This window comes from Kitasatospora albolonga (genome assembly GCA_002082585.1).
Taxonomy (GTDB): Bacteria; Actinomycetota; Actinomycetes; order Streptomycetales; family Streptomycetaceae; genus Streptomyces; species Streptomyces stephensoniae.
Window position 1 is genome coordinate 3,330,592 of record CP020563.1, and the last position, 115,085, is coordinate 3,445,676.

Sequence of the window (115,085 nt, forward strand, 5' to 3'; positions counted from 1 at the left end):
CGACAGCTCCAGGACCTTCTTGGCTCGCGGGGTGAAGGGGATGTGCCCGGACGGAGCCTGCTGGCCCTGCCCGATGATCTCCTCCACCTGCTGGCGGACCGCCTCGAGCGAAATCCCGAGGCTCTCCAGGGCCTTAGCGGCGACACCCTCACCCTCGTGGATCAGGCCCAGGAGAATGTGCTCGGTGCCGATGTAGTTGTGGTTGAGCATCCGGGCTTCTTCCTGAGCCAGGACGACAACCCGCCGCGCGCGGTCGGTGAACCTCTCGAACATCGTTAATCGCTCCTCAGAGCGGTCGGTCAGTGAGGGGTCGGTCCCCTCCCAGTCCTTCCGCATGCTAGTCCCGCAGGACGGGACAGCTCATTCCAACTGCCGACATCCGTCCGGATCACCCCGCACCGGGCGGGGATTCTTACTGCCGAACAGCTGACAACTGCTCCAACCCGATGGTGCGAGACGATGTTCCCGCAGGCCAGGCAGATACCCCTTTCGCCAGTACGCCGATGGCGAACGTGAGACGCCTCGGCCTGCGTGTCGCCCCTTCCCACTAGGAAAGTCTTACCCGCAATCACTGACAGTCCATGCGGCGCGCCCCGGTTCCCTCCGCTACGGGCGAACAACCTTGCGCTGCCGGACACTCCTTTGCGCCCTCCCGATCCGGACACCATGTGATCATCCGGCGACATCGCGTAACTTCGGTGGCGGTTCGGCGGTTCATCGGACATGGCCGCCACCGTCCCGCCGCCCCGGTCGTCACCCGACGCCGGACCGCATCCCGCCGCCGGTCCCGTCGTCGGCCCCGTCGCCGGGACCGATGCCGGGGCCGCCTCCGGGTCCATCACCGCCTCCGGGTCCGTCGCCGAGTCCGAGTCCGAGTCCGTCGCCGGGGCCGTCTCCGGGCCCGACGCCGTCGCCCGGCGGATCGTCCGGTGGTACGAGGACGAGCTCGGGTGGGCCACCGAGGGGCACGCTCCGGTGCGGCTGCTCACGGGGCTCCGCTTCGACGTGCTGGACCTTCCCGCCGAGGCCGGTCACGCGCTGCTGCGCCGTCCGGTGCGGACCGGGCCGGTGCTGCTGGCCGGTGGACGGATGGGGCTGCTGGTCGCCGCGGGCGGCGCCGATGAGCTGCCGGGGCTGCTCGACTGGCTGGAGTGGGGCCCGATCGACCTCGATCTGACCGCCGTGGGGGCCGGGGGCCGGATCACGGCTCCGTCGCCCCGGGGTGGCACGGGCTCGCCGGGGGCCGCTGTGTGGCTGCGGCCCCCTGATCCGATGCGTGTGCCCGGGCCGGCGCTCCCCGCTGTCGCGGGCTTCGGGAGCAGCGGTGGGGATGCCCCCGATCTCGTACGCCTGGTGGATGCCGCGGCGGCGGAGTGCCACCGGGTCCGGCTGTCGCACGCCCGGGCCGGGCTGCCGGTCGTCGGTCCGGCAGATCAGCCGTTGGCCTTCTCGTAGGCTTCACGGATCTCGGCGGGAACGCGGCCGCGGTCATTGACGTTGTGGCCGTTCTCCCGGGCCCACCGGCGGATTTCCGCGGTGTCCTTGTTGCCACCGGCCACGGCGCGGCCCTTGCCCCGGCCCGTGGCGGCGCGGCCACCGGTGCGACGGCCGCCCTTGGTGTAGGGCTCGAGAAGGCCGCGAAGCTTGTCCGCATTGGCCGTGGTGAGGTCGATCTCGTACGTCTTGCCGTCGAGCGCGAACGTCACGGTCTCGTCCGCCTCGACCCCGTCGAGGTCATCTACAAGAAGGACCTGAACCTTCTGTGCCACGGGATTTCCTTTCATCGAAAATGGAGTACGCGGAAAGGAAACCGCTTTTCTCGGGAAAACACAAACCCCCGGGAGAGGTTCAGGAGCTCGAGAACGCGGGAAACGTACGCGATTCGGACATAGGGATGCAGGGCTTCCGCTCATCACAGGTGCAGAAGCATCCGGCTGTTGCCCAAGGTGTTCGGCTTCACTCGTTCGAGACCGAGGAACTCGGCGACACCCTCGTCGTAGGAACGCAGCAGCTCACTGTAGACATCCATGTCGACCGGTGTCTCTCCGATCTCGACGAACCCGTGCTTCGCGAAGAAGTCCACTTCGAAGGTGAGGCAGAAAACCCTGCGCACTCCCAGCCATCGGGCCGTCTGCAAGAGCTTCTCCAGTACGTGATGCCCCACCCCGGCGCCCCTGATGCCGGGGTCGACGGCGAGAGTACGGACTTCCGCGAGGTCTTCCCACATCACGTGGAGTGCGCCGCAGCCGACCACCCGGGCGTCCTCGTCGCGTTCCGCGACCCAGAACTCCTGGATGTCCTCGTAAAGGGTGACGGTGGCTTTGTCGAGCAGGATGCCGCCGGACACGTACCCGTCGAGGAGTCGGCGTACGGAAGACACATCACTCGTCCTCGCACGTCGGACGGTGATGGCGGGCTTATTTACCGACGGGTCGGTATGAAAATCGCTATCCGGTTCGGTTTGCGGCTGCTCTGAGGACATGCCCCAGACGCTATCGCCCGCTCTCCGGCCCCGTGTCATCGGCCGGGGCAGGTCCTTCGGAGGCCGCCCCTGCCGGTTCCGCCGGTTCCGCCGCGTCGGCCGCCGGGCCGGTCGTCGGATTGTCGGGGGGATTGCCGGCGGAGTTGTCCGCCGGGCCGGGGGAAACCATACGGACGGCGTCCTGAAGTGCTTCGCGCTGCTCGGGCGACATCATGCCGAAGAACGCGACAAGGGCGGCGGCCGGGTTGTCGCTCCGGGACCAGGCTTCGTTCATCAGTGCGGCCGAGTAGGCGGCCCTGGTGGAGACGGCCATATATCGATATGCGCGGCCGTCGACTTCCCTGCGGACCCAGCCCTTCTGATGGAGATTGTCCATTACCGTCATCACCGTCGTGTAGGCGATGGACCGTTCCTGCTGGAGGTCCTCAAGGACTTCCCGCACCGTGACCGGACGGTTCCATTGCCAGACGCGTGTCATCACGGCGTCTTCCAGCTCTCCCAATTGACGGGGCACAGGATCACTTTAGTGCCAGATGTCCCGAATGACTGGTTATTTACAGAGCCAAAAGAGCGCACGGCTCTCATGAGCCGTGCGCTCCAGGGTGTGCGCCGGGTTCCGCGGTGCCGGTGGGCGGCTTCCGCCGCCCTTCCGCAGCCCTTCCGCCGTCAGGCGTTCTCCGGACGAGCGGTCTGCTTTACCGATTCCGCGCGCGCCATCGCCGCGTCCACGGCATCGTCCTCCTTGGTCTTGTTCGGACCGCCCTGACTCTTGACGATCGTCACGACCACACCGATGAAGAAGACGGCCATCACCACGGGGGGCACGAGCGCGGATACGTAGTCCATGCCGTCCAGAGTAGCGAGCCTCCTACGACGGGACGCGGCGACCTCCCGTCTCCTCGGGAAGGCCGCCGCGTCCGGGCGTACGGGGGCGGGGATCAGCCCGCCGCGCGCTCCTCCTCGGGCGGGGGCGGCACGGGGCGGCGCCGGGGCGGGAAGACCTCGGAGGGCTTGGGCATCGGGCGCGGGCCGGGCGCCGGTGTACGGCCGGGGGCGGGGGTGGCCGGAGCCTTGGGGCGTTCCGCCTCCCGGTCGGCGGCCCGGCCGCCGGGCAGGGCGAGCAGCCTGCTGCGGGGGCCGGGGGCCGCCGGGGCGGCGGAGCGGCCTGCGAGCCGGGCCCGCACCGAGCGCTCGGCGAGGATCTGGCAGCGCTCCAGGAGAGCCGCCGCGAGGGGTTTCCCGCGCAGGGCGCGCAGGGCCGCCAGATCGTCGGGGCGGGGGTCGTAACCGGCGGCCAGGGCGTCCTGGAGGAGCTCCAGATAGCCGGTGACGGAGCCGGGGAGGGCGTCGCGGTAGCGGGCCAGGTCGGCGAGGAGGAACGCTCGCAGCCTGCCCGCCTCCCCGACCGCCTCGTCCACGGAGCCCGCGAGCCGCAGGCAGTCCTGGACATCCTCGTCGGACAGGGGCATGGGGTGGAGGGCGATGGCGAGGGCACGTCGGAGCACCCGCAGCTCGTCCGCGCTGAACGCCATGCCGCCTCGTGAACCGTAGGGCGTGGGCATGACGCGACAATACGTGCTAAATGGACAAAATCCGTTTAACTGGTCGTCGGTGGCGCGGCGCCCGCGCACGGCGGCCGGAGCCCCCGCCGCCGCTCCGCCGAGAGCCGTTCCCGCTGGTGCGCCGCGCCCGTGCGGCCGGATCGGGCCCGGTCGGCTACGACCGGGACACGTTCCGCTCGTAGACCAGGCGCAGCCCGATGAGCGTCAGCCACGGCTCGTGCTCATCGATGACGGAGGACTCCCCCAACACCATCGGAGCAAGGCCGCCGGTCGCGATGACCGTGACGTCGTCCGGGTCGGCGGTCAGCTCCTTCTTCATCCGGGCCACCACCCCGTCGACCTGGCCCGCGAAGCCGTAGATGATGCCGGACTGCATGGCCTCGACGGTGTTCTTGCCGATCACGCTGCGCGGCCGGGCCAGCTCGATCTTGCGGAGCTGGGCGCCCCGAACGCCGAGCGCCTCGACGGAGATCTCGATACCGGGGGCGATGACCCCGCCCGCGTACTCCCCACGTGCGGAGACCGCGTCGAAGGTGGTGGCGGTGCCGAAGTCGACGACGATCGCCGGTCCCCCGTACAGCTCGACGGCGGCGACCGCGTTGATGATGCGGTCCGCGCCGACCTCCTTGGGGTTGTCCATCAGGATCGGCACGCCGGTCTTGACGCCGGGCTCGACCAGGACGGCGGGGACGTCCCCGTAATAGCGGCGGGTGACCTCGCGCAGCTCGTGCAGGACCGAGGGGACGGTCGCGCAGATCGCAATGCCCTCGATGCCGTCGCCCAGCTCCATGCCGAGCAGCGGGTGCATGCCCATCAGGCCCTGGAGCAGGACCGCCAGCTCGTCCGCGGTGCGGCGGGCGTCGGTGGAGATCCGCCAGTGCTCGACGATCTCCTCGCCGTCGAAGAGGCCGAGGACCGTGTGCGTGTTGCCGACGTCGATGGTGAGCAGCATCAGGCGTCGGCCCCGTCACTGGTGCGGTCCGTGGCCGCGTCGCGGAAGTCCAGGCCGATGTCCAGGATCGGCGAGGAGTGGGTGAGCGCCCCGACGGCCAGGTAGTCCACGCCCGCGTCCGCGTAGGCGCGGGCCGAGTCGAGGGTGAGGCGGCCGGAGGACTCCAGGATCGCGCGCCCGTCGACCAGGGCCACCGCCTCGGCGGTCTCCGCCGGGGTGAAGTTGTCCAGCAGAATCAGGTCGACGCCCGCGTCCAGCACCTCGCGGACCTGCTCCAGTGTGTCGACCTCCACCTCGATGGGCAGGTCGGGGAACTCGGCGCGGACCCGCTTGAACGCCTCCGCGACCCCGCCCGCCGCGACGACGTGGTTGTCCTTGACCAGGGCGGCGTCGGAGAGCGACATCCGGTGGTTGACGCCGCCGCCGCAGCGCACCGCGTACTTCTCCAGCGCGCGCAGCCCCGCCGTCGTCTTGCGGGTGTCGCGGACCTGGGCCTTCGAGCCCTCCAGCACGTCCGCCCAGGCGCGGGTGGCGGTGGCGATGCCGGAGAGGCGGCAGAGCAGGTTCAGGGCGCTGCGCTCGCCGGTCAGCAGGTCGCGGGTGCGGGTGGTGACGGTCAGCAGCTTCTGGCCGGGGGCGACGCGCTCGCCGTCCTCGACGTGCCGCTCGACCTCGAACTCTTCGGTGCAGACGATCGACAGGACCGCCTCCGCGACCCGGAGCCCGGCCACCACACCCGCCTCGCGGGCGGTGAAGTCACCGGTGATCACGGCGTCCTCGGGGACCGTCGCCACGGTCGTGACGTCCACCCCGCCGTCGAGGTCCTCCTCGATCGCCACATGGGCGACGTCCTCGACCTGGACGGGGTCGAGACCCGCCTCGGCCAGCAGCAGGGCGAGCGCGGGGTCGAGCCCGCACTCCAGGGCCTCGGGGTCGAACCCCTCGTCACCGCCACAGCCGCAGCCGTCACCGCAGCCCCCGGAGGGCGCGGCGGGTTCGGGCGCGCCGACCCGGATCAGCGGTACGTCCACAGGTGTGGGGCGCGGATTCTCTTCGGGCGTGGACACGGTTGCGGCTCCTCGGGGCGTGGCGGGTGGTGCGGTGCTTCTCTGTGCGGGTGCGGCTGTGCTGCTGCTGTTCGGGGGCGGCTCGCGCCGTTGCTTCCAGCAGTCTGCTCAATGCGCCGGGCGTACGGGCGGGAATGCGGCGGTCTCCGTACGGTGGACGACCGGCGTGCGGTCCGGGGCGATGCGGACGACCAGGTGGCGGCGCCAGTGCTCGTCGTCGCGGTCGGGCCGGTCCTCGCGCCAGTGGCAGCCCCGGGTCTCCTCGCGCTCCCGGGCGGCGGCGACCAGGACCCGGGAGACCAGCAGCAGGTTGGTGACCTCCCAGGTGTCGACGCCGGGGACGGCGAGCTTGGGATCGGGGTCGTCCGCGTCGGCGGCGGCGCTGCGGTGCAGGGCCTCCAGCTCCTCGGCGGCGGTGGCCAGGGACGCGGCGGAGCGGAGGACTCCGGCGCCCCGGGTCATGACGCGCTGGATCGCCGTACGGGTCTCGGGGGCGATCAGCGCGACGGGGTCGTCCCCGCCTTCGCTCGCGGCCTCGGCCGGTTCCGTGCGGGGCGGGCGGGTCTCCGCGATGTCGGCGGCGATGCGCTCGGCGAAGACCAGCCCCTCCAGGAGGGAGTTCGACGCCAGCCGGTTGGCCCCGTGCACCCCCGTGCAGGCGACCTCGCCGCAGGCGTACAGACCGGGGACGGTCGTCCGGCCGCGCAGGTCCGTGCGGATGCCGCCGGAGGCGTAGTGCGCGGCCGGGGCGACCGGGACCGGCTCGGTGACCGGGTCGATGCCGTGGGCGCGGCAGGCGGCCAGGATGGTGGGGAAGCGCTGCTCCCACATCGCGGCGCCGAAGTGCCGGGCGTCCAGATACATGTGCTCGGTGCCGTGCTCGTGCATCCGGCGGGTGATGGCCTTGGCGACGATGTCGCGCGGGGCCAGCTCGGCCAGCTCGTGCTGCCCGAGCATGAAGCGGGTACCGGAGGCGTCGACGAGATGGGCGCCCTCGCCCCGTACCGCCTCGGAGACCAGCGGCTGCTGGCCCTCGCTGTCCGCGCCGAGGAAGAGGACGGTCGGGTGGAACTGGACGAACTCCAGGTCCGAGACCTCCGCCCCGGCCCGCAGCGCCAGCGCCACGCCGTCCCCGGTGGAGACCGAGGGGTTGGTGGTGGCGGAGAAGACCTGGCCCATGCCGCCGGTCGCGAGGACCACCGAGGGGGCCCGGACCGCGCCGACGCCGTCGTGCTGGCCCTCGCCCATGACATGGAGCGAGACCCCCGCCGTACGGCCTTCGGCGTCGGTGAGGAGGTCCAGGACGAGCGCGTTCTCGATGATGCGGAGGGCGGCCGCGCGGACCGCCTCGACCAGGGCGCGGGAGATCTCCGCGCCGGTCGCATCGCCGCCCGCGTGGGCGATGCGGCGGCGATGGTGGCCGCCCTCGCGGGTGAGCGCGATGTCGCCGCTGTCGGTGGTGTCGAAGTGCGCGCCCGTGGTGATCAGGCGGCGTACGGCGTCGGGGCCCTCGGTGACCAGGGTCCGTACGGCCTCCTCGTCGCAGAGGCCCGCGCCCGCGACCAGGGTGTCGGCGAGATGCTGCTCGGGGGTGTCGCCCTCGCCGAGGGCCGCGGCGATACCGCCCTGGGCCCAGCGGGTCGAGCCGTCGTCGAGCCGCGCCTTGGTGACGACCACGGTGTCCAGGCCGGCGGCGGCGCAGCGCAGGGCGGTGGTGAGACCGGCGACTCCGGAGCCGACCACCACGACGTCCGCGTCGATGGCCCAGCCGGGGGCGGGGGCGGTCAGCCGTATTCCGGTCACGAGAGGGCTCCGAAGGTGAGGGGGATGTTGTCGATGAGGCGGGTGTCCCCGACCCGGGCGGCGACGGCGAGGATCGCATCGCCGCTCTCGCGGTCGTCGGGGATCTCGGTGAAGTCCGCCGGGTCGACCAGGGCCAGGTAGTCCAGGACGAGCGGGTGCCTGCTCCGGGCGGCGGCCTCGTCCAGGATCGTCCGGGCGGTGGCCCGTACGGCGGCGGGCGCCCCGTTCGGCCGGGCCAGCGCGACGGCCTGGGCGTCGGCGGCGGCACGGGCCTCGCCGAGCCGGTTGAGCCCGGCGGCCCGGTCGCCGCCGGAGCCCGGGGCGGTGGCCTTGGCCCGCTCGTGCAGGGCCTGCTGGGCGGCGAGCCGGTCCCGGGCCGCGAACAGGGCGCGGGACAGGGCGAGGGCGGTGTGCCGCTCGTCGGCGCTCAGGAAGCGGTTGCGGCTGGAGAGCGCGAGGCCGTCCGCGTCCCGGACGGTGGGTACGCCGGTGATCCGGACGCCGAAGTTCAGGTCGCGGACCATGCGGCGGATCAGGGCGAGCTGCTGGGCGTCCTTCTGCCCGTACAGCGCCTCGTCGGGGCGGGTCAGGTGTAGGAGCTTGGCGACGACGGTGAGCATGCCGTCGAAGTGGCCGGGGCGGTGGGCGCCTTCGAGGCGCTCGCCCATGGGGCCCGCGGAGATCCGGACCTGGGGCTCGCCGCCGGGGTAGACCTCGTCCACACCGGGGGCGAAGACCGCGTCGGCGCCCGCCTCGGCGGCGGTGGCCAGGTCGGCGTCCAGGGTGCGCGGGTAGCGGTCGAGGTCGGCCGCCTCGCCGAACTGGAGCGGGTTGACGAAGACGGTCACCACGACCTGCCCGTCCGGGCCCGCCGCCTGCCGGGCGGCCCGGACGAGGGTGGCGTGGCCGTCGTGGAGGGCGCCCATGGTCATGACGACGACCCGCTCGGCGCCTGCGGGACGGGGGAGGGCGTCGAGCTCGGCGGCGGTACGGAGGAGGGCGGGGGCGGGACGCGGGGTGCCGGTGGCGCCCCGGCCACCCGTGGCGCCCGAGGTATCCGCGTTGTTCGCGTCTCCGGTCGGGGCGCCTGAAGCGCCTGCGGGGGTGGGGGCGCCAGCGGGGGCGGGGGCGCCAGCGGGGGCGGGGGCGCCTGGAGTGCCTGCGCTTCCGGTCGGGGTGGCCGAGGCGCCCGTGGGTCCCGGCGTACCCGTGGCGCCCATGGGTCCCGTGGCGCCCGTAGGTCCCGGCGTACCGGTGTTTCCGGTCGTGGTCATCGGGTCTCCCCCGTTCCGGGACGGCTCTCCTGGTCGGCCAGGGCGACGAGCAGGTCCTCCGCGAGCTCCGGCTTGAGCAGGCCGTGGGCCAGCGCCCGGTCGGCCGTGGCGCGGGCCATCGCGAGGTAGCCCCCGACCATCTGGGGGGCGTGCGCGCGCAGCTCGCCGACGTGGGCGGTGACCGTGCCCGCGTCGCCCCGGGCCACCGGGCCGGTCAGCGCGGCGTCACCGGAGCGCAGGGCGTTGTCCAGGGCGGCGCCGAGGAGCGGGCCGAGCATCCGGTCCGGGGCGCCGACCCCGGCCTTGGCCAGCAGCTCCATCGACTCGGCGACCAGGGTGACCAGGTGGTTCGCGCCCAGGGCGAGGGCCGCGTGGTAGAGCGGGCGGGACTCCTCGGCGATCCACTCCGGCTCGCCGCCCATCTCGATGACCAGCGCCTCGGCGGCCAGCCGCAGCTCCTCGGGGGCGGTGACCCCGAAGGAGCAGCCCGCCAGCCGCTGGACGTCGACATAGCTGCCGGTGAACGTCATCGCCGGGTGCAGCGCGAGCGGCAGGGCCCCGGCCCGCAGCGCGGGGTCCAGGACCCGGGCCCCGTACCGCCCGGAGGTGTGGACGAGCAGCTGTCCCGGCCGTACGGCACCGGTCTCGGCGAGCCCCTCGACCAGCCCGGGCAGCGCGTCGTCGGGGACGGTCAGCAGCACCAGCTCGGCGCGGGCGAGGACCTCGGCGGGCTCCACCACGGGCACGTCGGGGAGCAGGGCCGCCGCACGGCGCCGGGAGGCGTCGGAGACGCCCGAGACCGCCACCGGGCGGTGCCCGGCGAGCTGGAGCGCGGCGGCGAGCGCGGGGCCGACGCGGCCCGCTCCCACGACGCCGACGGTGAGGCGGGCGGGGCGGTCCCTCGCGTCGAGGGGTTCCTTGGGAACTGTCGTATTCACGCGGCGATGGCCTTCCGTTCCAGTCCGCGGGGGGTACCGGACGATTTCTCTGCATGCTACGCCAGCGTTTCGGCGAAGCCCGCCCACTGCCCACAGCCTGTGGATAACTTCGCGGGGCGGCGGAAATCCACGGGCCCGGCCGGAGGGCGCTGTCAGCGGCCCGGGGGATGATCGTCCCATGACAGCCATGGATGAGCAGGAGCAGCGGCGCCGCCGACTGGCCGCCTGGCGGGGGTCCCGGCGGGTGCTGGCCCGGATGGGCGCGGACGGCACACTGGGCGAGCGGCTGGCGGCGCTGACGGCCGACGCCTCCTCCGTACACGATCCGGACGACGCGGTGGATGTGTACGGGGGCGGGGTCGTCGCCGGGCTGGAGCGGCGGGTGGCCGGGCTGCTGGGGACGGAGGCGGCGGCGTTCTTCCCGACCGGCACGATGGCCCAGCAGGTCGCGCTGCGGTGCTGGGCGGAGCGTACGGGCGATACGACGGTGGCGCTGCACCCCCTGTCCCACCCGGAGCTGCACGAGGGCGGTGCGCTCGGGACGGTCAGCGGGCTGCGCACGGTGCACCCGACGTCCGCGCCCCGGCTGCCGGACGCCGAGGAGGTACGGGAGTTCCCCGAGCCGTTCGGCACGCTGATGCTGGAGCTGCCGCTGCGGGACGCCGGGTTCGTGCTGCCCACGTGGGACGAGCTGGAGGAGGTCGTGGCGGCGGCCCGGGAGCGGGACGCGGTGGTCCACCTGGACGGGGCGCGGCTCTGGGAGTGCACCGAGCACTTCGGGCGGGGCGTCGAGGAGATCGCGGCGCTCGCGGACAGCGTGTACGTGTCCTTCTACAAGTCGCTGGACGGGCTGTCCGGGGCGGCGCTGGCGGGCCCTTCGGCGCTGGTGGAGGAGGCCCGGGTGTGGCGCCACCGGTACGGGGGCCAGGTCTTCCAGCAGTACCCGGCGGCGCTCTCCGCCCTGCTCGGCCTGGAGCGGGAGCTGCCCCGGCTGCCGTCGTACGTGGCCCACGCGAAGGTGGTGGCGGCGGCGCTGGCGGAGGGGTTCGCGGAGGCGGGGGTGCCGTGGTTCCGGGTGCGTCCGGAGCCGCCGCACACGCACCAGTTCCAGGTCTGGCTGCCGTACGGGGCCGAGGTGCTGGACGAGGCGTCGGTGCGGCAGGCGGAGGAGACGGGCGTGACGCTGTTCCGCCGCTGGTCCGAGGGGACGGCGGGGGCGGCCGGGCTGCCGCCGGGGATCTCGTTCACCGAGGTGACGGTGGCGGGGGCGGGGCTGGAGTGGTCGGCGGAGGACGTACGGGAGGCGGTGGGGGTGTTCGTGGGGCTGCTGGAGCGGGTGTCGCAGGAGCAGAGGCCGTAGGAGTAAGCAGGAGTCAGGAGGGGCGGGGCGGGGCGGTGCCGGTGGTCGGCCTCCGCGCCCGGAGGGCCGCCGGCCGGTCCTCGCGCCCGGAGGGCCGTCGGCCGTCCCCGTCCTCGGGGTTCCGTCCTCGTGGGCCCGTCCTCCGGAGGCCCGCCCTCGGGGCCCGCCCGGGGTCCGCTCAGGGGTCCGTCCTCAAGCGCCGGGCAGGCTGTTCCCCCGTCGACGGGTGGGTCAGCCAGTGCCGGTACAGATCGCGCAGGGTCGTACGGTCGTGGCGGCCCGGCGGGGGCGGCGCGGGCTCGCCCAGGCGGGCCGCGCGGTAGGTGTCGAGCAGGTGCTGCTGGATGGCGTCCATACGTCCAGCGTGCGCCGGTCACCGCAGGTCCGCGCGCTGATTGACGGCCGCCGTCAAATGGGGCGACACCCCGTCCCCGTACCGCGCACCATAGGACGCGTGAGCGTGGACATCGACATCGCCGGCCTGCCCGCCGACCGCATCGTTTTCGCGGTCTCCCCGCTCGCGGAGCTGGGGGACGCGCTGCACGCGCTCTCCGAGCCCGGCCACCACCCCGGCGTGCACGGCTGGGCCACCGCGACCTCGGCAGCCCTGGAGCCCGGTCTCGCCGACCGGCTGCTGGAGGCGGAGTTCCTCTGGCGGCACAGCTTCTCCGACATCTTCATGCCGTACGCCGGAATCCCCGGGGGCGACGGCAGGCCCGGGGCGACCCTCGCCGAGGACCTGGACATCCTGGACCGGCTGGACGACGAGCGGTTCGTCACGGCGGCGCTGGAGTTCACCTGCGCCGGGCTGTACGGGGAGGATGCCGCCTCCCCGCTGTCGGACCCGGCGATGCGGGACCGCGCCCTGGAGCTGGCGGCGGCGCGCGGCCCCCGGCAGGTGAGGTTCACCCAGCGGCTGCTGGCCGACCCCGCCCCCGTACGCCGCTGGATTCGGCGGCTCTTCGAGGACTGCGACCAGGCGTTCTTCGCGGACACCTGGCGCCGGGTCTCCGTCCAGCTGGTCGCCGACGCCCGGTACAAGACGGAGGTGCTGCGGCACAAGGGCGTCCGGGAGGCACTCGGCGCGGTCTCCACCGCCCTGACCCTGGACGAGGAGGCGGGCAGGCTCTCCGTCGACAAGCTGTCCGAGGCCCGGACCACCGCCGTCGACCCGGACGTCGGCACCGGCCTCACCCTGATGCCCAGCAGCTTCGGCTGGCCGCACCTGATGGTGGTGTACGCACCGGGCTGGCGGCCGGTGATCCAGTACCCGGTCCGCCTCCCCGACCTGCCCGCCCCCGCCTCCGTGGAGCTGCTCCAGCGCCGGATGGAGGCCCTGGCCCACCCCATGCGGATGCGCCTGTGCCGCAACCTGGCCCGCTCGGCGTACACCACCGGCGAGCTGGCCGACGCCCACCGGATCACCGCGCCCGAGGTCTCCCGGCATCTGTCGGTGCTGAAGAAGGCGGGCCTGATCACGACGCGGCGCCGGGGACGGTACGTACTGCACCAGCTGGATCTGACGGTCGTCGCCCGCATCGGCAGCGACTTCCTGGAGGGCGTGCTGCGCTGAGCCCACCTGGCCCCCGCGCACCGGGGTCCGGCGCTCTCAGTCGAAGCGCAGGTGCCGCAGGCCCGTCCAGGTCCGCCGCAGCCGGTGGCGCAGCCGACTGTCCGTGTCCGGTGCGAGCGTCAGCCCCGCCGCCCCCGCCACCAGGTCCGCGACCTGGGGCACCGTGATGTCGTCCGTACGGACATGGCGGGCGAACTCCGGCCCGGCGAGCCGCTCAAGGCAGTCGTCCAGCCGCCGCACCGCGAAGCTCTCCCGCTTCAGCCCGAGCCCGAGGCCGCGCTCCCGCAGCCGCCGCAGCACCGTCTCCCGGTCGGCGAGCAGGGCGCTGTGGTGGACGGTGTGGCCGTCCTCGCGCAGCCCTCCGACGATCTCCGCGAAGTACCCGGGGTCGACCAGGGTCATCGGCGCGATCACCGGCCCCGGATGCCCCTTCAGCGCCAGCCCGAGCACTTCGCGGACCCCCGCCCGCCAGGCGGCCAGGTCCTGGAAGTCGCCGCGCAGCTCCGGCGGCAGGGTGCGGTGCAGGCCGAAGCCGATGTGCTCCGGGTCGCAGACCGTACTGCCCGGCAGCCGCCGCCGGATCTCGTACGCGGTCTGCGTCTTGCCGCCCCCGAACGGGCCGTTGATCCACAGCAGTGTTCCCATGCGCCGAACCCCCGTTCCCTCGTCAGCTCCTCAGCCCGCTCCCCCGCCCGCCCGCACCAGCCCCGTCTCGTAGGCGAGGACGACGACCTGGACGCGGTCGCGCAGGCTCAGCTTGGTGAGGATGCGGCCGACGTGGGTCTTGACCGTCGCCTCGGAGAGGACGAGGCGGGCGGCGATCTCCCCGTTGGAGAGGCCCTGCGCGACCAGGAGCATCACCTCGCGCTCGCGTTCGGTGAGCTTCTCGATGTGCTTGTTCTTCGGCTCCTTCTCGCTGCTGGGCAGCATCGGCGAGAAGCGGTCGAGCAGCCGACGGGTGGTGGAGGGGGCGACGACGGCGTCGCCGCTGTGCACCGAGCGGATCGCGGAGAGCAGTTCGGCGGGCGGCACGTCCTTGAGCATGAAGCCGCTGGCGCCCGCCTTCAGCCCGGAGAAGGCGTACTCGTCCAGGTCGAACGTCGTCAGGATCAGCACCTTCGGCGGATTCGGCTGCGCGCAGATCCGGCGGGTCGCCTCGACCCCGTCCAGCCGGGGCATACGGACGTCCATCAGGACCACGTCCACGGCCGTCGAGCGCAGGATCTCGATCGCCTCGGCGCCGTCCCCGGCCTCGGCCACGACCTCCATGTCGGGCTGGGCGGCCAGGACCATGCGGAAGCCCGTACGGAGAAGCACCTGGTCGTCGACGAGCATCACGCGGATGGCCATGGGGTCTGTGTCCTGTCCTGTATGGGGCCTGTACGGGTGGCAAGAAGTCGCTGGGAAGGGACGGGGTGGGGCGGTGCGGGGTGCTACTCGGCCGGTTTCAGCGGCAGCAGCGCACTGATCCGGAAACCCCCGCCGGGGCGCGGCCCGGCGTCCAGGGTGCCACCGACCATGCCGACCCGCTCCCGCATCCCGATCATCCCGTGTCCGGCGCCGTCCGCGCCGCCGTCCTCGTACAACTCGTGCGCCGCGCCCCGGCCGTCGTCCTCGACCAGCAGCCCGAGGCCGTCGTCGAAGTAGACCAGCCGGACGCTGGCCCCGGCGTCGGGGCCGCCGTGCTTGCGGGTGTTCGTGAGGGCTTCCTGCACGATCCGGTACGCGGTCAGCTCCACGCCGCTCGGCAGCGGGCGGGCGGTGCCCTCCACCTTGAAGTCCACGGCCAGACCGGTCTGCCGGACCTGCTCGACCAGTTCCTCGATCTGCTCCACGTCGGGCTGCGGGACGTACTCCCCGCTCTCCCGTGTGTCACCGGTCCGCAGCACCCCCAGCAGCCGACGCATCTCGGCCAGCGCCTGGCGGCCGGTGGAGGAGATCGTCTCCAGCGCCTGCCGGGCCTGGTCGGGCGCCGCGTCCAGGACGTAGGCCGCGCCGTCGGCCTGGACCACCATCACGGAGACGTTGTGCGCGACGACATCGTGCAGCTCGCGGGCGATCCGGGCCCGTTCGGCGGCCACGGCCACCTTGGACTGCGCCTCGCGCTCCCGCTCCAGCCGGGCGGCGCGCTCCTCCAGCTGGCTGAAGTAGGCCCGCCGGGTGCGCAGCGAGTCGCCCATCACCCAGGCCAGCACGAACGGCACCGTCATGACGACCGTCACGAAGATCATCTGGGGCCAGGAGCCGCCCGGCTCCGCCTCCCAGCGCAGCTGCGACAGGGCGGCGGCGCTCAGGCTGCACACCAGGGCGAGCCGGGAGGCCCAGCGCTCCCCGATCGTGGCCACCGTGAAGGTGATCACCAGCATCGCGAAGTTGCCGATCCCCGGCCGGACGTCGAAGAGCAGCTGGCAGAGGCCCACCGCGATGGCGAGCAGCAGCATCCTCTCCGGGACCCTCCGGCGCAGCGCCACGACCGTGGAGAGCCCGAACGCGACCGGAACCGCGAGGATCTCCTCCCGCCCGGCGGCGTACATGCCCGACGCCATCGACATGCCGGAGAGCCCGAGGAGGACGACCGCCCAGAAGACGTCGACGCCCGTCGGGTGTCTGCGGAGAAAATCGTAGAGGCGCTGCACGTAGCCAGCGTAAGGACAGCGGATAGGTGCCCGGGTCAACCGGAGGGTCGATCCAGATCCTGGGGCCGTACTCCCCAAGGTGGAGACTTGCCCGTATGACGGAGGAGTGGCGCGGGTGGCGGGAGGCGGCCGAGGCCGCTCTGTACGGGGACGGGGGCTTCTACCGGAGCCCGGTCCGGAGCCCGCGGGGACCGGCGGGCCACTTCCGTACGTCGGTCCACGCCTCGCCCCTGTTCGCCCGGGCGGTGGCCCGGCTGCTGGCCCGGACCGCGCGGGAGCTGTCCACGGACTCGGTGGCCCTGGTGGATGTGGGTGCGGGGCGCGGTGAGCTGTTGACCGGGGTGCTCGCCGCCGTCCCGGAGGGGCTGGAGGTGATCCCGTACGGGGTGGAGGTCGCCGCCCGCCCGCCGGGGCTGGACCCCCGTGTCCGCTGGTGCGCCGAGGTGCCCCGGGGCGTGACCGGGCTGCTGTTCGCCAACGAGTGGCTGGACAACGTGCCGGTGGAGGTGGCGGAGGCGGACGGGGACGGCACCCCCCGGTACGTCCAGGTGCGGACCTCGGACGGGGCGGAGCGCCTCGGCCCGCCGGTGACCGGGGCGGACGCGGTGTGGCTGGAGCGCTGGTGGCCGCTGTCCGCACCGGGCGAGCGGGCGGAGATCGGGCTGCCCCGGGACCTCGCCTGGGCGCGGGCGGCGGGTTCGCTGGCGGCGGGGCTCGCGGTGGCGGTGGACTACGCGCATGTACGGGGGGCCCGGCCGCCCTTCGGGACGCTGACCGGGTTCCGGGGCGGGCGCGAGGTGCACCCGGTGCCGGACGGCTCCTGCGACCTGACCGCGCATGTGGCGCTGGACGCGTGCGCGGCGGCGGGCCCGGGGGCGGTGGAGCTGACGGACCAGCGGACGGCGCTCGGCGGGCTGGGGGTCTCCGGCGGCCGGCCGCCGCTGGGCCTGGCCGCGTCCGATCCGGCGGCGTACGTCAGCGCGCTGGCGTCGGCGGGCGAGGCGGCGGAGCTGACCGCGCGCGGCGGACTGGGCGACTTCGGGTGGCTGCTGCACCGGGTGGGTCCGGGCCGGGGGTGAGCGCCCGTACGGACGCGGCGGGCAGGGAATACTGGCCCCCATGACGGAGACGACCATCGGCATCGGCGGCGCGGCGGAGAGCACCGACATGGTGCTCAACATCGGCCCGCAGCACCCCTCCACCCACGGCGTGCTCCGGCTCCGGATCGTCCTGGACGGGGAACGCGTCCAGCACGCCGAACCGGTCATCGGCTATATGCACCGGGGCGCGGAGAAGCTCTTCGAGGCGCGCGACTACCGGCAGATCATCATGCTCGCCAACCGCCACGACTGGCTCTCCGCCTTCTCCAACGAGCTGGGCGTCGTGATGGCCGTCGAGCGGATGCTCGGCATGGAGGTCCCCGAGCGCGCGGTCTGGACGCGGACGCTGCTCGCCGAGCTGAACCGGGTCCTCAACCACCTGATGTTCCTCGGCTCCTACCCGCTCGAACTGGGCGGCATCACCCCGGTCTTCCACGCCTTCCGGGAGCGCGAGGAGCTCCAGGCGGTGATGGAGGAGGTCTCCGGCGGCCGGATGCACTACATGTTCAACCGGGTCGGCGGGCTCAAGGAGGACATCCCGGCGGGCTGGACCGGCCGGGTCCGGGACGCCGTCGTCTCGGTCCGCTCCCGCATGGACGTGTACGAGAACCTGGTCCTCGGCAACGAGATCTTCCGGGGCCGTACGCGCGATGTCGGCGTGCTCTCCGCCGGGGCCGTGCACGCGTACGGGGTGTCGGGGCCGATCGCCCGCGCCTCGGGCGTCGACTTCGACCTGCGGCGCGACGAGCCGTACCTCGCGTACGGGGAGCTCCGGGACACCCTGAAGGTGGTCACCCGGACCGAGGGCGACTGCCTGGCCCGCTTCGAATGCCTGCTGGAGCAGACCCTCAACTCCCTGGACCTGGCGGACGCCTGCCTGGACCGGCTGGCCGGCCTGGCGCCGGGGCCGGTCAACCAGCGGCTGCCCAAGGTGCTCAAGGCGCCCGAGGGGCACACGTACGCCTGGACGGAGAACCCGCTCGGCATCAACGGCTACTACCTGGTCTCCAAGGGCGAGAAGACCCCGTACCGGCTAAAGCTGCGCTCCGCCTCCTTCAACAACATCCAGGCGCTCACCGAACTGCTGCCGGGGACGCTGGTCTCCGACATGGTGGCGATCCTGGGCTCGCTCTTCTTCGTCGTCGGCGACATCGACAAGTAGCCGGTCGGCCGCCCCTCAGGAGACCGCGCCGCGCAGCCGCGCCACGTCGATCTGCTCGGTCTCGTCGTGCGCGGTGAGGTCGATGACCTTGCCGACGGCCCGGTTCTGCGCCGCTCCCGTGCGGTGGACGGCGAGCGCCTCCTCGCCGACGACGTCCGCGAGGTCCTCGTTCTGCACGGCCTCGATCGCGGCGTTCGCCTTCTGGGCGTTCTGCGTGCCGAAGAAGTCGAAGCTGCCCTGCGGGACGAGGTGACGGCGGGCGGCGGCATACGGAACGACGGCCGACGCGGCGGGAACCGTACGCGGTACGTGCACGGGCGCGGCGGAGCCGGAGGCCGCGGGGGCGATCGGGGCCGGGGGCGCGGGGGCCGGGGCTTTCATGGCCGGTACGCCGGTGCCCTCGGGACCGACCGCCGGGGCACCGGGAGCCGGGGTGTTCGGCGTCGGAGCGTTCACGGCCGGGGCGTTCGGGGCGGGGGTGTTCGGGGCGGGGGTGTTCGGGGCGGGAGCGCTCGCGCCCAGGACGTTCGGGGCGGGAGCGCTCGCGGCCGGGGTATTCACCGCCGGGGCGCTCGGTGCCTGGATGCTCGGCGTCTGGGTGTTCGCGGCCGGGGCGGGCAGTGGCGTCGACGGGCGGCGGTGCTGGCCGTGCTCGCCCGCCCCGGTGGCCGCCGCGTCCTTCCCCTGCGGGCCCCCGCCCTCCGCGCCCCGCTCCGGGGCGTCCCGCCGGGCCGCCCCGGCGGTGCGGCGGGCTTCCTGGAGGGCGGCGTTGCGCGTGAGGTTCAGCAGGGCCTCGTCCGCCCGGCGGTACGCCTCCGGGGTCGGCCTGGACCGTCCGGCGGGCAGCTCGGCGGGCGTGGCGGCGGCCTCGATGGCGAGCTGCCTGCGGCCCTCCAGCGCACTGGCCCGCTCGGTCTCGGCGGTGGCGTACCGGCGCAGCAGCCCCGCGTGCTCCCCGCGCAGTCCGGCGAGCTCCACACGCTTGCGGCGGAGCTTGGTCTCCAGACGGGTGCGCAGCGCGCGCGACTCCTCCAGATCCTGCTCCAGCTCGGCTATCCGCTCCTCGGCCCGCCACTCGTCACGGTTGCGCGCCCGCTCCAGCTCGGCGACCCGCAGCCCCGCGGCCCGGTCCCAGCTGCGCATCAGATACGCGCCGGTCAGGGCCGCGGCGGCCACGACGGCCACCAGGCCGCGCAGGACGAGGGGTTCGGCGAGGAGCCAGGCGCCGGAGGCACCGACGACCGACACTCCCGCCACCACGGAGGGCGGCAGGATTCTGTGAAGGGGTGGCGAATGGCGGTGGCGTCCACGTGGCATGGCCTGAAATTTACCGTGTGTACGCGCCACTTGGGGGGCCGCCCGGCAATCTTTCCCCGCCGGTTACCTCGCGGCCCCCCGAAGCGCCTCACTTCTTGATCATTTCCCGGTCGGGAACAACTCCCCGGCCGGGCCCTACTTCTTGATCAGGCCCTTCGACTCCAGATACTCCTTCGCCACGTCGGTCGGCTTCGCGCGCTCGGCGTCGACCTTGCGGTTGAGCTCGGCGAGGTCTTCCGTGGTGAGGGTGTCGGTGAGCTTTCCGAGCGCCTCGGCGATCTCCGGAGCGCCCGCGTCCTTGGCATTGAGGACCGGCAGGACGTTATCGGCGTTCTGGAGCTTCTTGTCGTCCTCCAGGAACACCAGCCCGTCCAGCACCGCGTCCGTGGTGGTCGTCAGGACCAGCTCGACCTTGCCGTCGCGGACGGCCTGCTTGGAGGCGGGGGTGCCGACGCCCTTGGGGTCGATCCCGGTGACGTCGATGCCGTACGTCTTCTTCAGACCGGGTGCGCAGAAGGGCCGCACCTCGCACTCGTCGCCCGCCGCGATCTTCACCTTGAGCTTGGACTTCCCGAGATCGGAAAGGGTCTTGAGGTTGTTCTTCTCGGCGAATTCCTTGGAGACCGCGAAGGCGTTCTGGTCGACGGCCTTCCCGGCCGGGAGCACCTTGAGGCCCAGCGGAGTGGCGAGCTTCTCCAGGGCGGCGACCGTGGCGTCGGCGTCTCCGGAGGCGAGGGGGTTGTTCTGGGCCTTCTCCGCCCCGTTCACCTTGGCGTTGAGGAATTCGGTGATGGTGGCGGCGTATTCGGGTACGACGTCGATCTCGCCCTTCTCCAGCGAGGGCTCGTACAGCTCACGGTTCTTCACCGTGGTGATCGAGGTGCTGTACCCGGCGTCGCCCAGGATCTGCGCGTACAGCTCGGCGAGCACCTTGGACTCGGTGAACGCCGCCGCGCCGACGACGAGCGTGCCCTTCTTGCCGTCGCCCGAGGCCCCGGAGCCGCCGCCCTTCTCCTGCTCCAGGCTGTCGCCGCCGCAGGCCGCCAGCGACCCGGCCAGCGCCACCATGCCGATGACCGCTCCGGCTATCCGCGAGGTCCTGCTCATGTCGTTCTCCGTCCGAACTGAAGAGAAAAGATGACCAAAAGGAAGAAGTGGGGAAGCAGTTGAGGAACCGCCGTCCGGCACCCGCGCGGCGGGCCCGTCACGCGGTCCGGCGGCGGCGCAGCGGGGACAGCAGCCGGTCCAGCGCCACCAGCACCCCCTCCACCAGCAGGGCCAGCGCGGCGACCAGCACCGCGCCCGCGAAGACCTGCGCGGTGTCGTAGGTGTTGAACCCGGCGGTGATGATCCGGCCGAGGCCGCCGAGACCGACCATGGCGGCGATCGAGGCGGTGGCCACGACCTGGACGGCGGCGGAGCGCAGCCCGGTCATGATCATCGGGTAGGCGAGCGGCAGCTCCACCCGGACGAAGAGCTGCCCGCCGGACATCCCCATGCCCCGGGCGGCCTCCACCACGGACCGGTCCACCTCGCGCATCCCGACATAGGCGTTGGTCAGCAGCGGCGGCACGGCGAACAGCACCAGCGCGATGATCGTGGGCCAGTAGCCGGAGTTGCGCAGGGGCGTGACCATGAAGAGGGCCAGCACCGCGAAGACCGGGACGGCCCGCCCCACGTTGGAGATGTTGACCGCGAGCGCGCCGCCCCTGCCGATGTGGCCCAGATACAGGGCCAGGGGCAGGGCGATGCCGCAGGCCGCCGCGAGGGCGACCCCGCTGACGTACAGATGCTCGCCGAGCCGGTGTGCGGCCCCGCTGTCCCCCGACCAGTTGGCCCCGGTGGTCAGCCAGGTCCAGGCTTCGCCGATGACTCCCACGGGTCAGCCCGCCTCCACCTTCGCCGGGGCGGACAGCGCGGATATCGCGGATATCCCCGCAGGACCGCCGGAACCGCCAGGGCCGCCGGAACCGCCAGGACCGCCGGGACCCCCAGGACCGCCCGCGGCATCGCCCGGACCGCCCGGGCCGCGGGAACCGTCCCCGCCGCCCGTACGCGTATCCCCCGTCACCGCGGATATACGCGTCCAGGGCGTCAGCAGCCGCTGGAGGCCCAGGAGCAGCAGGTCGGCCGTGACCGCGAGCAGCACGCACAGCACGGAGGCGGCCAGCACCTGGGCCTTGAAGAAGCTCGGCAGCGCGTCCTCGATGAGATTGCCGAGGCCGCCCTTGCCGACGAGCGAGCCGACCGTGGTCAGCGCGACCGTCGACACGGTGGCTATGCGCAGCCCCGCCATCAGCGCGGGCAGCGCGAGCGGGAGCTCCACCTCCCACAGCAGCCGCCACGGCCCGTACCCCATGCCCCGGGCGGCCTCCTTGGCCTCCGCCGGGACCGCTTCGAGGCCGGCCAGGATGTTCCGTACGAGGATGGTGAGCGAATAGAGCACCAGGCCCGTGACGACCAGCGCGGCGGAGAGCCCGAACAGGGGCAGCAGCAGCGAGAACATCGCCAGCGAGGGCACGGTGTAGAGGACCGTCGTCAGCCCGAGCACCGGTCCGGCGAAGCCGCGGCCCCGGCGGGCGAGCAGCGCCAGCGGGAAGGCGACCGCGAGCCCGATCAGCACCGAGGCCACCGTGATCCCGATGTGCTGCACGGTGGCGTCGGTCAACTCATGGCTGCGGGAGCGCAGATACTCGCCGCAGATCCAGTCGTTCGTCGCCAGGCAGTTTCCTCCGGCCATCCGGCCCCCACCTCCCGATTCCCTGTCATGCCCCCGTGGCGCCGACCGTTTTCCCGTCGCGTTCCCCGTGGCGCCCGATGTCGAACTGATGTCTGGCGAGCCTATCCTCGACCACTGACAATCGCGGAGGGCTGCCACATTCCGGCAACATGCCCTTCACGAAACGCCCGCCACAATGGGGAACCATGATCCGTTTCGAGCACGTCACCAAGCGGTACGCGGACGGCACCACCGCCGTCGACGACCTTTCGTTCGAGGTCGCCGAGGGCGAACTGGTCACGCTCGTCGGACCTTCCGGCTGCGGCAAGACGACCACCATGAAGATGGTGAACCGGCTGATCGAACCGACCGAGGGCGCGATATTCCTCGACGGGGACGACATATCCGCCATCGACCCCGTCGAACTCCGCCGCCGCATCGGCTATGTGATCCAGCAGGTGGGCCTCTTCCCGCACAAGACCGTGCTGGAGAACACCGCGACCGTCCCCCATCTCCTGGGCTGGAAGCGCGGAAAGGGACGCGCACGCGCCGCCGAACTGCTCGACCTCGTCGGGCTCGACCCTTCCGTCTACGGCGACCGCTATCCGGAACAGCTCTCCGGCGGACAGCGCCAGCGCGTCGGGGTCGCCCGCGCCCTGGCCGCCGATCCGCCCGTCCTGCTGATGGACGAGCCTTTCGGCGCGGTGGACCCGGTGGTCCGCGAACGGCTCCAGAACGAATTCCTGAAACTCCAGGCCCAGGTCCGTAAAACCGTCCTGTTCGTCACCCACGACATCGAGGAGGCCGTCCGCCTCGGCGACCGGATCGCCGTCTACGGGCACGGCCGCATCGAGCAGTTCGACTCCCCCGCCACCGTCCTCGGCGCCCCCGCGACCCCGTACGTGGCCGACTTCGTCGGCGCCGACCGGGGGCTCAAGCGGCTCTCGGTGACCCCGATCGAGGAGAGCGACCTCGACCAGCCCCCGGTCGTCCACCTCGACGACTCCCTCGCGGAGGCGACCGCGCGGCTCCGGACCGAGGGCGCGCGCTGGGCGGTCGTCCTGGACGGCCGGGACAACCTGCACGGCTGGATACCGGCCGACAGCACGGCGGCCCCGGCCGCCGGGGCCACCGTCCGCGAGCACGCCCGCCGGATGGAGGCGTGGCTCCCGCTGGGCGCCCCGCTCAAGCAGGCGTTCGCGACCATGCTCCAGCACGACGCGGGGTGGATCGCGGTCGTCGACAAGGAGAGCGAGGGCCGCTTCCTCGGCGTCCTGACCCCGGCCCGGCTGCACGAGGCCCTGCGCCGCTCGATCGACGCGGACGCCCAGGCCGTACCGCGCGCGGAGGTCGCGGTCGAGACGGTCGCCACGGCGTAGCCCTCCCCGGCCCGGGACCGCCACCGCGCAACGCCCTCTCACCCCGCGCTGAGCCGCCCGCTCAGCCACTCCAGGGCGGGCGGGATCTCCCGGCGCCAGGTCGTGAAGTTGTGCCCGCCGCTGTCCAGGACGATCGACGACACCTGGGCGGGCGCCTTCACCTTGTCGATGAACCTCATCGTGCTCTTCAGGTTCCCCTCGCCCTGCCGTGACGTCGTCACCAGGAACGAACCGCCGGACGGCGGCCGGTTCTCCAGCGTCCACATCAGATCGGCCCGGTCCCGCAGCGCCTGGTCCCCGTGGAACAGGTCGCCGGTCGTCGGGTCCTCGGCGGCCTTGTAGTACGCGGAGAGCCCGGCGCTCGCCGCGTACCGGTCCGGGTGGTGCAGACCGACCTTCAGCGCGCAGTAGCCCCCGGTCGAGTTGCCGATGATCCCCCAGTTACGGGCCTGGTTCCCGACCCGGTACGTCCGCGAGACCGCCTCCGGGAGGTCCTTCGCGAAGAACGTCTCCGTCTGCGGCCCCTCGGGGATGTCCACGCACTCGGTGTCCCGGGGCGGGGCCACCGTCGGCCGCAGCATCACCAGGATCATCGGCTGCGCCTTGCCCGCCTTCACCCGCTCATGAGCCGTCTGCGGGTACCGCAGGCCCTTGAGAAGGTTCTCCGCCGTCCCCGGGTAGCCGGTCAGCACGACGACCGCCGGGAACGTCTTCTTCGCATACGCACTGCGGAAGTACTCCGGCGGCAGATAGACGTACGCCGGGGACTCGATGCCCGAGAGCCGCCCGGAGACCACCACCTTGTCGATCCGGCCGCCCGCCGCCGGAACCCCGCCGCCCGGCACGTCCGGCTGCTGGGTGCCGATCCGCGTCAGATGGCGCGAGCCGTTCGCCCCGCCCGCGTGGTCGGTGACCACGCCCAGCTCCTGTTTCCGGCCGAAGAGGTCGGCCCAGGAGCCGTAGAAGAGGAACGCGTTGTTCGCTGCCAGGCCGACCGAGGCGAAGAGCGTCAGCTGCGTCGCCAGCAGCAGCCCGACCCGGCCCGCCACGGCGGCGGCGCTCCGCCGGGCCAGCCGTGGCCAGAGCCAGACCGTGGCGGCGAACAGCCCGACGGCCGCGGCAGCCACGACCGCCAGAACCAGCTTGCTGGTGAGACCCATGAGTGAGCTTTCTCCACCTGTTCTTTGCGTTTCCGCATGCGAAATTTCCGGAATATGGATGAACCCCCGCCCCCCAACCCCCGTCCTAGAGGGCGCACATCGTCCGAAGGGCCACAGCCCGCGGACGGAAGAGTCTCTGCCATCTCATCTGGAGCCACGGGAAGCGATGTCTGTCACGGTAGATGGGGATAAATCAGTATCGGTTCCGCACCGGGTCCGGCGGCTGCTGCGCGGCCCGCGCCCCGAAGCCGTACCGGCCGTCGTCGGCACCGCCTGCACCGTCGTCGGACTGATCGACGTCGCCGCAGGGGTCTTCCCCCGCTTCCGGCACAGCCGGATGCACTCCCTCGCCGAGGTGCTCCCCGGGGCGCTCGGCCCGTTCGCCGCCGCGCTCTCGCTGAGCGCGGGCATCCTGCTGCTCCTGCTCGCGCACGGGCTGAAGCGGCACAAGCGGCGGGCCTGGCGGGCGGCGGTGGTGCTGCTTCCGGCGGGGGCCGTGGCGCAGTTCGCGTACCGGCACTCGGTCGTCGGCGTGCTGGTCTCCCTGACGCTCTGCGCGCTCCTGATCCGCCACCGGGACCAGTTCCGCGCCCTGCCCGACCCGCGCAGCCGCTGGCGGGCGCTGGCCAACTTCATCCTGCTCGGGGCCTCTTCACTGGCGCTCGGGCTGGTCATCGTCTCCGTCCACCCCGGCCGGGTCGTCGGTGACCCGTCCATCGCGGACCGGCTCCAGCACGTGCTGTACGGCCTGTTCGGCGTCGAGGGGCCCGTCGACTACGCCGGGCGGACCAGCTGGACCGTGGCGTACTCGCTGGGCGCGCTCGGCCTGCTCACCGCCGTCACCACCATCTACCTCGCCTTCCGCCCCGAACACCCGGCCGCCCGCCTCACCGAGGACGACGAGAGCAGGCTGCGGGCGCTGCTGGAGACGCACGGCGGACGGGACTCGCTCGGCCACTTCGCGCTCCGCCGCGACAAAGCCGTCGTCTTCTCTCCCAGCGGCAAGGCCGCCGTCTGCTACCGGGTCGTCTCCGGGGTGATGCTGGCCGGCGGCGACCCCATCGGCGATGTGGAGGCATGGCCGGGCGCCATCGAACGGTTCATGGACGAGGCGAAGGCGCACTCCTGGACCCCGGCCGTCATGGGGTGCAGCGAGCGCGGCGGCGAGGTGTGGACCCGCGAGACCGGGCTGACCGCCCTGGAGCTGGGCGACGAGGCGGTGGTGGACGTCGCGGATTTCTCCCTGGCCGGGCGGGCCATGCGGAACGTACGCCAGATGGTGGGGCGCATCGAACGCAACGGCTACGAAACCCGGGTCCGGCGAGCACGTGACATCGGCCCCACCGAGCTGGAGCGCATCCGCCGGGCCGCCGCCGACTGGCGCGGCACCGACACCGAGCGCGGCTTCTCCATGGCGCTCGGCCGGATCGGCGACCCCGCCGACGGCGACTGCGTGATCGCCACCGCCCACCTCCCCGGCTCCGGCACCGAGGACGCCCCGCACGGCGACCTGAAGGCCGTCCTCCACTTCGTCCCCTGGGGGCGCGACGGGATGTCCCTGGAGCTGATGCGCCGCGACCGCTCGGCCGACCCCGGCATGAACGAGCTGCTGATCGTCGCCTCGCTCCAGGCCGCCCCCAAGCTGGGGGTCGCCCGGGTCTCGCTGAACTTCGCGATGTTCCGCTCGGCGCTGGCCCGTGGCGAGCGGCTGGGCGCCGGGCCGGTGCTGCGCTGCTGGCGCGGGCTGCTGATCTTCCTCTCGCGCTGGTTCCAGATCGAGTCGCTGTACAAGTTCAACGCCAAGTTCCGGCCCCGCTGGGAGCCCCGCTTCGTGGTCTTCCGCACCAGCCGCGACCTGCCCCGGATCGGGATCGCGGCGATGCAGGCGGAGGGGTTCGTGAACCTCTCGCTGCCCCGCCCGTTCCGCTCCCGCTCCCCCCGCCCGTGCGGCCACCTCCCGCGTACGGCCCCGGAGCGCGAGGTGAGCGCGGCGTAGGCGCCACGCCCGTACCCCATAGGCTGGTGGTATGAGTACGTCACGCGCGCGGGGCACGGTCCGAGGGCTGCCGGAGTGGGACCGCTGTGCGGTCATGGGGGTCGTCAACGTGACGCCCGACTCCTTCTCCGACGGGGGCCGCTGGTTCGACACCACGGCCGCCGTCAAGCACGGTCTCGACCTGGTGTCCGAGGGTGCCGACCTGGTCGACGTCGGCGGTGAGTCGACCCGCCCCGGCGCCAGCAGGGTGGACGAGTCCGAGGAGCTGCGGCGGGTGGTGCCCGTCGTGAAGGGGCTGGCCTCCGAGGGCGTCACCGTCTCCGTGGACACCATGCGCGCCCGCGTCGCCGAACAGGCCGTCGCCGCCGGGGCCGTCCTCGTCAACGATGTGAGCGGCGGCCTCGCGGACCCGGACATGGTCCCGGCCGTCGCCGCGGCCGACGTCCCGTTCGTCGTGATGCACTGGCGCGGTTTCAGCGAGTCGATGAACAGCCGTGCGGTGTACGGGGACGTGGTCGCCGAAGTCCTCGCGGAGCTGCGGCAGCGGATGGACGCGGTACTGGCGGGCGGCGTCGCCCCGGAACGCCTCGTGATCGACCCCGGCCTCGGCTTCGCGAAGACGGCCCCCCACGACCTGGCGCTCGTCGCGCACCTGGAGGAGCTGCACGCGCTGGGCCGCCCGCTGCTGGTGGCCGCCTCCCGCAAACGGTTCCTCGGCCACGTCCTGGCCGGGCCCGGCGCCACCCCGCCCCCCGCCCGCGAACGGGACGCGGCGACGGCGGCCGTCTCCGCCCTCGCCGCCCGGGCCGGGGCCTGGGCGGTCCGCGTCCACGAGGTCCGGGCCACCGCCGACGCGGTACGGGTCGCCCGCGCCGTCGAGGGAGCCGCGTGAACGAGGACCACGCGTCGGCCGCCGCCGACATCGCCGAGGTCGAGCAGGCCAACACCGCCTTCTACGAGGCGCTGGAGCGCGGCGACCACGAGGCCCTCGCCGACCGGTGGCTGCCGGGCGAGGACCTCACCGTCTCCTGCGTCCACCCGGGGTGGCCGGTGCTCACGGGCCGGGGCGACGTGCTCCGCAGCTATGCGCTGATCATGGCGAACACCGAGTACATCCAGTTCTTCCTCACCGACGTCAACGTCGCGATGACCGGGGACACCGCCCTGGTCACCTGCACCGAGAACATCCTCAGCGGCGGCCCCGCCGAGGAGGGCAACGCGCTGGGCCCGCTGGTGGGCCAGCTGGTGGTCGCCACGAACGTGTTCCGGCGCACGCCCGAGGGCTGGAAGCTCTGGTCGCACCACGGCTCGCCCGTCCTGGCGGAGGGCGGCGAGGAGGACGACGAGGAGCCGTCCTCCTCCTGATGCCGGGTGAAGCGGAGGCTCAGCGGTTCCAGGCCGGGAGGCCGGGCACGCCGGGCACGGTCAGCGGCTTCTTGGCGAAGAGGTCGCCGTCGAGGGGCTTGAAGGGATTGAAGGCCGTGTAGGGCTTGTGGGCCTCGTGCGGCTTGTGGTTCCCCTGCGGCTTGTGTGGCTTATGGGGCTTGCCCCCGGGCTTCTCGCAGTCGTCCACGGGAACCTCGACCGCGCAGCGGCCCTCCGCCACACACGTACCGCCCTCGGCGGTGGGGGTGACCGTGTTCCGCAGGACCCGGTCACCGGTGACCGGGTCGTCCACCCGCACCTGGTAGGTCACCGTCGCGGTACCGTCCGGCGCCAGGACACCGGTCCAGTTCAGCGAGGTTCCGGTGAGCGTGGCCGTCCCCGTCGAGGCGGTGACCGAGCCGGGCACCACCTGGCCGTCGTCCAGCACCCCGGCCAGATCGTCGGTGAAGTCGCCATTGACCGTCAGCGTGCTGGTGTTGGTCACGGTCACGGTGTACGTGAGGGTGTCACCGGCGTTCACCGGCCCGGCGGACGAGGCCGACTTCTCGACCGTGTACGAGGGCTCGGGGCACTCCCCGGCGTCCTGGACGGCCGTCGCCCCGTAGAAGCCGTTGCCGGTCGCCTCGACGACGGTGACGGGCAGCGGGTCGGTCGAGGCCGCCGTCGGGATGTCGGTGAGCCGGTAGATGTCCCCGTTCGAGCCGAAGCCGTACACGCTGCCGCCCGAGAGGGCTCCGCCGAAGACCTGCGGCACGGTGCCGATCTGGGTGACGGTGTTGTCCGGGTGGATACGGAAGACCGCCGACGGGTCGCCCGTGGTCGACCCCACGGCCGTGGCGAAGGCCAGGACGTCCCCGTCGTCGAGCGTCAGGAAGTCACCGGCCGAGACGAACCCGGCGGGGAACGAGGCGGGGTACAGGCTGCTCACCCCGGTGGCCGGGTCGATCAGGAAGATCTGCTCGGACTCGAAGGACCCGGCGATCAACATGCCGTCCGCCCGCGCGGTCAGACCGTTGACGGCGGAGTTCCCCTCCGACACCCTCAGGTCGTCGAGCGGGCCCGTGACCGGCACCGAGGCGGTCTCGGCGCCCGTGACGGTGTCGATGGTGTAGAGCGTGGTCATGTCGTTCCCGGGGAAGTTGACCCCGTACAGCGTCGATCCGTCCGGGCTGAACGCGATGTCGCCGTAGTTGCGGACCAGGGTCGCGGAGGACAGGACTTCCCCCTCGGGGCTGTACTGGAGGAGCTGGGGCCCGGCCCCGCCGGTGTTGGCCCACAGCGGGCTCGGCGGACAGTCCGCGAGCGCCGTACGGGCCGTTCCCCCCGGTGCCGACAGTGCGGCGGCGGTACCGCCCGACGCCGTCACCGCGAGCGCGAGAGCGACCGCCGCACCCAGCAGCCGTCCCCGCCCGGGGAACGTGGGTTTCCGTTTCATCAGACCTCCGTCGTCTGTCGTGGGCGCGTCGGCGCGCCTGCTTCGGCTCCGGGCCGAACTGCTGTATGCCTCCCACACGGCGCGCGGGATGAAGACCGGATTCACCCGCACAGGTGCAGCGGCCCTCCGGCGGGTATCAACCCCCTGGGCCCCGCCAGGACCCCCACGGGCGAGCACTGTCGGTGCCCGCAGGTAGATTCGAAAGAAGGCACCCCGTCGCCCGCACGCGGCCGGGTGCCTCTCCGACCAACGACAGCAGGAGTGATTCGCGTGGATCGTGTCGCGCTGCGCGGCCTCAAGGCCCGTGGGCACCACGGCGTCTTTCCCAAGGAGCGGGAAGAGGGCCAGACCTTCATCGTCGACCTGGTGCTCGGCCTCGACACCCGCCCCGCGGCAGCCACCGACGACCTGGCCCGCACCGTGCACTACGGCGTGGTGGCCGAGGAGGTCGTCGAGGTGGTGACGGGCGAGCCGGTCGACCTGATCGAGACGCTCGCCGAGCGCATCGCCCAGCGGTGCCTGAAGCACGAAGGGGTCCAGGAGGTCGAGGTCGTGGTCCACAAGCCGGACGCGCCGATCACCGTCCCCTTCGACGACGTGACCATCACCATCACCCGGAGCCGAGCATGACCGCGTTTTCCACCGAGGGGCAGAGCGACCCGACCGTCCAGCCGGTGCCCACCGCCGTCGTCAAGCAGGTGGACGCCGCCGACACCACCCTCTCCAACCCCAAGATGGCCGTGATCGCCCTCGGCTCCAACCTGGGCAACCGGCTGGAGACCCTCCAGGGCGCCGTCGACGCGCTGGAGGACACCCCGGGCCTGCGGGTCAAGGCCGTCTCCCCGGTGTACGAGACCGAGCCCTGGGGCGTCGCGGCGGACAGCCAGCCCTCGTACTTCAACGCGGTCATCCTCGTGAAGACCACGCTGCCCCCGGCCTCCCTGCTGGAGCGCGGCCAGGCCGTCGAGGAGGCGTTCGACCGGGTCCGCGAGGAGCGGTGGGGCCCGCGCACGATCGACGTCGACATCGTGTCGTACGCCGACGTCCTCTCCGACGACCCGGTGCTCACCCTCCCCCACCCCCGCGCCCACGAGCGGGCGTTCGTCCTCGCCCCCTGGCACGACATGGACCCCGAGGCCCAGCTGCCCGGCGCGGGCCCGGTCGCCGACCTCCTCGCCGGGGTCGGCCGCGACGGCGTACTGCCCCGCGCCGACCTGGAACTGCGCCTGCCGGAGTAATCGTTAGGCTCGACGGGCACGAGCTGAAGCAGCAGCTGGGAACAGGCGACGAAGGGCGGCTCACGCGGTGAAGCAACTACGGCTCGGGGTACTGGCGGGCCTCTTCACCGCCGCCGGCGTCCTCTCCTGGGGCGGCGCCCGCCTCTGGGACTCCCTCGGCACGCTTCCCAGCGTCCCGCTGGCCGCCTCCATCGTGCTCGCCGTGATCGCGGTGATCCTCCTGGCGACCGCGCTCTCCCTGCGCACCCGCCTCCGCGCCCAACGGGAGCGCCGCCCCGGCGCCAAGGGCGTCGAGCCCCTGATGGCGGCGCGGGCGGTCGTCTTCGGCCAGGCGAGCGCCCTGGTCACCGCCCTGGTCGCCGGGGTCTACGGCGGCACGGGCGTCTTCCTGCTCGGCTTCCTCGACATCCCGCCCCGCCGCGACCAGGCCATCTACGCGGGCGCGGCGGTGGTGGCGGGCATCGGCGTCATCGCCGCCGCCTTCTTCCTGGAACGCGTCTGCAAGCTCCCCGCCGACGGCGACGACACCCACGACGGCACGGGGGCGGCCGCCGCGTAGGGCGGCGGGGCAGGGCCGTCGTGGGCCACGTCGGGCGGGATCAGCGCGCCATGATGAGGCTCATCGCCTCGGCGCGCGTCGCGGGGTCGCGGAGCTGGCCGCGCACCGCCGAGGTGAGGGTTTTCGCGCCGGGCTTGCGGATGCCCCGCATGGACATGCACATGTGCTCGCACTCGACGACCACGATGACTCCGCGCGGCTCCAGGATCTCCATGAGGGACTCGGCGATCTGGGTCGTCAGCCGCTCCTGGACCTGGGGACGGCGGGCGTAGACGTCCACCAGCCGTGCCAGCTTGGACAGGCCGGTGATCTTGCCGGTGGACGCCGGGATGTAGCCGACGTGCGCGACGCCCCTGAACGGCACCAGATGATGTTCACAGGTGCTGAACACCTCAATGTCCTTGACCAGGACCATCTCGTCGTGACCCAGGTCGAACGTGGTCGTCAGGACGTCCTCGGGCTGCTGGTACAGACCCGCGAATATCTCCTTGTACGCCCGTGCCACCCGCCCCGGTGTCTCCCGCAGGCCCTCCCGGTCCGGGTCCTCCCCGACGGCGATGAGCAGTTCGCGTACGGCCGCCTCGGCCCGCTTCTCGTCGAATTCGCCGATCGATCCCTGGCCGTCCAGCGTCACCGGGTCGGTCATCTGTGCCTCGTTCCTCAGTGCTGCCCCGTGCGCGGTTCGCACGTGGACATCGCAGGCATACGGAAAAGCCGCGCCCCCACAGGCTAAAACCTGGGGGGCGCGGCATCCATTCCGGGCCTGGTGAGGCGCCCGTGACGGGGGTCTCACCAGCGGAGCGGGGCTAGCTCTCGGGACGGTCCTCGGGGATCGACTCCGGGGAGGGAGCGATGTCCTTCGTGAGGTCCGTCGTCGGGGCGATCTCCGGCGGGGTGGCCGAGCCGTTGGCGGTCGAGGCGCCGTTGGTGAGGGCCAGCTCCTTGGGCGAGAGCACCGGGGGCCGCGTCGACGGGGTGCGCCGGGCGGAACCGGTCCACGCCGGGCGGGCGGGACGCTTGACGATCGGGGCGAAGATCTCCGCGATCTCGTCCTTGTTCAGCGTCTCCTTCTCCAGGAGCTCGAGCACGAGGTGGTCGAGGATGTCGCGGTTCTCGACGAGGATCTCCCACGCGTCGTTGTGGGCGGTCTCGATGAGCTTCTTGACCTCCTCGTCGACCAGTGCCGCGACCTCTTCCGAGTAGTCGCGCTGGTGGCCCATCTCACGGCCGAGGAAGGGCTCCGAGTTGTCGCCGCCGAACTTGATGGCGCCGAGCCGCTCCGTCATGCCGTACTGCGTGACCATCGCGCGGGCCGTCGCCGTGGCCTTCTCGATGTCGTTCGCGGCACCCGTGGTCGGGTCGTGGAAGACCAGCTCCTCGGCCGCGCGCCCGCCCAGCATGTACGCCAGCTGGTCGAGCATCTCGTTGCGCGTCGTGGAGTACTTGTCCTCCTCCGGGAGCACCATCGTGTAACCGAGGGCACGGCCGCGGGAGAGGATCGTGATCTTGTGGACCGGGTCCGACTGGGGGGAGGCCGCCGCGACCAGGGCGTGTCCGCCCTCGTGGTACGCGGTGATCTTCTTCTCCTTCTCGGACATGATCCGGGTCCGCTTCTGCGGACCCGCCACGACACGGTCGATGGCCTCGTCGAGGCTCTCGTTGTCGATCAGCTTCTTGTCGCTGCGCGCCGTCAGGAGCGCGGCTTCGTTCAGCACGTTCGACAGGTCGGCACCGGTGAAGCCGGGCGTGCGGCGGGCGACGGCGCCGAGGTCGACGTCCTTCGCGACCGGCTTGCCCTTCTGGTGGACCTTGAGGATCTCCAGCCGGCCCTGCATGTCGGGGCGGTCGACCGCGATCTGCCGGTCGAAGCGTCCCGGGCGCAGGAGGGCCGGGTCGAGGATGTCCGGGCGGTTCGTGGCGGCGATCAGGATGACCCCGCCCTTCACGTCGAACCCGTCCATCTCGACGAGCAGCTGGTTGAGCGTCTGCTCGCGCTCGTCGTGACCGCCGCCCATACCGGCGCCGCGGTGGCGGCCGACGGCGTCGATCTCGTCGACGAAGACGATCGCCGGGGCGTTCGCCTTGGCCTGCTCGAAGAGGTCACGGACCCGGGAGGCACCGACACCGACGAACATCTCGACGAAGTCGGAACCGGAGATCGAGTAGAACGGCACGCCCGCCTCACCGGCGACGGCGCGGGCGAGCAGCGTCTTGCCCGTACCGGGCGGCCCGTAGAGCAGGACGCCCTTGGGGATCTTGGCGCCGACGGCCTGGAACTTCGCCGGCTCCTGGAGGAACTCCTTGATCTCGTGGAGCTCCTCGACGGCCTCTTCGGACCCCGCCACATCGGCGAAGGTCGTCTTCGGGGTGTCCTTGGTGATCAGCTTGGCCTTGGACTTGCCGAACTGCATGACCTTGGAGCCGCCGCCCTGCATCTGGTTCATCAGAAACAGGAAGACGAGCACGATCAGGACGAAGGGCAGCAGCGAGAGGAGGATCGAGATGAACGGGGACTGCTTCGACGGCGAGACGGTGTAACCCTTCTCGATGTCACCCGCCTCGAACTTCTCCTGGAGCGTGTTGGCCAGCTCCACGCCCTGGTTGCCGATGTAGCTCGCCTGGAACTTGTTGCCGGACTCACCGGCGAGCTTCTGGCCCTTCTTCAGTTCGATCTTGATGATCTGTTCGTCACCGGTGGTCAGCCTGGCCTGCTCCACCTGGTCCTTGCTGATCGCCTGGATCACCTTGGCGGTGTCCACCGTCTTGTGGCCGCCCGACGAGCCGACAACCTGCATCAACACGACCACGGCGAGGACGGCCAGCACGATCCACATGACCGGCCCACGGAAGTATCGCTTCACGTCCATCCATACGGAGCGAAGACGCCCCGTCCCTCCTGCCCGTAGGTAAATGCTGCTGTGTGTGAAAAGAGTGTTCTTCGGACGGTACCCCAGTGGGGGCGCCCGCGACCGCTGTGTGCGGCCGGGAAACCCGCTTTCGAAGCTTCAACGGCCCGAAGGCCGCAAGGGTTCCCCGGGGTTCAGCCGCCGTAGACGTGCGGGGCGAGCGTGCCGACGAAGGGGAGGTTGCGGTACTTCTCCGCGTAGTCCAGCCCGTAGCCGACGACGAACTCGTTGGGGATGTCGAAGCCGATCCACTTCACGTCGATCGCGACCTTCGCGGCGTCCGGCTTGCGCAGCAGGGTGCAGACCTCCAGCGAGGCCGGCTCCCGGGAGCCCAGGTTGGACAGCAGCCAGGACAGCGTCAGACCGGAGTCGATGATGTCCTCGACGATCAGGACGTGCTTGCCCTTGATGTCGGTGTCCAGGTCCTTGAGAATCCGGACGACACCGGAGGACTGGGTGCCCGCCCCGTACGAGGAGACGGCCATCCAGTCCATCGTGACGGGGGTGGACAGCGCGCGCGCCAGGTCCGCCATGACCATCACCGCGCCCTTGAGGACGCCGACGATCAGCAGGTCCTTGCCCGCGTACTCCGCGTCGATCTTCGCGGCCAGCTCGACGAGCTTCGCGTCGATCTCTTCCTTGGTGAGGAGCACCGACTGAAGGTCGCTGCCCATGTCCTTCTCGTTCACCCACGTCTCTTTCTCGCCTGCCGGGCCCGGGGTGCGCCCCGGGCCCGGCCCGGCTGTTCGCCTGCGTCTGTGGCGCTCGCGCGTCAGCTCTGCCGAATGACCAGTCTGCCACCCTGCCGTCGGGCCTCGACGCGGCCGGGCAGGTTGATCGCCCGCTGGCCGCGCCAGCCGGTGATCAGGCGGTCGACTTCTTCGAGGTGGCGGGCGAAGAGGGAGCCGGCGGGCGCCCCGGCCTCGATGGCGGCCCGGCGCAGCACCCGGCGGCGTACGGCGGGCGGCAGGACGTAGAGCTTGGCGCACTCCAGCTGCCCGCTGTCGTCGCGTACGGCGAGCTCCGCCTGGGCGGCCCAGGTGTCCAGGGCGTCGGCGTCGTCGCGGGAGAGCTGGGCCGTCCGGGCGAGGGCTTCGACGACGCCCTTGCCGAGCGCCTTCTCCAGGGCGGGCAGCCCCTCGTGGCGGAGCCGGGAGCGGGTGTAGGCGGGGTCGATGTTGTGCGGGTCGTCCCAGACGGGGATCGACTGGACCAGGCACGCCTTGCGGACGGTCTGGCGGTCGAGCTCGAGGAAGGGGCGGCGGTAGCGGCCGGCCGGTCCGGAGGCGGCGGCCATGCCGGAGAGCGAGCGGATGCCGGAGCCGCGGGCGAGGCCGAGGAGGACGGTCTCGGCCTGGTCGTCGCGGGTGTGGCCGAGCAGCACGGCGGCGGCGCCGTGGCGTTCGGCGGCGGCGTCCAGCGCGGCGTAGCGGGCGTCGCGGGCGGCGGCCTCGGGGCCGCCCTCGCGTCCGACGTGCACGGCGACGGCCTCGACGGGGTCGAGGTCCATGGCGGTGAGCCGGGTGACGACCTCGGCGGCACGGAGGGCCGATCCCGGCTGGAGGTTGTGGTCGACGGTGATGCCCCCGGCCCGGACGCCGAGCTTGCGGGCCTCGAAGGCGAGGGCCGAGGCGAGCGCCATGGAGTCGGCGCCGCCGGAGCAGGCGACGAGGACGAGCGGGGCGGCGGGCCGGTCGGGGAGGACGGCGCGGGGGCTTCCCGCGGTGCCCGCCTCGGCGTAACGGGGGCTTCCCGCGGTGCCGGCCTCGGCGTAGCGGGAGAGGGGGGCGGGCGCGGTGCGCCGGGCCTCTTCGGCGGGCCGGTCGTGGCCGTGGTGCCGGTGGGATTCGGTGAGGACGTCGTGGAGTACGCGGCGGACCGCCAGGCGTATCGCCGCGACCGCAGGATGGGGACCCATGTCCGGTGCCCTTCGTGGAGTTTCGGGAGGAGCGTCGAGCGCCGGAACGCGTGAGTCCCGTCACTCAGAGTGCGTCGATGGTGACAGAGGCAAGCTGTTCATCGAGCATTGCACGCCTTCCCATGCCCTCATGGTCCCTCGGATGGGTGATTGGAGGGCAGATCCCCGGCCGTGGGCCGGAAAAGGGTCATGATTCCGCCTTGCGGTGCACCCTTGCGACCCACTCCGCGGGTTTGGCGATCTCCGCCTTGGTGGGGAGGGTGTTGGGCGAGGTCCAGACGCGGTTGAACCCGTCCATGCCGACCTCCTCGACGACCGCTCGTACGAACTTCTCGCCGTCCTTGTACTGGCGGAGCTTGGCGTCCAGGCCGAGCAGTCTGCGCAGGGCCTGGTCGAGGCGGCCGGCGCCCTGGGCGCGGCGCTTCTGGAACTTCTCCCGGATCTCGGTGACGGAGCCGACGACCTCGGGGCCGACGCCGTCCATCACGAAGTCCGCGTGGCCTTCGAGGAGGGACATCACGGCGGTGAGCCGGCCGAGCACCTCGCGCTGGGCGGGGGTCTGGACGACGTCGACGAGGCTGCGGCCGCCGTCCTCGTCGCCTCGCTCGCCCTCGGGGCGCCCCGCCCCTGAGAGGGACTGGGCGGCCTCGCGCAGCCGCTCCAGGAAGGTCATCGGGTCGACGTCGGTCTCGTCCAGGAACGTCTGGATCTCGCCCTGGAGGTGGTCGCGGAGCCAGGGCACGCCGGTGAACTGGGTGCGGTGGGTCTCCTCGTGGAGGGCGACCCAGAGCCGGAAGTCGTGCGGGTCGACGTCCAGTTCCCGTTCGACGTGGACGATGTTCGGGGCGACCAGGAGGAGGCGTCCGCCGCCGTCCGGGGAAGCGGGCAGCTCGCGGGAGGCGGGGGCGAACGTCTCGTACTGGCCGAGGATGCGGGAGGCGAGGAACGAGAGCAGCAGGCCCAGCTCGACGCCGGTGACCTTGCCGCCGACCGCGCCGAGGACGGCACCGCCCGCGCCACCGGGGCGGCGGCCCTCCATCTTGGCCAGCAGCGGGCGGAGCAGTTCGCGGAAGCCCGCGACGTTGGCCTTGATCCAGCCCGCCCGGTCGACGACCAGGACCGGGGTGTCCTCCGGTTCGGTCCCTTCCGGGATCATCCGGGTGAAGAGGCGGACGTGCTCCTCCGACGCCTTGGCGTGGCGCCGGAGCTCCGCGACGACGGCGCGGGCCTCCTCGCGGCTGATCTCGGGCCCGGGCCGCACCAGTCGGGTCGCGGTCGCGACCGCGAGGTTCCAGTCGACCATCCCTGCACCACCGATGCTCGTCATGCGTCAACCGTACGTGAGCGACTCGCCCGGTGGTGGGGTGTTGGGCCGCTCTCCGGGTGCCGGGGGCCGCCCTCAGTCCTCCCGGCCCGCCCCGCCGGTGAGCTCGGCGGCCAGGGCGTCGAGGGCGGCCTCGGCCTCGGCCGGCACTTCGGAGCCGGAGGCGAGGAAGGCGAAGGCGAGCAGTCTGCCCTGTGGGTCGATGACGGTTCCGGAGAGGGAGTTGACGCCGGTGAGGGTGCCGGTCTTGGCGCGGATGAGGCCGGTCGCGCCGGTGCCGTCCCGGTAGCGGGTGCTGAGGGTGCCGCTAAAGCCCGCGACGGGGAGGCCGGTGAGGGCGTGGCGCAGTCCGGGCCGCTCGGGGTCGGCGGCGCGGGCGAGGAGGGTGGTGAGGAGGGCGGCGGTGACCTTGCCCTCGCGGTCGAGTCCGCTGCCGTCGGCGAGGTGGGCGCCCTCGGTGGGCACCTGGAGCTTCCTGAGTTCGGCGGTGACGGCGCGGCGGGCCCCGGCGAAGTCGGCGCTCTCCCCCTTGGCGATGGCGGTCTGCCGGGCGAGGGCCTCGGAGATGTCGTTGTCGCTGTTGGTGAGGGTGCGCTCGACGAGGGCGGAGAGCGGGGCGGAGTGGTGGGTGGCGACGGTGCGGGCCTTGCCTGCCGCACGGGCCTCGCGGGGGGCGCCGGTGACCTCGGCGCCCGCCTTCTCCAGCTCGGCGGCGAAGGCGCGGGCGGCGTCCCCCGCCGGGTCCTCGCTGCGTTGGGCGGGTCCCCGGTCGCTGTCGTCGAGGCGCCCCTCGTTGACCATCAGGGCGGTGACGGGGGCGATGTTGGTGTTGGGGCTGATCGGGTGGAGCACGGGTCCGGTGTAGCGGGAGGTGTCGTACGTGAGCCGTACGGGGCCCTTGCCGTCCTCGCGCAGGGCCTTCGCTGCGGAGGCGGCCAGGGACGTCAGGTCGGCCGGGCTGAGGGTGGGGTCGCCGCCGCCGACGAGGGTGAGGGTGCGCGCGTCCTCGGAGAGCCGGACGGTGGTGGCGATGCGGTGGTCGGGGCCGAGGGCGGAGAGCGCGGCGACGACGGTGGCGATCTTGATGGTGGAGGCCGGGGTCATCGGGGTGGCGGGGGCGCGCCCGTACAGCTGCTTGCCGGTGGCCGTGTCGATGACGGAGGCGGTGGTCCGGGTGCCGAGCTCGGGGGCGCCGATGAGCGGGGCGAGGGCGGTGCGCAGACTCGCGGGGTCCTGGGGGGCGGAACGGGTGACCGCGGTGTCGAGGGCGCCCAGGACGGCGGGGGCGCTGGGGGCCGGTTCGGGGGCGCCCGGCAACGTACGGCCGTGATGTGCGCCACCTGTACGGTCCTCGGCGGCTGCGAGCTGCCGCTCGGCCTTACGCTGACCGTTGTCCCAGGGACCGGCGGCGAGGACGGCGCCGGTGGCCACGACCAGGCCGAGCGCGGTGGAGCCTGCGACGACCTGCCAGGTGTTGGACCCGGAGCGTTTGCTCTTCAGGTTCTTGATCCGGCCCCACGGGTCCGACGGGCGGTTCGACGGTTCTTCCACCGGCTCGGCCACCGTTGACCAGCCCCTTTCGCGAGCACTCTTCTGCGTGGGGGACACTTAACCACCAGTCGTATGTGTTGATCATGGAGGAGCCACCCGTGGAGTTCGACGTCACCATCGAGATCCCGAAGGGTTCGCGGAACAAGTACGAGGTGGACCACGAGACCGGTCGGATCCGTCTGGACCGTCGGCTCTTCACCTCGACCAGCTACCCCGCGGACTACGGATTCGTCGAGAACACCCTCGGCGAGGACGGCGACCCGCTGGACGCGCTCGTCATCCTGGACGAGCCGACCTTCCCCGGTTGCCTCATCAAGTGCCGCGCCATCGGCATGTTCCGGATGACGGACGAGGCCGGCGGCGACGACAAGCTGCTGTGCGTCCCGGCGTCGGACCCGCGCGTGGAGCACCTGCGCGACATCCACCACGTGTCGGAGTTCGACCGCCTGGAGATCCAGCACTTCTTCGAGGTCTACAAGGACCTGGAGCCGGGCAAGTCCGTCGAGGGCGCCGACTGGGTCGGCCGCGCCGAGGCGGAGGCCGAGATCGAAGCCTCGTACAAGCGTCTCGAGGCCCAGGGCGGCAAGCACTGACGTCCCTCTTCCGGTTCCGTTTGTGAGCCGGACGGCCGTACGGGAACGGGCGGCACACCTTCGCGGGTGTGCCGCCCGTCGTGCTGTGCGCCCCCGCTCGTCATGCGGCGGTCATGTCCGTGGCCATACTGGGCAGACGTGCGCCCGGAAGAGCAGCCGAGGAGGAGCGAGGTCGAGTGGTGGCGGAATCGGGCGGTCAGGAGGACCAGAAGCCCCAGTCCGACGAGGCACGGAGCGCTTTCGCCCCGCCTGCCGGGACCATGCAGCCGGTGTCGCCGCCCGAGGAGGACCATCCGACGTCGGAGTTCGCGCTGCCGGCCGGGGTGCACCAGGAGGCGGGCGGTTCCGGGGGTTCCGGCGGCGGTTCGACGGGCGGCCCGAACTCGGACACGCTGAGTTCCGCTTTCACCCCGCCGAGCACGTACAACGCCCAGCAGTCGCCACCCGCCTTCACCCCGGCGCAGGGCATTCCGATGGTCAGGCTGACCAAGGAGGCGCCCTGGCAGGACCGGATGCGCACGATGCTCCGGATGCCGGTGACCGAGCGCCCGGCCCCGGAGTCCGTCCAGCGCACCGACGACGACACGGGCCCCGCCGTGCCCCGTGTGCTCGACCTGACGCTGCGTATCGGGGAGCTGCTGCTCGCGGGCGGTGAGGGCGCCGAGGACGTCGAGGCGGCGATGTTCGCGGTGACGCGTTCGTACGGTCTCGACCGCAGCGAGCCGACGGTCACGTTCACGCTGCTGTCCATCTCGCACCAGCCCTCGCTGGTCGACGACCCGGTGACGGCGAGCCGTACCGTACGCCGCCGGGGCACCGACTACACCCGGCTGGCGGCGGTTTTCCGGCTGGTCGACGACATCACCAGCGAGGACACCGAGGTCTCCCTGGAGGAGGCGTACCGGCGGCTGGCGGAGATCCGCAGGAACCGGCACCCGTATCCGGGCTGGGTGCTGACGGCCGCCGCCGGGCTGCTGGCCGGTTCGGCCTCCGTGCTGGTCGGCGGCGGGGTGCTGGTCTTCCTCGTGGCGGCGGCGGGCGCGATGCTCGGCGACCGGCTGGCGTGGCTGTGCGCCGGGCGCGGGCTGCCGGAGTTCTACCAGTTCACGGTGGCCGCGATGCCGCCCGCCGCGCTGGGGGTGGCGCTGACGCTGTCCCATTCGACGGACATCCGCCCCTCCGCGGTGATCACCGGTGGGCTGTTCGCGCTGCTGCCGGGGCGGGCGCTGGTGGCGGGTGTGCAGGACGGGCTGACCGGCTACTACATCACCGCCTCCGCCCGGCTCCTGGAAGTCATGTACTTCTTCATCGGGATCGTGGCGGGCGTGCTGATCGTCCTCTACCTGGGCGTCCAGCTGGGGGCCCAGCTCAACCCCGAGGCGCAGTTCGTGCCCAACGACCGGCCGGTGCTCCAGATCCTGGCGTCGATGGGGCTGAGCCTGGCCTTCGCGGTCCTGCTCCAGCAGGAGCGGTCCACCGTGCTGGCGGTCACCCTGAACGGCGGGGTGGCCTGGGTCATCTTCGCGGCGATGGCCCGGACCGGGGGCATCTCGCCGGTCGCGGCGACGGCGGTGGCGGCCGGTCTGGTGGGCCTGTTCGGCCAGCTGTTCTCGCGCTACCGGTTCACCTCCTCGCTGCCGTACATCACGGCGGCGATCGGGCCGCTGCTGCCCGGTTCGGCGACGTACTTCGGTCTGCTGGGCGTGGCGCAGAACGATGTCACCCGGGGGCTGACCTCGCTGTCGACGGCGGTCGCGACGGCGCTGGCCATCGCGATCGGGGTGAACCTGGGGAGCGAGATCTCACGGCTGTTCATGGGGGCGCCGGGGGCGGTCGGCGGGCGTCGGCGGGCGGCGAAGCGGACGCGGGGGTTCTGAGACCGGGCCCGTACGTTCCCGTACGCGCGGAAAAGCCCCTCCCGGCTGCGGGGAGGGGCTTTTCCGGTGCGCTCGCGTCCGTACGCGTACGTATTACGTGTACGGGAAAGGGGTCAGCGCTTGGCGTGGCGGCCGCGGCCGGTGGCCGGGGGGGCCGGGGGCGCCGTGCCGTCGGGGTTGTCCCGCGCCGCGGCGGCGGCCTTCTTGTTCTGGCTCCGGGCCTTCAGGACCTCGACCACGATCGGCATCACGGAGAGCAGAACGATCAGGATGAGGATCTTCTCGATGTGCTCGTGCACGAAGGCGATCTTGCCGAGCATCGCGCCGAGCACGGTGACGCCCACGCCCCAGAGCAGCGCGCCCACGATGTTGTAGATCACGAACAGGCGGTAGTTCATCCGGCTGACGCCCGCGATGATCGGCGTGAAGGTGCGCACGATGGGCACGAACCGCGCCAGGACCAGCGACTTCGGCCCGTGCTTCTCGAAGAAGATGTGGGCCTTCTCCACGTTCTCCTGCTTGAAGAGACGGGAGTCGGGGCGCTTGAAGAGGGAGGGGCCGACCTTGCGGCCGAAGAGGTAGCCCACCTGGTCGCCGACGATCGCGGCGATGGCGATGAGGGTGCAGACGAGCCAGAGCGGGTACTTCAGCTGTCCTGTGGTGATCAGCAGCCCTGTGGTGAACAGCAGGGAGTCGCCGGGCAGGAAGAAGCCGATCAGGAGTCCGGACTCGGCGAAGACGATGAGAAGAAGGCCGGGGAGGCCGAACGTGTTGAGCAGATAGTCCGGGTCCAGCCAGCTCGGGCCGAGCGCAAGCGTATTCAAGGGTCCGGGCTCCAGGATGATGTGTGCGATGGGGCTGCGTAGCAACCCAAGCTACCAACGCCCGGTGAACGCCCTTGGTTCCAGTGGCGCACAGCGGGAATGCGCATCCTGCGGAACGGGACGAGGCTGGCCACAGGAGGTGCCACAAACATGGGCATTGAGGAATTCGGCGGCGGCCAGACCGCCCAGGCGGACGTGCTGGTCGTCACCACCAATGACGTACCGGGCTACGAGGTGACGCAAGTCATCGGCGAGGTCTTCGGGCTGACCGTGCGGTCGCGCCACCTCGGCAGCCAGATCGGCGCCGGACTGAAGTCGATGATCGGCGGCGAGCTGAAGGGGCTGACCAAGACCCTGGTGGAGACCCGCAACCAGGCGATGGAACGGCTCGTGGAGCAGGCCAGGGTGCGGGGCGCCAACGCGGTCCTGATGATGCGGTTCGACGTCACGGAGGCGGCGGACGTCGGCACGGAGGTCTGCGCGTACGGGACGGCGGCGGTGATCCGGAAGGTGTGACACGGCACCATCCGGACCACCGACAGGGCGTTATGCCCGATTCATGAACCTTGCGAATCTATGGTGGCCGGGTGGCTGCCCCCGAACCCCCCGCGCCCCCGTCCCCCGCTCCCCAGCACCCCGCCTCCACTCCGGCCCGTCGGCTCCTGCCGCTCGTGCTGCCCGCGATCGTCGTCGGTGTGGTCTGCGCGCTGATCCTGCTCGGGGTCAGCCTCCTGGCCGAGCGGCTTCAGGACGTGCTCTGGGAGACCCTGCCCGACGCGCTCGGCGTCGGCGGGTTCTCCTCGCTCTGGATGATCGTCATGCTCACCGCGACCGGTCTCGCGGTGGGCCTGGTCCTGCGGGCCGTCCCCGGGCACGGCGGGCCCGACCCGGCCACCACCGGGCTGGTGGACGCCCCGATGCGGCCGGGCACCGTCCCCGGGCTGCTCCTGGTGACCGTGCTCGCGCTGGCGGGCGGGGTGAGCCTCGGGCCGGAGAACCCGATCACCGCCGCCAACATCGCGCTCGCCTTCTGGCTCGGCCGGCGGGCGGCCCCCGGCGCACCGGCCGAGCTGTGGGTGGCGCTCGCCGCCGCCGGGACGATCGGGGCCCTGTTCGGCACGCCGATCGCCGCCGCGCTGATCCTCTCCGAGACGCTGGCCTCGCAGCCGGGCCCCGGGGCGTTCTGGGACCGGCTGTTCGCCCCGCTCGCGGCCGGTACGGCGGGGGCGCTGACCATGTCGTTGATCGCGGAACCCAGCTTCGACCTCTCGCTCCCCGCCTACTCGGGCCCGCACTGGGGCGACCTCCTCGCCGCCCTGCTGATCGCCTCGGCGGGCGCGCTGCTCGGCCTGCTGGCGGTGTACGCGTTCCCGTGGGTGCACCGGGCCTTTCGCGCCCTGCGCCACCCCGTGCTCGCGCTGACGCTCGGCGGGCTGGTGCTGGGGCTGCTCGGGGCGCTGGGCGGCCATCTGACCCTCTTCAAGGGGCTGGAGGAGGTCAAGGAGATCGCCGGGGACCCGGACGGGTGGTCGGCCGGGGAGTTCGCGGTGATGGCGGTGGTGAAGACGGCCGCGCTGGTGGTGGCGGCCACCTGCGGCTTCCGGGGCGGGCGGATCTTCCCGGCGGTCTTCGCGGGGGTGGCGCTCGGGCTCTGCGCCCACGCCCTGGTCGGGGCCGTACCGGCGGCGCTCGCCGTCTCCTGCGCGGTGCTGGGCGTCCTGCTCGCCGTGACCCGGCAGGGGTGGGTGAGCCTGTTCACGGCGGCGGTGCTGGTCAGCGACGCGTCCGTACTGCCGCTGCTGTGCGCGGCCGTCCTGCCCGCCTGGCTGCTGGTGACCGGACGGCCCCAGATGCAGCTGGACGGGGACGGCAAGGCGCTGCGGTGAGGCGGAGCCACTTCCGTACGCGTACGGAAGTGGCTCCGCCCGACGCGCCGGACGCCACGAACATCCGTATCGTCGCCTTCGTACCGGTAGGCACCTTTTCGCCCTGCTGCTGATGCTGTCCCGACGGAGGTTCCCGCATGTCCACGCCCGTCAACGTCGCCGTCATCTACTACTCGTCCACCGGCACGGTCGCCACGATCGCCAAGGCCATCGCCGAGGACGCGGAGCGGGCCGGGGCGCGGGTGCGGCTGCGCAAGGCGGCCGAGCTCGCCCCGCAGGCGGCCATCGACTCCAACCCGGCGTGGGCCGCCAACGCGAAGGCGACCGCTTCCATCCCCGAGGTGTCGCCTGACGACATGGTCTGGGCGGACGCGGTGATCTTCGGTTCGCCGACCCGGTACGGGAACGTCACCGCGCAGCTCAAGCAGTTCATCGACACCCTCGGCGGGCTCTGGCAGTCCGGGCAGCTGGCCGACAAGGTCTACAGCGGCTTCACCGCCAGCTCCACCGCCCACGGCGGCCAGGAGTCCACGCTGCTCGCGCTCTACAACACGATCCACCACTTCGGCGGCATCCTCGTCGCCCCCGGGTACACCGACCCCTCGAAGTTCGTCGACGGCAACCCGTACGGCACCTCGCATGTGTCCGGGCAGGGCGACATCCCGGTCAGCGAGGTGACGCTGACCGCCGCCCGGGTGCAGGCCGAACGCGTCGTGAAGGTCACCCGCGCCCTCAAGGCCGGGCTCGCCGCCGAGAGCTGAGAAACCGAAGCCGAGGAAGCAGTCGAGGAAGAGGACTCCGCCATGCCGCTCCACCGAGGCGCCCACCCGCAGCGGGACGAACACTCCGAGGAGCGGCTCCGGCTCGCCCTCAACCCCTTCTACGGCGAGGCCGATCCGACGGGGGCAATGAACACCGCGCCGCCCCGGCACAAGCTCCCCGACGGGCCGCTGCCGCCGCTGACGGCGTACCGGCTGGTCCATGACGAGCTGATGCTCGACGGCAACTCCCGGCTCAACCTGGCCACTTTCGTCACCACCTGGATGGAGCCGCAGGCCGGGGTGCTGATGGGCGAGTGCCAGGACAAGAACATGATCGACAAGGACGAGTACCCGCGCACCGCCGAACTGGAGCGGCGGTGCGTGGCGATGCTCGCCGACCTGTGGCACGCGCCCGATCCGGCGACGGCCGTGGGGTGTTCGACCACCGGGTCGAGCGAGGCGTGCATGCTGGCCGGGCTCGCCCTGAAGCGCCGCTGGGCCAAGCGGAACGCGGACCGCTATCCGGCGACCGCCCGGCCCAATCTGGTGATGGGCGTCAACGTGCAGGTCTGCTGGGAGAAGTTCTGCAACTTCTGGGAGGTGGAGGCCCGGCAGGTCCCGATGGACGGCGAGCGCTTCCATCTCGACCCGCAGGCCGCCGCCGAGCTCTGCGACGAGAACACCATCGGGGTCGTCGGCATCCTCGGCTCCACCTTCGACGGTTCCTACGAGCCCATCGCCGACCTCTGCGCGGCCCTGGACGCCCTCCAGGAACGCACCGGCCTCGACATCCCCGTCCATGTCGACGGGGCCTCGGGCGCCATGGTGGCCCCCTTCCTCGACCCGGACCTGACATGGGACTTCCGGCTGCCGAGGGTGTCGTCGATCAACACCTCGGGCCACAAGTACGGGCTGGTGTACCCGGGGGTCGGCTGGGCCCTGTGGCGTACGTCGGACGAGCTGCCGGAGGAGCTGGTCTTCCGGGTCAACTACCTGGGCGGCGACATGCCGACCTTCGCGCTGAACTTCTCCCGGCCCGGGGCGCAGGTGGTGGCGCAGTACTACACGTTCCTGCGCCTGGGACGTGACGGCTACCGGGCGGTCCAGCAGTCCGCCCGGGACGTGGCGCGCGGGCTGTCCCGGTCGGTGGAGGAGCTCGGGGACTTCCGGCTCCTCACCCGGGGCGACGAGCTGCCGGTCTTCGCCTTCACGACGAACCCGGACGTCCACGCGTACGACGTGTTCGACGTCTCCCGCCGACTGCGGGAGCACGGGTGGCTGGTCCCGGCCTACACCTTCCCCGCCAACCGGCAGGACCTGTCGGTGCTGCGGGTGGTGTGCCGCAACGGGTTCTCCTCCGACCTGGCCGCCCTGCTGATCGAGGACCTGAAGCTGCTGCTCCCCGAACTGCGCGCGCAGAAACATCCGTTGAGCCATGACCGGGCGGTCCGGACGGCCTTCCACCACTGAGGGCCGTCAGCCGAGGGCGAGGGCGACGTCCTTGTCGGCACAGAGGCGGCGTCCTTGTCGGCACAGAACCGCAGGACGGACGGTGACCGGCTGACCGACGTCTTCGACGCGCCGCCGCAGGACGGGGTCGCCGCCGTCGCCCCCCTTTGCTTTCCCGACGCCCCGATGCCCCGACGCCCCGGCTCTCCCTGCCCGGTGACAGAAAATCCGAAGCCGGGACGTGGCGCCCGTCGGCTGCTGTAGGTTCCTGCCCATGTCCACGAAAAAGGTCATGGAGAACCCCGAGTCGCGCTTCTCCGCGCTCCTGGCTGCCGCGGCACGACTTCCGGGCGCGCGTATCGACCGGGAAGCGTACCTCCGAAAAGCGCTGTCCCGCCATTGCTCCGAGGCGGAAATCCGAAGGGCGATCGAGGAGAGCCCGGCGGCGGCGGGAATTCCGGCCGAGATCCTGGACCGGGCGGCCGGGGAATCCATCAACTACGAGACCGCCAAGGCCAGCGCCCTCTCCGCTGCCGCCGGGATACCCGGCGTCCTCGCCCTCCCCGCCACCATACCCGCCGATATGGCCCAGTACTTCGGCCATATGCTGCGGATCGCCCAGAAGCTCGCCTACCTCTACAGCTGGCCCGACCTGTTCGCCGACGACACCGACCTCGATGACGCGACCAAGAGCGTTCTCACGCTCTTCATCGGCGTGATGTTCGGTACCCAATCGGCGAACAACGCGGTCGGGAAAGTCGCGACGATGATGTCGAAAGAGGTCGCCAAAAAGCTTCCGCAGAAGGCTCTCACCAAGGGTGTCGTCTACCCCATAGTGAAAAAGGTCGCAGGATATCTCGGCGCGGAGATGACCAAGCAGACCTTCGCGAAATCCGTTTCCAAGGCCATCCCCGTCGTCGGAGCCGTCGTTTCCGGCGGGCTCACTTTCGCGACCTACCGCCCCATGGCGAAAAGGCTGAAGAAACACCTCTCCGGCCTGGAGCTGGCGAAGCCCGCGCCCTGCGTGGTGGTCGGAGAAGTCATCGACGTCCACGACTCCCCGATCCCCGCACCGGGCCGGGCCGGGCCGGGCTGCACGACAGCGCCTAGCGGTCGAGGCGGGCGAACTTCCGTACCGCCAGCGGAAAGAACACCGCGATGATCGCCACCGGCCAGAGCACGGCGAGGAGTTGGGCGTGCTCGGCTGCCCAGGAGCCGGTGGCGCCTCCCGGGTTGCCGAACAACTCCCGTACGGCGGTGGCCGTCGCCGACATCGGGTTCCACTCGACCACCGCGCCCAGCCAGCCCGGCATCGACGCCGGGGTGGCGAACACGTTGGAGAGGAACGCGACCGGCCAGACCAGGATCTGGACCGCCTGCACCAGCTCGGGCCGGCCCGCCACCATGGCCAGGTGGATGCCGACCCAGAGCATCGCGAACCGGAGCAGGAGCAGCAGCCCCACCGCCGCCAGCGCCGCGGCCGCCCCGTTGTGCCAGCGCCAGCCGACCGCGTACCCGACCCCGGCCATCACCGCGAGCGCCGCCGCCGACTGGAGCATGTCCGCGGCGCTGCGGCCGACCAGGACCGCGCCCGGGGCCATCGGCATGGAGCGGAACCGGTCGATGACGCCCTTGCCGAGGTCCTGGGTGACCGCGAGCATCGTGCTCTCCAGGCCGAAGGCCATGGTCAGCGCGAGCATCCCGGGGACCAGGTACTCGGTGGGGTCGCCGTCGACGCCCCGGCCGCCGCCGACCAGGTACGTGAACATCAGCAGCAGCATCACCGGGAAGACCAGCCCGACGAGCACCTCCACGGGCTGCCGGGCCCAGTGCGCCAGTTCGCGGCGGGTCATCGTCCAGGAGTCGGCCAGCGCCCAGCGGAGCCGGCCGCCGCCCTGCCCGGTGGACGTGGTGGACGTGGTGGACGTGGTCGCGTCCACGCTGTCGCCGTAAGCCGTCGTCGTCTTCGTACTCATGCCGCCGCCGCCCTCTCGCGTACCGCCTGTTCACCGGCGGGCCGCCCCGTCAGGGACAGGAACACCTCGTCCAGCGTCGGGCGGCGCACCGCGATGTCCTCGGCCTCGATGCCCGCCTCCTGGAGCGCCCGGACCGTCCGGGTCAGGGCCGCCATCCGGTCCGGCGCGGGGGCGCTGATCAGCCGACGGTCCGGGTCAAGCGCGGGGTCCTCGGCGTCCAGCAGCGCCGCCGCCTCCGCCAGCCGGGCCGCCTCGCGCAGGACGACGTCGATCCGGTCGCCGCCGACGAGCGCCTTGAGCTGGTCGGAGGTGCCCTCGGCGGCGGCCTTCCCCTCGTCGATCAGGGAGATCCGGTCGGCCAGCTGGTCCGCCTCCTCCAGATACTGCGTGGTCAGCAGGACGGTGGTGCCGCCGCCGACCAGGGACCGTACGGCGTCCCAGACCTCGGCCCGGCCGCGCGGGTCCAGGCCGGTGGTGGGCTCGTCCAGGAAGAGGACGGCCGGTTCGGTGATCAGCGAGGCGGCCAGGTCGAGCCGTCGGCGCATCCCGCCGCTGTACTGCTTGACCGCCTTGCGCCCGGTGTCCGCGAGCCCGAACCGCTCCAGAAGCTCGTCGGCCCGGCGGCCCGCCCGGCGTGCGCCCAGGTGGTACAGCCGCCCGAACATCTCCAGGTTCTGCCGCCCCCCGAGCTGTTCGTCCACCGCCGCGTGCTGCCCGAGCAGCCCGATCCTGCGGCGTACGCCGGAGGCCCGGTCGCGGACGTCGAGCCCGGCCACCGTCACCCGGCCCGCGTCGGGGCGCAGCAGCGTCGACATGATCCGTACGGCGGTGGTCTTGCCCGCCCCGTTGGGGCCGAGCACCGCGTGGACGGTGCCCGCGCCGACCGTGAGGTCCAGCCCGTCGAGGGCGCGTTTCTCCCCGTACCTCTTGTGCACACCGTCCAGGACGATCGCCTCGGTCACGAATCCCGCCACCCTTCTGTAGTCAAACTTGACTAGCGACTGGAAGGTCTCGAAGGTAAGGCAGGTTCCGCCATTAGTCAAACTTGATTAGTCGTGATCCCCGGGGTCCGGGACACCCGTCGCGTACGGGTTCTCCTCGCCCTCGCCGAGCACGCCGACGAACGGCTCGCCCTCGCCCGCGAAGGTGTACGCGCCGCCCTCGATGCGCTCGACCAGCCCCCGGGTCCACTCCGCCCCCGAGTCGGCCGAGTGCACCCACAGGTTCATGATCTCGCCGATGTGGCCGAGGGATTCGGGGCCCTCCTCGGGGGTGTAGTACTCGGTGACCGAGTCCCGCCACTCCCTGATGCCCTCGATCCGCTCCTTGAGCAGCGCGACCGCCTCTTCACGGGGCAGGTCGACGATGAAGCCGATCGCCGCCGAGAGGACGTCCAGGTTCTGGTCGTAGGAGCGGATCGCGTCCCGCAGCAGGGTGCGGTACTCCGCGAGCCCCTCCTCCGTGACCTCGTACTCGGTGCGCGGCGGGCCGCCGACCGTGGAGGGGGCCGTCTCGTGCGCGTGCAGCAGCCCCTGCTTCGCCATCTGCTTCAGGGCGTGGTAGATCGACCCGGGCTTGGCGTTGGACCACTCGTGCGCGCCCCAGTACTCCAGGTCGTTGCGGACCTGGTAGCCGTGCGCGCGGCCGTGCATGCGCACGGCACCGAGGACCAGCAGCCGGATCGCGGACATGGCACCCATCTTCCTACTCAATCCCGACCAGGGTAGCCCGCCCGGTTGCGGACGGCCGGACGGTGTGCCCCGCCGCGTACGGCCATGGCCAGCACCGCCGCCACCAGGCATCCCGCGGCCAGCGCGACCCACACCACGTCGTACGTACCGAAGAGGTCCCGGGCCGTGGCGCCGAGGAAGGCCGAGGCGCCCGCGCCCAGTTGGTGGGCGGCGTTGACCCAGCCGAAGACGATGGGGCCGTCCTCCCCGTAGGCGCGGTGGCAGAGCTCGATGACCGGCGGCACGGTCGCCACGTCCACGAGCCCGTAGACGAACACGAAGAGGAGCATCGGGGGCGTGACGGCGGCGGAGAACACCAGGGGCAGCGCGAGCAGGGTGAGCGCCCGGACCGCGAAGCAGACGGTCAGCAGGCGGCGCGGGTCGAAGCGGTCGGTGAGCCAGCCGGAGAGGACGGCGCCGAGGGCGGAGAAGACGCCGATCAGGGAGAGCAGCGAGGCCGCCGAGGTGACCCGCATCCCGTGATCGTGCGCGGCGGGCGCCCAGTTGGACCACATGATGCCGTTGGTCGAGGCACCGCAGATCACGAACATCCCGGCCAGCAGCCAGAACGGACCGGTGCGCAGGGCGGCGGCCAGCACCTTCAGCGTACGGGCCGCGGCCCCGGCTGCCGGTGGCGGCTTGGGCACGAACTCCCTTGCCCCGTACGGCTTTACGCCGATATCGGCCGGGTGGTCGCGCAGCGCCAGGAACACCAGAGCGGCCACGGCGAGCGCCACCAGCGCCAGGGTCACCACCGGGGGCCGCCAGCCGTGGCGCTCCACGGCCCCGGCGAGCAGCGGCAGGAAGAGCAGCTGGCCCAGATGGCTGGAGGAGCTGAGCGCCCCGGTGACCAGGCCCCGGCGGCGGTCGAACCAGCGGGCGGTGACCCCGGCCGCGAACGTCATGGTGAGGCAGCCGCTGCCGAGGCCGATCAACACGCCCCAGTACGCCACCAGTTGCCACGGCCGGGTCATGAAGGCGGTGAGCACGGCACCCGCCGAGACGAGCAGCAGCGCCCCTGCGACCACCCGGCGGATGCCGACGCGGTCCATCAGGGCCGCCGCGAAGGGGGGCGGTGAGACCGAAGAGGACCATGTTGACGGAGGCGGCCAGCGCGATCTGCCCCCGGTCCCAGCCGTGCTCCTCGCGCAGGGGCGTCACCAGCAGGCCGGGCACGGTGGTGAAGGCCCCGGCGGTGACGATGGCCGCGCCCGCGACGGCGGCGACCACCCAGGCGCGGTGGAAGCGGGGGCCCGGGGAGGAGGGTGGGACGGGCGGGGTGGGCGAGGCGGACGAGGTGGACGGGGTGGGCTGTGCGGGGGTCGAAGGGGCCATGGAACCAGCCTGGCGACCACGGCCCCCTCCGCTGCGAGTGTCCAGATGGACCAGGTGCGCAAGAATATGGCCATGACTCCTGCCCTCACCCACCCCGTCTTCACCCACCCGGGGCGGCACCGGATCGCCGTCCTCGCCCGCCCGGTCCTCCTCCCCATCGAGCTGGGCATCGTCCACCAGCTCTTCGGCCAGGCGAGAGCGGGCGCGTCGGCGGACGGGGAGCCGCTGTACGAGGTCGCCACCTGCGGGCTGCGGGCGGGTGACGTACGGACGGACGGAGACTTCGCGGTCACGGTCCGGCACGGGCCCGAGGCGCTGGCCGAGGCCGACACGGTCATCGTGCTGTCGTCGTACGAGGACTACGTCCAGGACACCCCGGAACTCCCGGCCCCCCTCGCCGAGGCGTTCGCCCTGATCCGGCCCGGCACCCGCATGGCCTCGATCTGCACGGGCGCCTTCGTGCTGGCCTCCGCCGGGCTGCTCGACGGGCACACCGCGACCACGCACTGGCGGTACACGGACCTCTTCGCCCGGCTGTTCCCACGGGTCGAGCTGGACCCGGACGTGCTCTACACCGACGGGGGCAGCGTCCTGACCTCGGCGGGGTGCGCCTCCGGGATCGACCTGTGCCTGCACATGATCCGCCGCGACCACGGCACGGCCGTGGCGAACGACGTGGCCCGGCGGACCGTCGTACCGCCGCACCGCGAGGGCGGGCAGGTGCAGTACATCCGGCGGCCCGTGCCCGCCCCGTCGGCCCCGGCCACCTCGGCCGCCCGCGAGTGGGCGCTGCGGCGGCTCAAGGAGCCCATCACACTGGGGCAGTTGGCGGCGCGGGAGGCGATGAGCGTACGCAACTTCAACCGGCGCTTCCGCGACGAGGTCGGCACGACCCCGATGAACTGGCTGAACCAGCAACGCATCGAACTGGCCCGGGAGTTGCTGGAGGAGTCCGATCTGCCGGTCGACCAGGTGGCCGAGCAGGCCGGACTCGGCTCGGCGGCCAACCTGCGCCAGCACTTCCACGCGGCGCTCGGCACCTCGCCGAGCGCGTACCGTGCGACGTTCCGTGGACCGGCGAAGTAAGCTTCGACTTACTGTTCTTGACGATGTATCAGAACGGGAAGACCGAGCGCCCGTGCTGGATCGACATCCACTTCTGCGTGGTGAACGCCTCCACGACCGCCTCGCCGTTCAGCCGCCCCACCCCGGACGTCTTCTCGCCTCCGAACGCCACCAGCGGATCGTCCTGGACGGTGGAGTCGTTGACGTGGAACATCCCGCTGACGATCCGCTGCGCGAACCGCACCCCGTGCTCCACATCGGCCGTGTGCACGGCGCCGCTGAGCCCGTAGGGGCTGTCGTTGACCATCCGTACGGCGTCGTCCTCGCCGTCGAACGTCATCAGCAGGGCCACCGGGCCGAGGATCTCCTGCGTCAGGAGCGGGGAGTCCTCGGGGAGGTCCGTCAGGACGGTCGGCTCCACGACGTTGCCGCGGGTCCGGCCCCGTACGAGCGCCGTGGCACCCTCCGCGAGCGCGCGGTCGACCAGGGCGGTGAGGGCGTCGGCCTGGAAGGCGTTGACGACGGGGCCGATCCGGGTCTCCGGGTCCCGGGGGTCCCCCGACTTCAGGGCGGCCACCTCGGCGGTGAAGCGCTCGGTGAACTCCGCGGCCACCGAGCGGTCCACCAGGATGCGGTTGGCCGCCATGCTGACCTGGCCCTGGTAGAGGAAGCGGCTGAAGACCGCCGCCCGGACCGCGTGGTCGAGGTCGGCGTCCGCCAGGACCACCAGGGCGCTGTTGCCGCTCAGTTCGAGGATGGTCCGCTTGAAGAACCCGGCCGCCGTCGCGGCTATGTGGCGGCCGACCCGGTCGGAGCCGCTGAACGAGATCACCTTGGGCACGGGGTGCTCGATGAACGTGTCACCGATCTCGGCGCTGTCGGTGATCAGGACGTTGAGCAGCCCGGCCGGCAGCCCGGCGTCCTCGAATATCTTCGCGATCAGTCCGCCGCCCACGACGGGGGCGCTCTGGTGGGGCTTCACGACGACGGCGTTGCCGAGCGCGAGCGCGGGGGCGACCGACTTCATGGTCACCAGGAAGGGGAAGTTGAAGGCGCTGATCACGCCGATGACGCCGACGGGGAGCCGGTAGAGGCGGTTCTCCCGGCCGTCGGACACGGCGGGCAGCAGACGGCCCGTGGGCCGCAGCGACTGCCGGACCGCCTCGCGCAGGACCTCGATCGCGCCGCGCACCTCGTACTCCGCGCGCGGCCGGGTGCCGCCCAGCTCGTCGATGACCGCTTCGACGATCTCCTCGGTGCGCTCCCCGGTGATGCGCAGGGCCCGCTCCAGGACGGCCCGGCGCTCGTAGGGGTTGGTGGCCGCCCACTCCCGCTGCGCCCGCTCGGCGGCCCGGTACGCCTGGTCGACCTCCAGCGCGGTGGCGACGGTGACGGCGGCGAGTTTCTCGCCGTTGTAGGGATTGAAATCGATGATGTCCCATGAGCCGCTGCCAGTGCGCCACTCGCCGTCGATGTACTGGTGGGCCAGTTCATGGAAGAAGGACATGCAATCCCTTACTGCAGGCGTTCGCAGACTCCTGATATGACGTCATGGTACTGATTAATCACGTCAGTTGGAGGAGTCCGCGCAGGAGATCCCGGCTCTCCTCCGGGCCGGGGCTGTCCTTCCGCAGGCACCCCATGGCCTTTTCGTACTGCGCGACTTCCTCGGGCTTGTCCAGATAGAGCGCACTTGTCAGCTGCTCCAAATAGACAATGTCCGACAGATCGGATTCCGGGAAACGGAGCATCGTGAACGAACCGCTCTCGCCCGCATGCCCTCCGTAACTGAAGGGCATCACCTGGAGGGTGATGTTCGGCTGCTCCGACATGTCGATCAGATGCCGCAATTGCGCGCGCATCACCTCGCGTTCACCGTAGGGACGGCGCAGGGCCGCCTCGTCGAGAACGGCGTGGAAGACCGGGGCCCGTTCGGACACGAGCACCTTCTGACGCTCCAGGCGCAGCGCGACCCGGCGGTCGATGTCGGCGGCGGAGGCCCCGTGCATTCCGCGCGAGACCACGGCATGGGCGTACGCCTCGGTCTGCAACAGACCGTGCACGAACTGGACTTCATAGATACGGATGAGGGAGGCCGCTCCCTCCAGACCCACATAGGTCTGGAACCAGCCGGGCAGCACATTGCCGTAACTGTGCCACCAGCCCGCCACATTGGCCTCGCGCGCCAGGCCGAGGAGCGCGTCGCGCTCGGCCTCGTCCGCGACACCGTAGAGCGTGAGCAGATCCTCGACGTCCCTGGCCTTGAAGCTCACCCGTCCCAACTCCATGCGGCTGATCTTCGATTCGGAGGCCCGGATGGAGTAGCCGGCCGCCTCACGGGTGATACCGCGCGACTCCCGCAGCCTTCTGAGCTGAGAGCCCAGCAGGATGCGCCGCACCACCGATCCACTCGACTCGCCTGCCGACACTGGCCTGACCCTCCCCATCGCCTACCGGGCACTCGGGGCGCCCCCGAACCTCGAACCCCGAACTCCGGATTCTGCCACCAAAACGCTTCAGCCCGTACTCATTCGGTTACGGAAATGGGAAGACGTCCGGAAAGCTCCGAAACTGCCCGGCAGAAGAAATACCCCTTAATCACCACGGTATCGGGCAGTTCCGGCGCGTGCACGTGCATCTGCCCTTGCATCTGCTCTGCGCATTGGGAAGCATGACCCCTGCGCACCTGCGTGCTCGTGTTGTGTCGCTGTACCCCCCGCAGTACCGCTTACAGGCAGTGCCGCTACAGCCGCGAATCCCGGGAGTGCCTCGTATGGGGACGAATGGATCGACGATGCTCGAGCCGTTACGGCAGGGGCTTCCCCCGACCGACCCCTCAGGGGTCGCCGGCTCGGCCTCCTGCGCTCTGCCCGCCCGCTACGAAGCGGTCGGCGGAGCACGGCAGTTCACCAGGTCCACCCTGGAACGGTGGGAGCTGAGCGACCGTTTCGACGATGTCGCCCTGGTGGTGTCCGAGCTCGTCACCAATGCCCTGCGCCACGCGCTGCCGACCGACCCGCCCCGGGAGTTCCAGGACCCGCCGGTGCGGCTGCATCTGATGCGGTGGAGCTCACGGCTGGTCTGCGCGGTGCGCGACCCCAGCCGGGAGAGCCCGGTGGCGGGCGAGGCGGCGGACTCCGCCGAGTCGGGGCGCGGTCTGTTCCTGGTGGAGTGCGTCAGCGACAGCTGGGGCTGGCACCCCTCCCCCGCTCCGGCCGGGATGTTCCCGTCAACACCCCTGTACGGCAAGGTGGTCTGGGCCCTTTTCCGGCTCTCGGACTGCGCGAAGAACGGGTGAACCGGGGCTGCGGGTGGCCGGGTGAGCCCTGCGGTGAGGGCCCCGGTCGCCGCTGTGCGGTCGGCCGGAATCAGCCTCCGGTCGCCAGGTGGTCGAACTCGCCGTCCTTGACACCGAGCAGCAGCGCCTCGATCTCCGCCGGTGTATAGACGAGCGCCGGCCCGTCGGGGTGGCGCGAGTTGCGCATCGCCACATCTCCTCCGGGCAGTTTCGCGAACTCCACGCACGATCCCTGGGAGTTGCTGTGCCTGCTCTTCTGCCAGACGACTCCGCGAAGCTCTGTGGCCGCCATGCCGTTGTACACGTGGTGCACAGGACGCTCCCCGAGTTGCAAGGTGCAAGTGTCAACTAGATCGGATCATAGCTCTGTTCATATGCCGATGCATGAGCAGATGCACGTGCACGCGGGGTGTTCCTTCGATTACAGGATTTCCGCTCCCGCCGGGACGGTCTCCCCGCCCTTCCGGAAACCCCCGGGAAACCTTCCGGAGTAGAGACGAACGGCACGCCTATTTCGCTCCCGCTCACCGGAGTTGACCGTACGGAGCTTGGTAACGTGACGCGGTCATTCGACCGAGAACAGCAAAAGGGGAACTCCACGTGACCAGGTTCGTACGCACCGGTGGTGTCGTGGTCGCCGCGCTGGCCGCCTCGCTGGCCCTGACCGCCTGCGGCAGTGACGACGACGCGGGCAAGGGCGCGGGCCCGGACGCCGGGTCGAGCGCGACGCCCGGCGACGGGGGCGGGGACGGGGAACCGGCGGGCGGCGGCGCGGACGCCGCGGCGCTGGAGGGCACCTGGGTGGGGCTGACGGACGGCAAGAACGTCACCGTCTCCATCACCGCGCGCAAGGTCGTCGTCGTCGCCGAACAGGCCGTCTGCCACGGCGATGTGAAGGACATGGGCGAGGTCATGCTCGCGGTGAAGTGCCCCGGCGGGGCGGCCGACCGCACGATGGGCGCGATCGAGTCCAACGACGGCAAGAAGCTGGTCGTCTCCTGGGACGGCGGGACCAAGGACACGCTCTCCAAGGCCGACCCCGGCAACCTGCCGTCGGGCATGCCCACGCTGCCGGAACTGCCGGAGCTCCCGGAGATCCCTGAAGTACCGGAGATCCCTGAGGTGCCGAAGATCCCCGAGGTGCCGTCGGCCTCGTGAGCCGACGTACGGTGCGCGGGCTCGGTTCCCGGGGAAGGCGCTGCTCACCCCGCGCGGGGCTCAGTTCTCCGCGAGGGTGCTGCTCACGCGGGTGGAGCCGCCGCGCTCGTCCAAGGCGCGGGTGAACTCCTCCAGCGCCTCCAGGAGCAGCGCCGCGCCCCGGCGCACCACCGGATCGCCGACCGGCGTGGTGCCGTCCTCCGACGGTGTCGGCACATCCCAGTGGGCGACCGCGTCCACCACCGGCTGCCAGTCGGGCAGCCGACGCTCCCGTACCGCCTTGGCGCCCTTCTCCGTGGCCCGGCGCAACGCCTCGGCCAGCTGTGCGGCCCCCGGCACCGGGTCCGCCGAGGCGGGCGGGAGGTGGGCCTCCAGGACCATCGCGGACCGGCCGAGCTGGGCCAGGGCGTGCTGGGCGTCGGTGGCGGCGGCCCGGGAGATGCCCCGGTGGCGTACGGGTTCGTGCTGGGCGGTCGCCAGCGCCTCCTGCCAGGCGACCCTGGCCTCCCGGGTGGCGATCAGGGCGTCCCGTACCTCCTCCAGGTCGCGGTGGGCGGGGGCCGCGTACTGGTCGACCACCGTCGCCGCGTACCGCCCGTCCGCCACCAGCCACTCCGCCAGCCGGTTGCGCAGCCGCGGGGTCTCCCAGGCCGGGTAGAGGGCGTACGCGATCATCGCGAGGAGCCCGCCGACCAGGGTGAGCACGATGCGTTCGGTGACCGTCTGGGACCAGTCGTCGCCCGCCATGCCGAGCAGGAAGACGACGTAGGCGGTGACGCAGACCTGGCTGACCGCGTACCCGGTCCGCATCAGCAGGTACATCAGCCCGGCGCAGACCACCGACAGGAGCGCGGAGAGCCGGGCGTCGGGGTGGGCGGTCTGCACGATCGCGGTGGCGAGCCCGATGCCGACCAGGGTGCCGCCGAACCGGGCCACGGAGCGGCCGTACGTCTGTGAGAACTCCGGGCGCATCACCATGACGGCGGTCATCGGCGCCCAGTAGCCGTGCCCGAGGGGCATCGCCTCACCGACGAAATACCCGCACACCGCGACCACCGCGACCCGGATCGCGTGGCGCAGGATCGGGGAGCCGTGGTGCAGCTCTCGGCGCATCGCCTTGATGACGACCGGCACCAGCCGGAGCAGGGTGGGGCGGTGGCGGGTGTCCGGGGCGAGGTGTTCGGGGACCCCGCTGTCGGTGCCGGTGCCCTCCGCGATCTCCAGGACGTCGTCGAGCAGGGCGGCGAGCCGGTCGGCGGCGCGGAGGGCGGGGCCGACGAGGATCACGTCGTTGTCGGGGGTCTTCAGGACGCCGAGGTCGGTGGCGGAGAGGTGGACGGGTTCGCCGTGGCGGACGGCCCGCGCGGCGGCGTCGAGCACGGACCCCGCCGCGCCCAGCAGCTCGTTCACCCAGGCCCGCTCCAGGCCCTCGGCGGGTACGCCCATCGCCGGGTCGGCCAGCGAGGCGAGGACCGGACGCAGGCGTTCCGCGATGCCCCGGGCGCCGTGGAGCTCGGCGGGGCGGCGGCGGGCCTGGCGCGGGGTGACGGCGGCGGCGCTGCGGGCGGTCATCAGGGGCAGCGGGTCGAAGGGGGCGACCGGGTCGTGGCGCAGCCGCCGGGCGTAGTCGGCCTCGGCGGCCAGTGCGTCGGCGAGCGCGTCGCGCTGGGCGCCCCATCTCCGTACCGGGAACAGGACGATCAGCGCCGCCTGGACCACCCCGCCGACCAGGATCATCCCCGCGTGGGCGGCCGCGTCCACGACGGAGGTGGGCAGGGTGATCGTGACCAGCATGATTGCGACGTTGGACGAGGCGATGATCCCGCCCGTCGGCCCCGCCGCCCAGGCCAGACCGGCGAGGAAGGTCCAGGCGCCGAGCAGGCAGAGGAAGAGCACGGGGTGCGAGGCGGAGACGTAACCGACGAACGTCGACACGGCGAGGCTGGCGCCGGAGACGAGGGCGAGCACCGGGCGCGGGCGCCAGCTGCGCTGGAAGGTGGCGATGGCCGCCTGGAAGGCGCCGAACGCCGAGCTCGCCGCGATCTCCGGCCCGAAGAGGACGAGGCTCGTCCCGACGACGAGGGCGAGACCGGCCGCCCCGCGGAAGGCGATGAGCGGTTCGAGTCGCTGCCGCTCGATCTCCAGCCCCGAGCGGGCGGTCTCCTTCAGCGCCCGGAGCCAGCTCATGGGCCGAGCCTAGCCCCCCAACGCGTACAAGTCGGACTTACGCCATGATTTCGCCGTCGCGTTCCCGGGGCGTCCGGCCGCGCGCGGAGCCCATGCGGGCCCGGTCGGCGGCCTCGGTGCCGTGGTTCCAGCCATCCAGGTCGGTGGCGCCCCGGACCCGGGTGGTGGTGGTCCGGGGGAACATCCGCTCGGTGGTCTCGGTGACGGCGAGATCCCGGGCGGCGAGGACGGGGAGCAGGCCGGTGGTGGCGGTGACGCTCTCCGGGTCCGCCCCGGTGGCCGTGGCGGTGTCCGCGTCGGCCTCCGCCGTGGCCCGTTCGGCGCTGTCCGCGAGCCGGGAGCCGAGCCGCTGCGCGTACGCCATCAGGAACGACTGCCGGAAGGTCTTGGTCCGCTTACGGCCCGAGGCCCGCTGCCCGGCCTCCGCCCGGGTCATCGCCGCCGTCCCCTGCACCAGCAGCGAGGTGAACAGCAGCTCGACGGCGTCCAGGTCCGGTTCGAAGCCGATGACCGTGCTGAAGCCGAGGTCCCCGTTCCAGACGGCCTGGCAGCGGTTGGCGGAGGCCACGGCGTCGAGCAGGATCGCCTTCGCGCTCTCGTACGGGGGTTCCACCCCGATCCGGCAGGCCCCGGGCGTCTCGGTGCTCCGGGTACGGGCGGCGACGACGGCCCCGTCGATGCTGTGCCGGGCCATCAGCTCCTGGGCCTTGCTCGTCAGCGCCTCGGCCTCCTCCGGGAAGCCGGTGGCCTCCGCCTTCGCCAGCAGCGCCCGGATACGGGTGAGCATCCGGGGCTCGTCGGGGGCGGGCGCCCGGTGGAGCCGGTCGGCGGCGGTGCCGGGGACCGGCCCGACGGGCTCGATCGCGGGGAGCCGCAGCAGCAGCCGGTACAGCTCCAGGAGATCGGAGGCGTACGAGAAACGGTCGGGCTTGTTGCGCGGTACGGGTACGGCCCCGGGCAGCCCGGCGAGCTGGGCGCGCCAGCGGGGCGGCAGCTCGGCGTACCGGGCGGTCTCGGCGGCGATCAGCGTGCCCGCCAGCGCCGCCCGCCGCTCATCGAGCTCCAGCCGGACGAACCGGACCAGATCGGCGGGGTGCCAGCCCCTCCCCCAGGCCCGGGTCACGAACTCCTCGCCGCGCCGGTGCAGGGCATCGTCCGCGTCGGGCGCGGCGGCGAGCAGGGAGGCCCCGGTGTCCAGAGCCGCGTCACCCTCCGCGTAGAGCGCCGCCGCGCATGCCTGATCGATCACCGGTTCCATCCGACCAGGGTAGGCGGGGCGCAACGGCGGCTGTACGGGGCGGCGACCGGGCGGGGCAGGTGTGGGGGGGGGGGGAGCCGTGGGGCCCGGTGGGCGCGGGGCGACGCGGCCGTGTGGGCGCGGAGGGCTGTGCGGGGCGACCCTGGCGGGACAGCCGGGCGAGGCAGCTGTGCGGGCCCGGAGGGCGCGGGGGCGCGGGGCGTGGCCTCGGCTCAGCCCCCGGCCCCCGGCCCCCGGCTCCGGCTCCAGCTCCAGCTCCGGCCTGGACTCGGGCTCCAGCTCCGGCCTGGACTCGGGCTCCAGCTCCGGCCTCGGCTCCGGCCCAGACCTGGACTCCGGCCCCGGCTCCAGCTCAGCCCGTGGCCCCGGCTCGGGACAGCTGGGACGGGAAGGCGCGGGCCGTGGCTCAGGTCCAAGCCGTGGCCCGGGCCCGGCTCAGGACCAGGCTCAGCCCCTGGCCCCGACCTCGGCTCCAGCTCCGGCCTGGACTCGGGCTCCAGCTCCGGCCTCGGCTCCGGCCCAGACCTGGACTCCGGCCCCGGCTCCAGCTCAGCCCGTGGCCCCGGCTCGGGACAGCTGGGACGGGAAGGCGCGGGCCGTGGCTCAGGTCCAAGCCGTGGCCCGGGCCCGGCTCAGGACCAGGCTCAGCCCCTGGCCCCGACCTCGGCTCCGGCTCCGGCTCCGGGGTGCTGTCAGTGGTGGGTGCCAGACTCGCATCCATGACCGAACGGTGGGCGGTGGCGGCTGCGGACGGGGGCGGGGGCGGCGCGCTGCTCGTACCGCTGGGGCGGGACGGTACGCCCGCCGGGCCGGTGCTGGCCGAGCCCGACCTCGTCGAGGCGGTCCGTTCCCGGCCCGAGGTGGGGCGCTGGGTGTGGCGGTCCACCGCCGAGCTCTACCCCCGGCTGCTCGCCGCCGGGGTCCGTGTCGAGCGGTGTTACGACATCGAGTGCGCCGAGCTCCTGCTGCTCGGGCACGCGGGGCGGCTCGGCGAGCCCCGGTCCGCCGCTGCCGCGCTGGCCCGGCTGGAGAACGCCCCCGTACCGCCCGACCCGCCCGCCCGGTCCGCCGAACCCGGCTCGCAGTCCTCCCTCTTCGAGCCGTCCGCCGGGCCCGGGGTCCCCTTCGAGGGGCTCCTGCGGGTCTACGCGGACCAGGTGCGCCGCCACGACACGGCCGAGCACCCGGACCGGATGCGGCTGCTGACCGCCTCGGAGTCGGCGGGGATGCTCGTCGCGGCCGAGATGCACCGGGCCGGGCTGCCGTGGCGGGCCGACGTCCACCGGGAGGTGCTGCACGGGCTGCTGGGCGAGCGGTACGCGGGCGGTGGCGAGCCCCGCAGGCTGGCGGAGCTGGCGGACGAGGTGTCGGCGGCCTTCGGCAGAAGGGTCCGGCCCGATCTGCCCGCCGATGTGGTGAAGGCGTTCGCGCAGGCCGGGATCGCGGTGAAGTCGACCCGGCGGTGGGAGCTGGCGGAGGTGGACCACCCGGCGGTCGAACCGCTGATCGCGTACAAGAAGCTGTACCGGATCTGGACGGCCCACGGCTGGAGCTGGCTCCAGGACTGGGTGCGTGAGGGCCGCTTCCGCCCGGAGTACCAGCCGGGCGGCACGGTCAGCGGGCGCTGGACGACCAACGGCGGCGGGGCCCTCCAGATCCCCAAGGTCATCCGGCAGGCCGTCGTCGCCGACGAGGGCTGGCGCCTGGTCGTCGCGGACGCCGACCAGATGGAGCCGCGCGTCCTCGCCGCGATCTCCCGTGACCGGGGCCTGATGGAGGTGGCCGGTCATGACGGCGACCTCTACAAGGCCCTGTCCGACCGGGCGTTCCACGGCGACCGCGAACACGCCAAGCTGGCGCTGCTCGGCGCGGTCTACGGCCAGACCTCCGGCGACGGGCTGAGGAACCTGGCCGCCCTGCGCCGCCGCTTCCCGCTCGCCGTCGCCTACGTCGACGACGCGGCCCGGGCGGGCGAGAACGGGCGGATGGTGCGGACCTGGCTGGGCCGCACCAGCCCGCCGGTCGCCCTGGCGGGCCAGGACGAGGAGGCGGGCATCCCCCAGGAGGGCGGCGAGGCGGCCCCCGACGGCGGATCGGCCCGGGCCAGGGGCCGCTTCACCCGGAACTTCGTGGTCCAGGGCAGCGCCGCCGACTGGGCCCTGCTGCTCCTGGCCGGACTGCGCCGCACCCTCCACGAGCAGGGGCTCCGGGCCGAGCTGGTCTTCTTCCAGCACGACGAGGTGATCGTGCACTGCCCGGCCGAGGAGGCCACCGCCGTGACCGGGGCGATCCGGGCGGCGGGCGAACTGGCCGGCCGGATCGCCTTCGGGGAGACCCCGGTCCGCTTCCCCTTCACCACGGCGGTGGTGGAGCGCTACTCCGACGCCAAGTAGCCAAGCAAACGGCCCCGCCCCGGGGGGGCGAAGGGCCCGATGCCTGGTGCCCGGCGCCTGATGTCCGGCCCCCCCCCTGCGCCTGGCGCCCAAGGTCCGACGCCCAAGGTCCGACGCCCAAGGTCGCTCCCGTACCTCCGGTGTGGTGCCGACTCCTCCCGGATGTGGTGTCGGCTCCTCCCCTCAGGGTGCGGTGGCGGCTCGCCCTTGGGTACCGGGGCGGCAGAGCCCGGTACCCGGCGCGCCCCCTACTTCTGCTGGAGCTTCAGCCACTCCGGGCTGGTCGCCACCGCCTTGAGCTGCTCCAGGGTGAGCGCGGGCTCCGGGCGGGTGGCGGGTGAGGACTGCGTGCCGGAGTTGAAGGCCGAGACGACCACCCGCATGCCGTCGGGCCGCATCGTGTCCGCCGTCCACCAGACGACCCCGGTGCCGCCCTTCTCGCCGGGCTTCTGCGAGGTGGCGAGCAGCGTGCCGTCGGGCAGGGTGGTCGCGTCGCCGTACAGATCGTGGGCGACATCCCGCATATCGGGCTGCACATTGATCTGCACGAGGGTCTTGCCCCGGCCGTCGTTGACGACGACGGAGGCGAACTCGCCCCCTTCGTCCGTCTTCTCCCCCACTGTGAGCCCCTCGGGCAGCAGCTTCAGGAAGGTGGGCATCAGCAGCGTGTAGTCGAGGGAGGGCGCCGGGGAGCCCTCCGCCTCCGGGCCCGACGGGTCCGGACTCGATGTGCCCTGGTTCGACGGGGCCGACGAGGGCTTACCGGTCTGCGGGGTCTCCTTCTCCGTACGCTTCGCGTCCTCGGCGTCGGGCGACGGCGTCCCAGGGGTGGGCGAGGGCCCGTCCGTGTCAACCGTGTCGGCGTCGGCGCCGTCCGCCAGCGCGGCAGCCAGCGGGCGCCACTCCTCGGCCCGCGCCAGCTCCATGAGCCCCCTGGTGTCGAGGGCAGGGGCGGAACGGGTGGCGCCCGACCCACTGTCTATCACCCGGTTATAGGCGCGGGCGTCCACCGCGACGCCGCCCGCCGTGAAGAAGACGGCGCGTACGCCACCCGTCCAGCCGACCGGGCCCGGCTTGTCGGCGTTGTAGAAACAGTAGGTGAGCCCGGCGTTGTACCCCTCCTCGCCGCTGACGATGCCGGGGGCCGTGCCCGGCGGCTTCTCGCAGTCGGTGGCCTCGACCTCCTTGCTGCCCGGCGCGGGGTAGAGGAAGACCTGGACCGAGCCCTTCCCCTTGCCGTCGTCGTAGACGGCGGAGGCCGACGCGCGCTCCGGGCCGTCCGGCCCCCTCGTCACCGCACCCCGTGCCTGCTTGGCCGTGCCGGGCGGAAGCAGCTTCTCCAGGACAGCGGCCAGCTTCTCCTCGGAGAGGCCGCCCGCCAGGTTCGCGGGGGTGGCGGGCCCGCTGCTCGCCACCCCCGTACCGCCGCCGGGGCCACCGCCCAGCAGACCGGCGCCGAACGCTCCACCGCCCCCGACCAGGGCCAGGGCCAGCACGCTGCCCGCCACGGCGGCGCTCCGGCGGCGGCGGAGCGAGCGGCGCCCCTGTTCCAGAGCGCCGTCCACCACTGCGGTGCGGCCGGGCAGGTCGAAGGTCTCCCCGGTCCGGCGGAGTTCCTCGCTGAGTTCGTCTTCAAAAGGCATGGGAAACCACCACTTCTCGTTCTGGATGCGCAAGCCTGGATGCGCAGACCTGGGTGTGCGGTCTGCGTGCACAGCGGTTGACAGCGGGCGAAGTCTTCGGGGGTCAGGGGGCGGCGAACTCCGTGATGCTGCCGCCCAGCAGGGCCCGCAGCCGCCCGAGGGCCCGCACACAGCGGGTCCGTACGGCGGCGGGGCTGACCTGGAGCGCGATGGCGGTCTCCTCGATGCTCCGGTCCTCCCAGTACCGCAGGACCACCACCGCACGGTCCTTGGGAGCCAGTTGAGCCAGCGCCCGGAGCAGCGTCATCCGCAGCGCCGGGTCGTCGGGATCGGCCCGGGCGCCCTCGGGCAGCTCGGCCAGCGGGCGTTCCGTGGCCGAGCGACGGCGCCGGTGGGTCAGGAATATCCGGACGAGCACGGTCTGCGCGTACGCCGCCGGGTTGTCGATCCGGCGGGCCCGGCCCCACTGGACGTACATCCGGCCCAGCGTCTCCTGCACCAGGTCCTCGGCGAGGTGCACATCACCACTGGTCAGCAGACACGCCGAGCGGTACAGATGGCTCGCCCGCGCTGCGGCGAACTCCTTGAACTCCTCGGCACGCGATGTCCTCATGCCTTCCCCCGTCCGTCGTCTTCCGTCCTCCGTTCCGCCCTTCCACCTCATCGACGCACCGGGGCCGGGCAAATGTTTCAGACCTCGGAAGAATTCCGCCAGATCCCGCCTGACCGGCGAATCCGCACGCGAATCCGCATGCGAAAGCGCCCCGTTCACGCGCCGGACGGCGTGAACGGGGCGCGGGGCGGTGGTGCGCCTTCGCTGCTGCGGTGTCTACCCGCGTTCCCACAGCGCGGGGACGTTCGGCGGCTCCCAGCCCGTCATCGACTGGTGTGCCTGCCGGCAGCGGTAGGCGACCCCGCCGTAGGTGACGCGGTCTCCCGCGCGGTAGGAGGTACCGGGCGCCCAGGTGCCGCCCGGCGGGTCGGTGGGCGGATTGGTGGGCGGATTAGTGGGCGGATCGGTCGGGCCGGGCGTCTGGGCGACGTCCAGCACGAAGTCGAAGCTGCCCTGGCGCCCGTTGCCGACGCTGCGGACGTTCATCAGCAGCCTCGGATCGAACAGGGCGTCGGTGTTGTTGCGCGGTTCGTTCGGGAAGTACAGCTGGGTGGTGAGGATGCGGCCTCCGGGTGCCTGCGCCTTCACGTGGATGTGGCGCGTGCGGCCCGGGTAGAGGCCCGGTACGACGGTGGTGAGGCTGAACGCCCCGTCGGGGCCGGTGAACTGGTGGCCCCGGAAGGCGTACCGGGCCATGTCGTACGCCCCGTTGGTGTCGGCCTGCCAGAAGTCGAGCAGCGCCCCGGAGATGGGCCGGCAGGCCCGCCCGAAGACGTAGCCGCTCACGGTGAGCGGCACCCCGGGGGTTCCGGGTGTCACCAGGCTGTTCCTGCGCGGGGAGTTGGGCTTGAAGTACGGGCCCTCCATCTGCGGCGGGGTCGGGTCGTCCCCGTCGTCGCACTGCGGGGTGGGGTCCAGGAGGCCGCCGCTCCCGTTCGGCGCTGCGGAGTCCCGGGCGAGCGCGACGCCTCCTCCGGCGAGCAGAGGAGCCGCGCCCGCGACGATCGCGGCCTTCAGGAGACCCTTGCGGCTGATGTGCCGCCGGTCTGCCGACGCCTCGTCGGAGGCGTTCGGCTCATGGGGGGTTGCGTTGTCCATTTGTGGGGTCATGACAGTTCCTCGGAGTCCTCGGTGCGGGGAGGCAGAAGAGGTTCAGGAGGTTCGGTGACGCCGGATGTCCAGTGGGGTGGGTGGGGCAGGCGCCCCGGGTAGGACGGCGGCGGTGGTCAGATCCGCCGCCGTGGGGTCAGACCCGCGACTCCGTGGTCAGACCCGCTGCCAGAGCGCCGGGACGGCCGGCGGGGTCCAGCCGGCCTGCGCCGTGTGGGCCTGGAGGCAGCGGTAGGTCGCTCCGCCGTACGTCACCGTGGCCCCGACGGCGTACGAGGTACCGGCCGCCCAGGTGCCGCCCGGCTGCTCGGTGGGCGGCTGCGTGGTGGGCGTGTTGGTCGGGGTCGGCTGGCCGCCGCCGCTGGTGACGAGCGTCAGCCCGTACGCCTGGAGGGCCGGGAGCAGCGGCTGGAAGTACGTCGTACCGCCCGTGCGGCAGTTGCCGGAGCCGCCGGAGGTGACGCCCTGCGCCTGGCTGCCGGAGATGTACGAGCCGCCGGAGTCGCCCGGTTCGGCGCAGACGCTGGTGCGGGTCACGCCGGAGATGGTGCCCTCCGGGTAGGTGACGCTGGTGTTGAGCTGCTGGATCGTGCCGCAGTGCCAGCCGGTGGTGGAGCCGGAGCGGCAGACGGAGGCGCCGACGACGGAGGGGGTGGAGCCGGTGACGGTCACATCGCCGCGCCCGTAGCCGTTGACCAGGGGCCTCGGCACCCAGTTGGCGTTGGTGGCGACCCAGGCGTAGTCACGGCCGGGGAAGGTCGAGCCCTGGAAGGTGCCCTGGGCCTGCTGGTTGACGCCGTTGGTGGTGGTGCCGACCCGGCCGCAGTGGCCGGCGGTGACGAAGCCGTTCTGGGTGCCGCGCGTCACGGAGAAGCCGACGGAACAACGGCCTCCGCCGCCCATGTAGTACGCGTCGCCGCCCCGGATGTCCGCCAGGGCGCGGGGCTGCTCGGCGGTGCGGGCGACGGTGATCAGCTTGTCGCTGACCCCGGCGGCCTTCACGAACGCCTCACCGGCCCGGACACTCGTGGCGTTGACGACGACCCGGTTGGCCTCGACGTCGACGTACCAGACGGGCACGTTCTTCGGGGCCTTGTCCAGGGCCGCCTTGTCGAGTACGTCCTTGGCCGCTTCGAGCCGGTCCAGGCTGTGGCCGACGACCTCGGCCCTGGCGCCCGCCTTCGTGATGAGCGCGGCCTCGGAGGCGTCGGTGGTGGAGACGGTGAGGTCCGCCTTGTCCCCGCTGACCCGGGCCCCGGCGTAGCTGGCGCCGAGGGACTTCTCCAGGCCGGTGACGATGGCGGCGGCACGGTACTCGCCCGCTATCCGGGTCTTCGCGGCCTCCGCGTCGAGTCCGAGGTCGCGTTCCATGGCGGCCAGCAGGCCGGGGGAGAGGCTGTCGGCGGAGACGGCCGGAGTGCTGGTCGCCGGAGCGCCGGCGGACGCCACTCCGTTCAGTCCCGCGATGGCGAGCGCACCCACGGCCACCGTGGCGGTGGCCGTGGCGAGGGCGCGTCTGCGGAGCGTGGTGTTCTCCACGTAACTCTCCTTGTTTCAGGGGGGTGTCCGGTCCGGTTGGGGGTTGGTCCGGACCAGGGAATTGCCGACACCGTAGCCGCGGCCGGACGCGGCACAGGAGATCTCGTTCACCCCCTCCTCCCGCGTTATGGGGGCCTTTCCGGCGGAGGGCGGCCGGATCGGCGCGCACCTCCCGTGAAGGCCGTCTCCTCCCGTGAAGGGACCCGTCGTCTCCCCTTCGGTGGTGGGCCCGGGTAGGTTCGGCCCCATGCACACAGGGCAACTTCTGGGCTCGGGGCGCACCGCCGACGTGTACGAAATCGACGGCTCCTGGGTCCTGCGCCGCTACCGCGACCGCTCCGACACCACGGAGGAGCTGGCGGTGATGTCGTACGTCCGCGCCTTCGGCTACCCGGTGCCGCGCATCGGCCCGCCCGCCGACGGGGTCCTCCCCACCGACCTGGTGCTCCAGCGGCTGACCGGCCCGACCATGTCCGAAGCGCTGCTGGCGGGGGCCATGGGCGCCGCCGAGGGGGGCGCGCTGCTGGCCCGGCTGCTGCGCGAACTGCACGCGATCCCGCCCCGGGTCTCGGCCGATCCGCAGGACTGCATCCTCCATCTCGACCTGCACCCGGCGAACGTGATGCTGACGGACCGGGGGCCGGTGGTGATCGACTGGTCCACCGCCACCGAGGGCCCGCCCGGCTTCGACCGAGCGATGTCGGCGCTGACCCTGGCCCGGGTGGCGCTCGACCCGGAGTTCCCGGCGCCGGAAACCCAGGCCCGTACGCTGCTGGCGGCGCTCCTCGCCGAGCTGGCCGAGGACGGGGGCGCCGACGCCGCCGACCTGGACCGCGCCCGGGCCCGGCAGCGGGAGAACCCGTTCCTGACGGCGCCCGAACGCGGCTGCCTGGACGCGGCGGTGGAGATGGTGCTGGGCTGCTCGCCCCGGAGCTGAGGGCTGGGGGGCCGGGGGCCGAACGCCCTGGAGCAGCTGGATCAGAGGGACTTGGGCCGGAGGTTGAAGGCTCTCCGTACCGGAACCACCGGAGGTGCCGGAGGTGCCGGAGGTGCCGGTCAGAAGACGAAGTCGGGGCGCAGTGCTCGGATGGGCGGCACTCCGCCGGTGCTGTTCTCGGCGACGACAAGGTAACGGTCGCCGTGGACGGTGAGTTCCGCGGGCTCCTTGTATGTGAGGTCGGTCAGGGTGAGCGCCCGGAGGTGACGCCCGTTCATGGGGTCGATCCGGAAGAGCTTCTCCCTGCCGAGCACCCACACCGATCCGTCGCCCGTGGCGATGCCCCGCGTCTCGTCGTCGAGCTCCGAGGTCCACCGCCGTTCCCCGTCCTCCAGGGAGATCGCGACGAGCCTGCCGTCGTAGTCGATGAGGTGGCCGTTCCGGTTGGAGACGACGCTCCGGTCCCCCGGCTCGACGGCGGGGGCGATGAGCAGGCCCTCCACGACGACGGCGGCGGGCAGGGGCCGCGCCCCGAAGGTCACCGCCCGGTGGGTGCCGTAACTGCCGACGAGCAGCGTGTGGTCGCTCGCCCGGGTGGGGATGGTGGTGCGCACCGCGCCCCGGTCGTCGATGACCAGAACAGCCCGGGTGCCGCGCACCACCGGCTCCTCCACCCACAGGGTGAGCGGGTCGGCGGCCACCATCGCATAGCGCGTGAAGGGGTCCTGGACCGGCAGGGCGGTCCGGGTGGAGACGGCACCCGTGGCCGGGGCGAGCCGCAGGGCCTCCGCCCGGCCGGACTCCGGACGGGACGGGCAGTGGACCACGGCCAGCACCGTACGGAGGGCGGCGTCGACGACGGCGGGACGGCAGCCCTCACCGGCCTCGGCGTACCACCGCTCCCGGCCGTCGGCGGCGGACAGACCGCGCCAGCCCGATCCGTCCTGTACGACCGCGACGTCCCCCGCGAGGGCCACGGAACGGGAGAACAGATCGTCCGCGGAGAGCCCGGGGGCCTTGTCGCGGTGCTCCCACCGCGTGGTGCCCTCTTTCAGATCGAGTGCGGCCGTACGGCGGCACGGCCGTCCCTCCGGCGCATGGCCGATGAGCCCCAGCCCGCCGTGGGTCGCGGTGCTCATGGCGCACACGGTGTCCCTGTCGGGCGGCTCCCACGTCCATACGGCGGCGCCGTCGCTGATCCGGTACGCCGACACCAGGTCCTGCTGCGCGCGCACCACCAGGTCGGAGGTGGTCCACGTACCGACCGCGTCAGCCGCCCCCGGGCGGTCGTCCGGCACCGCCCAGACCTCCTCCGCCCAGTTGGACCGGTAGCCGACGAACATCGACGTGGCCAGGACGAGTCCCGCAAGCGCGCCGCAGGCACCGGCCCACCGCCGTCGGCTCAGCCGTGAGGCTCCGGAGAGGACGGTCAGTACCCCAATGAGCACGGCCAGGACCAGCGTGAAGAGCACGGCGAACGACGGGCCGTCCATCGCCAGCAGCACGACCGCGCCCACGATCAGCCCGCCCGTGGCACCGGTCAGCAGCCCCAGCCCGAGAGCGGCTGCCCGCTGCGCCCACACCGGAGTGCCGGAATCGGTCTTCTCCATGCCCTGCCCCCGTTCGCCCGGCCCCCGCCGACGGTGCGACTCTATGGCCCCCGTACCGCCAGGTCATTGCCCGGTTCCGGCAACGTCCCGGCCGTGCCGACTGCCCGTCGGCTCTGTCAGCCCTCTCGGCGCTGTCAGCCCTCTCGGCTCTCTTGGCCCTCTTGGCCCTCTTGGCCCTCTTCGCGCGGCCCGCACGGGAACGCTCCCGACGCAGGACCGCAGGGCCACAGGACCGGACCACTCCCCCCAGCCGCGCATGTCCGCATCGGCATGCGCTTGACAGGCACACTCCCACAACTCCATGATTCCATTAATTGACTAATGGAATTGAGGCGAGGCGCGTGGCAGACACGAGCACCCCGAACGGGACTCCCGGCAACTGGGCACTGGAGGCCCGCGGCCTGAGCAAGCGCTACTTCGGCGGCTGGGCGCTGCGCGACTGCTCCTTCCGCATCCCCACCGGACGCATCTGCGGACTGGTCGGCCCGAACGGCGCGGGAAAGAGCACGCTGCTCGGTCTGGCCACCCGCCAGGTGCAGCCGACCGCAGGTGAGCTGCGTATCTTCGGCGTACCGGTCGACGACCCCGCCGTGATGCCGAGGTTCGCCTTCCTCGGCCAGGAGAAGCCACTGTTCAAGCGGTTCACGGTGGCCGACACCCTGCGGATGGGCGCCGAGCTCAACCCCGGCTGGGACGCGGCGGCGGCCGAGCGGATCGTCCGCTCCGGCCATGTGCCGCTCCACGCGAAGACCGGCGACCTCTCCGGCGGGCAGCGCACCCGCGTCGCCTTCGCGCTCGCCTTCGGCAAGCGCCCCGACCTGCTGCTCCTCGACGAGCCGATGGCGGACCTCGACCCGCTGGCCCGCGACGAGATGAGCACGCTGCTGATGGCCGAGGCCGTCGAGCGCGGGACCACGGTGGTGATGTCCTCGCACCTGCTGACCGAGCTGGAGGACATGTGCGACTACCTGCTGGTCGTCGCGGAGGGCCGGGTCCGGATGGCGGGCGACACCGACGCGCTCGTCCCGGCCCACACCCTGGTGAGGGGCGTGGCCCCGGACGGCTCCCCGCCCGCCGGGCTCGACCTGCACACGGTGATCGAGACCCGCGTCCAGGGACGGCAGTTCCAGGCGCTGATCCGGCCGAAGGGCCCGCTGCCCGACGACTGGGAGAGCGCCGAACCCTCCCTGGAGGAGGTCCTGCTCGCCCACCTCCGCTCACCGGACGCCCCCTCGCTCTACACCCAGGGCGCCCGCGTCGAAGCCGAAGGGACCCAGGCCGCATGAGCACCCCCACCCTGACCGAGACCCCCACCGCGCTCCGGCCCCGGCGCCGCCTGTTGCGCGGGCTGCCCTGGCTCGTCGTACGGCAGCACCGCACCGCGCTCTCCTGCCTCCTCGGCCTCACCGTGCTCGGCGCGCTGTGGATCGTGTACCAGCGCCACGAGCTGGTCCAGCTGCTCGACGCGGCCGGCTGGCCGGAGAAGGAGGTCCAGCACCAGGTCCAGGAGACCCGGGGGTTCAGCTACGTCGCCTCCCTCCTCAGCGGCCTCCCACTGATCGTCGCCGTCTTCATCGGCGCCCCGCTCATCGCGGGCGACCGGGAGAACGGCACCGTACAACTGGTCACCACCCAGTCCGTCACCCGCCGCCAGTGGCTGATCGCCAAGCTGGCCTTCGCCTACACCCTGGCCCTGCTCTCCGGCCTGGTGCTGTCGGCCGCGTTCACCTGGTGGTGGGAGCCGCACCGCTCCTTCTTCGCCAGCAAGTGGATCGAGGGCGCCATCTTCGACAACACGGGCCCGGTCCTGCCCGCGTCCCTCCTCTTCCTGACCGCCTCCGGCATCACGATCGGCGTCCTGCTGCGCCGCACGGTGCCCGCCATGGTCGTCACGTTCTTCTTCATGATCGCCGCCGGGATGGTCTGGGACGAGATCCGTATCCGCCTCGGCTCCACCCAGATGGTCACGTACCCGCTGGACGGCGAACTCCCGGCCCGCCTCCACGACTCGTACGAGGTGGACCGCTGGGTCGGGAACGCGAAGGGGGACCTCTTCGGCTGGGGCTCCTGCGCCGAGGCGACCGAGCAGGCGCAGGACGCGTGCATCAAGGAGAAGGGCATCGTCAACCACGTCGTCGAGTACCTCGAACCCAGTCAGATGGCGGCGATGCAGTGGACCGGGGCAGGGCTCCTGCTCGCGGGGACGGCGCTCCTCACGGCGTTCGTCGTGTGGCGGGTGTCGCGCCGACCCCTGTAGGGCGGTACGCGTCCCGTACGCGAACGGTGCGCATCCCCTACATAAAGTGTCGGCAATCGAACGGAAGGTGGAGTCCGTGGTCGTATTCCGCATCGACCGCCGCAGCGGAGTGGCGACGTACCTCCAGATCGTCCGCCAGGTCGAACAGGCCCTGCGCATGGGGGCCCTGGAGGAGGGCGACCGGCTGCCCACCGCCGCCCAGGTCGCCGCGGAGACCAAGGTCAACCCGAACACCACGCTCAAGGCATACCGGGAGCTGGAACGGGCCGGGCTGGCCGAAGTGCGCCAGGGTGCGGGCACCTTCATCACCCGCACCCTCGCCCAGCCCCGGTCCGGCCCCGACTCGCCGCTCCGCACCTCCCTGACCGAGTGGATGCGGCAGGCCCGCGCCGAGGGGCTCACGGGCCAGGACGTCACGGCCCTGTTCCACGCGGCGTTCGCGACCGCGTACCCGGGCGAGGCACCGGACTGACGGCAGAACGACCGGCGGCGGCCCCGGCACCGGTCCCGGCGCCGCGGGCCGGAACGGGGACGGTCCTGGCCGCCGCCCGCCCGGTCGGAGGCGGGGCAGTGCCCGCGGCTCCACCCCCGCAACCCCGCCCTCGCCCTCCGCTTGCGCTCAGGCGCGGTTGTAGCGGTAGCCGCTGCCGTGGGCGGGGCCGACGTCGTGCCGGATGCCGGACCCGTCGACGACGAAGAACGAGGGGTCGGAGTCCCGGCACATCCCGGTGGAGCGGCCCTTGTCCACCGTGGCGGTACCGACGTTGATCCGCTTGCCGCCGTCCGCGACGGAGGTGAGCGTCGCCGTGTACTCGCAGTGCCCCGTGCCCTGTACGTCGGCGACGAGGGTCACCGCCTGCTGACCCGGGGACACCCGCCGGATGGCCACGGTGTGCGGCCGGAGGGAGTACTGCGACACGACGGACCACGTCCCGACGAAATGCTGGGGCACCCGGTTGTCCGGGGCCGGAGGATCGGGGTCCGTGACGGGCGGCTTCGGGGCGGTACCGGAACCGGAACCCCCGTCGCCGGAGCCCGCGCCTCCGGAACCGCCGTTACCGGAACCACCGCTGCCCGAGCCGCTGTTGCCGGACGAGCCGGAGCCGGAGCCGGAGCCGGAGCCGCCGGGCTGGGAGGACCCGGCGCCCGAACCGCTGCCCGCCCCCGCCGACGTACTCCCCGGAGCGACGGCTCCACCGCTGCCGGACCCCTCCCCGGCACCTGAGCCGCTGCCGCCCTCCTTGTCCTGTCCCTGTTCCTTCTCCTCCCCCTTGCCGCCCTTGCCGTCTTCGCCGTCTTCCTTCTTGTCCTTCTTCTTCGCCTCGTCCTCGTCCCCGTCGGCGGGGGGCGTGGCGGGGGCGGAGGGGGCATCGCCGGTTCCGGGGGATGCGGCGGCGTCACCCTTACGGGCATCCGCGCCGCCTTCCGTCCCCCGGTCGAGGAGGGCGACGGTGGAGCCGGTGGCCAGGACGGCGAGAACCGCGGCCGCCACGACCCACGTACGGCGACGGCGCGAGGTCTTCCGACGCGCATCGGCTGAATCCCCAGCGCTGTCGGAACCGCCGGAACCGCCCGAACCGCTCCCGGAGACGACGAGGGCGGGCGCGGGCTCGGGGGTGGCCGCCGCCTCGGATACGGGTACGGGCGCGGCCTTGGATACGGGCTCGGGCTCGGGTGCGGGTACAGCCTCCGGGCCCGGACGCAGATCAGCCGTGACGACATCGACATCGGCGTTGGCCTTGGCGTTGTCGACGTCGGCACCGGCATCCGCATCGGGGCGAGGCTCCTCCACGACCTCCTCCCCGGCCTCCGCCTTCGGCACGTCCGCGTCCAGCAGCAGCGCCGCCTGGCGGGCGAGGCGGGCCAGGAGCTGCGGCGGGAGCCACGCCCCGCCCTTCAGAGCACCCGGCTTCACGGCACCCGGCTTCGACGCGCCCAACTTCTCCGGCGTACCCAGATCGCCCAACAGCGCGTCCACACCCGGCCGTTCGGCGGGCTTCTTGGTGAGGCAGCGCCCGATCAGCTCGCGCAGCGGGGCGTCCGTGACCAGGGTGAGGTCGGGGGCGCCCTCGACGATCCGGTACATCACGGCGTGCTGGTTGCTCGCCCCGTTCCCGAACGGCAGCTGCCCCGTGGCCGCGTACATCAGTACGCAGCCGAGCGCGAAGACGTCCGCCCCCGTGCCGGTCTCCTCGCCGAGGATCTGCTCGGGCGCCATGAACCCGGGTGAGCCGATGACCATGCCGGTGCTGGTGAGCAGGGACTCGACGGAGACCTGGAGCGCGCGGGCGATGCCGAAGTCGATGACACGGGGGCCGTCGACGGTGAGCAGGACGTTGGACGGCTTCAGGTCGCGGTGCACGATCCCGGCCGCGTGGATGCCGCGCAGCGCCCGCAACAGCCCTTCGGCCAGGGCGTGTACGGACTCGGCGGGCAGCGGGCCGTGTTCCCGTACGGCCTGTTCCAGGGAGGGTCCGGGGACATAGCCGGTGGCCACCCACGGCCGGTCGGCCTCCGCGTCGGCGTCCAGCACGGGGGCGGTGTACCGGCCGCCGACGCGGCGGGCGGCCTCGATCTCCCGGCGGAACCGGGCCCGGAACTCCCCGTTGGCGATGTGCTCCTCGTGCACGACCTTCACGGCGACCGTGCGGCCCCCCGCCGAACGGGCCAGATAGACCCGGCCCATCCCGCCCGCTCCCAGCCGGCCGAGCAGCGGATAGGGCCCGATCCGTTCCGGGTCACCGGCCGCGAGGGGACGTATGCCCTCCATGGCGGTGTACCGCTCGCCGTCGTCGCTCTGTTCCCTGTTCACGCTCATACCGACCTGATCCCCCGATGGCCCGTTCCCCTGCGGACGCCCCGCGCTCGCCCCAGAATAGAAGCCGCCCGCGCGCCCCGCCCATGCGGCCGGGCCCAGGGTGAGGGTTGTTCAACTATGTTCCGTCACACAGGTGCTGGACCGAGAGACGGCCCTCACGGCCGACGGCTCAGAGACGGTCGGGAACCCGGCGCAGGGAGCGGATCGGACGGGCGGCCAGGAGGGCGGAGGCGGTGAGGAAGGAGACCACGACGCCCACCAGGAGCACCGCGTCGGTACCGAACGCGCCGACGGCGGGACCGGCCAGGGCGCTGCCGATCGGGTACATGCCGACGGAGCCCGCGACTTCGTAGGCGTGGATGCGGTTGAGCATCTCGCCCGGCACCTGGGTCTGCACGCTGGTGGCCCACATGACGCCCCAGACGCCGATCCCGGTCCCCACGGCGACCTGGGCGGCGGCGAGCATCCAGACAGGCCAGCCGAGCACGATGCCGAGCGGGTACAGGGGGTACGCCATCATCGCCACGGCCCCGGCGGCGAGCGGCCGTCCGGGCTTGTAGCGGATCGCCAGCAGCCCGCCGATCACGGTCCCGGCGCCCAGCGCGGCGTTGATCAGGCCGAAGGAGCGTGCGCCGTGCTCGGGGACGACGACCCCGGCGGCCACCGAGAGCTGCGGCCCCCAGGCGAGCACCGCATAGAACATCCAGATCACGATCACGCCCCAGAGCCAGCTCCGGGACCGGAACTCCCGCCAGCCGACGGCCAGATTGCGCCACATGGACTCGCCCGCGGGCGGGGCGGGCACCACACCGAGCCGGAGCGCGAACAGGCAGACCGCGCTGGTCCCGTAGGCGACGGCGGAGATCACCATCACCCAGCCGGTGGACCCGAACCCGACCAGGGTTCCGGCCAGCGCCGGACCGCCGAGACCGGTGATCGCCTCGGAGGTGCGCAGCACCCCGTTGGCCCCCTGCACATCCCGGGAGACCAGCGGAACGGTCGAGGCGGCACCCGGCTGGAACAGCGCGTTCGCGGTACCGGCCACCACCAGCAGCCCGTACAGCTGCCAGAGGTGGTCGATGCCGTGGAGGAAGAGGAGGGCGAGCAGTACGTGGGCGGCGAGGTTGGCCAGATCCGCGACGATCATCATCCGGCGGGCGGTGAACCGGTCGGCGAGCACCCCGCCGAACAGCACGAGACCGGCGAACGGGGCGACCAGGAACGCCATCGAGTAGCCCGCGGCGTCGAGCCCGTACCCCTCGATGAGCAGACCGGCCGCGACCGCGACGGGCAGCATGGCCCAGCTGAGGAGCCCCGCGCTGCGGCCGACGAAGTAGTACGTGAAGTTACGGGACCAGATCGCGGGCTCCGGCCCGCCCGCGGACTCCCGCATGCCTGCGGGCGGTTCCAGCTCCGCCACGCGCTCTTCCATGTCCGCTTCAGCCCTTCGGTCGTCGGTCGTCGTGGTGTGCGGCGAGTTCCGCGCGCAGGGCCGCGTTCTCCTCCTCCAGCGCCGCCAGGCGGTCGCTGAGGGGGGCCAGGGCCTCGGAGATCTCGTCCTGGCTGAAGCGGGGGGTGATGTGGTTGGGGCAGTTCCAGGCGTACGCCTCGACCCGGACGGTGACGAGCTGTTCGACCCGGCCCTCGGTACGCGGCGAGTCCAGCCGCCCGGCGAGCTCCGGGTTCTCCCCGGCCGGTACGGCGGTGGCGCGGCCGAACAGTTTGAGGCGGGTGCGGCGGGCGTGGTCGATGAAGAAGAGGGCGACGCGGTCGTTGCCGCGCACGTTGCCGGTGGTGATGTACTGCCGGTTTCCCCGGACGTCCGAATAGCCGAGGGTGTGCTCGTCCAGGACATGGACGAACCCCGGCGGGCCGCCCCGGAACTGGATGTAGGGCCAGCCGGTCTCGCCCACGCTGGAGAACAGGAAGCCGTCGAGACCGCGGATGAAGTCGGCTACGGGACCGGGGAGCGGCTCGGCCTCCCCGTCCGGCCCCCGCGCCTGCCGGCCGGCCGCCGTGGCGCTGCCCATCTCTTCCTGGACCCGGCGCACCGACGGGGTGTGCGCGAGGGCGGCGTACCGGCTCATGGGGAACCTCACTTCGGTCAACGTGCCCGGGAGGGGGCGGCCTTGCGGAGGAGCCCACCGTACGGACCGGGCCTGGTCGGGCTTCTCCAGCCGGACCAGAGGACCGAAGGCGCGCGGGAGGGCGGCCCCAGCCCGAACACGCCCTCACTGACCTGCGGTTTTACGGTGATCAGCGACCGGCAGAGGAGGGAACCGGCAGAACAGGGAAGACTGCCGGAGCAGTTGTCCTGCCCCGGGCCGGTACGACAGCGCGGACCGGACCGGCCGAGATCAGATCAATTCAGATCTGATCTGATCTGATCAGCAGGTGAGCAGATCCGCGGGCGCTTCCCGCCCCGTTGCGGCCCCCGCCGAGAGGCAGACGGGCAGGCTCTCCGCCAGCCGCCGGGCGACGGCGGTGAAGCCGGTGGCGGACGCCTGGAGGACGGCGGCGGCCAGGTTCTCGCGCTCGCTGTCCAGCCACTCCGAGGCCCGGGCACGGTCGGGGAAGACCGGCGCGACCGGGGGCTCCGTACCGGCGTAACCGGCGTACGGGTCCGGGGCGCCGGGGGCGCACTCCGGCGCACGGAGCAGCCGGGCCGCCGCCTCCGTGCGGTGGAGGTACCAGGCGAAGAGCCGCTGCCGGGCCGCGTGCGCCTCCTCCCGGCCCGCCAGCTCACGGGCGTACGGGCGCAGCAGACCGTGCAGCGCGAACCGGCCGACCGGCCGCTCCCGCACCAGATGGGCGTCGGCCAGGCCCACCAGGAGCGCGGCCGATTCGGCCGGGGTCACGTCCGCCAGCGCCGCGCCGCCGTCCGCGGTGAGGTCCGGTCCGGGCATCAGGGCGATGAGCCGGAACATCCGCTGGGCCCCGGCCGGGAGGACGTCGTACGAGAGGTCGAAGGCGGACCGTACCGTCGAGCGCCGGTCCCCCTCGATGCGCAGTCGGCTGAGCATGTCGTCGCCCGCGAGCCCGGCGGTGTGGTCGGCGATACCGGCGTTGCGGGCCACCAGGTTGGCACCGGCGATCCGGATGGCGAGCGGCAGACCGCCGCACGCCCGCACGAGCCTGCGGGCCGCCTCGTCCTCGGCCGCGGCCCGGCACTCGCCGACGATGCTGCCGAGCAGGTGGCGGCCCTCGTCCGGACCGAGCACGTCCAGGCCGATGCGGCGGGCGCCGTCGTTGGAGACCAGACCGGCGAGCTGGCTGCGGCTGGTGATCACCACCGCGCAGCCCCGGGCGCCCGGGATGAGCGGCCTGACCTGCTCGGCGTCGCGCGCGTTGTCGAGGACGATCAGCAGGCGCCTGTCGGCGAGGAGCGTACGGTACAGCGCCGCGGCCTCCTCCTCGTCGGCGGGCAGTCGGCCGGGCGGTACGCCGAGGGCGCGGAGGAACTGTGCGAGGACGTCAGCGGTACGCAGCGGGGGCAGCCGGGAGTGGCCGCGCAGGTCGACGAACAGCTGCCCGTCCCGGAAGTGTTCGCGCCGGGCGTGCGCCCAGTGCGTGGCGAGCGCGGTCTTGCCGACCCCGGGCGCGCCGACCACGGCCACCACCCGTGAACGGGACCCGGGGTCGGGCGGGACGAGGAGGTCCAGCACTTCCAGCTGCCGCTGTCGGCCGACGTAGAAGGCTGCTGCTGAGGGGAGTTGGGCGGGGACGGGACCGGCGGACACCACGGCCCGGCCGCCCGTCACCGAGCGCTTCAGACGGTCCGGGCGGTCAAGGCGCTCCGGAAGGTCCAAATGCCGTGCGAGGGGCAGCTGTTGGCGGAGCACCCGCAGATGGGCGTCACGGACCTCCGCGCCGGGCTCGATGCCGAGCTCCTTGTCGAGCCGGTCGTGCAGACGGCTGAACACGTCGAGCGCGGCGGCCTGTTCACCGCTGCTGGCCAGGGCGAGGATCAGCCGGGCGTGCAGGCCCTCGTGCAGCGGCTCGGTGTTCACCAGGTCCCCCAGGACCGGGACGGCCTCCTCGGGGCGGCGCAGCAGCAGGGCCGTATCGGCGTGCAGCAGCACCGCCCTGACCCGCCGCTCGTTGGCCGCCACCGCGGCCGGGTGCCGACTCAGCACCGGGTCCGCGTCGGCGAGCACCGGCCCCCGCCACCAGCGCAGGGCCCGCGTCAGCGACTCGTACGCCGCCGCCGGGTCCGGTGCGCGGTGCAGGCGCTCCGCGCGGTCCAGCAGATCGTCGAAGTGGCCGAGGTCGATCTGGTTCCGGGCCGCCCGGAGCACGTAACCGGTGGGCGTCCGGGCGACGGTGGGCGGCGGGACGGCACCCGGGCCGCCGCCGCCCGGCTCCAGCAGTCGGCGGACCTGGCTGACGTAGGTGTGGACGAGGCTCTGGTGGGAGCCGGGCGGCCCGGACGGCCAGAGGGTGTCGCTGATCTCCTGCTGGGTGGCGGGCTCGGGGTGCTTGAGCGCGAGCAGCCCGAGCAGGCGGCGCAGCATGGGGCTGGTGACCGGCACGGGGGTCCGGCCGCGCCGGAGGGCGAGCGGCCCGAGGATCAGCAGGCGCGGCCGGCCCGCGCCGTGCGGTGCCCCGGCACGGGCGGCGTCCAGCAGGTCCGCCAGCTCCCCGCCGGTCAGCCCGAGCACCTCGGCGAGGCTCTGGAGGGTACGGGCCCGGGGCCGCCGGACCCGGCCGCGCTCGATGTCACGCAGCGCCCTGGTACTGATCCCGGCCCGCGCCGCGGCCACTTCCTGGCTGAGCCCGGCCCGGCTGCGGAACACCTGGATCTGCGCGCCGAACGGCTCCCGCTCATCCGCCGGGCCTCCCCCGGGGAGCCCTGCGGCCGACGCCCTCCCTGACATGGCACCCCCTCGACTTCACCATGGATCAGTCTGGACTGGACCAATGCACCGGGCAAGGGACCTCCTGCCCTCCCGCCGGACGCACCCCGCAGCAAACCTTCGCAAGAACCGATTCCGCCGTGCCGCGCGTCCTGATCCACGGTGCCATCAGCGGCCCATGGCAGACCGCGGCACAGACGTGGTGGACGACAGGGTTCCGGCCAGGAACGGCTGCATGGCTCCCGGAGCGCAGATTCGATGAGTTCGATGAGGCGGTATTCACCATGAGACTCACCCTCGGCGGTGACTGGACCGCGACGGTGACGGACGGTCCTCTGCGCATCCCCCCGCGCTTCGACTTCCCGGGCCAACGCGTGCGCATCGCGGAGTACGCGGACGTGGAGGAATGGCAGCGGTTCCTCACGGACACGTTCGGCAGCCAGGAATGGCTGTGGGACGATCCCGACGAGTTCCGGTTCGCCCCGGACAGCCGGCACCTGGTGGCCACCGCGCTCCGGTTGCCCGATGAGTCCGCATCCGCCGAGGACTCCGCCCGCGTTCCCGCCCCGTCTGAGGTACGCCCGGGCGGGCTGCGCGCGGACGAGGTGCGGGATTTCCGGCAGGAGATCACCACGGTGCTCTGCCGGACCCCCGGGGACACCGTGCTGACGTGCCTGCGCGACCTCGGCGTGCTGGACGAGCCGCTGGAGGCCCGTATCGGCATCGCCCCGGACGTGGCGCTCCTCGTCCAGCACGGCGCCGTCGTCGGCTGGAGCCTCACGGACCCCGCGCGGTACCTGTGCGCCGCGTTCGCCGCCCCCGATCCCGCCCCACCCTCTCCCGCCACCCGCCGACTGCTCACCGAGTGCCTGGACCTGACCACCCAGCCGCTGATCCACGAGGTGGAGGACCGCGAACCGGGCGCCCTGGACCGCCTCCGGGCGCTCGACGAGGCCCTGCGCACCCAGCACGAGGACCGCCACCGGGCCGACGCCCTGCTGGCGCTCATCAGCACCCTGGTGGAGGACTACGCCGACCGCCCGCCCGGGCGGGAGCCGGGAACCAGGACCTGCCCCGGTCCTGTCACGAATCCGTCACCACCGGAACATCCGCCTCCCCGGGGTACATAGGGCTCGCTACGGTCATGCCTCCATGAACCGCCCGAGGGGGAAAGCCATGAACACCCGTACGCTCACCGCCGCGCTCTCCTGTCTCGCCGCCCTGGCACTCGTCGGCTGCGATCCGGCCGCCACGGACGCGAAGCCCCCGGCCCCGGCGACCGCCGAGCCCTCCGCCACACCTGCCGCGACACCGTCCGAGGAGGAGGGCGAGCCCGCCAGGCCCAAGACGGTGCCGGACTTCATCGGCATGGGTCTCCAGTCCGCGCAGGATGCCGCGCAGGCGGAGGGCTTCTCCTCCCTGAAGTCGCACGACAGTTCCGGCCGGGGGAGGCTTCAGGCGCTCGACCGGAACTGGAAGGTCTGCTCCCAGAACATCCCGGCGGGCACGGCGGCCTCCACCCGCACCACGCTGGACTTCGGCACGGTGAAGCTGGAGGAGACGTGCCCCGCCACCGACGCGAAGGCCCCTGAGGCGGCGGACGGGAAGATGCCGGATCTGGTCGGGGAGTCGCTCAAGGCGGCCCGTGGCGCCCTGGACCCGAGCACCTCGATCACCACGACGGACGCAGCGCAGGACCGCATGGTCCTGCTGGAGAGCAACTGGCAGGTCTGCACCCAGTCGCCCGCCGCCGGAGCCGTACTGAGGGGGCAGCCGGTCGAGTTCACCGCGGTGAAGTTCGAGGAGGAATGCCCGTAGCCGAGCTGTGGCGCCCCTCGCCGACCCGGAATGCGGCGACGGCGAACGGCATCGGCCGGGGCCCCTCAGCCCGGGAGGCCCTTCGCCGGGGGTTCGTCGCTGCGGGCGGACTCCCAGGAGTGCCAGAGGGAGGCGTACGCTCCCTGCGCCGCGAGGAGTTTGTCGTGGCTGCCGAGTTCGACGATGCGGCCGTGGTCCATGACCGCGATGCGGTCGGCGTCCCGGACGGAGTCCAGGCGGTGCACGATCGAGATCACCGTCCGGCCCTCGATCAGGGCCGCGAGCGAGCGTTCCACCCGGCGCGACGCGGTGGAGTCCAGCAGAGCGGTGGCCTCGTCGAGAACCAGGGTGTGCGGGTCGCAGATCAGCAGGCGGGCCAGCGCGAGCTGCTGGGCGGCGGACGGGGGGACCGGGGCGGCGCCCGGCCCGATCTCGCTGTCCAGGCCGTCGGGCAGCGTCCGTGCCCAGTCCGCGAGCAGGACCGTCTCCAGCGCTTCCCACAGCGGCCTGTCCTCCGCTTCCGGCTCCTCTCCCCCGCCGGTCAGGGTGAGGTTGTCCCGCAGCGTGCCGCTGAAGACGTGCTGCTCCTGCGTCACCAGCACGATCTCGCGGCGCAGCTGCTCGACCGGAAGGGCGGACACCTCGACGCCGCCGATCCGCACGGTGCCCCGGTCCGGGTGGTGCACACCGGCCAGCAGCTTGCCGAGCGTGGACTTGCCCGCGCCCGACGCGCCCACCACGACGAGGCGTTCACCGGGCTCGATGTCGAGGTCGATTCCGGTCAGGACCGCCCGGTCCGGCCCGTACCCGAAGCCGACCCCTTCGAGGCGGATCGCGTGGCCCTCGGTGGGCGCGGGCGGGCGTTTCTCCTCGTTCGGCAGCAGGTCCACGCCCAGGATGCGGCGCAACGCCGCGTTGCCGATCTGGAGTTCGTCGGTCCAGGTCAGCAGGTCGTCGAGGGGTTCACCGAGGGCCTGTACGTAGAGGACCACCGCGGTGACCTCGGCCAGGCCCACCGCGCCCCGCTGGTAGGCAAGGCCGCCGATCAGCAGCGTCAGCGCCATCGGGACCGTGGTGGCGAGGTCCAGGCTGGGGAACCAAACGGTCTGCAGCCAGGTGGTGCGCTGCCGCGTGCGGACCACGGCGTCGACCGCCCGGCCGTGCCGGGCGCGCTGCCGCGATCCGAGCCCAAGGGACTCGACGGTCGCGGCGCCCCGCGCGGTCTCGTGCACCACGGCCAGGACATCGGCCTCCTGGGCGAGCAGCCGCTCGTACGCCCGGGTCGCGCGCGGCCGGTACCACCACGTCGACAGCACCGCGAACGGCAGCCCCGCCAGCAGCGCGAGCGAGAGCAGCGGCGAGGTCAGCACGATCGCGGCGACGGTGAACACCAGGGTCACCGCCGCGAGCGCGATCCGTGGCACGGCCTGCCGAATGCTCTCGTTGAGCCGGTCGGCGTCGGTCGTGGCGCGGCTGAGGAGGTCGCCGGTGCCGACGCTCTCGACCTGGGCGAGCGGCAGCCCGAGGACCCGGCGGACGAAGTGCTCACGGGTGGCGGCCAGGACGCGTTCCCCGAGCAGGGTGGCCTGGGTGCGGGCCGCGCGGGCGAGCAGCGCGTGACCGGCCAGGACGCCGAGGAAGACCAGGGCGAACAGGTCGACGCGGCCGGTGCTGGTGCCGTCCTTGACGGACTCGACCAGCTGGCCGAGCAGCCGGGGGCCGACCAGCCCGGCGAGCAGCGCGGCGGCGAACAGACCGAAGGTGAGGGCGAGTCGGCGGGCCTCACGGCGCAGGAAGGCGCCGACCCAGGCCCGTACATCGGTCCGGCCGGCCAGCGGCAGCCGCCCGGGGGCCGTGACCGCTTCGGCGGGGTCGGGCCCGGCGCCCGCTCGGGTGGGAGTGGTCGTCACGAGGGCTCTCCTGCGGGGCGGTCAGGGTGTGCGGGGGCAGGGCCCGGGTTCAGGCGGATCTCGTGGTCGGCGACGCCGCGCCACAGCGGACTGTCGCTGAACACGAGGGTGGTCCGACCCGTGCGGAGCGCGGCGACCCGCTCCGCCACCCGGGCCTCGGTGTGGGCGTCGACGGAGGCGGTCGGGTCCTCCAGGACCAGCGCGTCGGGGGACGCGAGCAACGCGCGCGCCAGGACCAGGCGTTGGCGCTGACCTCCGGACAGCGTCCGGCCTCCCTCGTCCAGCTGGGCGTCGAGCCCGCCGGGCAGCGCGTCGACCACGTCGGTGGCGTCGGCGGCCCACAGCGCCCGGTCCAGCGCCTCCGGGGAACGGGTGGGGTTCGCGGCGGTCAGCTCCTCCCGTACGGTGCCGGTGAACAGCGGGTCGGCGGGGCCGGAACGCAGCGTTCTGGAACGCAGTTCGGCAAGGTCCACACGGTCGAGCGGTACGCCGCCGAGTAGGACGGGCGGAATGCCGTCCGGCCGTACGGGCCGGGTGAGACGGTCAGCGAGGTCCCCGGTCCGGTCGGCGGGCGCCACGACCACGGTCAGCCGCCCGGCCCGGGCGGTGATGCCGGTCTCCGGATCGGTGAGGGAGAGCGGTCCGGGAGGCAGCGGTTCGGGGTGCGGGGGCGCGACGGTGTCGGGCTCCAGGCACAGCAGGGTGCAGATCCGGCCCGCGGCGACCCGGGCGAGGCTCACCGTCTCGGCAGCCTCGGTCGCGGTGCTGACGGGCAGGGTGAGGAAGGCCGAAGCACCGTAGAACGCGATGAGTTCACCGGCGGTGATGGCTCCGTTGAGGGCGAGGTGGGCGCCGAACCAGACGATTCCCACGGTGACGAGGCCCGGCAGCAGAACGCCCGCCGCCTGGAGCCATGCCTCCATCCGTCCGGCCGACTCGCCTGCCCTGCGCACCTGTTGGCTGGTGCGGCGGAAGCGCTCGGCGAAGCGCGCCTCGCCGCCGATGCCGCGCAGGATGCGCAGGCCCGCGACGATGTCCCCCGCCTGGGAGGTGGCGATGCCCATCTGCTCGCGCTGAGCCTCGTCGCGGGCCTGGAGCGGGCGGAGCAGCGGGCCGATGCCGAGTACGGCGGCGGGCACGCCGATGAGGACGGCGAGGCCGAGCAGCGGGGAGGTGACCGTGAGCGCGACGGTCACCAGGGCCGCGGCGATCACCGCCCCGACCGTACGGCCGACGACCTCGAACGCCTGGCCGATGCTCTCGACGTCGGCGGCGGCCGAGGCGGCCACGTCCCCGGAGCGGGCCTTGCCGCGCAGAGTGGCGCCGAGCCGGACGACCTGCCGCATCAGCACCCGATGGCTGTACGACACGGCGTGCGCCTCGGCGCCGACGGCGGCCTGGATCAGGCCCGCGCCCGCGAGGGCCTGGACGGCGCCGAGGCCAAGCGCCACCAGGGCCCACAGCACCACGTCACCCGCGCCACCGCCCTGTCCGGCCCCGTCGATGGCCTGTCCGACGACCAGCGGGGTCAGGGCGAGCGGCACCATCCAGGCCGTGCCGAGCAGCGCGCTGAGCACCAGCGGCCAGGGGCGGGCCCGGACCAGCCACCAGAGGAAGGACCAGGGGCCCCGGACGTTGACCTCGGGTACGGCGGCCGGGGCGACCGAGGGGTCGAAGAGCCGGTTCGTCACAGGTACCGTTCCCGGGTGGCTGTGCGGTCGACCTTGCCGGTGCGGGTGTGGGCGAGCGCCGGGACCGCGATGATCCGGTCGGGTACGCAGTGTTCGGGGAGAACGGATCGCAGCCGCTCCCGCAACTCGTCGGCGGTGGCACTGGCTTCGGCGTTTCCGTCGGTGTCTGCGGCGGCCGTGGTGTCCGCCCCCAGGACCACGAAGGCGACCAGCACCGTGTGTTCGCCCTTGGCATGCGGGGCGGCGGCCACCGCGGTCACGCCGGGGAGCCGCCCGAGCGCCTCCTCGACGTCCAACAGGTCCACCCGGTGGCTGCGGATCTTGACCTGGTGGTCGAGACGGCCGTGGAAGACGAGGCTGCCGTCGGTGGCCTCGTGGACGAGGTCGCCGGTGCGGTACCAGCGGGCCGGGCCGTCGCCGAGATCGGCCTCCGTGAAGCAGGCGGCGGTGCGTTCGGGGTCGTCGAGGTATCCGGTGGCGAGCTGCGGTCCGGCCACCCACAGTTCACCGGGGCCGTCGGGCGTGTCCGTACGGGGTACGACGGCCTGGCGCACGGACGGCAGCGGGCGGCCGATCGGCACGCCCTCGGGGAACGGGCCCGCGGTGTCCGGCCCCGCGAGGACGGCGGTGTGGGTGACGAGGGCGGTCTCGGTCGAGCCGTAGGTGTTGAGCAGCCGGACGTGACCGGCACCGAGCCGGTCCCAGCGCTCCAGCATGTCCGGGCGGACGCCCTCGCCGCCGACGACAACGGTCTCGACGCGGTCGGGAAGTTTGCGGCCGGTCTCCAGCAAGTGGCCGTTGTAGATGTGCCAGTAGTCGACGGGCAGGTTGACCAGCGTGACCTCGTGGTCGGTGAGGACCCGGTCGAGGTCGGTCTCGGCCTCCTCGTCGAGGATGACGAGCCCGCCCGAGAGCAGGGTGGGCAGGATCTCCTCCAGGCAGGTGTCGCCGTCGGCCCGGTGGAAGTTGAGGGCGACGGTGGCCGGACCGGCACCGTACCGCTCGATCAGGTGGGGAAGGACGGCGTGCAGTGCGCCGTGCGGGACCGCGGCGGCCTTGGGCGCCCCGGTGGAGCCCGAGGTGAACAGCACATAGGCGGGGTCCTCGGCCCGGACGGGTTCCCCGGCCTGCCGCGACAGGGGGCGAGGCCGGCTCCAGTTGGGGCGCAGGACGCGCGGCACGGCCGGCAGCCGCCCGCTGTCGGCGGTGGCGACCAGCTCCTCGCAGCGGAGGGCGCGCAGCGCCTCGTCGGGGTGGCCCTCGGGGCCCTCGGCCACAGGAACGAAGGCGCGCCCGGCCGCGAGGACACCGAGGACGGCGGCGATGTCGCGGACGCTGTGGTGGACCATGATGCCCACGGGCGGGCGCGGCCCCGGGGCGCGGGTGGCGACCAGTTCGGCCACTGCCTCCGCCCAGCCGGCCAGCCGGCCGTACGAGACGGTGACTCCGTTGTCGACGACGGCGGGCCGGTCGGGCTGTGCACGGGCGAGGGCGAAGAAGGGGTCGAGCACGCTGGGCAGGGTCATGGCAGGCGTCTTCACTTGTCCGTCCGTGGGGTAGAGGTCGGGGTACGGTCGGCGGCGAACCGTCGGCCCCGGTGTGAGTGGGTGCGTCGCAGGGCGAACCATCGGCCCCGGGTCAGCGGGGGCGTCGCAGGCGCCTCGTCAGATGGTTCCGAGCGCCGGGCCGTTGGCCTCGCATGCCGTGAGGAGGGCGAGCAGGGCCGTCCGGTGGCGGGCGGCGAGCAGGCGCACGGTCGTCTCGTCGTGCAGAGCCGTGGAGTACCACCACTCGACGCGGAGCACCCCGTCGTCGGTGGTGGCGATCACCTCGATGAGGTGGGGACGCACCCAGTGCGGGGCGGTGATCTCCCCGGCCGGCTCGGGCGCCACGTCCGTCAGGAGCCCGCCGAGCGGCAGCGCGTCCGCGTCGTCGCCCTCGAAGTCGAAGGAGATGTCGCTGGGCGGGGCGGAGCGCAGCGCGGCCGCGATCCGGGGGCGGCCGTGGCGGCCGAGCGCGCCGTGTCCCACTCCCCCGCCGGGCATCGCCGCGAGGTGGCCGACCGTCCGGGCGAGCCGCCCGGTCGGGGTACCGGTGGCGAGGTCGAGCAGGACCGGGACGGTGGTGGTGAACCAGCCGGTCGTACGGGCCAGATGGCTGTCGCCCACGCTCTCCTCGCGCCCGTGCCGCAGGATGTCGACGCGGACGGCCGGTTCGTCGAGCCAGCCGGACAGCGCCTCGCCCAGGGCGTGCAGGACGAGGTCGCCGGGGTGGGCGCGGTGGGCGCGGGCGGCCGCGTGGAGCCGGCCGGTCAGCTCCTCGGGCAGCTCCTCGCGGTGGGTGACGGCGGTGGCGGCGGTGTTCGCGGCGCGGGGATCGGGGACGTCGTGGTCGAGCGGGATGCCCGCGGGGGCGCGGACGACCTCCGCCCACCACTCCGCCTCGGCCTCCGCCTCGGGTGTCCGGGCGTGATCCGCGAGAGCGCGGGCCCACTCCGGGTAGGAGGTGCCCTCGGCGCACCACACGTCCCGGCGGCCCGCGGCGAGCGCCTCGTACAGCTCCTGGAGGTCTTCGAGGAGGACGGACCAGGACACCATGTCGATCGCCAGCTGGTGGACGGCCACGAGCAGGCGGCCGGGCCGGTCCGGGCCCGCGTCGAACCGGATGAAGCGGGCCACCCGCCCGGTGCCGGGATCGAGGGCGCCCTGTTCGGCGGCGCAGCGCCGGGTGACCTCGGCCGGCAGGTCCGCGTCGTCGAGCGCGGAAAGGTCGACGGTGTCCAGTATTCCGGCGAGGGCGTCGGCGGGGGGACCGTCGACCGGGACGGCGGCCGCACGCTGCCGGGGCCGCTTGGCCGGGGGCGCCTCGACGGCCAGCCGCAGGGAGGCGTGCCCGGCGACCAGGCGGCGTACGGCCTCCTCGAAGGCGTCCGGGACGATGCCGGGCCGGGTGGTGAAGAGCAGGGTCTGGCTCCAGTGGCCGCGGTCGCCGGTCTGCTCCTCCCACGCCTGCTCCTGGGGCGGGGTGAGCACGACCGGGCCGTGCTCGGCACCGGGCGGGACCGACTCGGGGGCGCCGCGCCGGGCAGCCCGTTCGGAGATCAGCGCGGCCAGCCGCTCCGTGGTCGTCTCCGGGCCGAACAGCTCGCGCAGTTGCAGCCGCACGCCGAAGACGGCCTCGACACGGCGGGCGGTGCGGATGAGGTCGAGGGAGTCCACTCCGAGGTCGCGCAGCGGGGCGGCCGGGTCCGCGTCGGGGGTGAGCACCGCTTCCGCGATCCACTCCACGACCTTGGCGCGGATCTCCTCGGCCGACGGCGTGCCGGGGCCGGTCTCCGCCGTGCCGGGCGCGGGGGCGACGGGGAGCGCGGACTCCCGGGGGCCGCTCACGGGGGTCTCCTCGCGGTACGGGGCGGTCACGCGCCCGCTCCCCCGGTGGAGCGGCGCAGCAGGAACGGCCCGAGCGCCAGGGCGTCCAGCGGGACGCGGTGGAAGGTGGCGAGCGCGTCCTGCGGGCTGCACACGACCGGTTCGTCGCGGCCGTTGAACGAGGTGTTGAGGACGACCGGGGTGCCGGTGTGCTCGCCGACCGCGCCGATGAGCCGGTGGTAGAGCGGGTCGACGGCGGCCGAGACGGTCTGCGGCCGGGTGGTCCGGTCGCGGTGGACCACGGCGGGCATGGCCTCGGCGCCCGCGTCGGTGACCGGGGTGGTGACGATCATGTACGGGAGCGGGACGGAGGTCCCGATCAGGGACTCGGCCGCCTCCTCCTGCATGCTGGGGGCGAAGGGGCGCCACGCCTCGCGGTCCTTGATCCGGATGTTGACGTGGTCGCGGGTGGACTCGGGGGCGGGCACGGCGACCATGCTGCGGTGGCCGAGCGCGCGGGGGCCGCCCTCGGCGCGGCCCTGGAACCATCCGGCGACGCCTCCTCGCGCCAGCACTCCGGCGGTCGCGGCGGCGATGTCCCCGGGCTCGGTGTAGGCGGCGCCCGAGGCGTCGAGGACGTGGCGTATCCGCTCCGGGGTCCACTGGGGTCCCCAGGCGACGGAGCCGTTCATCGGCTTGATCCGGTCGCCGCCCTCGGCGGCGACCCAGACCGCCGCGCCGAGCGAGACTCCCTGGTCGCCCGCGAGGGGCTGGACGAAGAGGTCCTCGACCTCGGGCATGCGCATGAGCTTGCCGTTGAGGGTGGCGTTGAAGCCGACGCCGCCCGCGACCAGGAGCGTGGTCTCGCCGGTCTCCCGGAGCAGACCCCGCACCAGCGCCATGACCGCGCGTTCGAGGGCGGCCTGGGCGGTGGCGGCGAGGTCGCGGTAGTCGAAGGGATCGTGGTCGGTGACGCGTGCGTAGCGGCCGGTGCGCGGGTCGAAGCGGCGCCGGGAGCGGTTCGGGGCCTGCTGGAGGGTCTTCTCCAGGTGCGCCGCCCAGTGCCGGACGGTGGCGTCCTCCTCGTCGGTGCCGCCGGTGGAGCGGAGACCGGGGGGCACCACGCCGACCGTGAAGTCCTCGTCGGTGAAGCCGAGGGCACCGCCGAAGGTGAGGTCCTGGGGCGTGCCGTACGAGGCGAGGCCCATCATCTTGCCCGCGGCATCGGTGCCGAGCCCGGCGTACTCGCAGACGGCGGCGTAGAAGTACCCCAGCGACCAGCCCGGTGAGTGCGACCGCAGGGTCTTGATCCTGCCGTCGATGCCGACGGCGAGCGTGGTGCTCTCGTTCTCGCCCTGGCCGTCCAGGACGAGAACGGCGCCCCGGTCGCGCCCGGAGAGGAGGTAGGCGCTGGCGGCGTGGGCGAGGTGGTGGTTGACGAAGGTCAGCCGGGGGTCGCGGGAGCGGGGGAACAGCGCCTTGGGCAGCAGGTGTTCCAGCGCCTCGGCGTCGTCGGCGAACCAGTCGAGCCCGCGGTCCCCGAAGAGGGTGGGGAGGTCCCACCCATGAGCGACGACGTCGATGTCGTCCAGGGTGAGACCGCCCTCGGCGAGGCAGTGGGCCGCGGCGTGGAGGGGCGCCTGCCCGTAGGCGTGCTTGTCGCGGGTGAAACGTTCCTCCTCGGCCAGGGCTATGACGTCTCCGTCCACGACGAGGCAGGCAGCACCGTCGTGGCTGGCCCCGGGCCAGCCGTTGACTCCGAGCACACGCATGGTCAGTCCCCAAAGGTCGGTCGGGATCGTCCGGCCGCGCCCCGGGCCCGAAGGCGCGCGGCGTGCCGGTCACGCCGACCGATCCTGACGGCCCGCCGGGTTGTACACGACCTGTGCCGTAGTGCGGAGATCCGCCGCGAAGATCGCGGAGGCCGCCTTGAGCACCTCGTTGGCCCGCCGCAGCTCCGCGACCTCGTCGCGCAGGCGGCGCAGCTCGTCGCGCTCGTCGGCGGTCAGCGCGCCCTCGCCACGCCCCGCGGCACGCGAGGGGGCCGGACCGGTCTCCTGGCGCGGAACGCGTTCGATGCCGTACGGCTCCGGACCGTACGGGGCGACGGCGGGCCGGCCGGGGCGCGTGGGCTGTCTGGCCACAGGCTCCGTTTTACGGCGGGCCTCGGACTGTTCGGCTTCCAGTTCCTCGCTGACATCGTGCCAGCGGCGCACCCACGCCGGTACGTCGCCGCCGCACGCGGCCACATAGGCGAGGGTCACCTTCAGCGAAGGTTTGTGCAGGCCCCGGGCCGCTTCCGCGAGCGTCGCCACCGAATAGTGGGCGCTCTTCGCCATGGCGCGATAGGAAGGGTTCCCGGCCTTTCGGCGCAGCCCGCGCAGGTCATGTGCGAATGCCTCCAGCGGTCCGTCCGTGGGGTCCAATAACCGCTCTGGCCTGGCCATATCTCCCCCTGCTCATCGATGGTGTCCCGAACGAGGCGCACGTGCGTCACCGACCCGCACAACCGTGGTCGGCGGTTGTACGGCCGGTCGTACGGCCGGGCGGAGACTGCCGGGCCGACAGAAACCCTCCGCACCTGATCTCTTGAATATTGGTACATGCCACCGACATGCCGATCAAGCGATCGTCTGTCGGTTCCAGCCACTTCGAAAGGTGATCGTCCCGATTTCGGCGCGCCGCACGGCGCTTTCGCCGACGGCACGCCGCCGCCTTCCGCTTCCCGTCCGGCCGGGCGGAGTTGTACGGGTCTCTTGCCTCAGGAGCCCCGTACAACAACCCCCGGCAATCTTCCCTCGTGTACAACCTCCGGCCTCTGCAGGATCAGTGGCGACAGGCGACACGGCCGAAACCGACGAGAACAGGTGGCGGGTTGGTGGACACGGCACGCAACCAGACGGAGACCGCGGCGATAGAAGGCGCCTACGAGTACCGGAGCCGTCCGCTCGTGGAGCCGGACTGGCGACGCTTCCCGGGGTGGCGCGAGGTCACCGCGGCCGAGTGGGCGGACCCGCAGTGGCAGCGCGCGCACTGTGTGAAGGGCGCCGAAGGGCTGCGCGCCGTCATGGGCACGCTGCTGGACGAGGGCTTCTACGAGGACCTGGAGCGCGACCGGCAGGAGCGCGCCACCATGTCGGTTCTGCTGCCGCCCCAGATGATCAACACGATGGCCCCGGAGTCGGCGGGCGCCCGCCCGGGTGAGCTGACCAAGGCGTTCTACGACGACCCGGTGCGGCGCTACATGCTGCCGGTCCTCTCCGACCGGCACCCCGAGTGGCCCTCGCACCCGATGGCCGACCGGGACTCACTGCACGAACAGGACATGTGGGTGGTGGAGGGGCTGACGCACCGCTATCCCACGAAGGTGCTCGCCGAGCTGCTGTCGACGTGCCCCCAGTACTGCGGGCACTGCACGCGCATGGACCTGGTGGGCAACTCCACGCCCCAGATCACCAAGACGAAGCTCACGCTCAAACCGGCCGACCGGGCCGATCTCATCCTCACCCACCTGCGCTCCTCCCCCGGCATCCGGGACGTGGTGGTCTCCGGCGGCGACCTGGCAAACATGCCCTGGCCCCGGCTGGAGCGCTTCCTCGACCAGCTCCTGGACATCGACTCGATCCGGGACGTCCGGCTGGCCAGCAAGGGCCTGATCGGGCTGCCCCAGCACTGGCGCTCCGGCCCCATCCTGGAGGGCGTCGCGCGGGTCGCGGCGAAGGCCAGGGCCCGCGGGGTCCGGATCGCGCTGCACACCCACGCCAACGCGGCCCAGCAGGTGACGCCCGCGGTGGCGGACGCGGCCTGGGCGCTGCTCGACGCGGGGCTGCACGACGTACGGAACCAGGGCGTGCTGATGCGCGGCGTCAACGACAGCGCGCACGAGCTGCTCGACCTGTGCTTCGCGCTCGCCGACCACGCCGGCATCACGCCGTACTACTTCTACATGTGCGACATGATCCCGAACGCCGAGCACTGGCGGGTGCCGTTGCACCGGGCGCAGCTGATCCAGCACCAGATCATGGGCTACCTCCCCGGGTTCGCCACTCCCCGCATCGTGTGCGACGTGCCGATGGCCGGGAAGCGCTGGGTGGACCAGACCGACTCCTACGACCGTGAGCTCGGCGTCTCGCACTGGAGCAAGAGCTACCTCACCCCGCTGGAGGCGGCGGACCCCGAGGCCCGCACCGGCTCCTACCACTACTACGACCCCATCGACACGCTCCCGCTCTCCGGTCAGCGGTGGTGGCGGGACTCCCGTCAGGGATAGAAGGGACAGGTGCAACAGCCATGAGCAGTCTGCGTCCGCGGCACGAGGACCCTCCGGTGCTGGAGGAGTGGTACCGCCGCCATCTGGCCCCCGGCATCCACGACATCAGCTCCAGCGGCGTCCATCCGTACTCCTTCGCCGAGATACGCGAACGGTGCGGCATCCGGGCCGAGGACCTGGACGCGATCGTGATGGACGACAGCGTCTCGCAGGGCGGGGCGGGCGTCCGGCAGGCGATCGCGGACCGTTACGCGGCAGGCGACGCCGACCGGGTGCTGGTCACCCACGGTTCCAGCGAGGCGATCGCGCTCACCCTGCACGCCCTGCTGCGCCCCGGCGACCGGGTGGTCGTGCAGGAGGGCGTCTACCACTCGCTCGCCCATTACCCCCGGGCCGCGGGGTGCGAGATCGCCGAACTCCCGGCCGCCGCCGTGCGCGAGGGCGAGATCGACCCCGGCGCGCTGGAGCGGCTGGTCACACCGGGGACCCGGGCGGTGATCGTCAACTTCCCGCACAACCCCTCCGGGGCGACCCTCTCGCCCCAGGGCCTCGAGAAGCTGACCGAGCACGTCGAGGCGGCCGGCGCGACCCTGGTGTGGGACGCGGCGACCGCCGAGGTCACCCACCGCTGGGAGACCCTGCCGACCCCGGGCCCGACGGGCGGGAACACCGTCTCGTACGGCACGTTCTCCAAGACCTTCGGTCTGCCCGGGCTCCGGGTGGGCTGGGCGGTGGCGCCGCCGGAGCTGATCCGGGCGTCCTTCCCGCTGCGCGACCGGACCACGCTCTTCCTCTCCCCGCTGGTGGAGCTGATCGCCGAGCGGGCCATGCGCCACGCGGACAGGCTGATCGGCGCGCGGGCGGCCGAGGCCCGGCGCAACCTCGCCCGGCTGACCGACTGGGCGGCCGCCCACGCCGATCTGGTGCACTGGACCCCGCCGGAGGGCGGGGTGTGCGCGCTGCCCGTCTTCCGGAAGCTGGCGGACGCGGACGCTCCGCCGGAAGCGGTGGAACGTTTCTGCCTGGAGCTGCTCGACCGGCACCGCACGCTGCTCGTGCCGGGCACGGCCTTCGGCGCGCCCCACGGCGCCCGGCTCGGCTTCGGCGGCCCCGAGGAGAGCTTCCGCGCCGGACTCGCGGGCCTCTCGGCCTTCCTGCGCGAGCACGCCACCACCGGGGCCGCCCGGTGACCGCCGCGACCGCACCCGATGTGATCGGCCTGTGGGACCGCTCCGTCGGCACCCACCCCGAGGCCCCCGCCCTGGTGACCCCCCACCGGGTGTGGACGTACGAGGAGGCGGACCGGCTGACCGATGCCTGGGCCGACTCCCTGGCCGGACAGGACGCGGGCCCCGGCCGGCTGGTGGGCCTCGCCTTCCCCGACCCGGCCCGTACGGTCCTGGGCATGGTCGCCGCGCTCAAGGCGGGGGCCGGGTTCACCGTCCTGGACGACCGGCTGCCCGCCGCCGCGCGCGCCGCGCTCGTACGGCGCACCGATGCGGCCGTGTGGCTGGGCGACGGCGGGCACGCCCCGGCCGGGGCCTACGTACCCGTCGGCCTGAGCGCCGTACGTCCTCCGGTACGGCACCGGCCCGACGATGCGGCCTACGTCCTGTTCACCTCCGGCTCCACCGGGGAGCCCAAGGGCACGGTCGTGGAGCGCGACGCGCTCGGCCGGTTCGCGGCCGGGGTCGCCGAACGGCTGGAGCTGACGCCCGGGGACCGCTGGCTCCAGGTGGCTTCGCTCGGCTTCGACGTCGTCATCGAGGAGGTCTTCCCCGCCCTCGCCGCAGGCGCCGCGGTGGTGTGCCGGGCCGGCACCCGGGCGCTGGACGCGGAGGAGCTGCACACCGCGATGGACCGGACCCGGACCACCGTGGTGGAGCTCTCCACGCAGTACTGGCTGGAGTACGCGCGGTGGCTGACCGCCACCGGCCTGACCACCCCGCCGGAGCTGCGCACGGTGGTGGTCGGCGGCGAGCGGATGGACCCGGCTCCCTACCGCGCGTGGCAGGCCCGCCAGCCCGCCTCGCTGGCCCATGTCTACGGGCTCACCGAGTGCACCGTCAGCTCGGCCTTCTACACCGGGCTCCTCCCCGAGGGGGCCGAGGAGGTCCCGCTCGGCACTCCGCTGCGGGACGTGGAGATCAGCGTCCGGAGGGACGGGCGACCGGTGCCGGACGGCGAGACGGGCGAGATCCACATCGGCGGACCGCTGCTGGCCCGGGGCTTCCTCGGCGACGAGGCCGCCACCGCCCGCCGGTTCGTCCCCGACCCTGCGGCACCCGCTCCCGGCGCGCGGGTGTACGTCACGGGCGACCTGGGGCGGATCGACGCCGACGGCCACCTGGTGTTCCTCGGGCGGGTCGACGACCAGGTGAAGATCCGGGGCCACCGGCTGGAACCGGCCCGGGTGGAGCGCGCCCTGTGCGAGAACCCGGAGGTGGACCAGGCCGTGGTCTTCCCCGACCCGGGGACCGGAACCGCGCTGTGGGCGTTCACCGTCCCGGCCGACCCGCACCGCGCCCCGCCCCCCGGAACGGCGGTCCGCCCGGCCGCGGCCGAACGGGACGCGATGATCCGGCCGTTGGCGCGGGCGCTGCCGGAGTGGGCCGTGCCCCGGGTGCACTACCGGGTGGCCGTCCTGCCGAAGAACCCGCACGGCAAGATCGACAAGAAGCTGCTCGCCGCCTGGGCGGCGGACGCGGACCGCACGACCCCGGCGGAGCCGTACCACCCCGCCGAGGCAACGCCCGTGGAGCGGGATGAACCCCTGGGCACCGTCCTGACCGCCTTCCGTGACGTCCTGGGGGCGCCCGGGCTCGGCCCCGACGACGACTTCTTCGCCCACGGCGGGCAGTCCCTGCTGGCCATGCGGCTGCTCGCCCGGCTGCGGGACTCCTTCCCGGCGGCGGCGGGGCTGCGGGCGAGCACCCTGTTCGCGTGTCCGACGCCCCGGCTGACGGCGGCGGCGCTCGACGCGCGGGAGACCGCCCGCACCTGACCACCCGGCCCCGGAGAGACCACACGCCTCAGGTCCGCATCCGAACAGCCCGGCACAGCGGCCCGGACGCCCGGCCTCCCGTACGGGAGCGGCTCCGGCCCGCGCCGCCTCGGCGCCCCGGCACCGCCACGCACCACCCCGAGGGCCCACGGCCCGGCTCCGGCCGTCCGTGGGCAGCACCCCTTCCCGACCACTCAGCGAGAGTTGGCATGTCGAACCTCACCGACCCGTCCACGCCCGGCTACACCCTGACGCCCGAAGAGGCCGCCGCGACCGCGGAGATCAGTATCCAACTGGCCTCCGCCTACCCGTCCTTCGACGATCCCGCGCTGCTGCGGGACCTGCCGCGGCTGGCCGCGTCGCTGCCGCCGGGCACGCAGCGCTTCCTGCGCGAGTTCCAGCTGAGCGACCGCCGCGGCCACGCGGTGATCCGCGGGCACGTCTTCGACCAGGACCGCATCGGCCCGACGCCCGAGCACTGGCGCGGCCGGAGCAGGCCGGGGCCGGAGTTCCCCGAGGAGCTGCTGCTCATGCTCTACGGCGCCCTGCTCGGAGAGCCGTTCGGCTGGGCCACCCAGCAGAACGGCCACCTCGTCCACGACATCTTCCCGATCCGCCAGCACGAGAACGACCAGCTCGGCATGGGCAGCGCGGAGCTGCTCACCTGGCACACCGAGGACGCCTTCCATCCGTACCGCAGCGACTATCTGATCCTCGGGGCGCTGCGCAATCCCGACAGCGTCCCCACCACCGTCGGCGAGCTGGACCTCTCCTCGCTCTCGGCCGATGACATCGGCATCCTCTTCGAGCCGCGGTTCCACATCGCCCCGGACGAGTCCCACCTGCCGAAGAACAACACGATCACCAGCGACGAGGAGGCGGCCCGGTTCGCCACCATCCAGCGGATGATCGACGAGCGGCCCCTCGTTCCCCTGCTCTACGGATCGCGCCTCGACCCGTACATGCGGCTCGACCCGTACTTCACCTCCGTACCCGAGGACGACACCGACGCCCGGCGCGCCTACGACGCGCTGTTCAAGGTGGTCGACGCCGGAATGCGGGAGGTGGTCGCGGACGAGGGCGACGTGCTCTTCATCGACAACCACCGTGCCGTGCACGGGAGGCTGCCGTTCCGGGCGCGCTACGACGGCACCGACCGCTGGCTCAAGCGGGTGTGCGTCACCGCCGATCTGCGGCGCTCCCGCGAGATGCGGGCCACGACCGAGACCCGGCTGCTCGGCTGAGCGCCCCGATGAACCCCGCCCTCACCGACCTCGCCCGGGACCCGTGGCTGCTGCCGCAGCTGGACGCCCTCATCGGCGCCAACATGCCCGCGTTCATGAGCTGGGAGTCTCCCGGCAACTGGCGCTGGCACGGGATGTACGACCGCTACCCGGCCCACCAGCTCTGCCTGGTGGACGGGGACGGGCGCCTGGTGGCCGCGGCCAACGGGCTGCCGGTCCGGTGGGACGGCACCGCCTCGTCGCTGCCATCGGGCAGCGACGAGGTGCTGGTGGAGGCTGTCGACCACGGCCCGCCCGCGCGTCCCGAGGCGCTGTGCATGCTCTCGGTCTCGGTCGAACCCGCGCACCGGGCGGCCGGGCACGCCGAACGGCTGCTCACCGAGGCCCGCCACCGGGCCGCCGTGGACGGCCCGCGCGGCGTCATCATTCCGGTCCGGCCCACCCGCAAGCCGCGCTACCCGCTGATCCCGATCGAGACGTACGCCGCCTGGAGCGGTCCGGACGGCCGCTGCTTCGACCCCTGGCTGCGTACGCATCTCGAGCTGGGCGCCCGCCAACTCGGCATCGCGGCAGCGTCCTTGGTGATCCGTCAGCCGGTCGAGCGGTGGGAGGCGGAGCTGGGTCACCCGCTCCCCGGGCCGGGTGACCACGTGCTGCCCGGCGGGCTGGTGCCGCTGCGGGTCGGCGAGGACGGCCACGGGACGTACACCGAGCCGAACGTCTGGGTCCACCACACGGCCGCCCCGAGGTCCTGACCGCCCCGCGCCCTGCCCCGTGACGCCACCGCCGCCGCCCCCGCGCCCTGCCCCGTAACGCCACCGCCACCGCAATCACCACCGCTCCCCGCCCCCGTACCCCGACCCCCTGGAGACACCGTGACCACCCCCGTACGCCTCGCCATCGTCGGCTGCGGCGCCGCCGCCGGCGGCTGCCACATCCCCGCGCTCCCCCCGCTGAAGGGAGAAGTGCGCCTCACCGCGCTCATCGACCGCGACCCCGCGCAGGCCCGGGCCGCTCTCGCCCTCTACCGCGAGCTGGGCGGCGCCGACGCCGACGACGTGGTGATCGCCACCGACCCGGCCCAGGCCGCCGACGCCTTCGACGCCGCTGTGGTCGTCGTCCCGCACACCCGCCACGCCCGGACCGTGGAGGGGCTGCTCGACGCGGGCAAGCACGTCCTGCTGGAGAAGCCGATGACCACCTCGGCCGAGGACGCGCGGCGGCTGGCCGCCCACGCCGCGGAACCCGGGTCGCCGGTCCTCGCCATGGCCCACCCGCGCCGCCTGTTCCCGGCCTACGCCTGGGTCAAGCGCCTCATCGACGCGGGCGACCTCGGCGAGATCGTGCGCGTGGACTGGTCCGAGGGCCACCCGTACGCCTGGGAGCCGGTCTCCTGGTCGATGTTCGACCGGAGGCTGGCCGGCGGCGGTGTGCTCACCGACACCGGTTCACATGTCTTCGACACCCTGCTGTGGTGGCTCGGCCCCCGCGTGGAGGTCGTCCACCACCAGGACAACGCACTGGGCGGGGTCGAGACGGACTCCCGCGTCCACCTGCGGTTCGGCGAGGTCGACGTGCACGGCGACTTCAGCCGTCTGCGCGATCTCGGCATCACCTGCACCGTCACGGGCACCCGCGCCACCGTCACCATCGGCACCGACTTCCCCGCCGGGGAGTGCCTGCTGACCACGGCGGACGGTGAGGAGCTGCACCGGGGCGATGTCGAGGCCGTCGCCCCCGCGCAGGACGAGTGGGAGGCGCTCTTCACCGAACAGCTCGCCAACTTCGCCGCCGCCACGCGCGGTTCGGCCACCGTGCACTCCGGCGCCGAGGACGGGGCCCGGGTCGTGGAGCTGATCCAGGAGTGCTACGAGGGTCCCGCGCGCGAACGGACACCGCAGCCCTGGACCACCCGCGGCACCGGGGGCGGGCCCACACTCGACGGCCGTACGGTCGCGGTGACCGGCGCGGGCGGCTTCATCGGGGGCAGGCTGGTCGAGCGGCTGATCCTGGACAGCCAGGCGGAGGTCCGGCCGGTCGTACGCGGCTTCGGACGGGTCGCGCGGCTGTCGGTGCTGCCGCAGGAGCAGCTCGACTTCCGGCGGGCCGACCTGATGGACACCGCCGCGCTGCGGGCCGCCTTCGAAGGGTGCGACACCGTCGTGCACGCCGCCTTCGGCAGCTCCGGCGATGAGGCCGGGCGCTGGGCGGCGTCGGTCGACGGCACCGCCCGCGTCCTGGCCGCGGCGCGCGCCGCGGGGGTCCGCCGGGTGGTGCACCTGAGCACGGTCGACGTGTACGACCCCGCCGTCTCCGGCGATCTGACGGAGGAGTCCCCGGCCCGCCCGGCCGACCCCGCCGACCGTGAGTACGAGCAGCAGAAACTCGCCGCCGAGCAACTGGTGCTGGACGCCCATGGACCGGACCTGGAGACCGTCGTGCTCCAGCCGGGCGTGGTCTACGGCCCCTGGGGCGGACAGTGGACCATCACCCAGCTGCGGCGGCCCGGCAGCGACTTCGCGGCGCTCCCGTCCGGCGACGGCGGCGGTGTGTGCAACGCCGTGCACGTCGACGACCTCGTGGACGCGGTGCTGCTCGCCGTCGACGTCCCCGCCGCGGCCGGTGAACGCTTCCTCGTCGGCCATGACGAGGAGCTGCGCTGGGGCACCTTCTTCGACGCGATCCGCGCCCTGCGCGGCCCGGCGGAGCAGACGGCCGGCCGTCCCGCCGAGCCGGTTCCGGACTGGGAGCTGGAGCTGTACCGCTCCCGGGCCCGGGCCCGTTACGACAAGGCCCACCGGCTGCTCGGCTTCCGGGCCCGCACCTCGTTCGCGGAAGGTGTCGCGGCGACCGGCCGGTGGGCCGCGTGGGCCGGGGAGATCGCGGAGGCGGGGGCATGACCGGCGTCCGTGACGTGCTGGTGGTGGCCCCGCACCCCGACGACGACGTCATCGGGTGCGGCGGCTCCATCGCCAAGCACGTCCAGGGCGGCGCCCGGGTGACGGTGGTCGTGGTGATCGGGCGCGAGCGCAGCGCCCTGGACGACGGGGTCGGCGACGCGGAGTTCGCGGCCGAGACGGCGGCCGCCGCGAAGGCCATGGGCGTACACCGCTGCATCCGTCTCGACGAGCCGTCCCGGGATTTCGCGCTCTCCCGCCGGGTCCATCTGGAGCTGGTCCGGATACTGCGCGAGGTCCGGCCGCAGGTGGTCTACCTGCCGCACGACAACGACGACGACGTGGAGCACCGGATGGTGCACCAACTGGCCACCGAGGCGCTGTGGATGGCGGGGTCGGACTTCTTCCACGAGACGGGCGGGGAGCCGATGCCCGCGCCCCGGCTGGTCCTCGGTTACGAGGTGTGGGCGCCTATGTCCCGGTTCCAGTACGCCGAGGACATCGACGGCCAGATCGAGACCAAGGTCGAAGCGATGCGGGCGTACGCCTCGCAGCTGCGCCATGCCGCCTGGGACGAGGGCATCCGGGGGCTGGCCCGCTACCGGGGCGCGCTGGCCTCCGGCTCCGGCCACGCGGAGGTCTTCCAGGTACTGAGCCTGGGCGCCCCGGCGGCCCCCGGAGGCTGCCGTGACTGACCGGCTCCTGGTATGCGGGCTCGGCTCCGGGATGGACCGGTCGCTCAGCGAACTCAGGTCCCCGAGAACGGAGTTGGTGGTAGCCACCGACACCCCCGGCGACCGGGCCCTGGAGGCCGCGGACACCCTGGTGCTCTGCGACCCCTACGACACCACGGCCGTGCTCGCGGCGCTCTCGGCGGCCGGGATCGACCGGCTGGACGGGGTCTTCTCGCTGGGCGCCGACAATCCTCCGGTGATCAGCGCGGTGGCGCACCGGTTCGGCTGCCCGGGGCTGCCGCTGGAGACCGCGCTGGACTGCACGCTCAAGGACCGGAGGCTGGAGATCCTGCGCCGGGCGGGGCTGGACGTGCCCCGCTTCGCGACGGCCGCGAGCGTGGAGGAGACGGTACGGGCCGCCGAGGGGATCGGGCTGCCGGTCGTGCTCAAGCCCTCCGACCGAACCGGTTCGCTGGGCGTGATGAAGGTGGAGTCGCCCGAGGAGGTGCCCCTCCGGGCCGCGGAGGCGCTCCGGATCAGCGGCGGCCGGATCGTCGTGGAGGAGTTCCTGCGCGGCACGGAGCACACCCTGGCGGGCTTCATGGTCGACGGCACGCTGCACCGGTTCGGCTTCGCCGACCGGGAGTACGGGCGCAAGGAGCAGTTCGCCCCGTACTTCTTCGAGGGCGGTGACACCCTGCCCAGCCGGCTCACCGCCGAGCAGATCGACGAGATCGGCGAGACGGTCCAACGCGGGGCGCGCGCCCTGGGGCTGGACCCGGCGGTGATCAACACCGACATCCTGCGCACCCACGACGGGCGGGTGGTGCTCCTGGAGATCACCTGCCGGATCACCGGTGCCCGGATCGCCACCGAGGTGATGCGGCTGGCGACCGGGGTGGACCCGCTGCCCAACCTGGTGCGCCTGGCACTCGGCCGCCCGCTGGACCTGGCCGAGCTGGAGCCGACGCGGGACCGGGCGGCCGTCCAGCGGTTCCAGCCCGCCGACGGCGGGGTCGTCGAGTGGGTGGGCGACCCCAGGAACGTGACCCGCCGGGCGGGGGTGCACGACGTGTTCTGGGGCATGGAGCTGGCCCCCGGCACGGTCGTACCGCCCTACCGGGGCGGGGCCGACGTCCTGGCAGGCGTGATCGCCCACGCCGACGACGTGGCCACGGCCGAGGCCGTCGCGGCGCGCACCCTTCGCACGCTGCCCCTGCGGTTCAAGGACGCGGCCGGATGACCGCCGCCGGGGCCTCTCTCACCACGACAACAAGGAAGAGAAGGAAGAACAGGATGGCCACCGACCCCATGGACGAGGCCGCGGTCGACCGGGGCATCGCCCGGACCGCGGTGGTGATCGCGCTCCGCGACGATCTGCGGATCGCGGACTGCATCGCCTCGATCGACGAGGACGTGGAGATCGTCCTCGCCCTCAACGGGCCCAGCGACGCGGTCCTCAAACTGATCGCGGACCACCCGAGGGCGCTGACCGTGACCGAGATCGAGGATGTCGGCAACCTCGGCGCGGCCTACAACGCGGGGGCCGCCGCCACCGACCGGCAGTACCTGCTGCTGATGGACTCCGACTGCACCTTCGCCCCCGGCGTGGTGCGGTCCATGGTGCGCTCCGTACTCACCGAGCCGGTGGTCAAGGGGCAGGTGGTGTACGGGGAGTCGGCGGGGCTGCTGAGCCGTCTCACGGCCCGGGTACGGGAGTTCGACGAGGGCGACTACATCAGCGCGCTCTCGCCGCCGCTGATCTACAACCGCGTGATCGTGGACCACATCGGCGGCTACCACTTCGACGAGCTGATCCACTGGTGCGAGGACCGGGAGTTCGACTTCCGGCTCCAGCTCGCCGGGATTCCGGTGACGTATCTGCCCGAGGCCCGGATCTTCCACGACGCCCAGCACGGCTTCGCCAACATGCGCAGCTACTTCCGCTACGGCGTCGGGGAGGGCATCGCGCAGGAGACCGGGGTGTTCACGACCCCGGCGATCCCGGTGGTGTGGCGGCTGTTCGAGGCGGCGCGAACCCTGGTGCACTGCGCCCGGGACAAGGGCCCGGGCGCGGCGGCGTACTACGCGCTGCTCAAGGCGGCCCTCCACACCGGCACCGCGCACCATCTGCTCAACGACCCCTACCGGGTGCGGGACCGTTATCCGGCCTCGGCCAAGCGGGCCCGGATGGTGCGCTCCATCCCGCAGCACAGCACCCGGCTGACCGGTCCGCAGCAACGGCGGCTGCGGCGAGCGCACTGGGAAGCGGGCCGGCGGATCGAGCGGGTGCGTGACCTGTCGGTCTTCCACCCGGACGCCACCGGCCCGGAGTCGTCCTCAGTCGTCGGCGAGGCGCGGCAGCAGCAGGCGTGAGCGGTGGCCGCCGCCGTAGTGGACCGTGTGGTGCGCGACCACCGGGGGGTGCACGTCGAAGCGCGGCGCGTTGCTGGCCGCGATCTCCAGGCGGACCCGGTGACCGGGGCGGAAGACGTGCCCGACGGCGCCCGTACGGACGGTGACCTCGACCGGCCCGCCGTCCCCGGGCACCGCCCCGGCCGTCAGCCGGTGGACGCCGTCGCAGAGCAGTTCGGCCCGGCCGTCCGGGTGGACGTCGACGAGCTTGCCGGTGATGTCGGCGCCCGCCGCGTCCGGGGTGACGAGGACCGTCAGGGCGGTGTCGCCGACGACGGTCAGCGGGGCGGTGAGCGGGGGGCCGGTGAAGCAGAGGACGTCGGCGCGCCGCTCGACCTCGCGCTGGTCGAGCGGTCCGCAGTCACCGCCGGTGAACTGGCCGGGCAGCGCGGTGGCCCCGCCCGTGGTGGGCACGGGATCGGCCGGGTCGTGGCGGAGGAGGCGACGGCCGGGCTCCGCCGGGCCGGGTCCGGGCACGAGCGCCTGCCCGTCCAGGTGGAGGGCGTACTCCTCGGTCCCGGGGACGGGCCAGTCGGGGAAGGAGCGCCAGGTGTCGGCGCCGGTGAGAAAGAGCCGTACGGGGTCCTGCTCCGTACGGGGCTCAAGCCCGCGCAGATGGCGGTCGAAATGGTCCAGGTGGAGTCCGGTGACATCGAGATGCTGTTCGTCGGCGGAAATTCCGTAGCGCCGCTGCGGGAATATCCCCCCGGTGACACCATGAGCCCAGGGGCCGACCACCAGCCGCGATTCCACCCCCTGTCCGCGAATTCCCCGGTAATTCTCCAGGGCTCCGGCGAGAAAGATGTCGTACCAGCCCGTCAGGTGGAGGGCCGGGGCCTGGATCGCGGGATACGACTCGCGGGGCGCGACCCGGCGCCAGTACGGGGCGTCCGTGGGGGTGTCGCGCCACCGCCGGTAGTACGGGGCGAGCCGGCCGAGGAGGTCGTCGGCGGCTTCCGGGGCCCGGTAGAGGTCGTCGATCCGGTCCACCGCTTCCTCGACCTCGGCGCGTTCGGCGCCGGTCAGCCCGGCCCCGTCGAGCAGCAGGTCGTAGAGGACCCAGTAGAGGAGGAAGCCGAGCTGGAGGGCGCCGCCCTGGCGGGTCCACCCCTCGTCGAAGCGGGACGCGGCCACGTGCGGGGCGACGGCCCGCAGGCCGGGCGGCCGTTCGGCGGCGGCGAGCAGCGCGGCCATGCCCTCGTAGGAGCGGCCGAACATCCCCACCGTGCCGTCGCACCACGGCTGCCGCACCGCCCAGGCGACGGTGTCGGCGCCGTCGGCCGCCTCGTTCACGTACGGCTCGAAGACACCCCCCGACCCGAACCGCCCCCGTACGTCCTGCACCAGCAGGGCGTACCCCTGGCGCACCAGCCGCAGCCCGTCGACCGAGGCCCCGCCCGGCCTTCCCGACGTCCCGTAGGGGGTGCGCCGGACGAGCACCGGGACGGGCCCGGAGATATCCGGGCGGTAGAGGTCTCCATTCAATAAACAGCCGTCCCGCGCGGTTATTTTCACGTCACATTCCATCACCATACGCATGATCCCCACTATTCCATCACGGCAAGGGAATTCACAATGCAGTCCGCCGGAGTCTCCTTTCTTGAACCGTTCTTCGGAATGGCGCGCGACGATCCGGACCGCCCGGCCGTCGTCGACAACGGACTCGTCGTCGGATACGGCACCCTGGCCGGCTGGGCCCGGTCGGTGGCCCGGTCCGTCGCCCCGCGCACGGCGGAGCCGCAGCCGCCCGTGGGCATCGTCACCCACCACTCGGCCCGTGATGTGGCGGCGATCCTCGGGGTGCTGGCGGCAGGCCGGGCGTACGTCCCGCTGGAGGCGGGCCACCCCGAGGCCCGGCTGGCGGCGGTCCTGACCCGTCTCGGCTGCCGCGAAGCGGTGGCGACCGCCGAGTCCGGCTGGCAGCCCCCGGTGGAGAGCGTGATCCGTCCCCGCTGGGCACTCACGGACGCGCCGCCCGCCGCCGGGGACGGCCTGCCGGTGGCACCCCGCCCCGAGGACCCGGCGTACGTCCTGTTCACCTCCGGCTCGACCGGTGACCCCAAGGGCGTCGTGGTCCCGCACCGGGCCCCGGCGGCGGTCGTGCCGACCCTGCGCACCCTGTACGGCATCGGCCCGGACGCGTGCGTGCTGCACTTCCACGGCGCGGGCGGCGACACCAGCCTGGAGGAGATCCTGCCGACCCTGACCGGTGGCGCCACCCTCGTCCTGGACGACGCGGCCCAGGAGGGGTTCGGGCGGGTCGTGGAGGAGCAGGGGGTCTCGGTCGCGGTGCTGCCGACCGGGTTCTGGAACACCCTGACCGGCGACCTGCTCCACCAGGGCGCCGGGCTTCCCGCGTCGCTGCGGACGGTGGTGATCGGCGGGGAGGCGGTCCGCGCGGACATGCTGGAGCGCTGGCGGCTGCTGGGCGCCGACGGCGTACGGCTGCTCAACACCTACGGCTCCACCGAGACTGCGCTCGTCACCCACGCGGTTCTCCTCGCCGGGCCGGGCGCTCCCCCGCTGCCGGAGACCGGCGGCGACCTGCCCATCGGCCACCCGCTGCCGCACGTCGGCCAGCGAGTCGGCCCGGAGGGAGAGCTGTACGTCTCCGGCCCGAACCTGGCGCTCGGCTACCACCGCGCTCCGGCGACGACCGCGGCCCGTTTCGTGGAGAAGGACGGCCGCCGCTGGTACCGCACCGGCGACCTGGTGGAGGCGGCCGGGGACGGTGCGCTGGTGTTCCGGGGCCGCTCGGACCACCAGGTCAAGATCCGGGGCTACCGGGTGGACCTGCTCGACGTGGAGGAGCTGATCGGGCGCTGCGAGGGGGTGGCGGCGGTGGCCGCGTCCCGTGTGGAGCGGGCCGGACACAGCACGCTGGCCGCCTTCTTCGTCCCGCTGCCGGACCACGGCCCGGGCGAGGTCGCGGCGGACGTCCGCGCGCGGCTGGCGCGGACCGCTCCCCCGCACCTGGTGCCGAGCCTGATCGTGCCGGTGGAAGCGCTGGAGCGGACCCACACCGGCAAGGTGGACCGCGACGCGACCCGGGACCGGCACCTGGACACCTCGGCGGCCCCCCGATGAGCGCCCAGGACGGCGGGACCGGGTCCCCTGAGCTGATCGCTCACGCCTCAAGGGAGTTGGGGATCGAACTCGATCCGGCGTCGGCGCGGTCCGACGACTCGGGCTGGGACTTCCGGGTCACCCACGTCCGCGCCGCCGACGGCACCCCGTGGATACTGCGGCAGCCCCGACGCCCCGCCGCCTCGGAGCAACTCGCCGTCGAGGGTGCCGTCCTGGGCGCCGTGCGCGACCGGGTCCCGGTGCCCGTGCCGGACTGGCGGCTGCACACACCCGGTCTGGTCGCCTATCCGAGTCTCCCCGGCGAGGCGGCGGGGCAGGAAGACCCCGTCACGCTGGTCTACGGCTGGTCGATGGACCCGCTGGCCCACCCGGACCGCTATCTGGAGCCGCTGGCGCGCTCGTTGGTGGCGGTGCACTCCCTGCGCCCCGACGGGCGGTGGAACACCGCGGGCCGCCCGCCTGCCACCCCGGAGACCGTACGCGCCGGGATCGCGGTGAAGCTGGACCGCGCGCACACCGAACTCGGCCTGAGCAAGGCGCGGCTGGCCCGCTGGCGGCGGTGGCTGGACGACGACCGGATGTGGCCCGGACAGCTGGCGCTCGTGCACAGGGACATCCACCCCGGCCACACGCTCGTGACCCGGCCGCGGCACGGACCACCGGTCCTGTCGGGCCTGCTGGACTGGGCGAACGCGGGCCCCGGGGACCCGGCGGCCGACTTCGCCGACATGCTCTACGCCGGAGGCGAGCCGGTGCTCGACGGCCTGCTGGACGCCTACCGGGCGGCGGGCGGCGAGGTCCGCGACAGCCTGCGCGCGCACGTCCTGGCCCGGGCCTCGTTCCTGTGGGTCCATGTGGCGCTGCGCGGCCTGGACACCGGGCGCCCGGCGTGGGTCGAGCTCGCCCTGTCGAGGGTCGCCCGGTGACCGGCACGAGCGGCACGGACAACACCGGCTACGTCAACGACTTGCCCGGCACAGGCCGTTCGGGCGCCCGAGGGGCCGTACGGGAGACAGGGACGACGCCCGGCGGGACGCCGTACGCCCTGCACGGCACCGGGGAGCCGATCGTCCTCGTGGCGGGCGCGGGCGGTACGGGCAGGATCTGGGAGCACCACACCGTCCCGGCCCTGACGGCAGCGGGCCGCCTCGTCGTCACTTTCGACCACGAAGCGGCCGATGAAGTCGAACTGGCCTCCACCATAGGAGAGTTACTCACCTCCCTGGAACTGGCCTCCTGCCCGCTCGTCGGCCACTCCCTCGGCGCGCTCGCGGTCCAGGAGCTGCTTCTGACCGATCCGCGTCCGGCGGGCGGAGCGGTACTCGTCGCGACCCGGGGCCGTCCCGACCCGGTCGGCGAGGCGCTGGCCCGGGCCGAGGACGCCTGCGCCAGGGCGGGCATCCGGCTTCCGCCGGAGTACCAGGCGTCCGTCCGGCTGGCGCAGAACCTGTCACCACGGACCCTCGCGGACGACCGGGCGGTCACGGAATGGCTCGACATCTTCGAACTGGCCGCGCTCACGGGGGACCCGGCGCCCCGGCCCGCGCGTCTCACGGTCACGGGAGACCCGGCGGCCCGGCCCTCTCGTCACACGCTCACGGGGGACCCGGCGGCCCGACCCCCTCGTCACACGCTCACGGAAGACCCGGCAGCCCGGCCCCCGCGTCGATCCATCCGGAACCGGCTGGCCGAACTCGGCCGGATCACCACCCCCCTGCTGGTGGTCGGCTTCGCCGACGACGTCCTGGCACCCGCCCCGCTCGGGCGCGAGGTGGCCGGGGCGGTGCCCGGCGCCCGCTACGCGGAGCTGGCGGACACCGGCCATCTCGGCTTCCTGGAGCGACCCGACGCCTTCCACACCGTCCTGCTGGACTTCCTCGCCACCCTGCCCCCCGACCGACCCCGGAGCCCTCCATGTCCCTTGATTCCCCCGTTGACTCCCCCCTGTCCCCTGACTCCCCCCCTGCCTCTCGGCTCTCCCGCCACCACCACCGCCACCGCCACTGTCACCGCGACCGCGACCGGCACCGTGCACGTCGTCCATGTCGGTGAAGAGGCTCCCGCGAGCTGGGCGGCAGCCGTCTACCTGTGCGGCCCCACGCCCGCCGACCCGGCCGAGCCGTCCTGGCGCCCGGAGGCCGTCGCCGCCCTGCGTGCCCTCTGGCGGGACGCGGGAACGCTGACCGTCTTCCTGCCCGAGCCCGCACCGGGCGGCTCCTACCCGGGGTACGCGGACCAGATCGAGTGGGAGGAGGACGCGATGCGCCGCTCCGACGTGATCCTGTTCTGGATTCCCCGCGACATGGAGCGGCTGCCGGGCCTGGTCTCCAACATCAAGTGGGGGGCCTGGTACGACTCGGGCCGGGCGGTGCTGGGCACGCCGCCGGAGGCCGAACGCATGGCGTATCTGCTGCACTTCGCCGAGTCCATCGGGGTGCCGGTGGAGCGGTCGGTCGCGAGGGCGGCGGGCGCGGCCCTGCGAGCGGTGGGCCAGGGGTCCCCCCGTACGGGCGGGGAGCGGTCGGTGCCGCTCCCGGTCTGGCGCTCGGAGCCCTTCCGCGGCTGGTACGCGGAGCGCACGGCGGCGGGCGACCGTCTGCTGGACGCCCGGGTGGAGTGGTACACCCGGGAGGGGGACGGAGCCGCATGGCTGCTCACCGTCACCGTCGCTCCGGGTGACGGCTCCGCCCACGCCGTTCACCGGCTGCTGTCGGCTCAGGAACAGGGCTTGCTCATGTAGAGAGCGTGCTCCCCGGCCGAGGAGGTGAACTCGTAGAGCGACGTGTCGAGGCCGCAGAGGGAGAAGCCCATCCGCCGGTAGGCGTGGATGGCGGGTGCGTTGATGTTGGTGACCTCCAGCCAGACCTGCCCGGCGCCGCGCTCCCGGGCGAACTCCTCCGCCCGGGCCATCAGCATCCTGCCGACGCCGCGCCCCCGGTGCCCGGGGGCGACCTCGATGTCCTCGATGGTGAGGCGGCGGTTCCACGGCGCGTACGAGACGGAGACGAAGCCCGCCAGGGACCCGTCGGCGCCGAGGGCGAGGAAGGTGGGGCTGTCCTGGTCCTCCGGGCCGCCGTCCTCGTCGTCGCCGTCGGACTCGTCCTCGGGGAACACCTTGGTCAGAGGCGGGTCCACCGGGGTCTCCCGCAGGGTGAACCCGTTCTCGGCGATCTCCACACGGAAGACGGTGCTCGTGGTGAAGGAGCCGTCCAGCGCCTCGATGGCCTCGGCGTCCTCGGGGCGGGCGGTACGGAGAGCGTAAGTGGTGTCATCGACTGTGGTCATGACGTGACACTACGACCGCTGTCCGAGGCAGGGTCGGTATCCGGCCGTGATGCGGTGGGACAGCCTTCGTAACACACATGGTCCCTCCGTGAGGTCTGTGGAGCCACACTCCCCAGACCTCACGCATGCGGGAGGCCATGGCCTTCCGTCAGGGCATGCCGGGCAGGACGCTGAGGAACGCGTGGAGGCTGCGGCTGTTGACCGGGTCCTGCGCCCGTGCGTCCGGAAACACCTCGGTGATGACGGCGTCGGCGTCCCGGTGCCGAGCCGCGGCCCGTACGGTCTCGTCCCAGCGCTCGTGCAGCAGTGCGAGCTGCGGCCGCCAGTCCAGTCCGGCCAGGCCCGGCGGCAGCCGGTCGATGTCCGCCGGGGGCGGGGCGGGCGACTCCGCGGCGGCGCCCGGCGAGAGGTTGGCCGCGGTGAGGTCGTGCACCTCGCGGCGGGCCCGGCCGTCCTTCCGCAGCACCATGAAGCAGGTGTAGAGGCGGGAGGCACCGAGGGCGTCCGTGTGGGCGTCGAGGCGGCGCAGCAGTTCCTGGGGGGCGTCGCCGGGGTTGTACGGGGCGGCCCGCAGCGCGGTGAGTGCGCTGCGGGTGCGCATCGGCAGCCGTGCGTGGATGGTCACCAGCACCGAGCTGTCACCGGCGAGTTCGAAGATCTCCGGCAGCGCCCAGGGGCCGACGAGGTCTCCGGCGCATTCGAAGCGCATCACCACCGCCCCGCCGTCGCGGAGCATCTGAGGAGCGTTCTCCCATACGGTCCGCACGACGGCGAGTCCGTCCGGGCCGCCGTTCCCGGCGGGGCTGTAGGCCACGGTGTCGGGGACGGGGAGGCCGGGCGGGTTGGCGGCGACGAGGTCATAACGGGCGGCGCCCGCCAGGGCCTGGCGGGCGTCCGCGTGCACGGGCTCGACACGGTCGGTGACCCCGTTGAGCGCGGCGGTGGCGGTGGTCGCGGCCACGCAGTCGGCGCTGATGTCGATCGCCGTGGTGCGCAGGCCGCGGGTGGCCAACGCGGAGGCGGTGAGCCCCGATCCGCAGCCGATCTCCAGGGCGGTGCCCTCGGCGTGCGTGCTCAGCACCCGGTCGGTGAACATCAGCCCGTCCTCGCCGAGGTACACACCGCTGCGGGGCGGGCGGGCGTGGTGGTCGGCGACGGTGAGCAGCCCGCGGAAGGCGGTGAAGTAGTGGTGGGCGGTGCGGTACGGGGCCACGTCCCCACCGGCGTCCGGAGCCGGGTCACCGCCGACGGACCCGCCCGGGGACGCCATCAGGCCCAGGGCGGCCAGGGCGTCGGACAGTTCGGGCGGCGGGGCGCTGTGCGCCCCGCCGAGGTGCAGCAGGCGGAACAGGGGATCGTCGCCCGCCGGGTCGGTCAGCCACGGGTGGTGGATCGCCCCGCCGGCCTGTCGGTACGCCTCCGCCCGTAACGGCCAGTCCAGGGCGCGCAGCACCTTCCCCAGCCGCGACCAGGCGACGAGATCGCCGCGGGGTGCGGGGGCGGGAGGGGCCGCCGGAGCGGTACCGGATGCGGTCACGGGAAGGCCCTCTGCTGTGGGCGGCTGTCCTGGCACAGTTGTCTCGGGCTCCTTCTGGGTTCGGGTGCCGAAGGGGTCACCCCTGATAACCGGGGCGCGGAGCTCCGTACGCGGTTCCTGCCGCCGCGCTTCGCGGGGCGGTCGCGCAACCTCGGCCACCGATCCTGCCGAGCCGGGGAGTTGTGCACCACCGGCCGCATTGTGCGGAACGGTGTTGCCTTCAACTGCCGCACAAAACCGGCACCCGAAACCGGCCTGCCCGCTCGGCCACCCCATGGCCACGACATGGCCACCGCGCTAAGGCCAGTTCAAAGCCCTGCAGGGCAGAACCGCTACCGACTGCAAACTTCAGACCTACGCATTGCGACGCACAGACCGCACGTGCCCGATCAGCCCGAATTCCAAGGTCATCCAAAACAAGAAACCCCAGGTCAGAGGCCCGACCTGGGGTTTCACCACGGAGCCGCCTTCGGGATTCGAACCCGAGACCTACGCATTACGAGTGCGTTGCTCTGGCCAACTGAGCTAAGGCGGCACGCCCTGTCGCACTATGGTGCGATCAGCAGCGGGGCCAAGTCTACACAGTTTCCGGGGGTGCTCCGTACCGGCCGCTCCCGGAGGTGTCTGTGCAGGTCAAGGGGTGGTCAGCGGCACTTCTTGCCGTTCGGGGGCGGGGTGCCCTCCAGGAGGTAGGTGTTGATCGCCGTGTCGATGCAGTCGCTGCCCCGGCCGTACGCCGTGTGGCCGTCGCCGTCGTAGGTGAGCAGGGTGCCGGAGTCGAGCTGGGCGGCGAGGGACTGGGACCACTTGTAGGGGGTGGCCGGGTCGCGGGTGGTGCCGACCACCACGATCGGGGCGGCGCCCTTCGCCTCGGTGCGGTGAGGGGTGCCGGTGGCCTCGGTGGGCCAGTAGGCGCAGTTCAGGGAGGCCCAGGCGAAGCCGCGGCCGAAGACCGGGGACGCCTTCTCGAAGTCCGGGACCGCCTTCTCCACCGCGTCGGGGCCGTCGAAGGCGGGCGGGAGGTCGAGGCAGTTCACGGCCGCGTTGGCGAACATCAGGTTCGCGTAGTTGCCGTCCGGGCCGCGCTCGTAGTAGCTGTCGGCCAGTGAGAGGAGCCCGGAGCCGTCGCTGCGCCGGGCGCCCTCCAGCGCCTCGCGGAGCTGGGGCCAGGCCGCCTCGTCGTACATCGCGGCGATCACCCCGGTGATCGCCAGGGACTCGCCGAGCTTGCGGTCCTCGTCGCCGGTCGGGATCGGCTTCGCGTCCAGGTCCTTGAAGAGCTGCTTCAGCTCGGCCGCCGCGTCGGCGGTGGACGTCGTGCCCAGCGGGCAGTCCGGCTGCTTGACGCAGTCGGCGGCGAAGGACTGGAACGCCCCCTCGAAGCCCGCCGTCTGGTCGCGGTTCATGTCGACGGCCGGGAGGGAAGGGTCCATCGCGCCGTCCAGGACCAGGCGCCCGGCCCGCTCCGGGAAGAGGTCCGCGTACGTGGCGCCCAGGAACGTTCCGTACGAGGCGCCCACGTAGTGCAGCTTCTCGTCGCCGAGCAGGGACCGCAGCACGTCCATGTCACGGGCCGTGTCGACGGTGGATACGTACGGGAGGATCTCGCCGGACCGCTTCTCGCAGCCCTGGGCGAACTTCTCGAAGGCGGCGGTGAGCTTCCGGACCTCCGCCTCGTCGTCCGGTGTCTGGTCGACCTGCGTGAAGGCGTCCATCTCCTTGCCCGTCAGGCACTCCACCGGTTCGCTGCGGGCCACCCCGCGCGGGTCGATGGCCACCATGTCGTACCGCGCCCTGACCTGGGCCGGGTAGCCCAGCGCCGCGTACCCCTGGAGATACTCGATCGCGGAGCCGCCGGGGCCACCCGGGTTCACCAGGAGCGAGCCGATCCGCTCGCCGGGGCCCGTCGCCTTCTTGCGGGAGACGGCGAGGTCGATGTCGCCGTCACCCGGCTTGCCGTAGTCCCTCGGCGCCTTCATCGTCGTGCACTCGAACCCCTCCACCCCGCAGTCGCGCCAGCTCAGCTTCTGCGCGTAGTAGGACGACAGCCCCTCGGGGGCGGCCGTGCCGGTCGCGGAGGCGCTCGGCGACGAGCCGCCGCCGCTGCAGCCGGAGACGAGCAGGCCGGCAGTGCCGATCCCGATGGCGAAGGTACGGAGCAGGCGCCTGGTCTTCATCCTGGGAGCGTATCCGGCGGGTGACGAGTCGTCCGATTCCCTGCTCAATCGGGTGAAGGAGTCGGCCCAAACGCCCCTAGCCCGATCTCAGCGACATCGTCATCGCCTCCACCGCCAGCAGCGGCGCCACATTGCGGTCCATCGCCTGCCTGCACGCGATCACCGCCTCGATCCTGCGCAGCGTCTGCGCGGGCGTCGACGACTCCGCGATCCGGTCCAGGGAGTCCTGTACGTCCACATTGGCGATGGCGATCCGCGAACCGAGCTGGAGCGCCAGCACATCGCGGTAGAACCCGGTGAGCTCGGTCAGCGCCAGGTCCAGGCTGTCGCGCTGGGTCCGCGTCCTGCGGCGCTTCTGCTTGTCCTCCAGCTCCTTCATCGCCCCCGCCGTACCGCGCGGCATCCGGCCGCCCGCGACCCCGCCGAGCGCCGCCTTGAGGTCCTCGGTCTCCTTGGCGTCCACCTCCTCCGCCATCTGCTTGGCGTCGTCCGTGGCCGTGTCGATCAGCTCCTGGGCCGCCTTGAGGCAGCCGCCGACATCGGCGACCCGCAGCGGGACCTTGAGCACCGCCGCCCGCCGCGCCCGCGCCCGCTCGTCCGTGGCCAGACGGCGCGCCCGGCCGATGTGGCCCTGGGTGGCCCGCGCCGCGGAGTGCGCCCGCTCGGGGTCGACGCCGTCACGGCGGATCAGCACATCCGCCACGGCCTCCACCGGCGGGGTGCCCAGGGTCAGGTGGCGGCAGCGGGAACGGATCGTGGGGAGCACGTCCTCGAGCGACGGGGCGCACAGCATCCAGACCGTACGCGGCGCGGGCTCCTCCACCGCCTTCAGCAGCACGTTGCCCGCGCCCTCGGTGAGCCGGTCCGCGTCCTCCATGACGATGACCTGCCACCGGCCGACCGCCGGGGAGAGCTGGGCGCGGCGGACCAGGTCGCGGGTCTCCTTCACACCGATGGAGAGCAGGTCCGTACGGATCACCTGGACATCGGCGTGCGTACCGATCAGGCTCGTGTGGCAGCCGTCGCAGAAGCCGCAGCCCGGCTCCCCGCCCAGCGCCCGGTCCGGGCTGGTGCACTGGAGCGCGGCGGCGAAGGCCCGGGCGGCGGTGGACCGCCCGGAACCCGGTGGTCCGGTGAACAGCCAGGCATGCGTCATCTTCGAGCCCTGCGCCTCGAGCTCCTGCGGCTTGCCGTCGGAAACGGCCGTGACCAGCGCATCGGCGTCCCTGGCGGCGGCGGCGAGCTGTTCCCTCACTCGGTCCTGTCCGACCAGGTCGTCCCATACGGTCATGGGTCACCGCCCTTCCGGTGGTGTCGTGCGGAGACGCGCGGCGGCTTCCGTCGTTCGCCGTCGTCGGATGCCGTGGCGGGCGTCCACGGCAGATTCCATTGTGGGGGACGCCACTGACAGTCCGGCCCGCCCGCCCCTCAAGGGCGGACGGGCCGGGCTCCGGGCAGGTACGGGTCAGCCGCGCGGGCGGCGGCCCCGGCCTCCCCTGGGGTCGTCGTCCTCGTGCCCGCCGAGCAGCTCGTCCGCCAGTGTCGGCAGATCGTCCAGCGGGGTCTCCTCGGCCCAGTCCGGACGGGGGCGCTTGGTCCGGCGGCCCCGGGACGCGTCACCGGCCGGGGGCGCCGCCTGCGGGTCCTCGATCTGCGGCAGCTCCCGGGTGCGCTCGTTCTCGCTCTCCGCCGGCGGGGACGCCGGGGCCTCGTCCCGGAAGAACCCCTGGGGCACCCG

The 115,085-nt window shown here is 72.8% G+C and carries 95 protein-coding genes, 1 tRNA gene and 5 pseudogenes (2 of these 101 only partly in view); 41 read left to right on the top strand and 60 right to left on the bottom strand.

Features of this window, described 5'->3' with window-relative positions; genetic code table 11:
- Together B7C62_14380 and B7C62_14385 are read right to left on the bottom strand one after the other, a co-directional pair.
- Positions 1 to 273 carry the beginning of an NDP-hexose 4-ketoreductase gene (locus tag B7C62_14380; GenBank protein ID ARF73323.1) on the bottom strand. Its footprint begins 2,259 nt before the window's first position, so the window shows 273 of its 2,532 coding nt (coding positions 1–273); its start codon is at positions 271 to 273; its stop codon lies off the left edge, out of view.
- Between the two features lie 26 nt (positions 274 to 299).
- Entirely contained in the window at positions 300 to 548 is a 249-nt protein-coding gene (locus tag B7C62_14385; GenBank protein ARF77161.1) for a hypothetical protein, read from the bottom strand.
- A 373-nt stretch (positions 549 to 921) separates the two neighbouring features.
- On the opposite strand from B7C62_14385, the gene B7C62_14390 reads away from it, so the two are divergent.
- Positions 922 to 1,455, top strand: a complete 534-nt coding sequence (locus B7C62_14390) for a hypothetical protein (GenBank protein ID ARF77162.1) — start codon at positions 922 to 924, stop codon at positions 1,453 to 1,455.
- Here the strand turns inward: B7C62_14390 and B7C62_14395 are convergent.
- The 10 genes from B7C62_14395 to B7C62_14440 all read right to left on the bottom strand — a co-directional run bounded on the left by B7C62_14395 (position 1,434) and on the right by B7C62_14440 (position 10,078).
- Complete coding sequence (locus B7C62_14395; GenBank protein ARF73324.1) at positions 1,434 to 1,769, bottom strand: Lsr2 family protein; 336 nt, start codon at positions 1,767 to 1,769, stop codon at positions 1,434 to 1,436. The genes B7C62_14390 and B7C62_14395 overlap by 22 nt on opposite strands.
- Before the next feature lie 143 nt (positions 1,770 to 1,912).
- Positions 1,913 to 2,482 carry an N-acetylglutamate synthase gene (locus B7C62_14400; GenBank protein ARF77163.1) on the bottom strand — a complete coding sequence of 190 codons (570 nt, stop codon included), beginning with the start codon at positions 2,480 to 2,482 and terminating at the stop codon, positions 1,913 to 1,915.
- Positions 2,483 to 2,492: 10 nt separating this feature from the next.
- Positions 2,493 to 2,996 (bottom strand): CopY family transcriptional repressor, encoded by a 504-nt coding sequence (locus B7C62_14405; protein ID ARF73325.1) that lies wholly within the window; start codon positions 2,994 to 2,996, stop codon positions 2,493 to 2,495.
- A gap of 152 nt (positions 2,997 to 3,148) precedes the next feature.
- Positions 3,149 to 3,328, bottom strand: coding sequence for a hypothetical protein (locus tag B7C62_14410; GenBank protein ARF73326.1), 180 nt, complete (start codon positions 3,326 to 3,328; stop codon positions 3,149 to 3,151).
- Between the two features lie 92 nt (positions 3,329 to 3,420).
- Complete coding sequence (locus B7C62_14415) at positions 3,421 to 4,014, bottom strand: hypothetical protein (GenBank protein ID ARF73327.1); 594 nt, start codon at positions 4,012 to 4,014, stop codon at positions 3,421 to 3,423.
- Positions 4,015 to 4,198: 184 nt separating this feature from the next.
- Positions 4,199 to 4,996, bottom strand: coding sequence for a pantothenate kinase (locus B7C62_14420; GenBank protein ARF73328.1), 798 nt, complete (start codon positions 4,994 to 4,996; stop codon positions 4,199 to 4,201).
- Positions 4,996 to 6,063, bottom strand: coding sequence for a nicotinate-nucleotide diphosphorylase (carboxylating) (locus B7C62_14425; GenBank protein ARF73329.1), 1,068 nt, complete (start codon positions 6,061 to 6,063; stop codon positions 4,996 to 4,998). The genes B7C62_14420 and B7C62_14425 overlap by 1 nt, the downstream gene beginning before the upstream one ends.
- 108 nt (positions 6,064 to 6,171) lie before the next feature.
- Entirely contained in the window at positions 6,172 to 7,866 is a 1,695-nt protein-coding gene (locus B7C62_14430; GenBank protein ARF73330.1) for an L-aspartate oxidase, read from the bottom strand.
- Entirely contained in the window at positions 7,863 to 9,140 is a 1,278-nt protein-coding gene (locus B7C62_14435) for a pantoate--beta-alanine ligase (GenBank protein ARF73331.1), read from the bottom strand. The genes B7C62_14430 and B7C62_14435 overlap by 4 nt, the downstream gene beginning before the upstream one ends.
- The gene (locus tag B7C62_14440; GenBank protein ID ARF73332.1) at positions 9,137 to 10,078 is read right to left on the bottom strand and encodes an oxidoreductase; all 942 of its coding nucleotides are present in this window, start codon (positions 10,076 to 10,078) and stop codon (positions 9,137 to 9,139) included. Before B7C62_14440 ends, B7C62_14435 begins: the two co-directional genes overlap by 4 nt.
- Before the next feature lie 178 nt (positions 10,079 to 10,256).
- Between B7C62_14440 and B7C62_14445 the strand changes: the two genes are divergently transcribed.
- Together B7C62_14445 and B7C62_14450 are read left to right on the top strand one after the other, a co-directional pair.
- A complete protein-coding gene (locus tag B7C62_14445) occupies positions 10,257 to 11,438 on the top strand; it encodes a threonine aldolase (protein ARF73333.1) in 1,182 nt (393 codons plus the stop codon).
- Positions 11,439 to 11,898: 460 nt separating this feature from the next.
- Positions 11,899 to 13,011, top strand: coding sequence for a transcriptional regulator (locus tag B7C62_14450; protein ARF73334.1), 1,113 nt, complete (start codon positions 11,899 to 11,901; stop codon positions 13,009 to 13,011).
- A 36-nt stretch (positions 13,012 to 13,047) separates the two neighbouring features.
- Here B7C62_14450 and B7C62_14455 read toward each other — a convergent pair whose 3' ends face one another.
- The 3 genes from B7C62_14455 to B7C62_14465 form a co-directional block, all read right to left on the bottom strand.
- The gene (locus B7C62_14455) at positions 13,048 to 13,656 is read right to left on the bottom strand and encodes a hypothetical protein (protein ARF73335.1); all 609 of its coding nucleotides are present in this window, start codon (positions 13,654 to 13,656) and stop codon (positions 13,048 to 13,050) included.
- Between the two features lie 30 nt (positions 13,657 to 13,686).
- A complete protein-coding gene (locus tag B7C62_14460) occupies positions 13,687 to 14,361 on the bottom strand; it encodes a DNA-binding response regulator (GenBank protein ARF73336.1) in 675 nt (224 codons plus the stop codon).
- An 83-nt stretch (positions 14,362 to 14,444) separates the two neighbouring features.
- A complete protein-coding gene (locus B7C62_14465) occupies positions 14,445 to 15,647 on the bottom strand; it encodes a two-component sensor histidine kinase (protein ARF73337.1) in 1,203 nt (400 codons plus the stop codon).
- 95 nt (positions 15,648 to 15,742) lie between these two features.
- Here B7C62_14465 and B7C62_14470 point away from each other — a divergent pair, with 95 nt between their 5' ends.
- Entirely contained in the window at positions 15,743 to 16,726 is a 984-nt protein-coding gene (locus B7C62_14470; protein ID ARF73338.1) for a hypothetical protein, read from the top strand.
- Between the two features lie 40 nt (positions 16,727 to 16,766).
- Positions 16,767 to 17,909 carry an NADH dehydrogenase subunit D gene (locus tag B7C62_14475; GenBank protein ARF73339.1) on the top strand — a complete coding sequence of 381 codons (1,143 nt, stop codon included), beginning with the start codon at positions 16,767 to 16,769 and terminating at the stop codon, positions 17,907 to 17,909.
- 15 nt (positions 17,910 to 17,924) lie between these two features.
- On the opposite strand, the gene B7C62_14480 is transcribed toward B7C62_14475, so the two are convergent.
- The 4 genes from B7C62_14480 to B7C62_14495 all read right to left on the bottom strand — a co-directional run bounded on the left by B7C62_14480 (position 17,925) and on the right by B7C62_14495 (position 21,966).
- Positions 17,925 to 19,169, bottom strand: a complete 1,245-nt coding sequence (locus tag B7C62_14480; protein ARF73340.1) for a hypothetical protein — start codon at positions 19,167 to 19,169, stop codon at positions 17,925 to 17,927.
- Between the two features lie 192 nt (positions 19,170 to 19,361).
- On the bottom strand, positions 19,362 to 20,333 hold the full coding sequence (locus B7C62_14485; protein ARF73341.1) for an amino acid ABC transporter substrate-binding protein: 972 nt from the start codon (positions 20,331 to 20,333) through the stop codon (positions 19,362 to 19,364).
- Between the two features lie 97 nt (positions 20,334 to 20,430).
- Positions 20,431 to 21,105, bottom strand: a complete 675-nt coding sequence (locus B7C62_14490) for an ABC transporter permease (GenBank protein ID ARF73342.1) — start codon at positions 21,103 to 21,105, stop codon at positions 20,431 to 20,433.
- Between the two features lie 3 nt (positions 21,106 to 21,108).
- Complete coding sequence (locus tag B7C62_14495; GenBank protein ID ARF73343.1) at positions 21,109 to 21,966, bottom strand: ABC transporter permease; 858 nt, start codon at positions 21,964 to 21,966, stop codon at positions 21,109 to 21,111.
- A 185-nt stretch (positions 21,967 to 22,151) separates the two neighbouring features.
- Between B7C62_14495 and B7C62_14500 the strand changes: the two genes are divergently transcribed.
- Positions 22,152 to 23,324 (top strand): ABC transporter ATP-binding protein, encoded by a 1,173-nt coding sequence (locus tag B7C62_14500; GenBank protein ID ARF73344.1) that lies wholly within the window; start codon positions 22,152 to 22,154, stop codon positions 23,322 to 23,324.
- A 38-nt stretch (positions 23,325 to 23,362) separates the two neighbouring features.
- Here B7C62_14500 and B7C62_14505 read toward each other — a convergent pair whose 3' ends face one another.
- Positions 23,363 to 24,484 (bottom strand): esterase, encoded by a 1,122-nt coding sequence (locus B7C62_14505; protein ARF73345.1) that lies wholly within the window; start codon positions 24,482 to 24,484, stop codon positions 23,363 to 23,365.
- 166 nt (positions 24,485 to 24,650) lie between these two features.
- On the opposite strand from B7C62_14505, the gene B7C62_14510 reads away from it, so the two are divergent.
- The 3 genes from B7C62_14510 to B7C62_14520 are packed head-to-tail and all read left to right on the top strand — an operon-like array spanning position 24,651 to position 27,845.
- Positions 24,651 to 26,480 (top strand): hypothetical protein, encoded by a 1,830-nt coding sequence (locus tag B7C62_14510; GenBank protein ARF73346.1) that lies wholly within the window; start codon positions 24,651 to 24,653, stop codon positions 26,478 to 26,480.
- Between the two features lie 31 nt (positions 26,481 to 26,511).
- Positions 26,512 to 27,372, top strand: coding sequence for a dihydropteroate synthase (locus B7C62_14515; protein ID ARF73347.1), 861 nt, complete (start codon positions 26,512 to 26,514; stop codon positions 27,370 to 27,372).
- A complete protein-coding gene (locus tag B7C62_14520; protein ARF73348.1) occupies positions 27,369 to 27,845 on the top strand; it encodes a DUF4440 domain-containing protein in 477 nt (158 codons plus the stop codon). Before B7C62_14515 ends, B7C62_14520 begins: the two co-directional genes overlap by 4 nt.
- Before the next feature lie 19 nt (positions 27,846 to 27,864).
- Here B7C62_14520 and B7C62_14525 read toward each other — a convergent pair whose 3' ends face one another.
- Entirely contained in the window at positions 27,865 to 29,301 is a 1,437-nt protein-coding gene (locus B7C62_14525; GenBank protein ARF73349.1) for a hypothetical protein, read from the bottom strand.
- Positions 29,302 to 29,571: 270 nt separating this feature from the next.
- On the opposite strand from B7C62_14525, the gene B7C62_14530 reads away from it, so the two are divergent.
- The 3 genes from B7C62_14530 (at position 29,572) to B7C62_14540 (ending at position 31,098) form a co-directional block, all read left to right on the top strand.
- Positions 29,572 to 29,931, top strand: coding sequence for a dihydroneopterin aldolase (locus tag B7C62_14530; protein ID ARF73350.1), 360 nt, complete (start codon positions 29,572 to 29,574; stop codon positions 29,929 to 29,931).
- On the top strand, positions 29,928 to 30,539 hold the full coding sequence (locus tag B7C62_14535) for a 2-amino-4-hydroxy-6-hydroxymethyldihydropteridine diphosphokinase (GenBank protein ARF73351.1): 612 nt from the start codon (positions 29,928 to 29,930) through the stop codon (positions 30,537 to 30,539). Before B7C62_14530 ends, B7C62_14535 begins: the two co-directional genes overlap by 4 nt.
- Positions 30,540 to 30,606: 67 nt before the next feature.
- Positions 30,607 to 31,098, top strand: coding sequence for a hypothetical protein (locus B7C62_14540; protein ID ARF73352.1), 492 nt, complete (start codon positions 30,607 to 30,609; stop codon positions 31,096 to 31,098).
- 40 nt (positions 31,099 to 31,138) lie between these two features.
- Here the strand turns inward: B7C62_14540 and B7C62_14545 are convergent, their stop codons facing one another.
- The 6 genes from B7C62_14545 to B7C62_14570 all read right to left on the bottom strand — a co-directional run bounded on the left by B7C62_14545 (position 31,139) and on the right by B7C62_14570 (position 38,809).
- Positions 31,139 to 31,744: a GTP cyclohydrolase I FolE gene (locus B7C62_14545; protein ID ARF73353.1), complete on the bottom strand. Its 606-nt coding sequence runs from the start codon at positions 31,742 to 31,744 to the stop codon at positions 31,139 to 31,141.
- Between the two features lie 160 nt (positions 31,745 to 31,904).
- On the bottom strand, positions 31,905 to 33,965 hold the full coding sequence (locus B7C62_14550; GenBank protein ARF73354.1) for a cell division protein FtsH: 2,061 nt from the start codon (positions 33,963 to 33,965) through the stop codon (positions 31,905 to 31,907).
- A 173-nt stretch (positions 33,966 to 34,138) separates the two neighbouring features.
- Positions 34,139 to 34,678 (bottom strand): hypoxanthine phosphoribosyltransferase, encoded by a 540-nt coding sequence (locus B7C62_14555; protein ID ARF77164.1) that lies wholly within the window; start codon positions 34,676 to 34,678, stop codon positions 34,139 to 34,141.
- Between the two features lie 98 nt (positions 34,679 to 34,776).
- On the bottom strand, positions 34,777 to 35,922 hold the full coding sequence (locus tag B7C62_14560) for a tRNA lysidine(34) synthetase TilS (protein ID ARF73355.1): 1,146 nt from the start codon (positions 35,920 to 35,922) through the stop codon (positions 34,777 to 34,779).
- A gap of 187 nt (positions 35,923 to 36,109) precedes the next feature.
- On the bottom strand, positions 36,110 to 37,249 hold the full coding sequence (locus tag B7C62_14565) for a coenzyme F420 biosynthesis-associated protein (protein ARF73356.1): 1,140 nt from the start codon (positions 37,247 to 37,249) through the stop codon (positions 36,110 to 36,112).
- A gap of 72 nt (positions 37,250 to 37,321) precedes the next feature.
- Positions 37,322 to 38,809, bottom strand: coding sequence for a D-alanyl-D-alanine carboxypeptidase/D-alanyl-D-alanine-endopeptidase (locus B7C62_14570; protein ID ARF73357.1), 1,488 nt, complete (start codon positions 38,807 to 38,809; stop codon positions 37,322 to 37,324).
- Between the two features lie 86 nt (positions 38,810 to 38,895).
- Here B7C62_14570 and B7C62_14575 point away from each other — a divergent pair, with 86 nt between their 5' ends.
- Positions 38,896 to 39,390 carry an inorganic pyrophosphatase gene (locus B7C62_14575; protein ID ARF73358.1) on the top strand — a complete coding sequence of 165 codons (495 nt, stop codon included), beginning with the start codon at positions 38,896 to 38,898 and terminating at the stop codon, positions 39,388 to 39,390.
- A gap of 176 nt (positions 39,391 to 39,566) precedes the next feature.
- Entirely contained in the window at positions 39,567 to 41,267 is a 1,701-nt protein-coding gene (locus B7C62_14580; protein ARF73359.1) for a hypothetical protein, read from the top strand.
- A 113-nt stretch (positions 41,268 to 41,380) separates the two neighbouring features.
- Here the strand turns inward: B7C62_14580 and B7C62_14585 are convergent, their stop codons facing one another.
- Entirely contained in the window at positions 41,381 to 42,091 is a 711-nt protein-coding gene (locus B7C62_14585) for a hypothetical protein (protein ID ARF73360.1), read from the bottom strand.
- A 150-nt stretch (positions 42,092 to 42,241) separates the two neighbouring features.
- On the opposite strand from B7C62_14585, the gene B7C62_14590 reads away from it, so the two are divergent.
- The 5 genes and pseudogenes from B7C62_14590 (at position 42,242) to B7C62_14610 (ending at position 47,293) form a co-directional block, all read left to right on the top strand.
- Positions 42,242 to 42,607 carry a hypothetical protein gene (locus B7C62_14590; protein ARF73361.1) on the top strand — a complete coding sequence of 122 codons (366 nt, stop codon included), beginning with the start codon at positions 42,242 to 42,244 and terminating at the stop codon, positions 42,605 to 42,607.
- Between the two features lie 71 nt (positions 42,608 to 42,678).
- Positions 42,679 to 43,977: an ion channel protein gene (locus tag B7C62_14595; protein ID ARF73362.1), complete on the top strand. Its 1,299-nt coding sequence runs from the start codon at positions 42,679 to 42,681 to the stop codon at positions 43,975 to 43,977.
- 137 nt (positions 43,978 to 44,114) lie between these two features.
- Positions 44,115 to 44,738 carry an NAD(P)H:quinone oxidoreductase, type IV gene (locus B7C62_14600; protein ID ARF73363.1) on the top strand — a complete coding sequence of 208 codons (624 nt, stop codon included), beginning with the start codon at positions 44,115 to 44,117 and terminating at the stop codon, positions 44,736 to 44,738.
- 42 nt (positions 44,739 to 44,780) lie between these two features.
- On the top strand, positions 44,781 to 46,208 hold the full coding sequence (locus tag B7C62_14605; GenBank protein ARF73364.1) for a glutamate decarboxylase: 1,428 nt from the start codon (positions 44,781 to 44,783) through the stop codon (positions 46,206 to 46,208).
- A 253-nt stretch (positions 46,209 to 46,461) separates the two neighbouring features.
- Positions 46,462 to 47,293: pseudogene (locus tag B7C62_14610) on the top strand (hypothetical protein).
- Here the strand turns inward: B7C62_14610 and B7C62_14615 are convergent.
- The 4 genes and pseudogenes from B7C62_14615 to B7C62_14630 all read right to left on the bottom strand — a co-directional run bounded on the left by B7C62_14615 (position 47,294) and on the right by B7C62_14630 (position 51,123).
- Positions 47,294 to 48,127, bottom strand: a complete 834-nt coding sequence (locus B7C62_14615; protein ARF77165.1) for a multidrug ABC transporter permease — start codon at positions 48,125 to 48,127, stop codon at positions 47,294 to 47,296.
- A 32-nt stretch (positions 48,128 to 48,159) separates the two neighbouring features.
- Positions 48,160 to 49,125 carry a daunorubicin/doxorubicin resistance ABC transporter ATP-binding protein DrrA gene (locus B7C62_14620; GenBank protein ARF73365.1) on the bottom strand — a complete coding sequence of 322 codons (966 nt, stop codon included), beginning with the start codon at positions 49,123 to 49,125 and terminating at the stop codon, positions 48,160 to 48,162.
- An 87-nt stretch (positions 49,126 to 49,212) separates the two neighbouring features.
- On the bottom strand, positions 49,213 to 49,854 hold the full coding sequence (locus tag B7C62_14625; GenBank protein ID ARF73366.1) for a transcriptional regulator: 642 nt from the start codon (positions 49,852 to 49,854) through the stop codon (positions 49,213 to 49,215).
- A gap of 17 nt (positions 49,855 to 49,871) precedes the next feature.
- A pseudogene (locus B7C62_14630) lies at positions 49,872 to 51,123 on the bottom strand (MFS transporter).
- Positions 51,124 to 51,273: 150 nt separating this feature from the next.
- On the opposite strand from B7C62_14630, the gene B7C62_14635 reads away from it, so the two are divergent.
- Complete coding sequence (locus B7C62_14635; GenBank protein ID ARF73367.1) at positions 51,274 to 52,314, top strand: AraC family transcriptional regulator; 1,041 nt, start codon at positions 51,274 to 51,276, stop codon at positions 52,312 to 52,314.
- Positions 52,315 to 52,342: 28 nt separating this feature from the next.
- On the opposite strand, the gene B7C62_14640 is transcribed toward B7C62_14635, so the two are convergent.
- Entirely contained in the window at positions 52,343 to 53,800 is a 1,458-nt protein-coding gene (locus B7C62_14640; GenBank protein ARF73368.1) for an aldehyde dehydrogenase, read from the bottom strand.
- A 58-nt stretch (positions 53,801 to 53,858) separates the two neighbouring features.
- Entirely contained in the window at positions 53,859 to 54,722 is an 864-nt protein-coding gene (locus B7C62_14645) for a transcriptional regulator (GenBank protein ARF73369.1), read from the bottom strand.
- 365 nt (positions 54,723 to 55,087) lie between these two features.
- Here B7C62_14645 and B7C62_14650 point away from each other — a divergent pair, with 365 nt between their 5' ends.
- Positions 55,088 to 55,591: an ATP-binding protein gene (locus B7C62_14650; protein ARF73370.1), complete on the top strand. Its 504-nt coding sequence runs from the start codon at positions 55,088 to 55,090 to the stop codon at positions 55,589 to 55,591.
- A gap of 70 nt (positions 55,592 to 55,661) precedes the next feature.
- Here B7C62_14650 and B7C62_14655 read toward each other — a convergent pair whose 3' ends face one another.
- Complete coding sequence (locus B7C62_14655) at positions 55,662 to 55,904, bottom strand: DUF397 domain-containing protein (GenBank protein ID ARF73371.1); 243 nt, start codon at positions 55,902 to 55,904, stop codon at positions 55,662 to 55,664.
- 287 nt (positions 55,905 to 56,191) lie between these two features.
- On the opposite strand from B7C62_14655, the gene B7C62_14660 reads away from it, so the two are divergent.
- On the top strand, positions 56,192 to 56,749 hold the full coding sequence (locus B7C62_14660; protein ARF73372.1) for a hypothetical protein: 558 nt from the start codon (positions 56,192 to 56,194) through the stop codon (positions 56,747 to 56,749).
- Between the two features lie 60 nt (positions 56,750 to 56,809).
- Here B7C62_14660 and B7C62_14665 read toward each other — a convergent pair whose 3' ends face one another.
- Positions 56,810 to 58,936 carry a hypothetical protein gene (locus B7C62_14665; protein ID ARF73373.1) on the bottom strand — a complete coding sequence of 709 codons (2,127 nt, stop codon included), beginning with the start codon at positions 58,934 to 58,936 and terminating at the stop codon, positions 56,810 to 56,812.
- A 37-nt stretch (positions 58,937 to 58,973) separates the two neighbouring features.
- A complete protein-coding gene (locus B7C62_14670; GenBank protein ARF73374.1) occupies positions 58,974 to 60,194 on the bottom strand; it encodes an aromatic acid decarboxylase in 1,221 nt (406 codons plus the stop codon).
- Positions 60,195 to 60,913: 719 nt separating this feature from the next.
- Between B7C62_14670 and B7C62_14675 the strand changes: the two genes are divergently transcribed.
- Complete coding sequence (locus B7C62_14675) at positions 60,914 to 62,587, top strand: bifunctional 3'-5' exonuclease/DNA polymerase (protein ARF73375.1); 1,674 nt, start codon at positions 60,914 to 60,916, stop codon at positions 62,585 to 62,587.
- 248 nt (positions 62,588 to 62,835) lie between these two features.
- Here B7C62_14675 and B7C62_14680 read toward each other — a convergent pair.
- The 5 genes and pseudogenes from B7C62_14680 to B7C62_14700 all read right to left on the bottom strand — a co-directional run bounded on the left by B7C62_14680 (position 62,836) and on the right by B7C62_14700 (position 67,492).
- Positions 62,836 to 63,282, bottom strand: a pseudogene (locus tag B7C62_14680) (hypothetical protein).
- A gap of 690 nt (positions 63,283 to 63,972) precedes the next feature.
- A pseudogene (locus tag B7C62_14685) lies at positions 63,973 to 64,230 on the bottom strand (hypothetical protein).
- A gap of 103 nt (positions 64,231 to 64,333) precedes the next feature.
- A complete protein-coding gene (locus tag B7C62_14690) occupies positions 64,334 to 64,843 on the bottom strand; it encodes a SigE family RNA polymerase sigma factor (protein ID ARF73376.1) in 510 nt (169 codons plus the stop codon).
- Between the two features lie 216 nt (positions 64,844 to 65,059).
- A complete protein-coding gene (locus B7C62_14695; GenBank protein ARF73377.1) occupies positions 65,060 to 65,941 on the bottom strand; it encodes a dioxygenase in 882 nt (293 codons plus the stop codon).
- A 168-nt stretch (positions 65,942 to 66,109) separates the two neighbouring features.
- Positions 66,110 to 67,492 (bottom strand): serine protease, encoded by a 1,383-nt coding sequence (locus B7C62_14700; GenBank protein ID ARF73378.1) that lies wholly within the window; start codon positions 67,490 to 67,492, stop codon positions 66,110 to 66,112.
- 247 nt (positions 67,493 to 67,739) lie between these two features.
- Between B7C62_14700 and B7C62_14705 the strand changes: the two genes are divergently transcribed.
- Positions 67,740 to 68,429: an aminoglycoside phosphotransferase gene (locus B7C62_14705; protein ID ARF73379.1), complete on the top strand. Its 690-nt coding sequence runs from the start codon at positions 67,740 to 67,742 to the stop codon at positions 68,427 to 68,429.
- A gap of 119 nt (positions 68,430 to 68,548) precedes the next feature.
- Here B7C62_14705 and B7C62_14710 read toward each other — a convergent pair whose 3' ends face one another.
- Positions 68,549 to 70,039: a hypothetical protein gene (locus B7C62_14710; protein ARF73380.1), complete on the bottom strand. Its 1,491-nt coding sequence runs from the start codon at positions 70,037 to 70,039 to the stop codon at positions 68,549 to 68,551.
- A 341-nt stretch (positions 70,040 to 70,380) separates the two neighbouring features.
- Between B7C62_14710 and B7C62_14715 the strand changes: the two genes are divergently transcribed.
- The 3 genes from B7C62_14715 to B7C62_14725 are packed head-to-tail and all read left to right on the top strand — an operon-like array spanning position 70,381 to position 72,768.
- Complete coding sequence (locus B7C62_14715) at positions 70,381 to 71,325, top strand: ABC transporter ATP-binding protein (protein ID ARF73381.1); 945 nt, start codon at positions 70,381 to 70,383, stop codon at positions 71,323 to 71,325.
- A complete protein-coding gene (locus tag B7C62_14720) occupies positions 71,322 to 72,296 on the top strand; it encodes an ABC transporter permease (protein ID ARF73382.1) in 975 nt (324 codons plus the stop codon). Before B7C62_14715 ends, B7C62_14720 begins: the two co-directional genes overlap by 4 nt.
- A gap of 46 nt (positions 72,297 to 72,342) precedes the next feature.
- Positions 72,343 to 72,768 carry a GntR family transcriptional regulator gene (locus tag B7C62_14725; GenBank protein ARF73383.1) on the top strand — a complete coding sequence of 142 codons (426 nt, stop codon included), beginning with the start codon at positions 72,343 to 72,345 and terminating at the stop codon, positions 72,766 to 72,768.
- A gap of 147 nt (positions 72,769 to 72,915) precedes the next feature.
- Here B7C62_14725 and B7C62_14730 read toward each other — a convergent pair whose 3' ends face one another.
- The 4 genes from B7C62_14730 to B7C62_14745 all read right to left on the bottom strand — a co-directional run bounded on the left by B7C62_14730 (position 72,916) and on the right by B7C62_14745 (position 79,991).
- Positions 72,916 to 75,114: a serine/threonine protein kinase gene (locus B7C62_14730; protein ID ARF73384.1), complete on the bottom strand. Its 2,199-nt coding sequence runs from the start codon at positions 75,112 to 75,114 to the stop codon at positions 72,916 to 72,918.
- Positions 75,115 to 75,283: 169 nt separating this feature from the next.
- Entirely contained in the window at positions 75,284 to 76,546 is a 1,263-nt protein-coding gene (locus B7C62_14735) for an MFS transporter (protein ARF73385.1), read from the bottom strand.
- Between the two features lie 7 nt (positions 76,547 to 76,553).
- Positions 76,554 to 77,201 (bottom strand): pyridoxamine 5-phosphate oxidase, encoded by a 648-nt coding sequence (locus B7C62_14740; GenBank protein ARF73386.1) that lies wholly within the window; start codon positions 77,199 to 77,201, stop codon positions 76,554 to 76,556.
- Positions 77,202 to 77,501: 300 nt separating this feature from the next.
- Positions 77,502 to 79,991 carry a hypothetical protein gene (locus B7C62_14745; GenBank protein ARF73387.1) on the bottom strand — a complete coding sequence of 830 codons (2,490 nt, stop codon included), beginning with the start codon at positions 79,989 to 79,991 and terminating at the stop codon, positions 77,502 to 77,504.
- A gap of 263 nt (positions 79,992 to 80,254) precedes the next feature.
- On the opposite strand from B7C62_14745, the pseudogene B7C62_14750 reads away from it, so the two are divergent.
- Together B7C62_14750 and B7C62_14755 are read left to right on the top strand one after the other, a co-directional pair.
- A pseudogene (locus tag B7C62_14750) lies at positions 80,255 to 81,001 on the top strand (hypothetical protein).
- A 145-nt stretch (positions 81,002 to 81,146) separates the two neighbouring features.
- A complete protein-coding gene (locus B7C62_14755) occupies positions 81,147 to 81,788 on the top strand; it encodes a hypothetical protein (GenBank protein ID ARF73388.1) in 642 nt (213 codons plus the stop codon).
- Positions 81,789 to 81,853: 65 nt separating this feature from the next.
- Here the strand turns inward: B7C62_14755 and B7C62_14760 are convergent, their stop codons facing one another.
- The 6 genes from B7C62_14760 to B7C62_14785 all read right to left on the bottom strand — a co-directional run bounded on the left by B7C62_14760 (position 81,854) and on the right by B7C62_14785 (position 91,096).
- Entirely contained in the window at positions 81,854 to 83,629 is a 1,776-nt protein-coding gene (locus B7C62_14760; protein ARF77166.1) for a multidrug ABC transporter ATP-binding protein, read from the bottom strand.
- 65 nt (positions 83,630 to 83,694) lie between these two features.
- Complete coding sequence (locus B7C62_14765) at positions 83,695 to 85,389, bottom strand: hypothetical protein (GenBank protein ARF73389.1); 1,695 nt, start codon at positions 85,387 to 85,389, stop codon at positions 83,695 to 83,697.
- Complete coding sequence (locus tag B7C62_14770) at positions 85,386 to 86,915, bottom strand: hypothetical protein (protein ID ARF73390.1); 1,530 nt, start codon at positions 86,913 to 86,915, stop codon at positions 85,386 to 85,388. Before B7C62_14770 ends, B7C62_14765 begins: the two co-directional genes overlap by 4 nt.
- Positions 86,916 to 87,053: 138 nt before the next feature.
- Positions 87,054 to 88,808: a hypothetical protein gene (locus tag B7C62_14775; GenBank protein ARF73391.1), complete on the bottom strand. Its 1,755-nt coding sequence runs from the start codon at positions 88,806 to 88,808 to the stop codon at positions 87,054 to 87,056.
- Complete coding sequence (locus B7C62_14780; GenBank protein ID ARF73392.1) at positions 88,805 to 90,529, bottom strand: hypothetical protein; 1,725 nt, start codon at positions 90,527 to 90,529, stop codon at positions 88,805 to 88,807. Before B7C62_14780 ends, B7C62_14775 begins: the two co-directional genes overlap by 4 nt.
- Before the next feature lie 69 nt (positions 90,530 to 90,598).
- On the bottom strand, positions 90,599 to 91,096 hold the full coding sequence (locus B7C62_14785; protein ID ARF73393.1) for a hypothetical protein: 498 nt from the start codon (positions 91,094 to 91,096) through the stop codon (positions 90,599 to 90,601).
- Between the two features lie 539 nt (positions 91,097 to 91,635).
- On the opposite strand from B7C62_14785, the gene B7C62_14790 reads away from it, so the two are divergent.
- The 9 genes from B7C62_14790 to B7C62_14830 all read left to right on the top strand — a co-directional run bounded on the left by B7C62_14790 (position 91,636) and on the right by B7C62_14830 (position 103,222).
- Positions 91,636 to 93,027, top strand: coding sequence for a lysine 2,3-aminomutase (locus B7C62_14790; protein ARF73394.1), 1,392 nt, complete (start codon positions 91,636 to 91,638; stop codon positions 93,025 to 93,027).
- 56 nt (positions 93,028 to 93,083) lie between these two features.
- Complete coding sequence (locus B7C62_14795) at positions 93,084 to 94,217, top strand: capreomycidine synthase (protein ID ARF77167.1); 1,134 nt, start codon at positions 93,084 to 93,086, stop codon at positions 94,215 to 94,217.
- Positions 94,214 to 96,031, top strand: coding sequence for a hypothetical protein (locus B7C62_14800; GenBank protein ID ARF73395.1), 1,818 nt, complete (start codon positions 94,214 to 94,216; stop codon positions 96,029 to 96,031). Before B7C62_14795 ends, B7C62_14800 begins: the two co-directional genes overlap by 4 nt.
- Positions 96,032 to 96,240: 209 nt before the next feature.
- A complete protein-coding gene (locus tag B7C62_14805) occupies positions 96,241 to 97,275 on the top strand; it encodes an arginine beta-hydroxylase, Fe(II)/alpha-ketoglutarate-dependent (GenBank protein ARF73396.1) in 1,035 nt (344 codons plus the stop codon).
- 8 nt (positions 97,276 to 97,283) lie between these two features.
- Positions 97,284 to 98,030, top strand: coding sequence for a hypothetical protein (locus B7C62_14810; GenBank protein ID ARF73397.1), 747 nt, complete (start codon positions 97,284 to 97,286; stop codon positions 98,028 to 98,030).
- A 120-nt stretch (positions 98,031 to 98,150) separates the two neighbouring features.
- Positions 98,151 to 100,175 carry a hypothetical protein gene (locus B7C62_14815; GenBank protein ID ARF73398.1) on the top strand — a complete coding sequence of 675 codons (2,025 nt, stop codon included), beginning with the start codon at positions 98,151 to 98,153 and terminating at the stop codon, positions 100,173 to 100,175.
- Positions 100,172 to 100,867: a hypothetical protein gene (locus tag B7C62_14820; protein ARF73399.1), complete on the top strand. Its 696-nt coding sequence runs from the start codon at positions 100,172 to 100,174 to the stop codon at positions 100,865 to 100,867. Before B7C62_14815 ends, B7C62_14820 begins: the two co-directional genes overlap by 4 nt.
- 31 nt (positions 100,868 to 100,898) lie before the next feature.
- Positions 100,899 to 102,089: a hypothetical protein gene (locus B7C62_14825; protein ID ARF77168.1), complete on the top strand. Its 1,191-nt coding sequence runs from the start codon at positions 100,899 to 100,901 to the stop codon at positions 102,087 to 102,089.
- A gap of 53 nt (positions 102,090 to 102,142) precedes the next feature.
- On the top strand, positions 102,143 to 103,222 hold the full coding sequence (locus B7C62_14830) for a hypothetical protein (protein ID ARF73400.1): 1,080 nt from the start codon (positions 102,143 to 102,145) through the stop codon (positions 103,220 to 103,222).
- Here B7C62_14830 and B7C62_14835 read toward each other — a convergent pair.
- Positions 103,187 to 104,800, bottom strand: a complete 1,614-nt coding sequence (locus B7C62_14835) for a hypothetical protein (GenBank protein ID ARF73401.1) — start codon at positions 104,798 to 104,800, stop codon at positions 103,187 to 103,189. The genes B7C62_14830 and B7C62_14835 overlap by 36 nt on opposite strands.
- A gap of 36 nt (positions 104,801 to 104,836) precedes the next feature.
- Between B7C62_14835 and B7C62_14840 the strand changes: the two genes are divergently transcribed.
- From B7C62_14840 to B7C62_14850, 3 genes are all read left to right on the top strand, one after another.
- Complete coding sequence (locus B7C62_14840) at positions 104,837 to 106,348, top strand: nourseothricin peptide synthetase (protein ARF73402.1); 1,512 nt, start codon at positions 104,837 to 104,839, stop codon at positions 106,346 to 106,348.
- Between the two features lie 56 nt (positions 106,349 to 106,404).
- Positions 106,405 to 107,274: a hypothetical protein gene (locus tag B7C62_14845; protein ARF73403.1), complete on the top strand. Its 870-nt coding sequence runs from the start codon at positions 106,405 to 106,407 to the stop codon at positions 107,272 to 107,274.
- A gap of 1,037 nt (positions 107,275 to 108,311) precedes the next feature.
- Complete coding sequence (locus B7C62_14850; GenBank protein ARF77169.1) at positions 108,312 to 109,088, top strand: hypothetical protein; 777 nt, start codon at positions 108,312 to 108,314, stop codon at positions 109,086 to 109,088.
- Here the strand turns inward: B7C62_14850 and B7C62_14855 are convergent.
- The 6 genes from B7C62_14855 to B7C62_14880 all read right to left on the bottom strand — a co-directional run.
- Positions 109,064 to 109,633, bottom strand: a complete 570-nt coding sequence (locus B7C62_14855; GenBank protein ARF73404.1) for an N-acetyltransferase — start codon at positions 109,631 to 109,633, stop codon at positions 109,064 to 109,066. The two genes, B7C62_14850 and B7C62_14855, sit on opposite strands and share 25 nt — an antisense overlap.
- A gap of 148 nt (positions 109,634 to 109,781) precedes the next feature.
- Entirely contained in the window at positions 109,782 to 111,446 is a 1,665-nt protein-coding gene (locus B7C62_14860) for a hypothetical protein (GenBank protein ID ARF73405.1), read from the bottom strand.
- Positions 111,447 to 111,628: 182 nt separating this feature from the next.
- Positions 111,629 to 111,705, bottom strand: a tRNA-Thr gene (locus tag B7C62_14865).
- Positions 111,706 to 111,814: 109 nt separating this feature from the next.
- The gene (locus tag B7C62_14870; protein ARF73406.1) at positions 111,815 to 113,347 is read right to left on the bottom strand and encodes a proteinase; all 1,533 of its coding nucleotides are present in this window, start codon (positions 113,345 to 113,347) and stop codon (positions 111,815 to 111,817) included.
- Between the two features lie 76 nt (positions 113,348 to 113,423).
- Positions 113,424 to 114,638 carry a DNA polymerase III subunit delta' gene (locus B7C62_14875; protein ARF73407.1) on the bottom strand — a complete coding sequence of 405 codons (1,215 nt, stop codon included), beginning with the start codon at positions 114,636 to 114,638 and terminating at the stop codon, positions 113,424 to 113,426.
- A gap of 174 nt (positions 114,639 to 114,812) precedes the next feature.
- A protein-coding gene (locus B7C62_14880) for a dTMP kinase (GenBank protein ID ARF73408.1) crosses the window boundary here: on the bottom strand, positions 114,813 to 115,085 show its 3' end. It continues 3,057 nt past the right edge of the window; the window shows 273 of its 3,330 coding nt (coding positions 3,058–3,330); its start codon lies off the right edge, out of view — the gene reads right to left on this strand; the stop codon is at positions 114,813 to 114,815.

What these genes read in the sequence shown, in the direction of transcription:
- B7C62_14860 (ARF73405.1), bottom strand. Translation starts at nt 111,446, where the DNA reads ATGGGGTGGCCGAGCGGGCAGGCCGGTTTCGGGTGCCGGTTTTGTGCG.
- B7C62_14840 (ARF73402.1), top strand. Translation starts at nt 104,837, where the DNA reads ATGCAGTCCGCCGGAGTCTCCTTTCTTGAACCGTTCTTCGGAATGGCG.
- B7C62_14650 (ARF73370.1), top strand. Translation starts at nt 55,088, where the DNA reads ATGCTCGAGCCGTTACGGCAGGGGCTTCCCCCGACCGACCCCTCAGGG.
- B7C62_14555 (ARF77164.1), bottom strand. Translation starts at nt 34,678, where the DNA reads ATGGGCAGCGACCTTCAGTCGGTGCTCCTCACCAAGGAAGAGATCGAC.
- B7C62_14435 (ARF73331.1), bottom strand. Translation starts at nt 9,140, where the DNA reads ATGACCACGACCGGAAACACCGGTACGCCGGGACCTACGGGCGCCACG.
- B7C62_14755 (ARF73388.1), top strand. Translation starts at nt 81,147, where the DNA reads ATGAACACCCGTACGCTCACCGCCGCGCTCTCCTGTCTCGCCGCCCTG.
- B7C62_14590 (ARF73361.1), top strand. Translation starts at nt 42,242, where the DNA reads ATGGGCATTGAGGAATTCGGCGGCGGCCAGACCGCCCAGGCGGACGTG.
- B7C62_14875 (ARF73407.1), bottom strand. Translation starts at nt 114,638, where the DNA reads ATGACCGTATGGGACGACCTGGTCGGACAGGACCGAGTGAGGGAACAG.
- B7C62_14770 (ARF73390.1), bottom strand. Translation starts at nt 86,915, where the DNA reads ATGACCCTGCCCAGCGTGCTCGACCCCTTCTTCGCCCTCGCCCGTGCA.
- B7C62_14510 (ARF73346.1), top strand. Translation starts at nt 24,651, where the DNA reads ATGTCTGTCACGGTAGATGGGGATAAATCAGTATCGGTTCCGCACCGG.
- B7C62_14730 (ARF73384.1), bottom strand. Translation starts at nt 75,114, where the DNA reads ATGAGCGTGAACAGGGAACAGAGCGACGACGGCGAGCGGTACACCGCC.
- B7C62_14830 (ARF73400.1), top strand. Translation starts at nt 102,143, where the DNA reads ATGGCCACCGACCCCATGGACGAGGCCGCGGTCGACCGGGGCATCGCC.
- B7C62_14820 (ARF73399.1), top strand. Translation starts at nt 100,172, where the DNA reads ATGACCGGCGTCCGTGACGTGCTGGTGGTGGCCCCGCACCCCGACGAC.
- B7C62_14455 (ARF73335.1), bottom strand. Translation starts at nt 13,656, where the DNA reads ATGGGAACACTGCTGTGGATCAACGGCCCGTTCGGGGGCGGCAAGACG.
- B7C62_14605 (ARF73364.1), top strand. Translation starts at nt 44,781, where the DNA reads ATGCCGCTCCACCGAGGCGCCCACCCGCAGCGGGACGAACACTCCGAG.
- B7C62_14640 (ARF73368.1), bottom strand. Translation starts at nt 53,800, where the DNA reads ATGTCCTTCTTCCATGAACTGGCCCACCAGTACATCGACGGCGAGTGG.
- B7C62_14855 (ARF73404.1), bottom strand. Translation starts at nt 109,633, where the DNA reads ATGACCACAGTCGATGACACCACTTACGCTCTCCGTACCGCCCGCCCC.
- B7C62_14710 (ARF73380.1), bottom strand. Translation starts at nt 70,039, where the DNA reads ATGGAGAAGACCGATTCCGGCACTCCGGTGTGGGCGCAGCGGGCAGCC.
- B7C62_14745 (ARF73387.1), bottom strand. Translation starts at nt 79,991, where the DNA reads ATGTCAGGGAGGGCGTCGGCCGCAGGGCTCCCCGGGGGAGGCCCGGCG.
- B7C62_14525 (ARF73349.1), bottom strand. Translation starts at nt 29,301, where the DNA reads ATGAAACGGAAACCCACGTTCCCCGGGCGGGGACGGCTGCTGGGTGCG.
- B7C62_14675 (ARF73375.1), top strand. Translation starts at nt 60,914, where the DNA reads ATGACCGAACGGTGGGCGGTGGCGGCTGCGGACGGGGGCGGGGGCGGC.
- B7C62_14545 (ARF73353.1), bottom strand. Translation starts at nt 31,744, where the DNA reads ATGACCGACCCGGTGACGCTGGACGGCCAGGGATCGATCGGCGAATTC.
- B7C62_14400 (ARF77163.1), bottom strand. Translation starts at nt 2,482, where the DNA reads ATGTCCTCAGAGCAGCCGCAAACCGAACCGGATAGCGATTTTCATACC.
- B7C62_14515 (ARF73347.1), top strand. Translation starts at nt 26,512, where the DNA reads ATGAGTACGTCACGCGCGCGGGGCACGGTCCGAGGGCTGCCGGAGTGG.
- B7C62_14460 (ARF73336.1), bottom strand. Translation starts at nt 14,361, where the DNA reads ATGGCCATCCGCGTGATGCTCGTCGACGACCAGGTGCTTCTCCGTACG.
- B7C62_14635 (ARF73367.1), top strand. Translation starts at nt 51,274, where the DNA reads ATGGACCAGGTGCGCAAGAATATGGCCATGACTCCTGCCCTCACCCAC.
- B7C62_14670 (ARF73374.1), bottom strand. Translation starts at nt 60,194, where the DNA reads ATGGAACCGGTGATCGATCAGGCATGCGCGGCGGCGCTCTACGCGGAG.
- B7C62_14825 (ARF77168.1), top strand. Translation starts at nt 100,899, where the DNA reads ATGGACCGGTCGCTCAGCGAACTCAGGTCCCCGAGAACGGAGTTGGTG.
- B7C62_14625 (ARF73366.1), bottom strand. Translation starts at nt 49,854, where the DNA reads ATGTCCGCGATCCGGCTGCTGGTCCTCGGTGCCGTGCGCATGCACGGC.
- B7C62_14835 (ARF73401.1), bottom strand. Translation starts at nt 104,800, where the DNA reads ATGCGTATGGTGATGGAATGTGACGTGAAAATAACCGCGCGGGACGGC.
- B7C62_14665 (ARF73373.1), bottom strand. Translation starts at nt 58,936, where the DNA reads ATGAGCTGGCTCCGGGCGCTGAAGGAGACCGCCCGCTCGGGGCTGGAG.
- B7C62_14560 (ARF73355.1), bottom strand. Translation starts at nt 35,922, where the DNA reads ATGGGTCCCCATCCTGCGGTCGCGGCGATACGCCTGGCGGTCCGCCGC.
- B7C62_14740 (ARF73386.1), bottom strand. Translation starts at nt 77,201, where the DNA reads ATGAGCCGGTACGCCGCCCTCGCGCACACCCCGTCGGTGCGCCGGGTC.
- B7C62_14445 (ARF73333.1), top strand. Translation starts at nt 10,257, where the DNA reads ATGACAGCCATGGATGAGCAGGAGCAGCGGCGCCGCCGACTGGCCGCC.
- B7C62_14785 (ARF73393.1), bottom strand. Translation starts at nt 91,096, where the DNA reads ATGGCGAAGAGCGCCCACTATTCGGTGGCGACGCTCGCGGAAGCGGCC.
- B7C62_14805 (ARF73396.1), top strand. Translation starts at nt 96,241, where the DNA reads ATGTCGAACCTCACCGACCCGTCCACGCCCGGCTACACCCTGACGCCC.
- B7C62_14690 (ARF73376.1), bottom strand. Translation starts at nt 64,843, where the DNA reads ATGAGGACATCGCGTGCCGAGGAGTTCAAGGAGTTCGCCGCAGCGCGG.
- B7C62_14695 (ARF73377.1), bottom strand. Translation starts at nt 65,941, where the DNA reads ATGGACAACGCAACCCCCCATGAGCCGAACGCCTCCGACGAGGCGTCG.
- B7C62_14600 (ARF73363.1), top strand. Translation starts at nt 44,115, where the DNA reads ATGTCCACGCCCGTCAACGTCGCCGTCATCTACTACTCGTCCACCGGC.
- B7C62_14535 (ARF73351.1), top strand. Translation starts at nt 29,928, where the DNA reads ATGACCGCGTTTTCCACCGAGGGGCAGAGCGACCCGACCGTCCAGCCG.
- B7C62_14415 (ARF73327.1), bottom strand. Translation starts at nt 4,014, where the DNA reads ATGGCGTTCAGCGCGGACGAGCTGCGGGTGCTCCGACGTGCCCTCGCC.
- B7C62_14550 (ARF73354.1), bottom strand. Translation starts at nt 33,965, where the DNA reads ATGGACGTGAAGCGATACTTCCGTGGGCCGGTCATGTGGATCGTGCTG.
- B7C62_14500 (ARF73344.1), top strand. Translation starts at nt 22,152, where the DNA reads ATGATCCGTTTCGAGCACGTCACCAAGCGGTACGCGGACGGCACCACC.
- B7C62_14485 (ARF73341.1), bottom strand. Translation starts at nt 20,333, where the DNA reads ATGAGCAGGACCTCGCGGATAGCCGGAGCGGTCATCGGCATGGTGGCG.
- B7C62_14470 (ARF73338.1), top strand. Translation starts at nt 15,743, where the DNA reads ATGACGGAGGAGTGGCGCGGGTGGCGGGAGGCGGCCGAGGCCGCTCTG.
- B7C62_14410 (ARF73326.1), bottom strand. Translation starts at nt 3,328, where the DNA reads ATGGACTACGTATCCGCGCTCGTGCCCCCCGTGGTGATGGCCGTCTTC.
- B7C62_14810 (ARF73397.1), top strand. Translation starts at nt 97,284, where the DNA reads ATGAACCCCGCCCTCACCGACCTCGCCCGGGACCCGTGGCTGCTGCCG.
- B7C62_14735 (ARF73385.1), bottom strand. Translation starts at nt 76,546, where the DNA reads ATGGAAGAGCGCGTGGCGGAGCTGGAACCGCCCGCAGGCATGCGGGAG.
- B7C62_14720 (ARF73382.1), top strand. Translation starts at nt 71,322, where the DNA reads ATGAGCACCCCCACCCTGACCGAGACCCCCACCGCGCTCCGGCCCCGG.
- B7C62_14495 (ARF73343.1), bottom strand. Translation starts at nt 21,966, where the DNA reads ATGGCCGGAGGAAACTGCCTGGCGACGAACGACTGGATCTGCGGCGAG.
- B7C62_14475 (ARF73339.1), top strand. Translation starts at nt 16,767, where the DNA reads ATGACGGAGACGACCATCGGCATCGGCGGCGCGGCGGAGAGCACCGAC.
- B7C62_14705 (ARF73379.1), top strand. Translation starts at nt 67,740, where the DNA reads ATGCACACAGGGCAACTTCTGGGCTCGGGGCGCACCGCCGACGTGTAC.
- B7C62_14505 (ARF73345.1), bottom strand. Translation starts at nt 24,484, where the DNA reads ATGGGTCTCACCAGCAAGCTGGTTCTGGCGGTCGTGGCTGCCGCGGCC.
- B7C62_14565 (ARF73356.1), bottom strand. Translation starts at nt 37,249, where the DNA reads ATGACGAGCATCGGTGGTGCAGGGATGGTCGACTGGAACCTCGCGGTC.
- B7C62_14870 (ARF73406.1), bottom strand. Translation starts at nt 113,347, where the DNA reads ATGAAGACCAGGCGCCTGCTCCGTACCTTCGCCATCGGGATCGGCACT.
- B7C62_14420 (ARF73328.1), bottom strand. Translation starts at nt 4,996, where the DNA reads ATGCTGCTCACCATCGACGTCGGCAACACGCACACGGTCCTCGGCCTC.
- B7C62_14780 (ARF73392.1), bottom strand. Translation starts at nt 90,529, where the DNA reads ATGCGTGTGCTCGGAGTCAACGGCTGGCCCGGGGCCAGCCACGACGGT.